The organism is Micromonospora sp. CNZ309 (assembly GCF_002846525.1).
In genome coordinates this window covers 5,399,054-5,510,851 of sequence record NZ_PJNG01000001.1, presented here as the reverse complement: position 1 = coordinate 5,510,851, position 111,798 = coordinate 5,399,054, and the positions used below count along the sequence as shown (strand labels likewise).

Here is a 111,798-nt window from a genome sequence, read left to right as displayed (position 1 = left end):
TCGCCGCCAGGGTCGTGGCGGGTCAGCGGCCGAGGCCGGGGCGCGCGGCCCGCGCCGTGGCGGCGTCCCGCCCGCCGAGGTCGGCGCGACGGCCCGCCTCGACGCCCCGGCCGAAGCCGCCGCCCGCGAGCCGGCGCGGCGCGGCGGTACGCAACTGCGGGTACACCTCGGCGACGCGGTGCCGGACCCGGTCCGACCGGTCGGCCAGGACCAGTGCCACCGAGGGCGCGCCCGCCTCGGCGACGGCCCCGGCCTCCGCCGCCCGGAGCCGCACCCCGACCACGTGGGCGAACCCGGCCAGCCACGAGCGCCGGAAGGCGGCGACATGCGCGCCGGCCGGCGGCTCGGCGCCGGCAAGCCCGTGCGCGGCCTGCACCAGCAGCGACGTGAAGAGCAGCTCGACGCGTTCCAGGTCGCTGGCGAAGCCGAACAGGTGCATGGCGAAGCCGGTGCCCTCCCGGCGGCGGACGCAGCGGCAGCGCAGCGGGTCGGCGACCGCGGCGAGCAGGCCGGCCTTGTCCCGGGCGTACGGGGCGACGACCTCGACCACCCGGTCGCCCACCGGGTCCGAGGCCGGGTCGCGGGCGGCCAGCAGCGCCCGGTCCACGCCGTAGCGGGCGATCAGCTCGGTCGCCTTGGCGGTGAACGCGGCCGACTCGGCGGGGGTGCAGGCCGGGTCCTCGGCCTGGGCCAGCAGCTTGCGCACCTTGCTGAGCATGGCGTCGGACATGCCGCTAATACTGCAACGGCAGTAGGCGAATCGAGTTCGGTTCGCGTTCGTTGGTCTGCCTGTGACGGACGTTGATGTCGATCGTTGGCATGGGGAGTTGGACCGGTTGCATGCCCGTATCGGGCCTCGGTTTCGCCGTTCCGAGCCGCGGCGGCGGGCGCGTCAGTACCTGTGCGGCCTGGTGTCGGGTCTGGGCCGTAAGAACGGCTGGACCCTCGCTGAGCAGGCCGGGGATGTGTCGCCGGACGGGATGCAGCGGCTGCTGCGGTGGGCGGACTGGGACGTCGATGCGGTCCGTGATGATGTGCGGGACTACGTAGTTGAGCACCTCGGCGAGCCGGACGGTGTGCTGATCGTCGACGACACCGGGTTTCTGAAGAAGGGCACGCGTTCGGCCGGGGTGCAACGGCAGTACTCCGGCACCGCCGGTCGGACGGAGAACTGCCAGGTCGGCACGTTCCTGGCCTACCGGTCGGCGAAGGGCCACGCGCTGATCGATCGGCAGCTCTACCTTCCGACGTCATGGACTGAGGACCGGGACCGGTGCCGGGCTGCCGGGATCCCGGACGAGGTGCAGTTCGCCACGAAGGTGCAGATGGCCCGCGAGATGCTGGCCCGCGCTCTGGACGCTGACGTGCCGGTGGGGTGGGTGACGATGGACGAGGCCTACGGGCAGTCGAAGTCGCTGCGGCTGTGGTTGGAACACCGGGATGTGGCTTATGTGGTCGCGACCCGCCGCAACGACGACATGATCACCACCACGATGGGCATCGCCCGTGCTGACAAGCTGATCGCGGCCCTGCCTGCTCGGGCGTGGTGCCGGCTGTCCGCCGGCGCGGGCGCCCACGGCCCCCGCGAGTACTGGTGGGCGCGGGTGCCGGTGCGCATCGGTTGGCAGCCCGGTCGCGGGCACTGGCTGCTGGCCCGGCGCAGCATCGCCACCGGCGAGATCGCCTACTACGTCTGTTACGGGCCCCGCCGCACCCGCCTGGTCGACCTCGCCCGTATCGCCGGTGCCCGGTGGGCGGTCGAGGAGTGCTTCCAGCAGGCCAAGAACGAAGCCGGCCTCGACGAATACCAGGTCCGCGACTGGCGAGCCTGGTACGCCCACATCACCCTGTCCATGGCCGCCCACGCCTGGCTCTCCGTCGCCCGATCCCTGACTACAAAAGGGGATCCAGTCCCGGCGACGGCATGATGATCGGCTACACCGTACCCGAGATCCGAAGACTGCTTACCGCACTCGTAGTGCGATCAACTCACCCACCAGAACGCGTCTGGGCTTGGTCCAACTGGCGCCGACGACGCCAACACCAAGCCCGAACCTGCCACTACCGACGACGCGGCTACCCCTGACCAACTGCCGTTGCAGTACTAAGCCTGTCACGCCGGCCCGCTCAGACGGCCCGGCTACGCAGCGTCGCCACGGTCGAGCCGGCGAGCGTGAGCAGGCACTCCGGCAGCAGCCCGTCGGCCGCCGCCGCCCCGAACAGCGCCTCGCCGGTGTCGTCGTCGGCGTTGGCGTACGCGCTGACGAAGCGCGCCACCCAGCGGGTGTCGTAGCCCGCCTCCTCGATGCCGGGGAAGTCCAGCGCGCACGTGCCCGGCGGCACCGGGTCGCCGACCATGGTGGCGGCGAGACACCAGGCCACCCCGTACGCGCCGGCCAGGCCGGACCGGTCGACGACCGCGTCGAACGCCCCCGCCACCGCGTCGCCGTCCCCGGCCAGCGCCGAGCGGAGCACGGCGGTCGCGTCGTCGAGCGTCTGCTGTGGTGAGTCCGTCACCCACAGCACGGTAGGGGTAGGGGTCAAGCCACCCGGCGACGGTTACTTTCCGTAGTTAGGGCGGGCGACCTGCGGATTGAGCCGCCTCCGTGGTCCCGCGGCACGGCCCAGCACGCTAATGTGCGCAGCGGACCTTCGCCGGAGGAAGGACGACCATGTTCAAGTCACGCGCCTCGCGGGCGGCCACCCTGGCTGCCTGCGCGACGTTCCTGCTCGCCACGAGCGCCTGCGGGACCGAAGAGCCCGAGGAGGCGGCCACCCATCAGGTGCGCCTCTACGGCACCGACGGCAACATGCTGAACTCGTACCCCGCCGAGCTGAAGGATCGCGCCAGCCTGGTCGACGGCATGAAGGGCACGACGCCGCTCACGCCCCTGCCCGAGGACTTCAAGAACCGGCTCCGGTCCCTCGACCCGAAGCTGGGCGACTTCCTCTACTCCGCCGAGGCGTACGACGCGGTGGTGATCAGCGCGATCGCCGCCCAGCTCGCGGGCACGACGGATCCGGCCGCCATCGCGAAGCAGATCGTCGGGGTGACCAACGGCGGGCAGCGCTGCGAACGGGTGGCGGAGTGCCTGACCCTGGCCCGCGCGGGACGCGACGTGGAGTACCGCAGCGTCTCGCTGACCCGGGCCGGCTTCACCGACGCCGGCGAGCCGTCCACCGCGAGCTACGGCACGTTGCACTTCGACGGCCAGCGGCTCAACGACGGCAAGACGGAGTTCGTCGGGGCCGGGGACGATTCGGCGGCGAGCACCAAGGCCCCGCCCAAGCCGAAGAAGCAGCGCGGCGGCCGCACCGACCGCAGCGACGGCTCGCCGCTGATCCTGGGCGGCCTGCTGTCGCAGACCGGTGACCTGGCGCTGGCATACCCGCCGGTGGCCACCGGCGCCAAGCTGGCGCTGCGGGAGATCAACGCGGCGGGCGGGGTGCTCGGCGAGCCGGTGGTCTGGATCGACGGCGACGACGGCACCAACCCGGCGGTCGCCAAGGCCACCGTGGCCAGCCACGTCGCGCGGAACGTCCACGTCATCATCGGCGCCAGCGCCTCCGGCATCTCCCGCGCCGTGCTGCCAGACGTGGTGCGGGCCGGGAAGGTGCTGTTCTCCCCGTCGAACACCGACGCCAGCCTGACCGAGCTGGACGACAACGGCCTCTACTTCCGTACCGCGCCGCCGGACAGCCTCCAGGGTCGGGCGCTGGCCGACGTGATCCTCCGCGACGGCCCGCAGAAGATCGCCATCGTGGCCCGTAAGGACTCCTACGGCGAGGGGCTCCAGAACACCGTCCGGGCCGAGCTGGAGCGGGCCGGCATCGGCGGCGACCGGCTGAAGCTGCTGACCTACGAGCCGCCGGCCGACGCCAAGGCGAACCCGGTGGACTTCGGCGCCGGCGCCAAGGAGATCAAGGACTTCGGCGCGGAGGCCGTGCTGATCATCGGCTTCGCCGAGTCCGCCCAGGTGATCCGGGCCCTCGCCGACGCCGGGGTGCAGATCCGACACTGAGCCACCTCGGGACACGGACGGCCGCACCGGTGACGGTGCGGCCGTCGTCGTCGCGGGCATCAGCGGGGGCGGCGCCGATCGAGGAACTCCGTCATCCGCCGGTGCTTCTCCTCGTCCTCGAAGAGCACCGCCTGGCTGACCAGGTCGAGGTGCGGGTGCGCGGCGGCCGGCGCGTCGACCGCCAGCTTGGTCAGCCGCAGCGCCAGCGCGGAGCCCTTCGCCATCTCGTCGAGCAGCCCGTGCGCGGTGGTCAGCAGCTCGCCGGGCTCGGCCACCACCCGGTTGACCAGCCCGATCCGCAGCGCCTCCTCGGCGTCCACCCGGCGGCCGGTGAACAGCAGCTCCTTGGCCCGGGCCTCCCCGATGAGCGCCGGCAGCCGGTGGGTCGCGCCCGCGCCGGCCAGGATCCCCAACCGGACCTCCGGCTGGCCGAACACCGCCCGCGCCGTGCAGACCCGCAGATCGCAGGCGTACGCCAGCTCGGCACCGCCGCCCAGCGCGGGCCCGTCCACGGCCGCGACGGTCGGCATCGGCAGCGCCCGGATCCGGGCGAAGGCCGCCGAGTTGATCGCCGCGAGGGCGTCCAGCCGGCCCCGCTCGCGCAGCTGCCCGATGTCCGCCCCACCGGCGAAGATCCCCTCGGTGCCGCCGGTGAGCAGCAGCAGGCGGGGTCGCGCCTCCAGCTCCGCGCAGACCTGGTGCAGCTCGGCGATCAGGTCGGCGTCGATGGCGTTACGCTTCTCCGGCCGGTCGAGCGTCACCACCAGCCGGTCCGGGTGCTCCTCGATCCGCAGCCCGCTCATGAGCGGATCCCCCTTCCGTTCGCGACTGCGGGGCTCGCAAGCTCACTCCTCGCGCTCACCGGCGAACCCCGCCTTCCCAGCGGTAGAAGCCCTCGCCGGACTTCTTGCCCAGGCGGCCCGCGGCCACCATCTCCTCCAGCAGCGGCGGCGGGGCGAACCGGTCCCCGTACGCGGCCTGGAGGGTGCGCGCGATGTCCAGCCGCACGTCCAGGCCGACGATGTCCGTCAGCTCCAGCGGGCCGACCGGGTGCCGGTAGCCGAGCACCATCGCCTTGTCGATGTCGGCGGGGCTGGCCACCCCGTCGGCGACCATCCGGATCGCCTCCAGCCCGAGGGTGACCCCGAGCCGGGAGGTGGCGAAGCCGGGCATGTCGCGTACGACGACGGGGTCCTTGCCCAGCCGGCCGGCGAGCGCGACCGCCTCGGCGGTGGTCTCCGCCGCGGTGGCCGGGCCGACCACGACCTCCAGCAGGGCCATCGCCCAGACCGGGTTGAAGAAGTGCAGCCCGAGGAAGCGTTCCGGCCGCGCCAGCCCCTCGGCCAGCGCGGCGATCGGGATGCTTGAGGTGTTGCTGCCCAGCAGCGCCGGGCGCAGCGCCTCGGCCTCGCGCAGCACCGCCCGCTTCAGCTCCGGCCGCTCCGGTACGGCCTCGACCACCACGGCCGGCTCCTCGGCGACCTCGGCCAGTCCCGTGCGCAGCGTCACCCGCTCCCGGTTCGTCGCGGCCCGCTCGGCGTCCAGCTTGCCGCGCGCCACCGCCCGGTCCCACAGCTCGCCGAGCCGTTCGAGGGCCGCCGTGCCCCGCGCCCGGTCCACTTCGACCAGCTCGACGGCGTGCCCGGCCCCGGCCGCCACGTACGCGATGCCGAGCCCCATCGTGCCGGCCCCGACGACGACAAAGCGGTCGCTCATGACGCCTCCCTGTCTCCGGTGGCGGGACGGGGTTGACCCGTGCCCCGCCGCCCGCTCCACTCGCTCATGGGCCGACCCTATGCAGCGGCGATCTCCCCGGCATGCGTGGGGGCGCGGCGGATCGGGTACCACGGCACCCAACCGAGGGAAGGACGGGCCAGATGAGCCAGGCACCGGAGACCGTGCACGCCGCCGACACGGCGGAGACCGTGGAGACCCGCGGGGACGAGCGGGTCGACCTGCTGCGCGCCGACACCAACAACGACGGCCGCACCGACGTCTGGGTGGTCGACACCGACGGGGACGGCAAGCCCGACCTGTTCCAGTTCGACACCGACGGCGACGGCAAGGTGGACATCACGATGGTCGACCTCGACGAGGACGGCACCCCGGACGAGGTGGTCGACGGCGACGGTGGCCTCCCGCCCGAGCAGCTTCCCCCGACCGTCCAGGTCTGACGCCCGCGCCCGGGTTCCCGCTGCGGGTGGGAATCCGGGCGCCCGGCCCTCCGCCGGGGGCGTCAGCCGGCGAGGCGCAGGGTGGCGAGGTAGTACGGCGCGTCCCGGTCGTCCACGTCGGTCAGTCGCCAGCCGCTGCCCCGGACCAGCTCGGCGAGCTCGTCCGGGGAGCAGACCAGGTAGTCGAACCACTCGGTGCCCAGCTCCCGGTAGCGCAGCCGGAGCCGGAGCTGCCCGCCGAGGCGTCCCCGGCGCCGGTTGCGCTCGTGGTAGCCCGTGTGCAACGGGTCCCGGGTGCCGTACGGGTCGGTGCCCTGGGCGATGACCTGTGCTCCCGGCCGGGACAGCGCGGCGAGCGCGGCCAGCAGGGCCGACGCCCGCTCCCGCCCCTCCAGCAGGCCCACGTTGTTTCCGAGCAGCAGGAACGTGTCGTAGCGGCGGTCGTCGGCGACGTGCGCGTCGACCGTGCCGTGCACCAGGTCGCGTACGCCCCGGCGGCGGCAGACGGCCAGCGCCCCGGCCGAGGTGTCCAGCCCGGTGACGGGCACCCCCCGCTCCTGGAGCAGCAGCGCGATCCGGCCCGCCCCGACGCCCACGTCCAGGGTCGCGCCCCGGACCCGGTCCACGGCCCGGTGGTCGTACGGCTGCCAGTCCGCCGGCCCGTCGAGGTAGTGGGCGGCGGGCGCGCCGTTGATGAGCCCGTCGTCGCGCTCGATGATCTCGATGACCGGTCGCGGCAGCCGCCCACCGGCCAGCGGCCGGGGGCCGACCCCGGTGGCCACGGCGTACGCGTCGCGCAGCATCTCTCCGAACACGTCACCGATCCGTGGCTCCGCCGTCACGGGCTTGACGCTATCCGGCCGGTCAGTAGGCGCGGCGGCCGTATCCTGGCGGGATGACCACCCTGGACCGCCTCGGCGCGGAGAAGTACATCCTGCTCACGACCTTCCGCAAGGACGGTCGGGCGGTGCCGACCCCGGTCTGGGCGGTGCGCGACGGCGACGCGCTGGCGGTGTGGTCGGCGGCGGACGCCGGAAAGGTGAAGCGGATCCGGCGCAGCGGCGACGTCACGGTGGCGCCGTGCGACGTGCGGGGCCGGCCGCACGGCGGGGCGGTCGCCGCCCACGCGACCCTGTGCGACGCGGGCGGCACGCGGCGGGTACGTGAGCTGATCAAGCAGAAGTACCGGCTGGTCGGCCGCCTCAGCCTGCTCGGCAGCCGCCTGCGCCGCGGCGAGAGCGGCACGGTCGGCATCCGGGTCGTGCTCACCGACCGGCCGCCGACCGACGCCTGATCCATCCGCCGTACGCGGGCGGGCCGGGACACGACGAAGGGCGGCGGACCATGTCCGCCGCCCTTCGTCCACACCTGTTCACTCCCGGTCGGTCAGTCCCCCTGCCGCTGCTGCGGGATCTGCCCCTGCAACAGTGCCCTGACCTCCGACTCCCGGTACCGACGGTGGCCACCCAGGGTGCGGATGGCGCTGAGCTTGCCCGCCTTGGCCCACCGGGTCACCGTCTTCGGGTCGACACGGAACATCGACGCCACCTCGGCCGGTGTGAGTAGCGGCTCTGGTTCGTGCGTTCGCGATGCCATCGGTCACTCCTCCACATGTATAGACATCGGCCGGGGTCCCGCCGGCCGACGCGTCTCCCATGGTCCGGCTAGTCCCCGATGTCCGACATGGGCCGAACGGCCGAACGTCCCTAGACGGACGGATGAACCATGCCCGATTTATGCGACTTTTACACGGCAGAAAGTACCTTATTCGGACTCATGATCACGGTTCGTGATGAGTCAACTACGAGCTCGCCTCGACTTGGGAGCGCTTCCTGGGCGTTTTCGCCTCAGTTGCACCGTTCCAGCAACTGGACCGCCCGCCAGCGCGCGACCAGCCGGTCGTACGCCGCCGACGCCTCCTCGGCCTCGCCCCGGGACAGCCCGGCCAGGCCGGTCGCCACCAGCTCGGGCGAGTCGTCGGCGGCCAGCGTCTCGTCCGACAGCAGCTCGACCAGGCCCCCGTAGTCCAGCTCCACCATCGAGCGGGGGTGGAACTCCTCCAGCCACCGGGCGGCCTCCTCGACCGCCTCCGTGATCGGGGCGTCGCCGATCGACTTGCGCAGCACGGACAGGGCCCGCGACGACCGACGCCGCGCCTTGGAGATCTCCGTCCGGTAGCGCAGCGCCCGCCGCCCGGGGTGGGTCACGTGGTTCCGCTCCTCCGGGTCGAAGAGCACGAACCAGCGCAGCGGCACGCCCCACGTCGCGGTCTGCTCGTGCACCCGTGGCACGCCGTGCTCCAGCACCCGGGCCCCGCTGCGCCAGTCCTCGACCGCCGCCTTCGCCTGCCCGGCGAGCACCGGCGGGACGAAGGCGTCGGCCAGCACCGGCGGCACGCCGTCGCGGGCGTTCAGCGCCGCCTCGGCCACCCGGATCCGCAGGTTCCACGGGCAGACCAGCAGGGTCTCGTCGGCCTCCAGGACGTACGCCTCGTCCGGCAGGTCGGGCAGCCGGGTCCAGCCGGCGCCGAGCGCCTCCAGCACCGACGTCCGTTGCCGGCCCGGCCCCTCCACCGGTGCCACCGCCCGCCCCTGCTCGACGTAGCGCCGCCAGTACGACTGGCGGTCCCGGTCGAAGGCGGTCAGCGGCTCGTACACGCGCAGGTATGAAGCGAAGAGCGACGGCACGGCGCGATCCTCCCACGAATAGGAACCCGGCCGACGTCGGCGGCCCGATCACGCGCGCCTTGGGCGGCCGGACGGCGTCGGCCGATACTAGGCTCACCGGCACCGGCAGCATCCCGCCGGCGGTCCACAGGTCCGCGTCCCACAAGGACGCACCCCACACCAGGAGCGAGTCATGGGCGTATTCGCCACCACCGAAGACCCGGGGTCCAGCGGTCACGAACAGGTCGTGTTCTGCCAGGACAAGCAGACCGGCCTCAAGGCGATCATCGGCATCTACTCCACCGCCCTCGGCCCCGCGCTCGGCGGGACCCGGTTCTACCCGTACGCCAGCGAGTCCGAGGCCCTGGCCGACGTGCTCGACCTCTCCCGGGGCATGGCCTACAAGAACGCCCTCGCCGGGCTGGACCTGGGCGGCGGCAAGGCCGTCATCTGGGGCGACCCCGAGCGGATCAAGAGCGAGGCGCTGCTGCGCGCGTACGGCCGCTTCGTGGAGTCCCTCGCCGGGCGCTACTACACCGCCTGCGACGTCGGCACCTACGTCGCCGACATGGACGTGATCGCCCGCGAGACCTCGTACGTCACGGGCCGCAGCGTCGAGCACGGCGGCGCGGGCGATTCCTCCATCCTCACCGCGTGGGGCGTCTTCCAGGGCATGCGGGCCGCCGCCGAGCACGTCTGGGGCGCCCCGACCCTCGCCGGGCGGCGCGTCGGCGTCGCCGGCCTGGGCAAGGTCGGCAAGTACCTGGTGGGCCACCTGGTCGACGACGGCGCCGAGGTGGTGGCGACGGACGTGAACCCGAAGGCCCTGGAGTGGGCGCGCGCGACCCACCCGCAGGTCGCGCTGGTCGACGACGCCGCCGCGCTGGTCGCCGCCGACATCGACGTGTACGCCCCCTGCGCGCTGGGCGGCGCGCTCAACGACGACACGGTGCCCGCGCTGCGCGCCAAGGTCGTCGCGGGCGCGGCCAACAACCAGCTCGCCCACTCGGGCATCGAGAAGCTGCTGGCCGACCGCGGCATCCTCTACGCCCCCGACTACGTCGTCAACGCCGGCGGCGTGATCCAGGTGGCGGACGAGATCGAGGGCTTCAACTTCGAGCGGGCCAAGCTGCGCGCGACCCGGATCTACGACACCACCCGGGAGATCCTGCGGCTGGCCGACGCCGAGGGCGTGCCGCCGGCGGTGGCGGCGGACCGGCTCGCGGAGCGGCGGATGGCCGACGTCGGCCGGCTGCGCACGATCCACCTGCGCTGAGCGCCCCGGGGGCGGAGCAATCGTTCCGCCCCCGGCCCCGCAGGACGGCCCGTCCCGTTAGGCTGATTCACGGGGCTTTGTCCGGTGTCACGGGCGCTCCCGGCGCCGCTCCTTACCGGGTACAATCGGTGACGGCCGGATGACCGCGACGCGCGGTGTCGGTCGGCGGTAACCCGAGGTGCCGAACGATGGCATCCCCATGTACCGTAAGAGCCACGAGAGATGCCTGACGTCATCGGGGCCCGCCTTCGGGCTGCCCCGCATTCTGTGCGAGGGGGTCGAGCCATGGGGCGCGGCCGTGCTAAGGCCAAGCAGACGAAGGTGGCCCGGGAGTTGAAGTATCACTCCCCGAACACCGACCTCACCGCCTTGCAGCGCGAACTGGCGGGTGCTGGTAAGTCTGAGCACAACTTCGACGACGACTACAAAGAGTATGTCGACGACGATGATGAGGATCACGCGGACGAAGACCCGGATCCCTGGGTACGTCCGCCCCGCTGACCTCCGGTAACAGCTGAGCACGCGGTGTCGCCCGCGTGCTCACGCATGTGCCCATCGAAGCGGCGCCAAGACCGACGATCAGGGACCTGCCCGTGCCGGAGAACCCTCCGGCCGATCGGCAGGTCCCTGATCACGGTCCGGCTCAGCGGGGACGGTTGTTCCAGTTGTAGAACGTCGGGATGTTCTCGAAGTGGTTCCAGGCACACACGGCGCTCGCGCCGTCGCCGCCGGCCACCTCGGCCCGTAGTCGCCGCGCGGCCTCGGCCTCGTGGAGGAGTGCGGAGAGTCCCGGCGCGGCTTGCCGCACCCGATCGGCGACCTCGTCCGGGGTGTCCGTCCTCCGGTCAGGCTGCCGGTGACTGGTGGTCTCGGGCATGCTCCAACACTCCCTCCAGTAAGTGGATCTTGCTGTTGCGGCAGTGCGCGGTCTGCGTACCGTCGAAGCGCCCCTGTTCGAAGTAGCGGTTGGCCGCGTGGCCCCCGCCGCAGAACCCGAAGTAGGGGCAGGACGAACGGCACGCCTCGACGCCGGCGAGGAACTCGCCGACCCAGGGCGTCCGGTCCGCGTGGGCGAGGATCTCGGCCAGCGGGGTGGTCAGCACGTTGCCGCTGCTGAAATCGCCGTAGCGGACGTCGGTGAAACCGGCCAGCTCCGGGGAGAGCACGATCACCGAGCCGTCGTGGCCGACGGTCGGGATCGGGTCCAACCGCCGGGGGAGCACGTCGTCCGCGCTGCCGTCCAGCACCGCCGCGGCGTACCGCAGCGACCACTCGACCTCGCGCAGGTGGATCCGGGGCTCCCGGCGCCAGGCCGCCACCAGCTCCGCCCAGAAGGCGGTCACCAGCTTCGCGTCGTGGGAGTTGTCGCGGAGGTTGACCCCCTCGGTCTCCTCGATGTTGACCCCGAGCACGTCGCAGTCGAGGTCGAGGAAGTAGTCGTACAACTCGGTGGCCAGGCCCGGCCCGGGGCGGCCCACCACCGCCAGCGCCGAGAACGGCAGGCCGTGCCGGCGCAGGGCCGCCACCCCCCGCAGGATCCGGTCGTACGCGGGGGCGCCGCCCCGGGTGACCCGCTCGCCGTTGCGCTCCCGGGGACCGTCCACGCTCACGCTCACCCGCACCCCGTGCTCGACGAAGAACGCGCACCAGGCGTCGTCGATCAGCGTGGCGTTGGTCTGGACGTGGTGCTCGACCTGCGGCCCGAACGGCGCGATCAGCGCGGCGAGGTGCTCCCGGCCGGCGGCCAGCGGCTCGCCGCCGTGCCACACCACCGAGAAGCGGCCCGCCGCCGCCCAGGGATTGACCGACGCGGCCACCGCCTCGGCCACCGACACCGGCATCCGCCGGTCGACCGCCCGCAGCGGCAGGTAGCAGTAGGCGCAGTCCAGGTTGCACAGGGTGGTGGGCTGCATGACCACGTACGAGGGGACGGCGGCCAGGCCGCGCATCCCGCTGAACGACCGTCCCCGAGCAGCCATTGCCCTCCTCAGCGCCTGAAGGGCTGTCGGGAACCCGGGCGAGTGACCCGACAGCTTGAGGGTGCCCTTCAGGCTAGGCGGCTACGGCCACTCGGGTGAAGCCCTGATCAGGTGCCCGTACGATCACTGCGAGTCGATCAGCCCCGGGTGTGCTGGCCGATCATCTGCACGTTGCCGGAGCCCTCGATGATCTCGCCGGCCTGCCAAGCTTCGACGCCTCGGCCGGTCAGGGTGGCCAGCGCGCGGTCCGCGTCCTCGGCGGAGACGATCGCGAACATGCCGACGCCCATGTTGAAGGTCGCCTCCATGTCCGGGTCGTCGATCCGCCCCTTGGCCTGGATCAGGTCGAAGATCGGCTGCGGCTTCCAGGTGGACCGGTTGACCACCGCGTCGACGTGCTCGGGGAGCACCCGGACCAGGTTGCCGGGGATGCCGCCGCCGGTGACGTGGGCGATGGAGCGCACCTCGGCCTCGGCGATCAGCTTGAGGCAGTCCTGCGCGTAGATCTTCGTCGGGGTCAGCAGCTCCTCGCCGAGGGTGCGCTGCCGGCCGAAGTCGTCGATCACCACGTCGAGCCGCATCCGGCCCGCGCCCAGCAGCACGTGCCGCACGAGCGAGTAGCCGTTGGAGTGCAGGCCGGAGGAACGCATCGCGATGACCACGTCGCCCACCTCGACCCGCTCCGGGCTGAGGATGTCGCTCTCCTCCACGACGCCGACGCCGGTGGCGGAGATGTCGTACTCGTCCGGACGCAGCACGCCCGGGTGCTCGGCCGTCTCGCCGCCCAGCAGGGCGCAGCCGGCGTAGCGGCAGCCGTCGGCGATGCCGGCGCCGATCTCGGCGACCTTGTCCGGCACGACCTCGCCGGTGGCGATGTAGTCGAGCAGGAAGAGCGGCTCGGCGCCGCAGGCCACCAGGTCGTCGACGACCATCGCCACCAGGTCGATGCCGACCGTGTCGTGGATGTCCATCTGCTGGGCGATCACCAGCTTGGTGCCCACGCCGTCCGTGGACGAGGCCAGGATCGGGTTCTTGTACTTCTTCGTGTCCAGGCGGAACAGCCCGGCGAAGCCGCCCAGGTCACCCATCACCTCGGGGCGTCGGGTCTGCTTCACCTTCGACTTCAGCAGCTCGACCGCGCGGTCGCCCGCCTCGATCGAGACGCCGGCGTCCGCGTACGAGACCGAGCGTTTGCGCGCCGGGCGGCCGGTGCCGGCCGTCCAGGGCTGGCGGTCGCCGTTGGCGCCGGTCGGGCTGCTTCCTGCGCCGCTGCGCTCGGACACGTGCGTCACGGTTCTCCCCTTTGGTTCTGGCGCCGCGTCGGCGGTGACCGACCGCGCCGGGTGGTGCTACGGGCGGTGTGTGGTCACGCCGCCCGGAGTGGCGACGAGCGGGGCGGTGTGCTCCGAGGTGTCGGACGCCTGCGCGGCGACCCGCCGGCCCACCCCTTCGAGCACGTGCTTGCCGATCAGGTTGCCGGCGGGGAGCTCGATCGGGTATTCCCCGTCGAAGCACGCACGGCACAGCCGGGTCTTCGGCTGCTCGGTGGCGGCGATCAGGCCCGGGAGCGACACGTAGCCGAGCGTGTCCGCCCCGATGGAGCGCCGGATGCCGTCGTTGTCCAGCCCGTTGGCCAGCAGCTCGGCGCGGGTGGCGAAGTCGATGCCGTAGAAGCACGGCCAGTTGACCGGCGGCGAGGAGATGCGTACGTGCACCTCCAGCGCGCCGGCCTCACGCAGCATCCGCACGATCGCCCGCTGCGTGTTGCCGCGCACGATCGAGTCGTCGACCACGACCAGCCGCTTGCCCCGGACGTTCTCCCGCAGCGGGTTGAGCTTGAGCCGGATGCCGAGCTGGCGCAGCGTCTGCGACGGCTGGATGAAGGTGCGCCCGACGTACGGGTTCTTCATCAGGCCGGCGCCGTAGGTGATGCCCGACTCCTCGGCGTAGCCGATCGCGGCCGGGGTGCCCGACTCCGGCACCGGGATGACCAGATCGGCCTCGACCGGGTGCTCCTTGGCGAGCTGGCGGCCGATCTGCACCCGCGCGGAGTGCACGTTGCGCCCGGCGATGGTGGCGTCGGGGCGCGCGATGTAGACGTACTCGAACAGGCAGCCCTTGGGCTCCGGGGCGGCGAACCGGCTGGAACGCAGCCCGTCCTCGTCGATCGCGATCAGCTCGCCGGGCTCGACCTCGCGGACCACGCTCGCGCCGACGATGTCCAGCGCGGCCGTCTCGCTGGCCACCACCCAGCCGCGTTCCAGCCGGCCGAGCACCAGCGGGCGCACGCCGTGCGGGTCGCGGGCCGCGTAGAGGGTCGACTCGTCCATGAACACGAAGCTGAACGCGCCCCGCAGCCGCGGCAGCACCTCCAGCGCCGCCGCCTCGACCGACAGGTCCGGGCGGCTGGCCAGCAGCATCGTCACCAGGGAGGTGTCGTTGGTCGAGCCGTCGGCGAGCAGGCCCCGCTCGCTGACCTCGCGCTGGAGCTCCGCCGTGTTGACCAGGTTGCCGTTGTGGGCCAGCGCGATCGTGGTGCCGGACGTGGTGGAGCGGATGGTCGGCTGGGCGTTCTCCCAGGTCGAGCCGCCGGTGGTGGAGTAGCGGGCGTGCCCGATCGCCACGTGCCCGCGCAGGCTGGCGAGGGTCGGCTCGTCGAAGACCTGGGCGACGAGGCCGAGGTCCTTGTAGACCACCACGCCCGAACCGTCGCTGACCGCGATGCCCGCGGCCTCCTGGCCACGGTGCTGGAGGGCGTAGAGACCGAAGTACGTCAGGTTGGCGACCTCCTCCCCGGGCGCCCAGACGCCGAAGACGCCGCACGCGTCCTGGGGGCCTGGTCGTTGGGGATCAAGGTCGTGGCTCAGCCGGCCGTCGCCTCGGGGCACCTGCGCTCCCTCATGCTGGTCTGGACCGGCCTTGCGGAATCACGCGGGGGCGGGATCCGCACTCCTCGGCCGGGACCACTGTCGTCGCCTGACAGTGTACGCGAATCCGTGTCGATACAGAAAGTCACGATACGGCTCCGACACGTCACCAGTCGATGGACATAGCCGCAGCTAGAGCGGCAGGTACGCGGAGAGATCGGCCCGGATTCCGCTCACCCGTACGCGACCCTGGGTGATCGCATCGGCCCATTCGAGCCGTCCGGTGGCCACCTCCAGCCAGGTCCCCGGCTCCATCTCGACGACGTTCGCGGGGGTGCCGCGGGTGTGTCGGGGACCGGAAACGCACTGAACTGCGCCGTAAGGTGGGACACGCACCTCCACCGATCGGCCGGGGGCGCGCTCCGCGAGGACGGTCAACAGGGCACGGACCGCCTCCCGGAGGACCGGTCGATCGGGCGTACGCCCCTCGTCGAGCGCCGACAACGCCGCCGCGACCGCGGCGGACTTAATGTGCGGAGAGGACACGACGGGACGATACGGCTTCAGCGCGCCACGCCTGACGCTGGCCCTGGGTCGCGCCGATCCGGTCAGACAAGGCATAGTTGCCGACGGCGTATTCGTACCGTGATGATCCCCGGCCCGGCGACCCGCCGCCGAGGGAAGTCAGTCCGGAAGGCGGTGGACGTGTCAACACACCGACGTGCCTGGAAGCAGCGGGCCGGTGTGGTCGTGGCGCTGGTTGTCGGCGCTCTGCTCGCCGCCCCCGCCACACCAGCCTCCGCAGCGCCGAACATAAACAACGTGTCCGCCTCACCGAGCCGAGTCGAGGCTGGCGGGACCACCACGATTAGCTACTCGATCCGTATCACGGCGGACAAGGCCGCCGACGTGACGGTGAGTTCCAGCAACAGCAAGCTCGTCTGCGTCGACGGTTGCAGCCGTAGCGGTGTCGAGGAGAGCGGCGACTTTCAGGCGACCTTCCGGCTGGCGCGCGACGCGGCCGACGGGCAGGCCACTATCACGGTCAAAGCCCTCGACCCGGACGGCGAGCAGAGCCGGGCCACCAACGTCACACTGGTCGGCGCCCCTGCGCCGCAGCCGACGCAGGCGCAGACCGTGCGGTCGGTCTCAGGCAAGGTGGTCAACCAGTCCGGCGACCCAGTGCCGAACGCCTACGTGGTCCTGAAAGATGCAAAAGGTAACAACTCTGACACCGTCGCCAACGACAGTGGCAATTTCCGCTTCACCGGCACCAGCGACAAGCCAATTGCCCCGGGCCGGCTAAGTATCGGTGCGAGCTTCGACAACGTCTACGCCACCAAGAGCTTCGACGCGTCCGCCGGGCAGAGCGTCACCGGCCAGCGCATCGCCCTGGCGATCAAGGTCGAGACGACCCCGAGCGCCACCCCGTCGGCCAGCGAGGAGCCCCTCCCCTCCGACGAGCCCGTCGAGGAGACGCCCGAGGAGAGCGCCGAGGCGACCCCGGGCGCGGCGGCCAACGCCAGCAACGAGGACTCCGGCGGCATGGGCTCCTGGCTGATCATCCTGCTCGGCGGCCTGCTCGTCGCCGCCGGTGTCGGCACCATTGTGCTGCTCCTGATGCGGCGCAAGGACAACGGCGACGAGGCCGACGACGACGCCCCGGCGGGCGCCGCGGCCGGCGCGGTCCCGGCAGCTCGCGGAGCGTTCCGGGGCGCGGACGACCAGACCCGGGTGGTTAACCGGGTCGGCGCCACGCCGGATCCGACGATGGTGGGCGGCGCCGCGCTCAGCGACGCCCCGACGATGATGCACCGCCCCGTGGTCGACGACGTGCCGCCGGACCCGTACGGCGCCCCCCCGCAGCCCTACGGCGCGGCGGGCAACCAGCAGGGCTGGGGCGGCAGCGGCTACGGCGACGAGCCGGCCGGCGCGGGTGGCTACGGCGGTGCCGGCCACGGCAACGCGCCCGCCTCGGGCAGCGGCTACAGTAGTGGCGGGTCCGGTGCGGGCTACGGCGACGCGCCCGCCTCGGGCGGCGGCTACGGCAGCAACGACTACGGCGCTCCGGCGGGTGTCGCGGGCTACCCGCCTGCGGTCGGCGACCGGGGCTACGACGAGCCGACCGGCCGCTGGGCCGGCGACGCCACGCAGTACCCGGCCCCGGCCGACCCGTACTCCACCGGCGTCTACCGGCCGGAGCAGGGCCAAAGCTACAGCCAGTCCGAGCCCGGGGGGTACGGCCGGGGCGGCGAGTCGACCGGCAGTTACGGCCAAGGCAGCTACGGCCAAGGCGACTACGGCCAAGGCAGCTACGGCCAAGGCAGCTACGGCCAAGGCAGCTACGGCCAGGACCCCTCACAGCAGCGCGGTAGCTACGAGGACCGCACCGGCTACGACGACCAGCGAACCGGTCGCGATCGACCGGACGGCCCACCGCACCAGCCCCGGGGTGGCCGCCGGCTGGACTGGCTGGACGACTGAATCGCTAGTGCTCTGACCATAAACGTTGGCCGGGTTGGTTATGCGGCTCGACTGGCGGGTTGGCCCCAGCGGCGGTGTCGTTCGCTGCGGACGGGGCGCGGTGGCGGCGTTGGGCGGCCAGGACGTCGGGGTGGCGGGCGTTGCGTTGCGGCAACGTAGGTAGGCGTGCAGGCCGCGGGCCAGGATGGTGTGGTTGGGTGGTCCGAGCCGGCGATGACAAAGGTCGCCACCTACCGGCGCACGAACCTGACGACGCGCCAGATCGGCCCGCTCTTTGGGGTGTCGCACTCCGCAGCGCACCGAGGCATCGACACCCTCGCGCCGCTACTGGCCCTGGCGCCAGTGCGTAAGCGGCCGGTCGAGCAGATCGCCATCGTCGACGGGACTCTGGCACCTACCCGCGATCACCGCCTGGCCGCCCGCAGCAAAAAACTACCGATACTCCACGAACCTGCAGGTCGCCATCGACGCCAGCACCCGCCTGGTCATCGCCGTCGGCGACCCGCAGCCCGGCAACCACAACGACACGATCGTCTACCGCACCTCGGGCATCGCCGAGAAGCTGCACGGGCGGTCGGTGATGGCCAGCGGCGGCTACGCGGCAACCCTCAGGTGATCATGCCGTACCGCAAGCCCGCCGACGGCAGCCCGCTGCCGACCTGGTAGGAAGCCCTCAACGTCGAACACCGCACCGTTCGGGCAGGGGTCGAACGCACTGGCCAGGATGTCATCCTCACCGGCTGACCGCCGACCCCGTCCCAGCAACGCCTTCTGACGGTTACGAGACGTTCCTTAGTCGCTGGTGAAGTCGAAAGGACGCTGATACTAACCCTCTTGCCGCAGCCCCAACCTCGGGCCGCCTCTACCCGCTCCAACCATGCATCCGAAGCGGGATAGTTCACATTCACTTCGGGCATTGCGAGGAACGACATCCATGGTTACAGTAATGGCATCACCCGCTCACTGGAGGTTGATGCATGCTCCTCAGATTCGCGCGAAACCTACTCGCCACCTCAGCCATACTTGTGGCTAGTTCCGCAGTGGTCGCTACACCCGCCTCCGCAGGCCTCGAGGAATGCAATATCGACCATATCAGCAGAGTCTGCATGTGGACTGGTAGCAACTACACTGGAATTTTCCGCTCCTCCAAGCCCTCTCCGTACCCGGGCACCCAGTGCACCAGCGACGCCGATCGGTCTTATCGCTCGGCCGAAAATCTATCGACATACATCATTGTGTTCTACAGCGGAAGTAATTGCACCGGATCTTCTACCGGACTAAGTCCAACCCAGGAGAAGAACCTCGGTTTCGCAGCTTGGAGCTGGCGCGCCCACGCTTAGTTCAGACCGCCAGCAAAACGTTTGTTAAAAAGACGTGACTTAAGTTATCTTGCCCAGCCGCGAGGGCGGCTGGGCAAGATAACTTAAGGGCTTCACTCGCTATTGAGGGGTGGCGGGGAGGCGGATTCCCATTGGGGGCTATATAACGCGGCGGAGAAGACGCCCTGCCGCAGCACCGGGACCACGTCCGAGACGCCGACCCGGACGGCGACCTCCACGTCCCCGGCGAAGCCGCCCTCGATGAGTTCGCGGCCGGACACGCTGCCACAGACCGCGGCGGGCACGTCGGGGGTGCTGGCCAGCGCGGCGAGCGCCATCGCCGCCTCCACGGAGAGACCGCCGGGCACACCCGACAGGGCGTCCAGCACGCAGGCCGCCCCCAGCTGGTCCTCCACGCAGGGCCGCAGCGAGCCGTCCGGCCAGCGCTCACCCGAGGCGATCACGCCGATCGGCGCGTCCGTCGCGCCGTACCCCTGCTGGTCCAGCCAACGGCCGACGGCGCGCGCGTTGCGCAGGCAGGCCGCGACCACCGGCAGCCCGGTCGCGCTGGCCGCCGCGCTGATCGCCGAGCCGTTCGGCGACGGCAGCACCAGGTCGGCGACGACCGGCGCGGTGGTCAGCGCCGCCGGGGAGAGCGACCACGGATGCTCCGGGGTCGTCTGCCGGCGGCCCACCGCCGCGACCGCGCCGACCCGCCGGGCATAGTCGGCCGCCTGCTCGCCCCACGGGAACGGGTGCACCCGCATGCCGCGCCCGACCGCGACGTCCACGGCGGTGGTGAACGACAGCACGTCCACCACCACCAGCACCGCGCACACCCGGCCCAGCTCGGCCGCCCCCGTCAACCCCCAGTCGAAGCGGGCGCCGGAACCGGGTTGGACGTGGACGGCCGCAGCCACCGCCTCAGCGCTGACCGGGCTCGGTGTCGCCGGGCCCGGGAGCCGACGCCCCGCCGGCCTCGGCCGGCTGGTCGGCGGCCTCGGCCGCCGGCTGCTCCGGGTTGGGCGCGACGCCCTCCGCCGGGGCCACCGGCTCGACGGCACCGGTCGGCGGGACCGGCCCGAAGGACGCGATCGGCTCGCTCACGACGGCCGACGGGTCCACCGGCTCCATCCCGGCCGATTCGGCGACGGGCAGCGGCACGGCCTCGACGGCACCCGCCACACCGGTGGCCGGCGCGGGCACCTCGACGACCCCGGCGCCCCCGAAGAGGCGCGGCAGCGTCTCGCTGTGCGCCGCCCGCAGCTCGTCCAGGCCGATCCGGAACTGGCCGTGCACCTCGAGCGCCCCGCCGGTCGGGTCGGTGACGCCGATCAGCTCGAACGGCACGCCGCGCTCGGCGCAGAGGGCGGTGAACGCCTTCTCGTGCCCGCGCGGCACCGACACCAGGACCCGGCCGGCGGACTCGCTGAACAGGTAGACGAACGGCATCGAGCCGCCGTCGAACCGCTCCGGCACCGCGATCCGGGCGCCGACGCCGCGCCGCAGGCAGGACTCCACCAGGCTCTGCGCGAGGCCGCCGTCGGAGAGGTCGTGCGCCGAGCTGAGGTGCCCGACCCGCGCGGCCTCCGCCAGCAGTTCGGCAAGGAGCCGCTCGCGGGCCAGGTCGACCTGCGGGGGTACGCCGCCGAGGTGCTCGTGGGTGACCCAGGCCCACTCCGAGCCGGAGAGCTCCACGTGCGTCTCGCCGAGCAGGAAGAGCTGGTCGTGGTCGCCGCCCGGGCGGGCCACGAAGCCCATCGGCACGCGGTTGGCCACGTCGTCGAGCACGCCGAGCACACCGACCACCGGGGTCGGGTGGATCGGCGCCGCGCCCGTCTGGTTGTAGAAGCTGACGTTGCCGCCGGTGACCGGGATGCCCAGCTCGGCGCAGCCGTCCGCCAGGCCACGGACGGCCTCGGCGAACTGCCACATCACGCCCGGGTCCTCCGGCGAGCCGAAGTTGAGGCAGTTGGTGACGGCGATCGGCTTCGCGCCGGTGACGGCCACGTTCCGGTACGCCTCCGCCAGCGCGAGCTTCGTGCCGTGGTAGGGGTCGAGCCGCGCGTAACGGCCGTTGCCGTCCACCGACAGCGCCACGCCGAGGCCGGTCCGCTCGTCGATCCGGATCACGCCGGAGTCCTCCGGCTGGGCGAGCACGGTGTTGCCCAGCACGTAGCGGTCGTACTGCTCGGTGACCCAGGTCTTGTCGGCCAGGTTGGGCGACGCGATCATCCGCAGCACGGTCTCGCGCAGCGCCTCCGGGTCGGCCGGCCGGGGCAACGTCTCGGCGCGGTCGGCCTGGAGCAGGATCAGGTCGGCCGGCTCGCGCATCGGGCGGGCGTAGACCGGGCCGTCGTCGACCAGCGAGCCCGGCGGCACGTCCACCACGAGCTGGTCGCGCCAGGTGATCAGCAGCCGGCCCGGCTGGCCGTCCGGCGCCGGCGGGGTGACCTCGCCGATCGCCGTGGCCCAGACGCCCCACTTCTCGGCGGTCTTGAGCACCGCGTCGAGCTTCTCCGGCTCGACGACCAGCAGCATCCGCTCCTGCGACTCGCTGGCCAGGATCTCGTGCGGCTCCATCGAGGGCTCGCGCAGCGGCACGCGCTCCAGCCACACCCGCATGCCGGTGCCGGCCGCCGCGGCGGTCTCGGTCAGGGCGCAGGTCAGGCCGGCGCCGCCGAGGTCCTGGATGCCGACGACCAGCCGGGCGTCGTAGAGCTCCAGGCAGGCCTCGATGAGGAGCTTCTCCATGAACGGGTCGCCGACCTGCACGGACGGGCGGCGCTGCTCGCTGCCCTCGTCGAAGGTGGCGCTGGCCAGCACCGACACGCCGCCGATGCCGTCCCGGCCCGTCCGCGCGCCCATCAGCACCACGACGTTGCCCGGACCGGCGGCGGCCTTGTTCTGGAGCCGGTCGACCGGCAGCACGCCGAGGCAGAGCGCGTTGACCAGCGGGTTGCCCTGGTAGCAGGGGTCGAAGACGACCTCGCCGCCGATGTTCGGCAGGCCCAGGCAGTTGCCGTAGCCGCCCACGCCGGCGACGACGCCGGGCAGCACCCGGGCGGTGTCGGGGTGGTCGGCGGCGCCGAAGCGCAGCGGGTCCATCACCGCGACCGGCCGGGCGCCCATGGCGAGGATGTCCCGCACGATGCCGCCGACGCCGGTGGCCGCGCCCTGGTAGGGCTCGACGAAGCTCGGGTGGTTGTGCGACTCGACCTTGAAGGTCACCGCCAGTTCGTCGGAGACCTGCACCACGCCGGCGTTCTCGCCGATGCCGGCGAGCAGCCGGTCGCTGGGCGGGGCCTTCTCGCCGAACTGGCGCAGGTGCACCTTGCTCGACTTGTAGGAGCAGTGCTCGCTCCACATGATCGAGTACATCGCCAGCTCGGCCTGGGTGGGCCGCCGGTCGAGGATCTGCCGGATCCGCTCGTACTCGTCGTCGCGGAGCCCCAGCTCGGCGTACGGCTGGAGCTCACCGGGGGTGTCCCCGGCGCGTGGCACGGTGTCCAGGCCGTCGGCCCAGTCGGCGGTCGCCGGCCCGGGACGCCCGGCCGGCGGCACGACGGCGGCCGGACGCGGCTCCACCGGCTGCGCCGGCGCGGCCGGGAAGGCCTCCGGGTTATCCCGTACCTCGTCCGGATGGGTGGTCATGACGTCTCCTCGCTGCGCTCGCGTCCGCCCGACGGGCGGGTGAGCCGACCGATGATGCCGCGCACGGTCACGCCGGCGCCCCCACCAGGTGCTTGAGCACCGACGTGAAGAAGCCGAGACCGTCCAGGGAGGGGCCCGTGAGCGCCTCCACCGCGTGCTCGGGATGCGGCATGATGCCGACCACGTTGCCGGCGGGGTTCGTGATCGCGGCGATGTCGCGCTGCGACCCGTTGGGGTTGCCGCCGACGTAGCGGGCGACGACCCGGCCCTCGGCTTCGAGCTGGTCCAGCGTCGCGGTGTCGGCGACGTAGCAGCCCTCGCCGTTCTTGACCGGGATCAGCACCTCCTGGCCGGGCTGGAACGCGTTGGTCCACGCGGTGCCGGTCGACTCGACGCGCAGGACCTGGTCGCGGTTGCGGAAGTGCAGGTGCTGGTTGCGGGTGAGCGCCCCGGGCAGCAGGTGCGCCTCGCAGAGGATCTGGAAGCCGTTGCAGATGCCGAGCACGGGCAGGCCGCCCCGGGCCGCGTCCACGATCGTCTGCATGACCGGCGCGAACCGGGCGATGGCGCCGCAGCGCAGGTAGTCGCCGTAGGAGAAGCCACCGGGCAGGACGACGGCGTCGACCCCGTGCAGCTGCGGGTCACCGTGCCAGAGGCGGACCGGCTCGGCGCCCGCGATCCGGACGGCCCGGGCGGCGTCCCCATCGTCGAGCGAGCCGGGGAAGGTGACCACACCGACCCGGGCGGTCACGAGCGGGCGTCCACGGTCTCGTCGGCCTCGACCACGCGGACCGTGAAGTCCTCGATGACGGGGTTGGCGAGCAACTTGTCGGCGATCTCCCGGGCGCGGTCCAGGTCCGGTTCACCGGTGAATTCGATCTCGATCCGCCTGCCGATCCGAACCGAGGCGACGTCGCTGACGCCGAGCCGGGGCAGCGCGTTTGCGACGGCCTGGCCCTGGGGATCGAGGATCTCGGGCTTGAGCATGACGTCGACGACGACGCGAGGCACTGGGCACTCCTGACTGTGTACGCAGTTGGGTGCCGACCCACAACGGGCGAGCGCAGCCAGCCTACCTGGCAGATACCGCCCCGGACGCACCGGCCGGACGCGGTTCAGACAGTGATCGACATTCCCGGCGTGGGGCCGGGAGACCGATACGGGTTCGTTGCGATCCCGATGCGTATCCGTTGCCGACCAGCCCGTTTCGCCCCGCTCCGTCGCAACGTCGGGCCGCCACCCGATCGCCCGACCCGCCATATCACCTCATCCATCATTTCCGATGGATATCTTGTGAACGACATCTCAGGGGCCCTACCGTACATCGTCGTACATCGATCGGACGTCGGGCCACCCCCGCCCGCCGGCCGTCAGCTCGACCCGGTGAACCCGGGCCCCGTCCCCGAAGGAGCCCCCATGCGCATCCGATCCATGATCGCGGTGCTGGCCACCGCAGCGGCCGGCCTGCTCGGCGCCAGCTCCGGCGCCCTCGCCGCCCCGGCCGGCCCGCAGCCGATCATCGGCGGTGGCACCGTCTCGTCGGCCCCGTGGGCCGCCGCCGTGTTCAGCAACGGCTCGTTCACCTGCTCCGGCACGATCATCGCGCCGCAGTGGGTGCTCACCGCCCGGCACTGCGTGAGCGGCACGATGTCCGTCCGGGTCGGCAGCGTCTACCGCTCCTCCGGCGGCCAGACCCGCACCGTCAGCGCCAGCTACAGCCGCTACGACCTGGCCCTGCTGCGCCTGTCCAGCTCGGTGAGCACCTCGTACGTCACGCTGGCCACCAGCAACCCGCCGATCAACTCCACCAACTCGATCTACGGCTGGGGCATGACCTGCTACAGCGGCTGCTCGGCCTCCACCCAGCTCAAGACCGCGTCGGTCCGGGTGACCAGCAACAGCGCCACCGACGCGTACGGCGGGCAGGCGATCCGGAGCACCCGGATCAACGGCAACGCGTGGCGGGGCGACTCGGGCGGCCCGCAGTTCTACAACGGCCGGCAGGTCGGCGTCGCCTCCACCGCCGACGGGCAGAGCATCCAGAACTACGGCAGCGTCGCGTACAACCGGGCCTGGATCTCCCAGACGGCCGGTGTCTGACGGTTAGCGCCACGCTAGGCGCGGATGGCCGGCAGCGCGCCGGCCGTCCGCGCCGCGCCGTTTTGCAGCATCCGATCAGGTGAACAAGGCCGACGATCGGGCGCCCGCCGCCCTGACAGCATCGGAAGCGTGCTGGTCGTGACGACGGAGCAACTGCCCGGGTACGAGATCCGCCAGATCCTCGGCGAAGTGGTGTCGTCGATGGCCAGGACGCGGAACCCGTACCGCGAGGGGGTCAAGAACCTGCGCGGTGGCGCGTACGACCCGATGGCCCCGGACAACCTCACCAGGTGGCGTACGGACTCGGTGGCCCGCCTCGGCGAGGAGGCCCGCCGCCTCGGCGCGAACGCCGTGGTGGGGATGCGGTTCGACAGCCGCGACTGCGGCGAGATGTGGATGGAGATCTGCGCGTACGGCACGGCGGTGGTGGTGGCGCCCAAGATGCCCGACGTCATGCCGCCCGACCAGCCGCTGGTCGCCGCGGAGACCGCGCACGACCCGGCCTTCGCCGAGTCCCCGGGCGGCATCGCCGAACCGGCGAGCGCCCCCACCCTCCGCACCGCGGCCGAAACCCCCACCCGCGACTGACCCACCCACCCCACCACCCCACCCACCCCGCCCCACCCCGACCGCGCCCGTCCCGACCTGGTTGATCATGAGGTTGGCGGCGGCCCTTGAGATCGACTTCGCCGTCAACCTCATGATCAACGGGGGTGTTGGGGGTGGGGTCAGAGGATGGGGGGTGGGGTGTAGGTGGCGGCGGCGGGGTGGGCGTCCGTCACGGCGGCGACGCGGCGGGCTACCGCCTCGACCTGGGCCGGGGCGGCGCCGACGAAGGCGGAACGGTCGGCGACCAGCGCGTCGATCTCGGCGCGCGTCAGGCCCAGGCGGCCGTCCGCCGCCAGGCGGTCGAAGAGGTCGTTCTCGGCGGCGCCCTTCTCGCGCATCGCCAGCGCCACCGCGACCGCGTGCTCCTTGATCACCTCGTGGGCGACCTCGCGCCCGACGCCGCGCCGGACCGCCGCCACCAGGATCTTCGTGGTGGCCAGGAACGGCAGGAAGCGCTCCAGCTCGCGGTTGACCACCGCCGGGTACGCGCCGAACTCGTCCAGCACGGTGAGGAAGGTCTGGAACAGCCCGTCGGCGGCGAAGAACGCGTCCGGCAGGGCGACCCGGCGGACCACCGAGCAGGAGACGTCACCCTCGTTCCACTGGTCGCCGGCCAGCTCGCCGACCATCGACAGGTAACCCCGGATGATCACCGCGAAGCCGTTGACGCGCTCGCTGGAGCGGGTGTTCATCTTGTGCGGCATCGCGCTGGAGCCGACCTGGCCCGGCTTGAAGCCCTCGGTGGCCAGCTCCTGGCCGACCATCAGCCGGATCGTGGTCGCCAGCGACGACGGGGCGGCGGCGATCTGGGCCAGCGCGGCGAGCACCGCGAGGTCGATCGAGCGCGGGTAGACCTGCCCGACGCTGTCGAGGACCCGGCTGAATCCCAGGTGCCCGGCCACCCGGCGCTCCAGCTCCGCCACCCGCTCGGCGTCGCCGTCGAAGAGGTCGAGCTGGTCGGCGGCGGTGCCCACCGGGCCCTTGATGCCGCGCAGCGGGTACCAGTTGATCAGGTCGTCCAGCCGCTCGTACGCGATGAGCAGCTCCTCGGCGGCCGACGCGAAGCGCTTGCCCAGCGTGGTGGCCTGCGCCGCGACGTTGTGCGAACGGCCGGTCAGGACGAGGTCGGAGTGCTCGACGGCGAGGCGGGCGAGCCGGGCGAGGGTGGCCACCACACGGTCGCGGATCAGCTCCAGCGAGCGGCGCACCTGGAGCTGCTCGACGTTCTCGGTGAGGTCCCGGGAGGTCATCCCCTTGTGCACGTGCTCGTGCCCGGCGAGCGCGCTGAACTCCTCGATCCGGGCCTTCACGTCGTGCCGGGTGACCCGCTCCCGCTCGGCGATCGAGGCCAGGTCGACCTGGTCGAGCACTCCCTCGTACGCCTCGACGACACCGTCGGGCACGGGGACGCCGAGGTCCCGCTGTGCCCGGAGCACGGCGAGCCAGAGCCGCCGCTCCATCCGGATCTTCTCCTCGGGCGACCAGAGGGCGACCAGCTCGGGCGAGGCGTACCGGTTGGCGAGCACGTTCGGGATCGTCACGTACCTCAGTCTTTCACGTCGTACGGGACGGCCCGACGAGACGTCCGGCAGCTCGGACACCACACCCGACCGGCCGAGGATATACTCGAACGCCGGTACGTATATAGGGGGTGTGCGTGACCAAGATCCTGGTGGACGTCGACGACGAGGCGCTGGCCGACGCGGCTGCGGCCTTCGGCACCAAGACCAAGAAGGACACGGTGAACGTCGCGCTGCGGGAAGGGGCTGCCCGCCTGCGTCGCGCCCGCGCCCTCGCCGAACTCAGCGGACGGGCCCAGGCCGGCGACTTCGACGAACTGCTCGACAAGGACACGTACCGGTCGTGAGACTCGCGGACTACCTGGTGGACACCAGCGCGTTGGTCCGCCTCCTGCGCGACCCCGGCACCCGGGCCCGGTGGGAACAACCGCTCACGGCCGGTCTGCTCGCGGTCTGTCCGCTGATCGAGCTGGAGTTCCTGTACTCGGCCCGCTCATTGGCCGACCGCAGGTGGCTCGGGGAACGGCTTCGGACGGTGTTCAGCTGGGTGGGCATGCCGGACCGGATCTACGAGCGGGCCGCCGAGATCCAGGACCAACTCACCGCCCGGGGCACCCACCGCTCGGCCGGTGCCGTCGACCTGCTGATCGCGGCGACGGCCGAAGACCAGGGACTGTCCCTGCTGCACTACGACCGCGACTTCGACCAGATCTCCGAGGTCACCGGCCAGCCCGTGCGCTGGCTCGCCCCGGCAGGCACGATCAAGTAGGTCCCGGGGCCGACTCATGCCCCGGAACGCAGAAACCGTCGGAAGACGTCGCACGTCCCGCGCGGCCCGGGTCACCAGGCGGGGCGGGCGGCCGGATCGAGGGCGAGCTCCCGGAGCTGCTCCGGGGTGAGCACGAACCGCCCGTCGTCGCTGCGCAGCGAGATCCTGATCCAGGTGCCGTCGGGGTACAGGACGTCGACCCGCCGGAAGTGGGTCACGGCCCCGCCCCCATAGGCTTCCCAGACGCGCGCGGTCTCCCGGACGCGCGCGCCGTCCGGCCCTGTCGACAGACCGCACGAGTCGACGATCTGCTTCCCGCAGTCCATGACGTCGCGGTTCAGGCCCGGCTGCGGCTCGGCCAGGGCCAGGACGGACAAGTCGTTGCCGAACGCGCCGGCGGGGTCGACCGGATAGGCGCGCACCGAGAAACCGAAGTGGCGGAAGTCCTCGGACGCGCCCCCGACCGGCGCGTCGCCGGCCGGACCGGTCGGAACGACGCCACGATCCACTGCGGTCGGTGACATCCAACGGACTCCGGGCGCCCGCGCCACGAGGGCCGCCGCCACCCCGTCCCGGTAACGTCCGGCCGCCTCCGTGGGCAGGTCCTGGTTGCTCTTGCGGTGCGGGGGGCGCGAGGCGGTTGCCGGGGCCGCCGGCTGCATGTCGGGACGGTCGACCACCAGGCCCGCGCCGAGCACCAGCGCGAGCACCCCGCCGGCCGCCGAGGCGTACGCCCCGAGCCGGCGCGTGCGGACGAGCCGGCGCTGCCGCAGGATCACCCGGTCCAGGTCGATCGAGGAAGGCGGCGCGTCGCCGATCGCCGCGTCGAAGATCTCCCGGTACGTCACGCGAACCTCCCCGCCCTCAGGGCCGGCTGGTCCACGGCCAGCAGGCGTAGCGACTCCAACGCTCTGGCGGCCTGGCTCTTCACCGTGCCGGTGGTGATGCCGAGGATCTGCGCGGTCTCCTCCACCGAGAGGTCGCAGTAGAAGCGCAGCACCACCACCGCGCGCCGCCGCTCGGGCAGCTTGCCGAGCAGTTCGAGCAGCAGCTCCCGGTCGGCCAGGTCGGGCTCGGAGTCCGGCGCGGCATCGTCGGGAACCTCGTCGGTGCTGTGTTCGCGTCGCCACGGCCGCCGCCGCTCGTCCAGCCAGACGCGCGTGAGCACCCGCCGCACGTACGCGTCGACGTTCTCCGCCGCGCGGACCCGCGGCCAGGCCCGGTAGAGCTTGCCGAGGGTGATGGAGACCAGGTCGTCGGCGGTGTGCCAGTCCCGGCAGAGCAGGTACGCCGTGCGGCGCAGGTGATCCAGCCGGGCCTCGACGAACTGCCGGTACTCGTCCTCGTCCGCCCGCTTCATCCGTCCCGCCTCCGCCGCCTCATGTCCAAGGGACGGAGCGCGGGGCCGGGCAGGTTGCCCGCGCCGGGGTCAGCGCTCCAGGATCGCGGTCACGCCCTGGCCGCCGGCGGCGCAGATGGAGATCAGGCCACGGCCGCCGCCCTTTTCCGCCAGCAGCTTCGCCAGGGTCGCCACGATCCGCCCGCCGGTGGCCGCGAACGGGTGCCCGGCGGCCAGCGACGAGCCGTTGACGTTCAGCTTCTCCCGGTCGATCGCGCCGAGGGGGGCGTCCAGCCCCAGCCGGTCCTTGCAGAACTCCGGGGACTCCCAGGCGGCCAGGGTGGCCAGCACCTGCGAGGCGAACGCCTCGTGGATCTCGTAGTAGTCGAAGTCCTGGAGCGTCAGCCCGGCCCGCTCCAGCAGCCGGGGCACCGCGTAGGCGGGCGCCATCAGCAGCCCCTCGTCGCCGTGCACGAAGTCGACGGCGGCGGCCTGCGACCAGGAGAAGAACGCCAGCACGGGCAGGTTGTGCGCGCGGGCCCACTCCTCGCTGGCCAGCAGCACCGTCGAGGCGCCGTCGGTCAGCGGCGACGAGTTGCCGGCCGTCATGGTCGCCGCGTCGGCGTCGGGTCCCTTCGCGCCGAAGACCGGCTTCAGCGCGCCGAGCCGCTCCAGGCTGGTGTCGGGACGCAGGTTCGCATCCCTGGTCAGCCCGAGGTAGGGGGTGACCAGGTCGTCGAAGAACCCCCGGTCGTACGCGGCGGCGAGCCGCTGGTGCGAGCGCAGCGCCAGCTCGTCCTGGGCCTGCCGGTCGATCTGCCAGCGCAGCGCCGTGCGGGCGGCGTGCTCCCCCATCGACAGCCCGGTACGCGGCTCCGCGTTGCGCGGGATCTCCGGCTTGAACGGCTGGGTGGGGCGCAGCTTCGCGGCGATCTTCAGCCGCTCGCCGAGGGTGCGGGCGCTGTTGAGCCGGAGCAGCGTGCGGCGCATCTCCTCGTTGACCGCGAGCGGCGCGTCGGAGGTGGTGTCCACGCCACCGGCGATGCCGACCTCGATCTGCCCGAGGGCGATCTTGTTGGCGACCAGGATGGCCGCCTCCAGCCCGGTGCCGCAGGCCTGCTGGATGTCGTACGCGGGGGTGTGCGGGTCGAGCTTCGAGCCGAGCACGACCTCGCGGGTCAGGTTGAAGTCCTTGGCGTGCTTGAGCACCGCGCCGGCCACCACCTCGCCGACCCGCTGGCCGGCCAGGCCGAACCGCGCGACGAGCCCGTCCAGCGCGGCGCCCAGCATGTCGGCGTTCGACGCGCTGGCGTACCGCGAGTTGGACCGCGCGAAGGGGATGCGGTTGCCGCCGATGACCGCGACCCGCCGGATGCTCTGCACGATCCCGCCTCCTCGAAAGACTTGCCCTTACCTTACTCGCCAGTAGGCTACGCCTATGACCGACAGGTACGCGAGCTTCGTCCGATCGGGGGCCGGCCGCACGCTGGTCAAGCGCCTCGGGCTGCCCGACCCGCCGCGACTGCGCCGACACACCCCCGGCGACCCCATCGTGCCCGGCCCCGTCCTGCTGGGCGCCGCGACCGGCGGCCGGCTCGCCGGGCAGGCCGGCAAGCTCCTGACCGCCGCCGGGGTCGAGCTGCGCGATCCGGGCGCCGCGGAGTCCACCGAGCGCTTCGCCGCCCTGGTGTACGACGCCACCGGCGTCACCGACTCCGCCGAGCTGCGCCAGCTGTACGACTTCTTCCACCCGCGCGCCCGCTCGGTGCTGCCCAGCGGCCGGGTCGTCGTGCTCGGCACCCCGCCCGGCGAGTGCGGCTCGCCCCGGGAGGCGACCGCCCAGCGGGCCCTGGAGGGGCTGACCCGCAGCATCGGCAAGGAGTTCGGCCGGGGCGTCACCGCCCAGCTCGTCCACGTGACGAAGGACCCGGACGCCGGCACCTGGACCAGCGTGGAGGCGACCCTGCGGTTCCTGCTCTCCGGCCGGTCCGCGTACGTCTCGGGGCAGGTGGTCCGGGTCGGTGCCGGCACGGCCGTCGCCCCAACCAACTGGGACCGCCCGCTGGACGGGCAGGTCGTGCTGGTCACCGGGGCGGCCCGGGGCATCGGCGCGGCGCTGGCCCGGGTGCTGGCCCGCGACGGGGCCCGGGTGGTGGCGCTGGACATCCCGGCGGCGGGGGACGAGCTGGCGGCGGTCGCCAACGAGATCGGCGGCACGGCCGTCCAGCTGGACCTGACCGCCCCCGACGCTCCGGCGCGGCTCGCCGCGCACCTCGCCGACCGGCACGGCCGGGTCGACGTGGTGGTACACAACGCCGGGATCACCCGCGACAAGACCCTCGGCCGGATGGACGCCGACCGGTGGGACTCGGTCATCGACGTCAACCTCTCCAGCCAGGAACGGATCAACGACGTGCTGCTGGAGCGGGAACTGATCCCGGCGGGCGGCCGGATCGTCTCGGTCTCCTCGATCGCCGGCATCGCCGGCAACCGGGGCCAGACCAACTACGCCACCAGCAAGGCGGGCGTGGTCGGGCTGGTCGAGTCGCTCGCCCCGGCGCTGCGCGGGCGGCAGATCAGCGTCAACGCGGTCGCCCCCGGGTTCATCGAGACGCGGCTGACGGCGCGCATCCCGCTGGTGCTGCGCGAGGCGGGCCGGCGGATGAACAGCATGTCCCAGGGCGGGCTGCCGGTGGACGTCGCCGAGACCATCGGCTGGCTGGCCTGGCCGGCCTCCGGCGCGGTCAGCGGCAACGTCGTCCGGGTCTGCGGCCAGAGTCTGCTGGGGGCGTGATGGCGAGGAGAGGACAGCCGGCGCAGGACCCGGACGACCTGTCGGTGCACGAGCTGATCGACGGCCCGACCGAGATCCTGTCGCAGGACACCCTGGACGCGATCCGCGGGCCGGAAGCGTCCGGCCACGACCTGAGCCTCGAGCAGACGCACGACCTCTCCGCCTCCGCCGCCGAGGCGACGCAGGACCTCTCGGGTCGGGGCCCGGCCGGGACGGTTGCCCGGGAGCGCGTCGAGCTGCCCCGGATGCCGGCGGCCGGGGCGCTCTACCGGCGGGCGCTGCTCGGCGCGCTGCCCGGCTTCGGCGGTGGGCGGCGCTCGGCGGGCGTCCCGGCTGTCGAGCTGGCCGTCGGCGGGATCGCCGTCGACCGGACGCACCTCGCCGACTACGACCGGGTCTGCGGGTTCCGGCTCACCGACCGGCTGCCCGCCACGTTCCCGCACGTCATGGGCTTTCCGCTGGCGCTGCGGCTGATGACCGCGCCCGAGTTCCCCATCCCGCTGACCGGCGTGGTGCACGTCGGCAACCGGATCACCGTGCACCGCCCGGTCACCGCCGACGAGACCCTCGACTTCCGCGCGTACGCCGAGAACCTGCGCCCGCACGACCGGGGGCGGCAGGTCGACGTGGTGCTCGTCGGCTCGGTCGGCGGGGAGGAGGTCTGGCGGGGCGTCTCGACGTACCTCGGCAGGGAGGGCAAGCGGGGCGGCGGTGGACGGCGCGACCAGGCCGGGCGGCCCGCGACGCCGGCCGGTTCGGCCCGCTGGCGGGTCGAACCCCGCGTCGGTACGGACTACGCGCGGGTCTCCGGCGACCACAACCCGATCCACACCTCGCGCCTCGGCGCCCGGCTGTTCGGTTTCCCCCGGCCGATCGCGCACGGGATGTGGAGCAAGGCCCGCTGCCTGGCTGCGCTGGAGAACCGGCTGCCGGACGCCTACACGGTCGAGGTGGCCTTCAAGCTGCCGGTGCCGCTGCCGAGCACGGTGAGCTTCGGGCTGCTGCCGGAGGGCGGGTTCGCCCTGCACGACTCGCGCGGCCGGCCACACCTGGCGGGCATCGTGCGCTGAGCCGCCCCCGGCTGACGCTGAGCCGCCCCCCGCCGAGACCGACGCACCCCTGACGAAGCTGACGCGCCCCTGCCGGATCCGCTCCCGGGCTTGGCAGGGGCGTTTCCGTACGCTAGGTTGTTCTCATATCGAGATGTTCTCAGGATGAGAGAGACATGGTTGACGAGCAGGACTTCCTGGCCGCGTACGACCCCCGGGCCTATCCGTCGGTCGCCGTGACCGTCGACGTGGTGGCGCTGACCATCCGGGACGGCGCGCTGCACCTGCTGCTGATCCGGCGCGGCCAGCCCCCCTTCGAGGGCCACTGGGCGCTGCCCGGCGGATTCGTCCGCCCCGACGAGGACCTCGCGGCCGGCGCCCGGCGGGAGCTGGCCGAGGAGACCGGGCTCGGCGGCGAGGAGCTGCGCCGCGTACACCTGGAGCAGTTGGGCAGCTACGGCACCCCCGACCGCGACCCGCGGATGCGCGTCGTCTCCGTCGCCCACCTCGCGTTCGCCCCCGACCTGCCCGACCCGGCTGCCGGCACCGACGCCGACGAGGCGACCTGGCTGCCGGTGACCGCCCTGACCAGCCGGCAGCTCGCCTTCGACCACGGCCGGATCATCGACGACGCGCTGGAGCGGGCCCGGTCCAAGCTGGAATACACCCCGCTCGCCACGCGCTTCCTCGCCGGCGAGTTCACGATCAGCGAGCTGCGCGCCGTCTACGAGACGGTCTGGGGCCACCCGCTGCACGCCGGCAACTTCCACCGCAAGGTGCTCTCGGTGCCGGGCTTCGTGGAGAGCACCGGCACCAGCACCGAGCGCGGCGGCGCCCGGGGCGGCCCCCGCGCCAAGCTCTACCGGGCCGGCGACGCCCGGCTGCTGCACCCGGCGCTGCTGCGCCCCGCCCGGGAGGAGACGGTCCGATGAGGACCGCCGAAGCCATCCGCCTGGTCGCGGCGGCCCGCACCGACGCCGACCTGTTCGGCACGGACCAGCCGGCCCGGCGCTACCGCGAGCTGGTCGCGGCCCTGCACCCCGACCGCCTGCCCGCCGACCCGGCCGTACGCGCCGAGGCCACCGACGCGTTCATCCGGGTCACCACCCGCTGGAAGGCCCGGCCGGTCACCATCCTCGGCGACTACCGCCTCGGCGCGCCGGCCCACTCGGGCGACCTGGCCGACCTCTACGACGTCGGCGCCGACCGGCTGCTCAAGCTGCCCCGGCGCCCCACCGACAACGACCTGATGGCCCGCGAGGCGCACGCCCTGCGCACCATCGCCGAGCGCGGCGACCCGCGCTACCTGCCGTACGTGCCCCGGCTGGTGGACTCGTTCCGGCACCGCGAGGCCCCCACCGGCGCCGAACGGCGGATCAACGTGCTCGCCACCGCGCCCGGCCTGCACGACCTCGACGAGGTGCGGCGCGCGTACCCGGACGGGGTCGACGCCCGCGACGTGGCCTGGATGTGGCGCCGGCTGCTCGTGGCGCTCGGCCTGGCCCACCGGGCGGGCATCGTGCACGGCGCGGTCCTGCCGCCGCACGTGCTGATCGAGCCGGACGGGCACGGCGTGGTGCTGGTCGACTGGTGCTTCTCCGCGCCCGTCGGCAGCACCGTCCCCGCGCTGGTGCCCGGCTACGACGCGCGGTGGTACCCCGACGAGATCCCCCGAAAGCGACCCTGCGGGCCGGGCACCGACATCGCGATGGCGAGCCTCTGCATGAGCTGGCTGATGGGGCCGCGCGCGCCCCGCGAGCTGGACGCCTTCGCGCGGGGCTGCCGCCAGCGGGCCCTGGACGCCCGGCCCGACGACGCGTGGCGGCTGCTGCGCGAACTGGACGAGGTGCTGGACCGGCTCTACGGGCCACGCACCTTCCGACCCTTCACCCTCAACCCCTAAGGAGCTGTCATGGGCAGTGGAATGTGGTCCACCGACGTGTACGACGCCGCCGACCGCTACCGCCGGAAGACCGGCAGGAGTGCGTTCTCCTACAGCGACAGCGGGGCGCGCAAGGTGCACCCCGCCCTCGACCCGCGCGACGCGACGCGCGAGAGCCGCGACTCCGACGAGCACCCCCGGTCGACGCCCATCGCGGTGCTCTTCGACGTCACCGGCTCGATGCGCAACGTGCCGCGCGTCCTGCAGACCAAGCTGCCGCAGCTGCTCGGGCTGCTGCAACGGCAGGGCTACGCCAGCGACCCGCAGATCATGTTCGGCGCGATCGGCGACGCCACCTGCGACCGGGTGCCGTTGCAGGTCGGCCAGTTCGAGTCGGACAACCGGATGGACGACGACCTGGGCCGGATCGTGCTGGAGGGCGGCGGCGGCGGGCAGATGACCGAGTCGTACGAGCTGGCCATGTACTTCATGGCCCGGCACACCGTGACCGACTCCTGGGAGAAGCGCGGCCGGCGCGGCTACCTGTTCATCATCGGCGACGAGCTGGCGTACCCGCAGGTGAAGTCCCGGGAGGTGGCCCGTGTCATCGGCGGCGACCTGCGCGAGGACGTGCCGCTGCGGCAGATCGTCGACGAGGTGACCCGCCGCTGGGACACCTACTACCTGCTCCCCGCCGGCAGCCACTACTCCGGCAACGCCAAGGTGCTCGACTCGTGGCGGGACCTGCTCGGGCAGAACGCCGTCGTGCTGGACGACCTCGACGCGGTCTGCGAGACGATCGCGCTCACGGTCGGGCTCGGCGAGCAGGCCATCGACCTGGACGAGGGCCTGCGCGACCTCGACCGGGCCGGCTCCGGTGCCACCGGCACCGTCTCGAAGGCGCTGGCCCGCCTGCGCGGCGGACGGCGTGCCGAGGTGTCGACGCTGCCCGCGTTCCGCGACACCGGCGGCGAGGTGACCCGGCTGTGAACCACGTGACGGCGGTCGGCGGCGGCTCCGGCCGCTGCTGCGGCAGCGGGCAGGGCTCCGGCGGCGGCTGCGGGGAGGTCCGGTGAGCAGGCACGTCGCGGTGGTGGACCTCGGCTACGGCGACGCGGGCAAGGGCACGGTCGTGGACTGGCTCTGCGCCACCCGGCCCGTGCACACGGTGATCCGCTTCAACGGGGGCGCGCAGGCGGCGCACAACGTCGTGCTGCGCGACGGGCGGCACCACACGTTCGCGCAGTTCGGGGCCGGCACGTTCCATCCCGGCGTCCGTACGCACCTGTCGCGGCACGTGGTGGTGGACCCGCTGGCGCTGGCCGCCGAGGCCGACCACCTCGCATCGGTCGGGGTGCCCGACGCGCTCGACCGGTTGACCGTCGACGGGGAGGCGCTGCTCGCCACCCCGTACCACCGGGCCGCCAACCGGGCCCGGGAGATCGCCCGGGGAGCCGACCGGCACGGCTCCTGCGGGCTCGGGGTGGGCGAGGCCGTCGCGTACGGTCTCGCCCACCCCGACGAGGCGCCCCGGGTGGCCGACTGCGCCGACCCGGGGCGGCTGCGCCGCCGGCTGACCGCCCTGCGGGACCGGCTGACCGCCGAGCTCGGCCCGCTGGACGCACCACCCGTCGCCGACTGCCTGCCCGCGTTCACCGGCTTCGCCGCGCGGGTCGCGATCGTCGACCGGAGCTGGCTGGCCGGGGCACTGCGCGCCGGCACCTGCGTCTTCGAGGGCGCGCAGGGGGTGCTGCTCGACGAGTGGCACGGCTTCCACCCGTACACGACGTGGAGCACCACCACCTTCGCCAACGTCGACGGCCTGCTCGCCGAGGCGGGCCAGGCCGGTACGGCCACCCGGATCGGGGTGCTGCGCGTGGTCACCACCCGGCACGGCCCCGGCCCGCTGGTGACGGAGGACCCGACCCTGCCGCTGACCGACCCGCACAACCCGACCAACCCGTGGCAGGGGCGGTTCCGGTTCGGCCACTTCGACGCGGTCGCCCACCGGTACGCCCTCGCCGCCGCCGGCGGGGTCGACGGCCTGGCGCTCACCCACGTCGACCTCGCCGGCCCCGGGCTGCGGATCTGCCGCCGCTACGACACCACCGACCGGCTCGCCCCGGGACCGCCCGGCGACCTGGACCGGCAGGCCGCGCTCACCGCCCGCCTGCTGCGCTCCCGCCCCGTGTACGACGACGCCCCGCCGCCCGACTGGACGGCGGCGGTGCGGGAGGAGCTGGGCGCGCCCGTGGTGCTGACCTCGCGGGGCCCGACGGCCGACGACAAGACCCCGCACGGCCCGCTCCTCGCCCCGTCGGGGACCGCCCCTCCCCGCCGCAGGGACGGCGGCGTGACGCCGGAGCCCGCCGGAGCGACGGGCGTGACGCCGAGGCCCGCCGGGGCCCGTTGCGGGTGATCCGGCGACTCGGCCACCGGTCGGGTCGCGCCCGGCCAGCATGGGAGGCATGGAGTCCGCGATCGACCTGCTCCGGCAGCTGATCACCTCACCGTGGGTGTACCTGCTGATCTTCGGGCTCACCGCAGTCGACGCGTTCTTCCCCGCCGTACCCGGCGAGGCAGCCGTGATCACCGCCGCCGTCTTCGCCACCGGCGGCAACCCCGAGCTGGCGGCGGTGATCGTCGCCGCCGCGCTGGGCGCCTGCGCCGGCGACCACCTCTCGTACGCCATCGGGCGCGGCGGCGGCGCGAAGCGGCTCGCCCGCTTCCCGGCGGACAGCCGGCGCCGGGCCAGCTCCGAGTGGGCCCGGCGGGCGCTGTGCCGGCGCGGCGGGCTGATCCTGACCACCGCCCGGTACCTGCCCGGCGGCCGGACGGCGGTCACCCTCACCATGGGCGCGATCCGCTACCCGCTGCGGTCGTTCCTGCTCTTCGACGCGGTCGCGGCGGTGAGTTGGGCGCTCTACAGCGCCCTGCTCGGCTACTTCGGCGGGCTGGCCTTCGAACGCGACCCGGTCAGGGGTGTCCTCGCCGGCGTGGGCCTGTCGCTGGCGGTCACCCTCGCGCTGGAGTCGCTGCGCTGGCTACGCCGCCGCCACCGGTAGACACGTCAGTCCTCCCCAGCAACGACGGCGACTACGGCGACGAGTGGAACGCCATGGGTGTCACCGCGGCCCGCAGACACCCGTGGTGTTCCACTCGTGCGGCTGAAGCTCGTGCGGCTGAAGGGTGGCGGGAAGGCAGGGTGGGGGCGGGTCAGGACGGGGTGGCCCGTGGGTGCCAGGTGGCGCCACGGAGGAGTTGGCCGGCGCCCAGCCAGGCGACGTTCATCATCCGGGTGGCGGTCTTCTCCGGGTCGGCCTCCGGGTGGTCGGCGAGCCAGTCCGCCAGCGACTCGGTCGCCCCCACGAGGGCGTACGCGACGACCTCCAGGTCGGTCTCGCCCACCTCGCGGCCCTCGGCGCGCAGCGCGTGATCGAGCATCCCGGCGACCACATCGACCAGCCGGGCCCGCATGCCGGCCAGTTCGCCGGCGAAGGGCTGCTCGCCCCGGGCCTGCCGGTAGAGCACCGCCCACCCGTCGCGGTGCGCCCCGACGAAGCCGAAGAACGCGCGCAGCCCCCGCCAGAGTCGCTCGTCGGCCGGCAGTTCGGGGGCGGCCGCCCCGGCGATGGCCTGCATCATCCGGGTGCCCTCCCGGTGCAGGCAGGCGACGAAGAGTTCTTCCTTCGTGCCGAGGTACGCGTAGACCATGGGCTTGGAGATGCCGGCGTCCTCGGCGATCTCGTCCATGCTGGCCGCGTGGAAACCCCTGCGTGAGAACACTTTCACGGCCGCGTCGAGCATCTGCTGCTCGCGTACGGCGCGGGGTAGGCGCTTGAAGGTGGGTGGGGTGGACACCTTGCGAGCATACCTACTCGCCCGTAAGGTTACGCACGAGTAGCCAACACCCGGAAGGTGCAGCCCCATGACTGACTTCGACCCGGCCAACTTCGCGAACGTCGGCCCCAAGGAGTTCGCCCAGCTGGTCAAGTCCACCCCGGACGACAAGATCGCCGAGGTGATGTCCGGCGACCTGCGCGGCAAGATCCTCGGTGAGGTCTTCGGCCGGATGCCGCAGCTCTTCCGCGCCGACCGGGCCGGCTCGACCAACGCGGTCATCCACTGGAACATCACCGGCCGACCCGACGGTGGCACCGACACCTACGAGGTGGTCATCGCCGACGGCGCGTGCACCGTCAACGAGACCCCGCAGCACGACCCGAAGCTCAGCCTCACGATGGGCCCGGTCGAGTTCCTGAAGATCGTCTCCGGTGGCGCGAACCCCGTCATGATGTTCATGACCGGCAAGCTCAAGGCCAAGGGTGACCTGGGCCTGGCCGCCAACATCGCCAACCTGTTCGACATCCCCAAGGCCTGACATGGCCGAGTTCTCGCTCGACCTGAACGAGGAACAGCGGGATCTGCGCGACTGGGTGCACGGCTTCGCCGCCGAGGTCGTGCGCCCGGCCGCGGCCGAGTGGGACGCCCGGGAGGAGACCCCGTGGCCGATCATCCAGGAGGCGGCGAAGGTCGGCCTGTACGGCTTCGAGTTCCTCGCCACCTGCTGGGCCGACCCCACCGGCCTCTCCCTCCCGATCGCCAGCGAGGAACTCTTCTGGGGTGACGCCGGCATCGGGCTGGGCATCTTCGGCACCTCCCTCGCGGTGGCCGCCATCTACGGCGCCGGCACGCCCGACCAGATGGTCGAGTGGGTGCCGCAGTGCTTCGGCACCGTCGACGAGCCGGCCGTCGCCGCGTTCTGCACCACCGAGCCCGAGGCCGGCTCCGACGTCGGCGCGATGCGCACCCGGGCGGTCTACGACGAGGCCACCGACGAGTGGGTGCTGCGCGGGCAGAAGGCGTACGCCACCAACGGCGGGATCGCCGGGGTGCACGTGGTCACCGCCTCGGTCGACCCGGCGCTCGGCTCCCGCGGGCAGGCGGCGTTCGTCGTACCGCCGGGCACCGCCGGCCTCACCGCGACCCGCAAGCTGCGCAAGCTGGGCCTGCGCGCGTCGCACACCGCCGACGTCTTCCTCGACGACGTACGCGTACCGGGGCGCTGCCTGCTCGGCGGCCGGGACGCCCTGCTCGAACGCCTCGACCGGGCCCGCTCCGGCAAGCGCGCCTCGGGTCAGGCGGCGATGCGCACCTTCGAGCTGTCCCGGCCCACCGTCGGCGCGCAGGCGCTGGGCGTGGCGCGGGCCGCCTACGAGTACGCCCTGGACTACGCGAAGGAACGGGTGCAGTTCGGCCGCCCGATCATCGAGAACCAGGCGGTCGCGTTCGCGCTGGCCGACATGAAGATGGAGATCGACGCCGCCCGGCTGCTGGTGTGGCGGGCATCCTGGATGGGCCGCAACAACCGGCCCTTCACCGCCGGCGAGGGCTCGATGTCCAAGCTGAAGGCCGGCGAGGTGGCCGTCTCCGTCACCGACAAGGCCGTGCAGTTGCTCGGCGGGGCCGGCTTCCTGCGGGACCACCCGGTCGAGCGCTGGTACCGCGACGCCAAGATCTACACCATCTTCGAGGGCACCTCCGAGATCCAGCGGCTGGTCATCTCCCGGGCCATCTCGGGCGTCCAGATCCGCTGACCGGCCGCCGGCGCGCTGCCGTACCGGACACGTGCCGGTCCGGGCGGCCGCCGCACCCGTACCACCGCGCACCTGATCTCCAGACCGCCCGCGTGGGGCCCCGGCCCGGGGTCCCACGCGCACCGCCTGAGGAGGTTGCGTCATGGACCTGCCGTTCGTCGTCGCCACCCTGACCCGACGCGGGCTGCTCGCCCCCGGCCGGCCGATCCGCGTCGCCGCCCAGCTCCAGGCGCTGCGCAGGTGGGGCTGGAACATCGCCGGCGAACTGCGCCAGGCCGCCGCCCGCGACCCCGACCGCACGGCCCTCGTCGACGAGCAGGGCACCGGCCTGACGTACGCCGAACTGCTCGACCGGTCGGAGCGGCTGGCCCGGGGGATGCGGACAGCGCTCGGGGTGCGGCCCGGCGACCGGGTCGGCGTGCTCTGCCGCAACCATCCCGGCCTGGTCGAGTCGATCGTGGCCGCCACCCTGCTCGGCGCGGACGCGGTGCTGGTCAACACCGGGCTCTCCGCCGGTCAGCTCGCCACCGTCGCGCAGGAGCAGCGGCTGCGGGTGCTGGTGCACGACGCCGAGTTCGACGACCGGGTCGCCAACCTCGCCGCTGAGGTGCTGCGCCTCGACGAGCGCGCCCGGGAGGAACTCGTGGTCGGCTCGCTTTCCGGGGAGCTGCGTCCCCCCGGGCGCGACGGCCGGATCATCGTGCTCACCTCCGGCACCACCGGCGCACCCAAGGGCGCCCGGCGCCCCACCCCGAACGGCTTCGGCCCGCTGGTCTCCATCATCGACCGCATCCCGCTGCACGCCCGGGACACCGTCATGATCGCCGCGCCGCTCTTCCACACCTGGGGATACGCCGCCCTCCAGGTGTGCTTCGCCCTGCGCGCCACGATCGTGCTGCACCGCCGCTTCGACCCGGCCGCCACGCTGGCCGCCCTGGTGGCACAGCGCTGCGACGCCCTCTTCGCCGTACCGGTGATGCTGCAACGGCTGCTGGAGGTGCCGCCGCCGGACCCCCGTCCCCCGCTGAAGGTGGTCGCGGTAAGCGGTTCCGCGCTGCCGGGCGGCCTCGCCCTGCGGTTCATGGACGTCTACGGCGACGTGCTGCACAACCTCTACGGCTCCACCGAGGTCTCCTGGGCCTCCATCGCCGGCCCCGCCGACCTGCGCGCGGCTCCGACCACCGCCGGCCGCCCGCCGCACGGCACCCGGTTGGAGATCCTCGACGCGGCCGGCGAGCCGGTGCCGGCCGGGCAGGTCGGCCGGATCTTCGTCGGCAACGAGATGCTCTTCGAGGGCTACACCTCCGGGGCCGTCCGGGAGCACCGCGGCGGCCTGCTCGACACGGGCGACCTGGGGCGGCTCGACGCCGACGGGCTGCTCTTCGTCGACGGCCGGGCCGACGACATGATCGTCTCGGGCGGGGAGAACGTGTTCCCGTCCGAGGTGGAGGACCTGATCGCCCGGCTGCCGCAGGTACGCGAGGCCGCCGTGATCGGCGTGCCGGACCCCCGGTACGGCCAGCGGCTCGCCGCGTTCCTCGCCCTGCACCCCGGCGAGACGCTCGACCCGGAGGCCGTCCGCGAGTACGTCCGGCACTACCTGGCCCGGTTCTCCGTACCCCGGGACGTGGTCTTCGTGAAGTACCTGCCCCGCAACGCCACCGGCAAGGTGCTGGCCCGCGAGCTGCACCGCTACTACTACAGCTGACCGTTCCCCGGCCGTTACTGCCCGGATGCTCCCCCGCCCCTAGGCTGGCGGCACCATGATCGGTTCCGGACCGCGCCGCCGTGCCCGACACCGCCACCATGCCCGTCACCGTCAGCCACGGCCCCGGATGGCACCGCTGCTGCTGGTCGAGGCGGCGACCCTGCTCTCCAACACCGGCAACGGGGTGGCCAACGTGGCCCTGCCCTGGCTGGTGCTCGAACGCACCGGCAGCCCCACCGCCGCCGGCGTGGTCGCGGCGGCCACCGCCCTGCCGCTGCTGCTGTCCGGCCTCGTCTCCGGCACCGTCGTGGACCTGCTCGGCCGGCGGCGTACGGCGCTGGTCTCCGACACGCTCTCCGCCGTCTCGGTCGCCGCGATCCCGGTGGTCGACGCGCTGCTCGGGCTGAACCTCGGCTGGATCGTGGCGCTGGCCGTGCTCGGGGCGGTGTTCGACCCGGCCGGCCTGACCGCCCGGGAGACCCTGCTGCCGGCCGCCGCACAGGCCGCCGGCTGGCGCATCGAACGCGCCAACGGGGTGCACGAGGCGGTCTGGGGACTCGCCTTCCTCATCGGGCCCGGCGTCGGCGGCGTGCTCATCGCCGCGATCGGCCCCGGCTCGACGCTCTGGGTCACCGCCACCGGATTCGCGCTGGCCGTCGCGATGATCGCCGCCGTCCGGCTGCCGGGGGCCGGCCGCCCCGAACGCCCCCCGTCCGGGCTGTGGCGCGGCACCGTCGAGGGGCTGCGGTTCGTCTGGCGGGACCGGCTGCTGCGGACCATCGCGCTGCTCACGATGGTGCTGGCCGCGCTCTACCTGCCGGTCGAGGGCGTGCTGCTGCCGGCGTGGTTCGTCGGTCGGGGGGAACCGGCCCGGCTCGGCGCGCTGCTCATGGCGATGAGCGCCGGCGGAGTCGTCGGTGCGCTCGCCTCCGGGGTGGCGGGCCGACTGATCCGGCGGCACACCCTGATGGTGATCGCCCTCGTCGTCATCGGGATGGCCCTCGTGGGGCTGGCCACCCTGCCGCCGTTCCCGGCCATGATCGGCTTCGCCGTCGCGATCGGGCTCGCGTACGGGCCGGTCAACCCGCTGTCCAACTACGCCATGCAGACCCGCACGCCCGAACGGTTGCGCGGGCGCGTGGTCGGGGTGATGACCTCCTTCGCGTACGCCGCCGGCCCGGCCGGCTACCTGCTCGCCGGGCCACTGGTGGAGTGGCTCGGCCTGCGTACCGCCTTCCTGGTGCTGGCCGTGGCGCTGCTGGTGGCGACCCTGGGCGCCGCGCCGCTGCCGGCACTGCGGGCGCTGGACGAGCCACCCCGCTACCCGCCCGCCCCGCCCGGCGGCCCGACGAACCGGGTGGAGGAACGCGTCCCGCTCAACGGGCAGTACGCCCCCGCGTCGCACCGGGACGCGCCCCGCGTACAGGGGCGCGTCCGGGTCGAACAGCTGTGGCCGCCCGCCCCGCACCGGGACGCACCCGTTCGGGGCTGACCTCCCGCGTCAGGGATGGAGCGTCAACCCGGGCGTGGTGGCGATGGCCGTCAACTGCGCCACGGTGAGCACCGGCGGCGGACCGAACCGGAACGTCCGTGGCACGCCGTCCTCCCCACCATCGATGTGATAGTTGTCCGTCGTCACCGTCACGGTCGTACCGTCCGCCCGTTGCACCTGCGCCCAGCGCCGCTCAGCGCCCTCCTTACCGGGTCTGGCCGCGCCGAAGGTGAGGGTCCCGCCGTCCGGCAGTTGGCTGCTGCCCGTACAGGAACCAGGGTCGGGAGAGGCGGCACACCCGACGGGCTCATCGGCAGCCGTCGGGATGAGTGACACCGTCAGGTTGTCGACCTGTCCGCTCCCCGTCAGCCGGGCATGGGCGTAGTAGTGCCAGTGGCTCTTCTCGTAGGTGAACTGGACCGGGTCGCAGCCGGGGATCGTGCCGTCAACCGACAGCCCCGCCGGCACGACGGCCGACAGCGCCGGACGCAGCACGAGGGTCAGCCGGGCGACGCCCGCGTCGGGGCGCTCGGTCGGCCGGTCGCGCACCGTGTCGTACGACTGCTGGGGCGCCGGCGGACCACTGGGCTCCGGTTCCACCACCGGACAGAGCGACGCGTCGGCGGACGGCGAGCCGCCACCGACCGGCAGGGTGAGTCCTGCCGGCCCGGCGGCCGGGCCAACGAGCAGCGCCGGTGTCACCGCGACTGCGGCCACCACCGCGACCCCGGTGCCCGCCGCCGCCCAGGTCCGATGACGGCGGCGCCGCCGGTCGTCGGCGATCAGCTGGTCCACGTCGATCCGGGTCGGCGGCGCGGCGGCCACTGCCACCCGGAACTGCTCGGAGAGATCATCCATCGGTGCGTGCCCCCTCGGGTCGGGCCGGCACATCGACGAGGCGGCCCCGCAACGCCTCGATCGCGCGCGCCGACTGGCTCTTGACGGTGCCGGTGGTGCAGCCGAGTTCCCGGGCGGTCTCCTCCACGGACAGGTCGCAGAAGTAGCGCAACACCAGGACCGCGCGGCGGCGCGGCGGCAGCTCGGCCAGCAGGGCGAGGATGGTCAGCCGGTCCGCGGCACCGTCGGTGGCGCAACGGACGGCGCCGTCGGGGACCTCGGCCCAGGCGGCCTCGCGCCGCCACGGTCGGCGCCGCTCGTCCAGCCAGACCCGGAGCAGGGTGCGCCGGACGTACGCGTCGGGGCTGTCCATCCGCGACACGCGCCGCCAGTGCCGCAGCAGCTTGACCAGCGCCGTCGACACCAGGTCGTCGGCCGTGTGCCAGTCGCCGCAGAGCAGGTACGCCGTGCGGCGCAACGGTTCCAGCCGCGCCCCGACGTACTCGCGGTAGCCCTCGATGTCGGCAGGCAATCCCGCCACCTCCTCGCCTCACCGCTCAAACGGAGGCGGGGAGGGTGGAGGTTGCCCGGTCAGCCCGGAATGCTGATCCGCCCCTCGACGGCGGCGGAGGCGATGTCGGTGCGGTGCTGTGCCCCGGCCAACTCCACCCCACCCACCAGCGCGTACGCGGCGTCCCGCGCGGCGGGCAGGTCGGCGCCGGTGGCGGTGGCGCAGAGGACCCGGCCACCGGCGGAGCGCAGCGCCCCGTCGGCGTCTCGGCGGGTGCCGGCGTGGATGATCCCCGGCGCCTCGCCCCCGGTGATCACATCGCCGGTACGCGGGGCGGCCGGGTAGCCCTCGGCGGCGACCACGACCGTGACGGCGGCGCCGTCGCGCCAACGCAGCGGCGGGTGCCCGGCCAGCGTGCCGGTCGCGGCGGCGTGCAGCAGCCCGGCCAGCGGCGTCTCCAGCAGCGCGAGCACCACCTGCGTCTCCGGGTCACCGAAACGGGCGTTGAACTCGATCACCCGGGGGCCGTCGGCGGTGATCGCCAACCCGACGTAGAGCAGGCCCGCGAACGGGGTGCCCCGGCGGGCCATCTCCGCCAGGGTCGGGTGTACGACGTCGCGCATGACCTCGTCGACCAGGCCGGACGGCGCCCAGGGCAGCGGCGCGTACGCCCCCATGCCGCCGGTGTTCGGGCCGGTGTCGCCGTCGCCGATCCGCTTGAAGTCCTGCGCGGGCAGCAGCGGCACCGCCGCCTCGCCGTCGGTGACCACGAAGAGGGAGACCTCCGGGCCGGCCAGGTATTCCTCGACGACGACCCGGCCGCACTCCTCGGCGTGCCGCAGCGCGGCGGCGCGGTCGTCGGTCACCACGACACCCTTGCCGGCGGCGAGCCCGTCGTTCTTCACCACGTACGGCGCGCCGAACTCGTCCAGCGCCCTGCCGGTGCTCGCCGCGTCCGTGCAGGTGTACGCGCGGGCGGTGGGCACGCCGGCGGCGGTCATGACGTCCTTGGCGAACGCCTTCGACCCCTCCAGCCGGGCCGCCTCGCCAGACGGCCCGAAGGCGGCGATCCCCTTGGCGCGTACGGCGTCGGCGACCCCGGCCACCAGCGGCGCCTCCGGCCCGATCACCACCAGGTCGGCCCCGGTCTCCACCGCCAGCGCGGCGACGGCCGCCGGATCGCACGGATCGACGGCCCGCAGCGAGGCGAGCGGAGCGATGCCGGGATTACCGGGCGCCGCGATCAGCTGCTCGACGGCCGGATCCGCAGCCAGCCCGAGCGCGAGCGCATGCTCCCGCCCCCCACCACCAAGAAGAAGTACGCGCACACCCGCATCCTACTGACCCCCTCCCCAGCCCCCGTTGATCATGAGGTTAGCGGCACTGATAGCGATCAACTTCGCCGCAAACCTCATGATCAACGGCGCCGGGCAGCGGCGATGGCCTCGCGGACGGTCCAGGGAATGTAGTCGGGGTGGAGGGTGTCGGACCAGGTGAAGCGGAGCATCGTCCAGCCCGCGTTGACCAGGCGGTTCTGTCTGCGCCGGTCGGCAAAGGCTGCCACGGGGGTGTCGTGGGGTCCTCGGCCGTCGGCCTCGGCGATCACCTTCGGGCCTCGCCAACCGAGGTCACCGATGCCGAGCAGATGGCCATCGTCGTCCCGCACCGCGATCTGAAGGACGTCCGGCGGCACCTTGCCGTCAACGCAGCGAAGCCGCGCGCGGGTCTCCAACGGGGACTGCGCCCGGCCGTCCGCCTCGCCCAGGTGCAGGCGCGCGGCCACGGCGCCCCGCCGGCCTCGGACCAGACGCGGGATGGAGAGCAGGTCAGCGTCGGTGATCAGGCGACGGTTCAGCGCCGAGTCCAGCACCGAGACCGCCGGATACCGGCCGACGCGACGGATCACCTCGGCCACGGTGCAGAGCGGGCTCGTGGCGGGCATACCGCCGACGCGGACGACCGAGGCCGCCGGGTGCTCGATCTGGTGAACCACGAGACCCGGTTCTCGAATCCGCGCCAACCTCGCGGAGGTACCGGGCAGTGCCACGTGGATCTCGTCACTGGGCGGCAGACCGGCGATGCCGTGAAGCTCGGCGGCCGTTCCGAGCACGGCGTGCGCCCGGGGCCCGAGCGACAGCAGGGCCGCGCGGATCAGGTGCCGCCGGGACGCCTCCTCGGTCGCTTTGCTGTCGACGAGATAGACGGCCCGCGCGACGCGGCGCCATCGGCCGAACTTGACCAGGTTGTCGATCTCGTGTCGACCGAGGCCGACACGCATGGCTTGGGCCCGGGTCACCAACCCGTCCTGCCGAGCGGCAATCCGCCGCAACTCCCCCGCGCGATCCATGGCTGACCACCATGGCCCAGTTCACCTGTCCCCGGCTCCCCCTGTGGACAACCACCCCGCCCCTGTGGAAAACCTCGCCCCTGGCCGATCGCCCGACAGGGTTGATCATGAGGTTAGCGGCACTGATAGCGATCGACTTCGCCGCGAACCTCATGATCAACGCGCAGGTTCCCCCAGGGCCAGGGGTTAGGGGAGGAGGGGGTGGCGGAGGACGTTCTCCTCGCGGCCCGGGCCCACGCCCACGACGCTGACGCGGGTGCCGCAGAGTTCCTCGATGCGGGCGATGTAGCGGCGCGCGTTCTCGGGGAGTTCGTCCTCGGTGCGCGCCTTGGTGATGTCCTCCCACCAGCCGTCGAGCTCCTCGTAGATCGGAGTCGCGTGGTGGAAGTCGGTCTGGGTCATCGGCATGTCGTCGAAGCGCTCGCCGTTGATCTCGTAACCGACGCAGATCGGCACCTTCGGGAGGCCGGTGAGCACGTCCAGCTTGGTGACCACCAGGTCCGTGACGCCGTTGAGGCGGCAGGCGTACCGGGCGACGACGGCGTCGAACCAGCCGCAGCGGCGCTCCCGGCCGGTGGTGGTGCCGTACTCGTGGCCGATCTTGCGCAGGTGCTGCCCGTTGTCGTCGAACAGCTCCGTCGGGAACGGCCCGGAGCCGACGCGCGTCGTGTACGCCTTGCTGACCGCGATCACCTTGCTGATCGCCGTCGGCGGGATACCGGCGCCCACGCAGGCCCCGCCGGCCGTCGGGTTCGACGAGGTCACGAAGGGGTACGTGCCGTGGTCCATGTCGAGCATGGTGGCCTGGGCGCCCTCCAGCAGGACCGTCTCGCCGCGGTCCAGCGCGTCCCAGAGCATCACCCGGGTCTCGGCGATGTACGGCTTGAGCCGCTCCGCGTACCGCAGGTATTCCTCGACGGTCTCGTCGACGTCGATCGCCTTGCGGTTGTAGATCTTGAACAGGAGCTGGTTCTTCTCGCGCAGCGCCAGTTCCAGCTTCTTGCGCAGGATGCCCGGGTCGAGCAGGTCCTGGAGCCGGATGCCCATCCGGGCGACCTTGTCCCCGTACGCGGGGCCGATGCCCCGGCCGGTGGTGCCGATCCGGGAGCTGCCGAGATAGCGCTCGACCACCCGGTCGAGGGCGCGGTGGTGGGGCATGATCAGGTGCGCGTCGCCGGAGATCCGCAGCCGGCTGACGTCGACGCCGCGCTCGGCGAGCCCGTCGATCTCTGCCAGCAGCACCTTCGGGTCGACCACGACGCCGTTGCCGATGACGATCATCGCGCTCGGGGAGAGCGCGCCCGACGGCATCAGGTGCAGCGCGTACTTCTGGCCGTCCGGCGTGATCACCGTGTGGCCGGCGTTGTTGCCGCCGGAGTAGCGCACGACGTAGTCGACCCGCTCACCCAGCAGGTCGGTAACCTTGCCCTTGCCCTCGTCGCCCCACTGGGCACCGAGCAGCACGATCGCTGGCATCTTCTCGCCTCCAGAAGGCTCGGGTGCCAGGTGGCGACCGGTCGGCGAGCCCGGGGTGTCAGGCTAACAAGTAGTGGCGGCGCGGCCGGCAGGGGTCGCGTCGGGAGGCAGGAGGCCTTTTCGTGTACGACGTGGTGCTGCTCACCCTCGGCTCGGAGCGCGACGCGCCCGGCGGGGCCTGCGGCAGCGGCGGCTGCTGCGGCGCGGCGCCTCACGAGGGGACAGCGCCTCACGAGGGGACAGCGCCTCACGAGGGGACAGCGCCTCACGAGGGGACAGCGCCTCAGAAGGGGGCCGCCTCGGCCGGCGCCCACGCGACCGCCAGCACCACGGCCGACGCCCACGCCCCCACCGGCGGCACGACCACCGACGCCTGCGTCCCTGGTGCCGACGCCGCGGCCGACGGGCGCTGCGACACCCCACGCGTGCCGGTGCTGGCCTGCGCGGACGCGCTCACCGCCCGGGGCGCCCGCGTCGAGACGGTCACCGCCCGCTCCGACGCCGAGATCGACGAGGTGCTGGCCCGGTTCGACGGCCCGACCCGCCCGGACGGTCTCACCTGGCCCGACCCGGACTCCAAGACCCGGCTCGTGGTCGCCTCGGCCAGCGACGCCCAGTTGCGCGCCGTCGTGCGCCGGCTCGTCCGGCGGTACGCCCCACCGCCGAGCCGCCGCCCCGACGACCTGCCCGGCAACCGGACGGTGCCGGACCTGCCACCGATCGGCGTACTCCCGCTCGATCCGGCGCGGAGCACGACGCACCGTGACCTGGCGGCGCAGCTCGGGCTGCCCCGGGACCCGGCGGCGGTGGCCGCCGCGGTGCTGGACGGCACGCCCCGCCGGCTCGACCTGCTGCGCAACGACGGCGGCTCGGTGACCCTGGACGGCGCGCTCGTCGGCGCCGCCGACGACAACGGCCGGCCGCTGCACTGGCGCGGCCGGGTGGAGGTGGACGACGCCGTGCTCTCCAACGGCGACGACCCGCTGCTGGCCTGCGCGATCGGCAATGCCGGCGGGTACGCCCGACTCGACGACGTGGCCCTGCTCGGCGCCCCGGACCCGACGGACGGCCTGGTCGAGGTGGCGGTGGCCGTGCCCGTGGTGACCCGCTCGGCGTTGGGCAGGAAGCGGGTGCGGCTGGAGGTACGACGCGCCCGGGGGCGGGCCGTGGCCGTGCTGCCCCGCGAGGGGAAGGTCCCGTTCCTCGACGACGGAGCCGAGGGCGAGCTGAGCCGGAAGCGGTCCTGGTGGACCGAACCGGGCGCCTGGGCGGTCTGGGCGAGCTGACCTCGGCGTCCCCGACGCGACCGACGCGACCGGCCCGTGACGGCCGGCCGGGCGCGGCCGCTGGGCCTATCCTCGGCAGGAGGAATGGGGAGGAACCGTGGTGGACGAGAACGTCGACCGGGTCCACGCGCCCGGCCAGCAACCGATGCCGGAGCGGGACATCGAACCACTCTGGCCGCCGGACCAGATCGGCGCCGGCACACCGCCCTGGGCCTCGACCGCCTCACCCCCGTCCCCCGTGCCGCCCCCGGTCCGGCCGGGTCAGCCGCCCTCGCCGGCCGACTATCCGTCCCTGACCGGCGGCGTGCCGATCCCCGGCGCGGCACCCATCCCCGGCGCGGCACCCATCCCCGACGGAGCACCCATTTCCGGCGAGGGGACGACCGCGCCGCAGGGCCCGGGCGCCGGCTGGTCACCACCACCGGTCACGACCTCGGGGACCGCATCGGCCGCTGCCTCGGGGCCTCCGCCGGTCGCGGCCCCATTGCCCCCATCGGTCGACGCCTCGGGAACCGCATCGGTCTCGGGAGTGCCAACGGTCGCGGCACCGGGGGCCTCGGCGGCCGACGCCTCGTGGGGGCCGGGGGCCTCGGCGGCCGACGCCTCGTGGGGGCCGGGCGCCTCGGCCTGGGCGCCGCCGACACCCGCGCAGGGCAGACCGGCCACGCCGGAGACGGCCGGAGACGTGCCCGCTCCCCGGGCCCCGCAGAGCGGGCCCGGCCGGGTCGACCTCGACATGCCCTTCAGCCTCGACCAGCCGGTGGCGCCCGTGCCCGTCACGTCCCCGCGCCCGCTGACCGCCGCCCGGACCTCCCCGGGTGGGGGCGAGCCGACGCAGGGGTTCGCCCGGCGGCGGGAGGATGCCTCGCCGGTCATCGTGGCTGACGCCTCCCCCAGTGGCCGGCCGTCGCCCCACGACGCGTTGCGCGGCCCCGACGTGCCCGCCGAAGCTGACCGCCCCGGTCCGGCCGCCGACGCCGCGAGGCCCGGCCCCGGCGAGCCCGCCGAAGCTGACCGCCTCCGTGCGACCGCCGACGCGACGACGCCCGACGGCCCGTCGGCGGGAGGGCACGAGACCGGCGGCCGGGCGAACGGAATCGCGGCGACGAACGACAGCCCCCCGAACGAAAGTGCCGGCGGCCCGGGGGGCACCGCTGACGGCGGTCCGGCCGACGGAAGCGCCGACGGTGGGGTGACGGGCGGCGGTCCGGCCGACGGAAGTGCCGGCGGCGGGGTGACGGGCGGCGGTCCGGTACCGGGCGGCGGGGCACGGATGCCGGCGGAGTCGCCGTGGGCGCAGCCGCCACAGCGCCCCGCCGCTGCGGCCGCCGCGCCCGGGCCGGGGCCCGGTGCCGCCGGCCCGACCCCCGCGTCCCAGGCTGCCGAACCAGGACAGGTCCCCCAGCAGTACCCGAGCCAGCGCGACCCGGCCGACCATGGCCCGCACCCGTGGGGGCCGAGCGAGCCGGGCGCACCCCGGCAGCAGGACCCGCCCCAGACCGACGCCCTCCACGGCCCGAGCCCACAGGACCAGGCTGGGCAGGACCCGCACGCTGGGCAGGACCCGCCGGTCGGGCCCGCCACGGACCTCGGGGCCGGGCCGGCAGCGCCACAGCAGGCCGCACCGCCCGGGCCCTACCCGCCGCAGCAGGGCAGCCCGTACCCGCCGCAGCAGGCCGGGCCGCCCGGGCCGTACCCGCCGCAGCAGGGCACGTCGCCGCCCGGGCCGTACCCGCCCGGTTGGTATCCGCCGCCCTGGCCGCAGGCCGCCCCGGGCGGCCCGGCTCCGCAGCAGGCGTACCAGCAGGCGGAGGGGGTCACCGCGGTGCCGCCGGCGCAGCCCGACGCCACCTGGCATCCGGCGATCACCGACCCGCCGACCGCCGAGGACTTCGCCCGCCGCCGGCAGGTGCGGCCCGCCGACCCGGTGGCCACGATGGGCGTACGGGCGGTGGTCAACCGGATGGGGCTGCGGCTGCCGCCCGGCCGTCACGAACAGGAGGTACGACGGGACATCGAGACGGTACGCCGCAACTTCGGCGGGCTGCGCCAGGTGACCGTGGTGAACCCGAAGGGCGGCGCCGGCAAGACGGTGGCCATCCTGCTGCTGGCGATGACGTTCGGCCAGAAGCGCGGCGGCTACGTGCTGGCCTGGGACAACAACGAGACCCAGGGCACCCTCGGGATGCGCGCCCAGCAGGACTTCCACTCCCGGACGGTGCGGGACATGCTGCGGGACCTGGGCCAGTTCCAGGGCGCGCACGGGCGGGTCGGCGACCTGTCGCAGTACGTCCGCTCGCAGGGCGAGGGGATGTTCGACGTCCTCGCCTCGGACGAGTCGGCCACCGGCGGCGAGATGCTCACCGCCGCCGCGTTCGCCGAGATCCGCGAGGTGGTCAGCCGGTTCTACAAGCTGATCTTCGTGGACACGGGCAACAACGTCCGGGCCCAGAACTGGCAGGCCGCGATGGACGCCACCGACCAGTTGGTGGTCACCATGTCGGCCCGCAACGACTCGGCGGAGACGGCCGCCCGGATGCTGGACCACCTGGAACAGAGCGGCCGGCAGCGGCTGGTCCGGCAGGCGGTCACCGTGGTGTCGATGCCGCCGTCACGCAAGGAGATCGACCTGCCGGCGATCCAGGAGCACTTCGCGGCGCGCACCCGGGCGGTGCTGCTCGCGCCGTACGAGCGCCTCATCGACACCGGCGAGCCGATCCGGTACGGCGGGCTCTCCGCAGCCAGCCGGGACGCCTGGCTGAAGATCGCCGCCGCCGTCGCGGAGGGGTTGTAGGGCGTCGCCGGGGCCCCGGTCACGCCACCGGGGGACCCGGCGGGCCGACAGGTGGGCGGTCAGGGGACCTGGGCGAGCCGACGGCCGGGGCGGGTTGAGCCGCGCCGGCCGTCGGACCCGCCGTCAGTTGCTGGCCAGCGCGTCCGCGGCGGCGGGGTCGCAGTCGCGGAGGAACTGGGCGCAGCGGGCCGCCTCGTCGGACTCGCCGATCTCGTCGGCCGCCCGCGACAGCACGTAGAGGCAGCGCAGGAAGCCCTGGTTCGGCTCGTGCGACCACGGCACCGGACCGAAGCCCTTCCAGCCGCTGCGACGCAGCTGGTCCAGGCCCCGGTGGTAGCCGGTGCGCGCGTAGGCGTACGCCGGAACGACCTGGCCGGCGGTGAGGGCCCGCGCGGCCAGCGCGCCCCAGCCGGCGCTGTAGGTCGGGAAGCGCGCCGCCACCTCGGCGTGGGCCTCGTCGCTGCCGGCCTTCTCGGCGGCGGCCAGAGCGGCGTCGGCCTCGTCGTGCGCGGGGAGGAGGGTGGCCGGTGGTTCCGGCAACAGGTTCTGCATCGCCCCATTCAACCCGCTTCGCACCGGGGTGCGCGAGGGGGTTGGGCGAGCCGGCTGGCTGAACGGCTGAGGAGTTGGTCACGCCTGCGGCCCATGCCGCCGGCCGATACTTTCGACTACAACTATTGGTCCGGAGCCTCCCCAGGACCGGGTACTGCGGAAGCCCGGCGGCCACGACCGCCGGGCTTCCGTCGGTCCGGCCCAGGTCGGGCGGCGAGCCGGCGCAGGTTTGGCCGGTTGACCCGGCGGGGCAGGATGGCCAGGGTGCCGACCCCACCTCCCGCGGACGTCATCGAGCCGCACACCTGCACCGACGAGATCGAGACCCGTGCCGAGTTCGACCGGCGGCTGACCACCGGCAGCCTGGTCGGGCTGACCGTGCAGGGGCTGCGGCTCGACCTCGATCCCGTCCCCGACCTCACCGCCGTCGAGGTGACCGGCACCCTCTTCGTGGGCTGCCGCTTCGCCTCCCGCGAAGTCGGCGCCGACCTGGTCCGGCGCGGCGCGAACGTCGTACCGCCGTTCTCCGGACTGCCCTACCCGACACAGCCGTCCCACCTCTACACGCCGGAGGACCTGGCCGCCGGCTTCGCCGAGGGCGGCTTCGCCGGGATGTACGACACCCGGGTCTACGAGCACTTCCGCGCGCACGGCGGCGCGCTGCCGGACGTCCGGGAGGCGCTCGGTCAGCGGCTGCACGACCACGGCGTGGACAATGCGCTGGCCGACGCCACCCGCGCCTGGCTGGCCACCCACGGGCCGCAGTCGGTGGTGGGCATCATGGGCGGGCACGCGGTGCCGCGCGGCAGCGCGCCGTACCGGGTGGCGGCGGTGCTGGGCTGGGAGCTGGCCCGGGCCGACCGGCTGGTGGTGACCGGCGGCGGCCCCGGGGTGATGGAGGCCGCCAACCTCGGCGCCCACCTCGCGCTGCGGCCGGTCGAGGACCTGGACGCCGCGATCGACCTGCTCGCCACGGCGCCCGACTTCACCGACCACGACCGCTACACGGCGGTGGCGCTGCGGGTCCGGGAACTCTACGGCCGGCCGGTGGCGCTGCCCGGACTCGGGGCCGCCGACCCCGGCAGCGTCTCCCGCGCCGACTCCGCGGAGCTGGCCGGCGGCGACGTGGACTGGGCCCGCGCGGGCGGGCTGGCCATCCCGACCTGGCTGTACGGGCACGAACCGGCGAACCTCTTCGCCGGCCGGATCGCCAAGTACTTCTCCAACGCCATCCGCGAGGACACCATCCTGCGGCTGGCCCGGGGCGGGATCGTCTTCGCCCCGGGGCGGGCGGGCACGGTGCAGGAGGTGTTCCAGGCGGCCACCAAGACCTACTACGGCACCGACGGGGCCAGCGGCGCGTACGTCTTCCTGGACCGCGCGTACTGGACGCACGAGCTTCCGGTGGAGGCGCTGCTGCGGCCGCTGCTGGGCGCCTCGCCCTTCGGCGACCTGTCGTCCTCCGTGCATCTCACCGACGACGTCCACGAGGCCGTCCGGGTGCTCACCGCGACGCCCTGACGGTCCCCGACACGCCGACGGCCGGCTCCCGGGGCGGGGAGCCGGCCGTCGGTCGTACGCGTCAGCGCGTCACTTCGCCAGCGTGGTGCCCGTCGAGCGCAGGTGCTCGCAGGCCTCCGCGACCCGGGCGGCCATGCCGGCCTCGGCGGCCTTGCCCCAGACCCGCGGGTCGTACATCTTCTTGTTGCCGACCTCGCCGTCCACCTTGAGTACGCCGTCGTAGTTGCGGAACATGTGGTCCGCGACGGGCCGGGTGAAGGTGTACTGGGTGTCGGTGTCGATGTTCATCTTCACCACGCCGTAGTCCAGCGCCTCGCGGATCTCGGAGAGCAGCGAGCCGGAGCCGCCGTGGAAGACCAGGCTGAGCGGCTTCTCCTTGCCGTACTTGGCGCCGACCGCCTCCTGGATCTGGTTGAGGATCTCGGGGCGGAGCTTGACGTTGCCCGGCTTGTAGACGCCGTGCACGTTGCCGAAGGTCAGCGCCGCCATGTAGCGGCCCTTCTCGCCCAGGCCGAGCGCCTCGACCATGGCCAGGCCGTCCTCGACGGTGGTGTAGAGCTTGTCGTTGATGGCGTTCTCGACGCCGTCCTCCTCGCCACCGACCACGCCGACCTCGATCTCGAGGACGATCTTGGCCTCGGCGGCCCGGTCGAGCAGCTCGGCCGCGATCTGGAGGTTCTCCGCCACCGGCACGGCCGAGCCGTCCCACATGTGCGACTGGAACAGCGGCTCCTGGCCGGCGGCCACCCGCTCCTTGGAGATCTGCATGAGCGGCCGGACGAACTTGTCCAGCTTCTCCTGCGGGCAGTGGTCGGTGTGCAGGGCGATGTTGACCGGGTACTTCTTGGCCACCTCGTGCGCGTACGCGGCGAACGCCACCGCGCCGGTGACCATGTCCTTCACGGAGGGGCCGGAGAGGTATTCCGCGCCACCGGTCGAGACCTGGATGATGCCGTCGCTCTCCGCGTCGGCGAAGCCCTTCAGCGCCGCGTTCAGGGTCTGCGAGGACGTCACGTTGATCGCGGGGTACGCGTACCGGCCGGCCTTGGCGCGGTCCAGCATCTCCGCGTAGGTCTCGGGGGAAGCGATGGGCATGTCGAACGCTCCTTACTTACCGCTGTCGGCCGTCACCGGCCGCTGTTGTCCCTGGGTGCGCCGGACCGCGCTGTCCACCGTCGGCAGTATCCCGTAGAAGACGGGGGCCGGCACAACCGACCCGGTACGCGCCCGGTCCCTGGCCGCCTCCTCACCGCCCCTCCCACCTGTCGGGCACGACGACGCTGATCAGCCAGGTCACCACGGCCATCACGATGGCACCCCAGAACGCGGCCCAGAAACCGTCCACCTGGAACGGCAGGTCCAGCGCCCGGGCGATCCAGTCGGTCAGCAGGAACAGCAGGGCGTTGACCACCAGCGCGAACAGGCCGAGGGTGAGCAGGTAGAAGACGCAGCCGACCACCTTGATCAGCGGCTTGAGCACCGCGTTCACCACGCCGAAGATCAGGGCCACGACGACCAGCGTGAGGGCGGAGTTGGTGCCGGACCGGCCGCTCACCTCCACCCCGGGCACGACCAGCGTGGTCACCCACAGCGCGACGGCGGTGATCGCCAACCGGATCAGGAAGCCCACCGTCCCATCCTGGCACCGGGGGCACCGGCCGGTGGGTCGATTCGGTCGACTCGGCTTCCGAGCGGCGGGCGGGTGCAGCCCGTACGGTGTGTGGGGAACTGTCCGCCGAGATCCCGGGAGGGACTGATATGGGTCAGCCCGAAGAGGACTTCGCACCCAGCGACCACCTCAGCCCCGAGGAGCGCGACATGGAGGCCGAGCCGGCCGACGCGGTCGAGCAGGCCGCCGTGGTCGATCCGGGCGACGCCGACACCGAGCCCCACCGTGGCCTGGAGGTCGGCGACTGGGACGCGATGGAGCAGGCGCGGGTGGTCGGTGCCGACGAGGAGGACTACCGCTGAGCCGCACGCGGGCCGGCCGCCACCGGACGATGCCGGTGCCGGCCGGCCCGCGCGTCAGCGGGTCCGGTTGACCCGGTCCGGATGCTGCGCCACCCACTGCGCCAGCCGGTCCTCCCGCAACGCCGCGAGGAACGCGGGCGCCTCCTTCGGGTCCGGTGACAGCCGCCAGCCGAGGTCGTCCGGCGGCCCGACCGGGAGACTGAGCCCGACCGGGTCGACGGACCCCAGATCCGGAAGCACCTTCAGCAGATCCACCAGTGACGTACCGTCGCTGCCCAACACCAGGTCCGCATTGACGGTGCTGACCAGGGCGAAGAGCCTGACCGGGTCGGTCAGCACCCCCTGCTCGCCGAGACGACGGATCAGCCCGGCGGCGAAGAGCTGCGCGTGCCGGTCCCGGTCGAGCCCGCCCTCGGGCAGTCCCCGCCGCTGCCGCAGCAGGTCGACGGAGGCGGCGCCGTCGAGCCGCTGGCAGCCGCTCGGGAAGACCCGCTTCGTGTGAAAGGAGCGCACCTCGCGCGGCAGGCAGACCTCCACGCCGCGGACCTCGTCGGTGAGCCGACGCAGCACCGGGTAGGTGAGCACCGCGCCGGCGTCGACGCGTACGCCGGTCAGGTCGGTGACCACCCGGCGGGTCAGCTCGTAGCCGCCCGTCAGGTCTGGCCGGGGCTCGCCCGCGCCGTGCAGGAAGGCGGCGTTGAGCTTGTCGGTCCCGTGCCCGGGAATCGCCACCGCCAGGTCGCGGGGCAGGGAGATGAGGTACGGCCGGCTGCGGTCGGCCGGGATGTGCACCAGCAGGACGGAGTCCGCCAGCCGGTAGGGACGTTCCGCCGCACCGTCCACGCCGAGCAGCAGGATGTTCAGCGCGCCCGTCGGCGCCGGCCCGGCGGGCTCGGCGAGCAGGGTGGCGTCCCCGGCGACCCGGTCGGGCATGAGGTGGGGTACCCCGATCCCGAGCACGCCGAGCAGTGCCAACGCGGCACCGCCGGCCTGTAGCCGGCGCCGGCGACGGCGGCGGGCTGCCGCGAGCCGGTCGATGGCGGAGCGCAGCGGACCGACGGGCGGGGTCAAGACTTCGTGCCGGGCGAAGGCGGCCCGCAGGTCGTCCTCGATCACGATCGGGCCTCCACGTATTCGGCGCGCAGCGTGGCCAGGGCGCGGGAGATGGACGAGCGGACCGTCCCGACGGCACAGCCGAGGATGTCGGCGATCTCCGCGTCGGGCAGGTCCTCGTAGTAGCGCAGCACCAATGTGGCCCGTTGCCGGCGCGGCAGGCCGGACAGCCAGGACCACACCTGGTCCCGGTCCACGGCGTGCTGGGCGTGGTCGGCCGGCACCGGCACCGCCTCGTCGGGCTCGGCGCGCAGCAGCACACGGCGCATCCAGGAGCCCCGCCGCCAGTCGACGTACTGGTTGGTCAGCATCCGGCGGACGTAACGCTCGGGCGAGTCGGCCCGGGCCACCCGACGCCAGTTGAGCTGGACCCGGACCATGGTGTCCTGCACCAGGTCCTGCGCCTGGTGCGGGTCGCCGGTCAGCATGACCGCGTACCGCAGCAGCGCGGCCAGCCGCGAGTCGGCGAACTCCTCGTACGTCACTGCACCTCCCGGACTCCTGCTCCTGATGACGGATGCGGGCGGCCGGAACGTTGCGGCGATCCTGGTGAGCCGTTCGGTCGATGTTTGCCCACCGGAGGCCGACCGGGCAGCGGCGACTCTTAAGGAGTCCTTAAGATCCGCTGGCCACTCCTGGCATTCCTACGGGAGGAACCCCCCACATGCTCAAGCACTCCACTCGGCGCTGGCTGGCCGGGCTGGGCGTCGCAGGCGCGCTCGTCGCCGCCTCCGCCTCCCCCGCCGCCGCCGCCGCGCCGGACGGCATCAAGCTCTACTTTCCGGACACCACCGTCGCGCTCGACACGCCGGGGAAGGTCCGGACGCTTCAGCTCTACACCGAAGTGCCGACCATGCTCCACAACGTCAGCGTCCGGTACGACTACCGGTCCCTTGCCGGCAAGGTCACGGTGGACCCGACGTTCGACGCGGGCGACTGCGAGACCCCCGAGGCCGGCGTGCTCGTCTGCCGCGAGCACCTTCCAGTCCAGGTGGACGAGTACTACGGCGCCTGGCTGAACGACCTGGACATCGTCGCCACCGACAAGGCAAAGCTCGACGACGCTGGTGACCTGAAGATCAGCTTCCGGGTCGGCGACAAGGAGCGGGCGACCTACACGGCGAAGATCCGCGTCGGCGAGGGCGTCGATCTGGCAGGCGGCCCCGAGCAGCAGTTCAAGGCTGCGGTCGGCGGCTCGGTCAAGGCGGACCTGACCGTCGCCAACATCGGCCAGACGACCGCCAGGGGCGTGGTCGCGCTGTTCGACAACGACTACCCGATCCGCGCGAAGGACAAGTTCAGCAACTGCCTCTACGCCGAGGACTTCGTCATCGCCTGCCAGTTCGATGAGGAAATTCCGGCCGGCGAGGGGCGCACCACCACGCTGAACTACCGGATCGCCGAGGACGCCTACGCGCCGTCGAACGCGTACGGCAACACCCGGTTCATGACCCCCAGCGACTTCGAGGAACTCTTCGCGGTCCGCGAAGCCTCTGGGGCTAAGGCCGCCCGACGTGGCGCCGGTGCGAAGCTGACCCTGGCCAAGGCCGCCGCCAAGACGGCCCGGGCCGCCCAGACGGACACCGATCCGGACAACGACTTCTCCCCGCTGCTGATCGAGATCACCGGGAAGAACGGCGCCGACCTGGAGGCGATCGGCGACAAGCTGGACGGCGCAGCCGGCAAGGTGGTGACGGCCACCGTCGGTTTCCGGAACAACGGTCCGGCGACGCTGGAGAACTTCCGCACGGACTCAGACGTCACCTACGTGAACGTCACCGTGCCCGAGGGCACCACCGCCGTCGAGGTGCCCGGCGACTGTGCGCCACGCGAGGGCGACCGGACGAACTACTCCGAGGCCGGCACGCCGGGCGCCCGCGAGTACCGCTGCTACCCGGGCCCGTTCGCACCCGCCGGGGAGGCGCTGACCGTGGAGTTCCGCCTGCGCATCGACAAGGTGATCGACAACGCGACCGGCGCGGTCAAGGTCAACGCCCCGTGCGAGTGCGAGGGCGGCTTCTACGACGACCTCAAGCCCGCCAATGACGCCGCCAAGATCCTGGTGAACGCGTCCGGTGGCGAGGGCGGCGGCAACGGTGACGGTGACGGCGGCACCCTGCCGATCACCGGTGAGTCCACCGGCCTGATCGCCGGTATCGGCGGGCTGCTGCTCGTCGCGGGCGTGGGCGGCTACGTGATCGCCAAGCGCCGCAGGACCCGCTTCGTCGCCTGATCCATCCGCACCACCGGTGCCCCGTCGACCCAGGCCGGCGGGGCACCGCCACATCCGGGCGCCCAGAGCCACCGGACGAACCGCAACCACGACGGGTTTCCGGGGGAGCCCCGCCCGCGCAGGGATCAAGCCTGACCGCCCGGAGCGGGCGGGGCTCCCCCGGAAACCCCACCAGCGGACAAGCGAAAACGGGACGACGCAAGATCGAAGCGGCTGACACCATGGGCGCGTGCTGCTCACCCTGACCACCACGCACCGCCCGGCGACCGACCTCGGACACCTGCTGGTCAAGCACCCCGACCGCGCGCACTCCTTCGACGTGCCGGTCGGCACCGCGCACGTGTTCTATCCGGAGGCCGGCGAGCAGCGCTGCACCGCCGCCCTGCTGCTCGACGTCGACCCGCTGCGGCTGGCCGGCGCGCGGGGCCGCGGCCGGCAGCAGGCCCCGACCCCCGACAGCTTCACCCTCGGGCGGTACGTCAACGACCGGCCGTACGCGGCGTCCAGCCTGCTCTCCTCCGCGCTGTCCAAGGTGTACCGCTCGGCTCTGCGCGGTGAGTCCCGCGAGCGCCCCGAGCTGGCCCGTACGCCGATCCCGCTTCAGGTGCGGGTGCCGGTGCTGCGGTGCCGGGGCGGCGCGGACGTGGCCGTCCGGATGTTCGGCCCGCTCGGCTGGGCGGTGACCGCCACCCCGATCCCGCTCGACGAGCGGCACCCGGAGTGGGGCGACAGCCGGTACGTCGACCTGACGCTGACCGGCACGGTGCGCGTCGCCGACGCGCTCAACCACCTCTACGTGCTGATGCCGGTGCTGGACGACGCCAAGCACTACTGGGTCGCTCCGGACGAGGTCGACAAGCTGCTCCGGGCCGGCGAGGGCTGGCTGGCCGCGCACCCGGAGCGTGACGTGATCACCCGCCGCTACCTGGCGCACCGGCGGGCGCTCGCCGGCCTGGCCCTGGCCCGGCTCGCCGAACGACGGCCGACCGACGAGCCGGCCGCCGAACCGACGGTGGACGAGGCGACCGGGAACGACGCGACGAACGGGGGCGAGGCGAGCGGCGGGGACACCGGGGGCGGCCAGGTCGCCGCCCGGCGGGCGTCGCTGGCCGCGCGACGGCGGGAGGCGGTGCTCGGCGCGCTGACCGAGGTCGGTGCGAGCCGGGTACTGGATCTCGGCTGCGGCGGCGGTGCCCTGCTCGCCGCGCTGGTCGGCGACCGCCGGTTCACCGAGATCGTCGGCACCGACGTGTCCGCGCACGCGCTGACTTTGGCCGCCCGGCGGCTGCGGCTGGACCGGCTGCCCGAGCGGCAGCGGGACCGGATCAAGCTGTTGCAGTCGGCGCTGACCTACCGGGACGACCGGCTGCGCGGGTACGACGCGGCGGTGCTGATGGAGGTGATCGAGCACGTCGACCCGCCCCGGCTGCCGGCGTTGGAGGATGCCGTACTCGGTCACGCCCGGCCGGCGACCGTCGTGGTGACCACGCCGAACGTCGAGTACAACGTCCGCTACGAGGGCCTGCCCGCCGGGCGGTTCCGGCACGCCGACCACCGCTTCGAGTGGACCCGAGCGGAGTTCGCCGCCTGGGTCGACCGGGTGTGCGCCACGTACGGCTACACCCCCGCGATCGGCGGGGTCGGCGACGACGATCCCGAGGTCGGCGCCCCCACCCAGCTCGTCGTGCTGACCCGGAAGGAGATCCCGTGACCACCCTCGACATCCCCGAGCTGGCCCTGGTCGCACTGGTCGGCGTCTCCGGCTCCGGCAAGTCCACCTTCGCGCGCCGGCACTTCGCGCCCAGCCAGGTGCTCTCCTCGGACACGTTCCGGGCGATGGTGGCCGACGACGAGAACGACCAGTCCGCCTCCGCCGACGCCTTCGACGCGCTGCACCACGTCGCCGCCACGCGGCTGCGCCGGGGCCGGCTCACCGTGGTCGACGCGACCAACCTCCAGCCGCACGCCCGGGCCGCCCTGGTGCGGGTGGCCCGCGAGCACGACGTGCTGCCGGTCGCCGTCGTGCTGGACGTGCCGGAGGCGCTGGCCTGGGAACGCACCGAGGGCCGCGCCGACCGCACCTTCGGCCGGCAGGTGCTCGCCCGGATGCAGCGCGACCTGCGCCGCTCGTACGGGCAGCTGGCCCGGGAGGGCTTCCGGAAGGTGCACGTGCTGCGCGGCGTCGAGGAGATCGACGCCGCCGAGATCCGCTACGAGAAGCTGTTCAACGACCGGCGCGAGCTGACCGGGCCGTTCGACATCGTCGGCGACGTGCACGGCTGCCGCGCCGAGCTGGAGGCGCTGCTCGTCCGGCTCGGCTGGGAACTGCGCCGCGACGAGCGGGGCCGGCCGGTGGACGCGACGCACCCGTCGGGGCGTACCGCCGTCTTCGTCGGTGACCTGGTGGACCGCGGCCCGGACTCGCCCGGGGTGCTCCGCCTGGTGATGGGCATGGTCGCCGCCGGGCACGCGATCTGCGTGCCCGGCAACCACGAGCAGAAGCTGCTGCGCCGGCTGCGCGGCCGCGAGGTGCGGCTCACCCACGGACTGGCCGAGACGATGGAGCAGCTGGCGGCGGAACCGGACGCCTTCGTGGCCGAGGTGGCGAGCTTCATCGACGGCCTGGTCAGTCACTTCGTGCTCGACGGCGGCCGGCTGGTGGTCGCGCACGCCGGGCTGAAGGAGGCCTACCAGGGCCGTGCCTCGGGCCGGGTACGCTCGTTCGCGCTCTACGGCGAGACCACCGGCGAGACCGACGAGTACGGGCTGCCGGTGCGCTACCCGTGGGCGCGGGAATACCGGGGCTCGGCGATGGTGGTCTACGGGCACACGCCGGCCGCCGTGCCGGAGTGGGTGAACAACACGATCTGCGTCGACACCGGCTGCGTCTTCGGCGGGCGGCTCACGGCACTGCGCTACCCGGAGAAGGAGCTGGTCTCTGTGCCGGCGGAGCGGGAGTGGTACGCCCCCGTCCGCCCGCTGTCCGCCGCTCCGGCCCGGCCGGATGAGGTGCTGGAGCTGACCGACGTGACCGGCCGGCGGCACATCGAGCACGCGTACGGGTCGCTGACGGTGCCGGCGGAGAACGCCGCCGCCGCGCTGGAGGTGATGAGCCGCTTCGCGGTCGACCCGCGCTGGCTGGCCTGGCTTCCGCCGACGATGGCGCCCTGCTCGACGGCCACGGCGGGCGGCTTCCTGGAGCACCCGGCGCAGGCGTTCGCCGACTACCGCGCGGCGGGCGTGGACCGGGTGGTCTGCGAGGAGAAGCACATGGGCTCGCGGGCGGTGGTGCTCGTCTGCCGGGAGCCCGACGGCGGGCCCTTCGGGCCGGGCGGCGGGGTGGTGCACACCCGCACCGGCCGCCCGTTCTTCGGGGCGCCGCTCGACGCGGAACTGCTCGACCGCGTACGCACGGCGGTCGGCGGGGCGGGGCTCTGGGACGAGCTGGGCACCGACTGGCTGCTGCTCGACTGCGAGCTGCTGCCCTGGTCGGCGAAGGCGGGCGGCCTGATCCGCGAGCAGTACGCCGGGGTCGGCGCCGCCGGCCGGGCCGCGCTCCCGGCAGCGCTCGCGGCGCTGGATGCCGCGGCCGGTCGGGGCCTGCCCGTGGCCGGGCTGCGCGACGCGACGGCCCGCCGCCGCGACGAGATCCTGGCCTACTCGGACGCCTACCGGGCGTACGTGGGGCCGACCGACGGGCTGCGCGGGGTGACCCTGGCCCCGTTCGCGGTGCTGGCCGGCGCGAAGGCCAGCTACGCCGACCGGGACCACGGCTGGCACCTGGGGCTGGCCGACCGGCTCTGCGCCACCGACCCGGAGTTCTTCACACCGACGCGCCGCCAGGTCGTCGACCTGGCCGATCCGGCCGGCGAGGCGGCGGCCACCGAGTGGTGGCTGGCGCTGACGGCGGCCGGCGGCGAGGGCATGGTGGTGAAGCCGTACGCCGGGCCGGCGGCCCGCACCGAGCGGGGTTCGCTGCTCCAGCCGGGTATCAAGTGCCGGGGCCGGGAGTATCTGCGGATCATCTACGGTCCGGGGTACGACGAGCCGGAGCAGCTCGCCGCGCTGCGCCGCCGGTCGCTGGGCCGCAAGCGGGGGATGGCGCTGCGCGAGCACGGGCTGGGGCTCGCGGCGCTGGACGCGCTGGTGGCCGGTGCTCCGCTGTGGCGCCGCCACGAGTTGGTCTTCGCGATCCTGGCCTGCGAGTCCGAGCCGGTCGACCCCCGGCTGTGACGGTCCGCCGGCACCGCCGACCGTTCGCGCGACGTGGTGCGCGCTACGTCCAGGCTCGGCACCGGTAGCCTGTGTGGCCGTGGCGAGCGCCACAAAGGCAGCGGTTCGAGTGATGACGGACGGATTCTCGCAATGGCATGGGGCGAACGCATTGGCCACGTCTTCCGTGGGGCGGCCATCGGGGTGGCCGAGGCCGTTCCGGGGGTCAGCGGTGGCACGATCGCGCTGGTCACCGGGGTGTACGAGCGGGTCATCGCGTCCGCTGGCCACCTGGTGAACGCGGTCCGCTTCGCGGCCTCGGACGTCCCTCGCGGGAGGGGGTGGACGCGGGCCTCGCAGCAGTTCCGGCAGGTGCACTGGGAGGTGGTGATCCCGCTCCTGCTGGGCATGGTGCCCGGTCTGCTGATCGCGGCAAAGCTGCTGGAACCGCTGCTGCACGATCACCCGGAGCAGACCCGTGGGCTGTTTCTCGGTCTCGTGCTCGCCTCGGTGCTGGTGCCGATCTCGATGGTGGGCAAGCCGTGGCGGGGCAAGGAGGTCGCGGCCCTGGTGGTCAGCGCCGTGGCCGCCTTCGTGCTGACCGGTCTCCCGCAGGCGACGGTCACTCCGAATCCCCTGATCGTGCTGGTGGCGGCGGCGGTCGCGGTCTGCGCGTTGGTGCTGCCCGGCGTCTCCGGATCGTTCCTGCTACTGACCGTCGGCCTCTACGAGCCGACGATCAATGCGGTCAACGACCGTGACTTCGGCTACCTGGCCGTCTTCGCAGCCGGGATGGTCATCGGCCTGGCGCTGTTCGTGAAGCTGCTTCAGTGGCTACTGGAGAAGCACCGGCGCATGACGTTGGCGGTGATGGCCGGGATCATCGTCGGCAGCCTCCGCGCCCTGTGGCCGTGGCAGTCGGAGGACCGGTCCATGCACGCCCCGGGCGACAACCTCGTGTCGATTCTCGCGCTCTTCCTGCTCGGCGTCGCGCTGGTCAGCGCAATGATCATCGCCGAGCGTCGTCGACTGCGGCGCGCGGCGAGGGATCTCACCGAGGAGACGTACGAGAGCCCGCACGTCCGCTGAGCCGGTACCGGCTCGGCACGGCCCATCCGCTCGGTGGCCGCTTTGAGGGCGGCCACCGAGCGGACCGGATCGGAAGCGTCAGCGCGCCTTCTTGGTGGCGCGCTTGCGCGGCGGCGTCAGCAGATCGGCGATCGTGGCGATCGCCGTCGGCACCAGCCGGTAGTAGGCCCAGACACCACGCTTCTCCCGCTCCAGCAAGCCGGCCTCGGTGAGGATTCGCAGGTGGTGACTGACCGTCGGCTGCGAGAGGCCGAGGGGTGCGGTCAGGTCGCACACGCACGCCTCGCCCTCGGGCGCCGACTGGATCAGGCTGAGCAGCCGCAGTCGAGCGGGGTCGGCGAGGGCCTTGAGGACCCCCGCGAGACGCTCGGCATCGGCACGTTCGATCGGCTCGCCGGCAAGCGGCGAGATCTGAGGCATAGTCATTTCAGCCAACGCAGTTCCCACGAATTCCATCCTTCCACCAGCAGCATCGATCCGCCTGCATATCGGCGGATCCGAATCGGCAGACTTTTACGCCACAAGGCCGAGGTCAGCCAACGTAAAGGCCGCCCGATACGGCAATCCGGCGGCTCGCACCGCGTCGCCGGCGCCTCGATCAACAATAACCGCCACACCCACGATCTCGGCCCCGACCTCGCGAAGGGCCTCGACCGCCGTCAACACGCTTCCCCCGGTGGTGGACGTGTCCTCCACCGCCAACACCCGCCGGCCGGCCACGTCCGGCCCTTCGATCCGACGCTGGAGCCCGTGCGTCTTTCCCGCCTTGCGAACCACGAACGCGTCCACCGGGCGATCGGTGCCGGACGCGGCGTGCACCATCGACAGTGCCACCGGGTCGGCGCCGAGGGTCAACCCGCCCACCGCTTCATATGCCCAGTCGGCCGTCAGGTCACGCATCACGCGCCCCACCAACGGAGCCGCCTGGTGATGGAGCGTGACGCGACGTAGATCGACGTACCAGTCGGCCTCGCGGCCAGAGGAGAGCACCACCCGGCCGTGGACCACAGCCAGGTCAGTGATGAATTTACGCAGGTCGTCGTGGTCCCCCATGCCGATAGAGGGTACTGCTCAAGTCTGTACGTCGTGTGTGGGGTCCACCCGGATCAACCCTGGGAACGACCTCGGGTGGCGAGGACCGGCTACGCTGAGCGACCGTTCAGCCGGACATAACGGGCAATCGACGGGGGCCGACGCGACGTGCCGTCGTCGAGCCGCCACTCAGCCGACGTCGCGGCCGATCCGCCCCCGGGTGTCGCGGGACACCGCCTCCAGCAGTCGCCTGGGCGCGTGCCGCAGCCCCGCCACGGCGAGCTTGTACTTCCACGCCGGAACGCTGACCAGCTTGCCTTTCCGCAGGTCACGCAGGGCTTCGTCGACCACGTCGTCGGCCCGCAGCCACATCCACTCCGGCGTCTTCGACATGTTGATGCCGGCGCGCTCGTGGAACTCCGTACGCGTGTAGCCGGGGCAGAGCGCCATCACGCGTACGCCGTAGGGACGGGCGGACTGGCCGACGGACTCGCTGAAGTTGGTGACCCACGCCTTGCTGGCGGAGTATGTCGAGCCCGGCATGACCGCGCCGAACCCCGCCACCGAAGAGACATTAATCACTGCCCCGGACCGTCGCTCGGTCATCGGACGCAGGGCCGCGAGGGTCAGCCGCATCACGGCGTGCACGTTGAGCCGCAGCAGCCGCGCCTCGTCCTCGGCGGACGACCGCAGGAACGGGGTGTTCAGGCTGATCCCTGCGTTGTTCACCAGCAGCCCGATCGGCGTGCCCTCGGCCAGCCGCCGCTCCACCGTCGCGCAACCGTCGTCCGTGGACAGGTCGGCGGGGATCGTCTCGACCTTCCGGCCGTGGCGCCCGGTCAACTCGTCGGCCGTCGCGGTCAGCCGGGTCGCGTCGCGGGCCACCAGCACCAGGTGCCAGCCGTCGGCGGCCAACCGGCGGGCGAAGGCGGCACCGATGCCGGCGGTCGCGCCGGTGATCAGGGCCCGCCGCTCGCTGGTCGGCTCGTCGAGCGTCACGGGCGGTCCTCACCTCGGCGGGTACGGGGGCGCGGGCGGCGCCCCGGGCGGCTGCTGCGGGTGTGGCGACGCGGGCGACGCCGGGTGGTGCTGCGGGGCGGTCGGCGCGGGCCGCCGGCGGAACCAGGCACCCGCCGCCGGCAGTGCCAGCAGCACGGCTACCACAAGGTAACCGAGCACCTGGCCGACGGAAAGCCCCGCCCCCAACGGGATCCACCAGGACGGGTAGGCGTCGGCGAGGAGGCCGAAGAGTTCCGCTGTCGCCCGGTCGTCCTCACCCGACCCCAGCGGGGTGGCGCGCTGGCCGATCAGCAGCGCCAGACCGCAGCATCCGGAGACCAGCCCCAGCCCCGCCACCACCCAGGTCGCGGTGCGGGCGCCGTCGCGGCCGGCCCGCAGGCCGACGGCGAGACCGGCGAGGAGCAGCCCCGCGAGCAGGCTCACCACCGCCGTCAGCACGGTGGACACGCCGAGCAGGCCGACCACCCGGTCGATCTGGTCCGGGCCCGCCGAGGTCTCCGCGGCGTCGGCGCGGAACCGGTCGACGGTGCCGCCGCGCGTCGCCACGCCGGCGACGGCGTACGCGAGGGCGGCGACCGCCATCAGCGCCAGCACCGCCACAGCCGCCGTGACCACGGCCGGGCGACGGGCCGGTGCCTGATCGGGGTACGACACGACGAGTCCCTCCGGTAGGCGTTCGGGTTGCAACCTACTCGGAGGGACCGTCGGCGTCGCTGTTATCGACCGGTCAACTCACCGGCGGCGGGGTCGGGCCGGGACGGTCCGACCCCGGCTGCTCGCCACCCGGGTTCGACCCCGGCTGGTCCCCGCCGGACGGCGTGGACGGCGGCGGGTAGCCCGGCTGGTCGGAGCCCTGCGGCTGCCCCGGGGCCGGCGGGTAGCCCGGCTGGTCGGAGTGCCCCGGCGTCGGCGGGTAGCCCGGCGTGGCCGGGTAACCCGGCTGACCGGTCTGCGGGTAACCGGGCTGGCCGGACTGCGGGTAGGCCGCGCCCGGAACCGGCGGCTCCCAGCCCTGCTTCGGCTTGCGGAAGAACTCGTTGGCCTTCGGCAGGGCCAGCAGGATCAGCGCGGCGAGCAGCGCGAGCAGCCCGAGCACGCCGAGGAGGGTGGTGACCGGGTTGACCCAGCCGGGCAGCGCCTCGTCGAGACGACGCTGGATCTCCTCCGGGCTCGGCCCGTCGCCGGTCGTCTGACCGGTGCCGAGGCCGCCGCCCAAGCCGCTGACCAGGCCACCGCCCGTGCAGCAGACCATGATGCCGCCGAGCACCCAGGTGGTGATCCGCGATCCGTTGCTGCCCTTGTTGTTGAACACCCCGAGCACGGCCAGCACGACCGCGAGCAGGAGCACGAAGACGGCACCACCGATGGCGAACATCGTGGTGATGTCCGCCAGGTTCTGCGTGCCGTTGGCGTCGGTGCCCCGGTACGCCTCGTCCAGCGTCTCCGAGATGGTGCCGATGGTGGACAGCGTGATGATGAGGCCGATCAGCTGGGTGAGCGCGAACAGCCACAGCAGATACGTCGAAATGGTCACCACACCCGGCCGGGTGCGGGCCGGCGTGTTGTGGGAATCGACCATGATTCTCCTTCCCTAGATCGCGGTCACACCGTATCCAGGTCGGGCCACTCCGGCACGTCAGACGGACATCGACCCGCCGTACGACGGGTGGCCGGAGGGCCGGAGAGCGACGCCTCAGTAGCCGCGCCACTCCGCGCGGGCGTACTCCAGCACCCGGGGCTGGAGCAGGGTGGAGGCCGGCACGTCCACCCGACGGCGGTCGGCCGGGAAGTTGCCGGCGGCGGTCAGGGTCGCCGCGTCGAGGAAGCGCAGCCCGGGGGCGCCCGGCGGCAGGGCCAGGGCGGGCGCGGTCGGCCCGGGGGCCGCCAGCAGGAAGCCCCAGTCGCCGAAGGACGGCACGTCCACGTGGTACGGCGTGGTCGCGAAGCCCGCCTCGCGCAGCGACGCCTCGATCGACCAGTACGACCGGGGCGCGAAGTACGGCGAGCCGGACTGCACCACCAGCCGGCCGCCCTCGGCGAGCACCGTACGCACCAGCGCGTAGAACTCGACCGTGTAGAGCTTGGCGGTGGCCGTCTCGTCGGGGTCGGGCAGGTCGGCCACCACCGCGTCGAACCGGTCGGCGGCGGTACGCAGCCAGGCGAACGCGTCGGCGTGCACCACCCGCACCCGGGGGTCGTCGAGCGCCCCGGCGTTGAGCCGGCGCAGTTGCGGCTCGCTGCGGGCCAGCGCCACCACCGCCGGGTCCAGGTCCACCACGGTGATCCGCCGGACGTCGGGATAGCGCAGCAGCTCGCGTACGGCGAGGCCGTCCCCGGCGCCCAGCACCAGCACCTCGCCGCGCGGGCCGTTCAGCACCGGGTGTACCAGCGCCTCGTGGTAGCGGTACTCGTCGACCGAGCTGAACTGGAGGTCGCCGTTGAGGAAGAGCCGCAGGTCGGTGCCGGTGTGCCCGGTCTCGGCGACCGAGCGGGTGAGCACGATCTCCTGGTACCGGCTGCGCTCCGCGTGCACCACCGGGTCCCGGTAGAGCTGCTGGCGGGCGGTCAGCTCGAAGTCGTGCGCGGTCACCCACGCGTACCCCAGGCTGAGGAAGACCACGACGCTGCCGGCGCCGAGCGCGACGCGCGCCCGGCGGCCCAGCTCCCGCCGGAAGACCGTGCAGACCAGCGCGAGCCCGGCGACGGCGTTCACCGCGCCGACCACCAGCGCCCCCTTGAGCAGGCCGAAGACCGGCAGCAGCAGGAACGGGAAGGCCAGCCCGCCGAGCAGCGCGCCGACGTAGTCGGCCGCGAACAGGTCGGCCACCGCGCTGCCGGCGGCCTGCTCCCGGATGCGTTGCAGCAGCACCATCAGCAGCGGGATCTCCGCGCCGATCAGCAGGCCGAGCACGAAGGCGGTGGCGACCAGCGCCGGGCCGTAGAGGTCCAGCCACGCGAACGCCGCGTAGAGGCCGAGCACGGAGAGGCCGCCGAGCAGGGCCAGGGCCAGCTCGATCGCGGCGAACGCGACGGCCGACCGGGGCTGCAACGGCTTCGCGGCGAGCGCGCCGACGCCCATCGCGAAGACCATCACGCCGAGCACGATCGACGTCTGCCCGACCGTGTCCCCGATCAGGTAGCTGCCCAGGGCGACCAGGGCCAGCTCGTAGACCAGGCCGCAGGCGGCGCAGACGAAGACCGCCACGAGCACCGCCGCGCGGGACAGCCGCCACCGCGCGGGCGGTGCCGGCGCCTCGACGGTCACCGGCCCGCCGGCGTACGCCCGCGAGCCGGGGCGCCCGTCGCCCGCGCGGTCCCCTCGGCGCTCTTGCGGCGCTGGCGGCTGCGCTGCCAGAAGCCGGCGGCGAACAGCAGCGCGGTGAACAGCAGCAGGCCGACCGCGGCGAGCAGGTAGCCCCAGCGGTCGCGCCAGAGGTCGCTACCCGCGTCGGGCAGCGGCGCCGGCTCGCCGGTCGCCGCCGCCGGGGTCGGCGCCGGCTCCACCACCCCCGCCTCGGCGGCGAGCAACGGCAGCGAGACGGCCGCCCGGGTGACGGCCCAGCCGGGCTCGTCGACGAAGGCGTCCTCGGTCAGCCCGAGCCGTTCCAACCCGTTCTGCATCCGCAGCCGGGCGGTCGCGGAGACGTCGTCGGACGTCTCCACCGTGACGCGGGCGAAGTCGTTGCTCTCGCTGCTCTCCGAGGTGTACGCGACCCGCGCGACCACCTGCACCCAGCGCGGGCAGGCCGCGTTCTCCTCGACCGCCACCCCGTCGCCGAGGTTCGACCCGACGCTGAGGTCGGTGTAGCCGTAGTAGTCCTGGAGCACCCAGCCGTAGCAGACGCCCTGGCTGGCGCTGGAGCGTTGCAGGATCGGCACGGTGTCGCCGCGTTCCTGGGAGGTCGGCGGCGGCACGTCGTCCCCGCCGTCGCGGCCGTTGACCACGCCGATGCCCACGCAGCAGAGGACGACCACCCCGATGACCACCCAGACGATCCAGGTGCCCTTGGTAGCGTTCGCGCCCGCCGCCTTCTGCCCGCCGGTGGTCTTCGCCCCGGCCATCAGCTGATCGCGGCGGCGATGATCGCGCCGGTGGCGAGGTGCACGACGGCGGAGACCCAGACCGCCGGGTGCGGCTGCTGGTCGACCAGGATCTCGCCGAGCTTGCCCGGCGTGGCCACGTCGAGCAGCACGAACGCCGCCGCCATGATGACCAGGCCCAGGATCCCGTACGCGGACGCGCCGACGATGCCGAGCGCGAAGTCGTCGTCGCTTGCGGCGATCGCGGCGACCACGATGATGCCGACGCCGGCCAGGTTCGAGGCGAGCAGCAGCGCGGCGTTGCGGTTGCGCTCGGTCCAGATCAGCTGGTTCAGCTTGCCGGGGGTGGCGAGGTCCACCAGGACGTAGCCGATACCCATCAGCAGGACACCGACCGCCCCGTAGGCGAGGGTGACCAGCAGATCGGTGACGAGGGTCTGCACAGGAGGCTCCAGGGTGAGGGGGGTCGGTGCGTCACTTGCCGCTGCCGGGGCCGCCGCCCCGGACGGTGCTGCCACGGCCCCAGCCCCAGTGGGAGCCGACCGTGGAGTGGTAGCGGGGATAGGCGGTGCTCATGCGCTCCAGCAGGATCACCGAGCCGGCGGCGATCGGCAGGATCACCACCGAGTCGTCGTCGTAGCGCAGGTACACGCCGCTGCCGTCGACGTACTGGTCGGCCGGCTGCCACGCGTCGGTGACCTCCTTCGCCACCTGACTCGGCGAGCGGGGCGAGGTGTAGGCGACGGCGTTGCGGCCGATGTCGTGGCTCGCCGCCCGCCTGTACTTGTCCTCCACGTAGCCGCGCGGGGAGAAGCTGCCGTAGAAGATGGCGAAGGCGGCGACCAGGGCGCCGATGACGGCGAACGCCACCCCCACCACGAACCAGCGTCGGTACGTCATCGCAGTGCCACCACCGTCTCGGTCAGGACCAGCTCGTTGGTCTGGGGATACGCGTGCCAGGTGCGCCAGGCGAGGGTGCCGGCCGGCGGGTCGCGGCGGACCGCCAGCGCGGTCACCGCGTCGGCGTCGCCGGGAAACACGCCCACCAGGGCGTACGGGTCGTCGGCCAGGTCGGCGCGGAGGGCGGCCACCTGCTCGCTCAACCCCGCGCCGGCGGGCCGCAGCACGGTCGCCGTGAAGTGGTAGCCGCTCGCCTCGTCCCGCACCGCGCCGGGCAGCTCGGGCGGGCGGCCGGGCAGGCAGGCGACCGTCTCGGTCAGCGTGGCGCCGGGCGCGTGCAGGACCACCTGGTGCGAGGCGCCGAGCAGCCGCAGCCGCAGCCGGACGCCGTCGGGCAGGTCGAGGTCGAGCACGTGCAGCGCGGGCCGCTCGACGTCGTCGAGCGCGAGGCTGAGGTCGGCGGCGCTGGTGTCGACGTACGGGGCGTCGAGGGTGACGAGCATCAGCCCACCTCGGACTGCGGATAGATCATCACGTCGCCGCGGTGCAGCAGCTCACCGAGCGCCACCTCCCAGCCCGCCTCGCCGTACGCCTCGAAGGAGAGCCGGGCCCCGCCGGGCGCCTGGTAGTCGTGGTACCGCATGGTGCCGGTCGGGTCGAGGCCGGTGTTGCCGACGGCGGTGAAGCGCGCCTGGCCGGACTCGTTCCAGTTGTAGCGGCGGCCGGCGAAGTCGATCGTCGGGGCGCCCGGGGTGACGGTGGCGCCCTGCTCGGCCCCCCAGAGCACCAGCTCCAGCTCCGGGTCCTCCTCCACGGAGAGCCAGCGGCGCACGCCGGCGGCGTCGTCGAGCAGGTGCTCCGCCCAGCTCCAGCCGCCCTCGACGAGGCGGATCGAGCCGCGCACCGCGTACGAGGTGCCCCGGATCTCGACGATGTCGCCGGGCTTCAGGCGGCGTGGGTCGCCGCGCAGCGCGTCGGCGTCGCGGTCCCGCAGCGGGTCGCCCGGCCCCTTGGCCCGTTGTTGCGGGCGGGACCGCGTCCGGTTCCAGACCACCACGGCCACCACCAGACCCGCGACCCCGACCAGACAGCCCACCGCCGCCAGCACGTATGCGATCGTCCCGCTCATCCCGACCACCTCCCCAGGTACGTCGGCGGAGACGGTAACAACCCCGCGCACCTGGGGAAACATGTTGTCGGCTGAGTGAAAGACCAGTCACACGGCGTACCCGGCCGCGCAGGGGCGTCAGGGGCGGCCCGGGGCTGCCGAGGGGCCCTGCGCGGAGGTGCCCCGGGCTCCCGAAGGGCCGCGTGGCCCAGGGCTGCCGGGGCCCGAGCCGGCGGGGTGGGCGGCCGAGGGCCCGAGCCGGCGGGGCGGGGTGCCGGGGGCCCGTGCCGGCGGGGTGGCGCAGGTAGAGCGCCAGGGTCCGAACCGTGGCGGGTCAGCCTCGGCCGAGGTGCCCGGCGGCGTACTCGCGCAGGGTGGTGCGGCCCATGACGCAGCCCGTGAAGGTGCCGAACTCGGCCGGATCGTCGCCCAGCGCCGTCCAGGCGGCCCGCCCGGCAGAGGGGTCGACGTGCTCCAGCAGCGTGGCGGCGTAGACGCGGCCGGCCGGGGTCGCCTCGGCGAGCAGCCGGTCGAGTTGGTCGCGTACGCCCGCTGGGTCCTCGGCCAGCGCGGCCTCGACCCGCCGGTACGCCTCGGTGACCGGCAGCGTCGTCCCGGCGATGCCCACCCCACCGAAGGCCACCGTGTCCGCCTGCCGCAGCTCGTCCAGCGCCGCCGCCACTTCCCGGTCGCGTCTCTTCCCGATCCCGAACATGCCCTGTCTCCTTCCCTCGCCGCGCGCCGCCCACCCTGTCGATCAAGAGGTTTACGCCCTCAACGGTGCGCTGCGGAGACGCAAACCTCTTGATCGACGGGGATCCGTTCCGGCTGGCGGCGTGGCCGGGGCGGGCTGGGGTGGGTGGGTGGGTGGGTGGGGGTCAGGCGGGGGTCACGGTCAGGGCGTCCTTGGTGTCCGCCAGGTCGACCCTGACCGTGTCGCCGTCGCGGATCTGGCCCGACAGGAGCGCCTTGGCGAGCTGGTCGCCGATCGCCGTCTGGACCAGGCGACGCAACGGGCGGGCGCCGTAGATCGGGTCGTAGCCGTGCTCGGCGAGCCACACGCGGGCCGGTTCGGTGATCTCCAGGCCGAGGCGGCGGTCGGCGAGCCGCCTGCGCATCCGGTCGAGCTGGATGTCGACGATGGCCCGCAGGTCGTCCCCGCGCAGCGCGGCGAAGACCACGATGTCGTCGAGGCGGTTGAGGAACTCCGGCTTGAAGTGCGAGCGGACCACCGCGAGGACGCCCTCCCGCCGCTGCTCCTCGGCCAGCGTCAGGTCGCCGATCACCGACGAGCCCAGGTTGGAGGTGAGGATCAGGATCGCGTTGCGGAAGTCCACCGTGCGGCCCTGCCCGTCGGTGAGCCGGCCGTCGTCGAGCACCTGGAGCAGGATGTCGAAGACGTCCGGGTGGGCCTTCTCGACCTCGTCCAGCAGGATCACCGAGTACGGCCGGCGGCGCACCGCCTCGGTGAGCTGGCCGCCCTCCTCGTAGCCGACGTAGCCGGGCGGGGCACCGACGAGCCGGGCGACGGAGTGCTTCTCGCCGTACTCGCTCATGTCGATGCGGACCATGGCCCGCTCGTCGTCGAAGAGGAACTCGGCGAGCGCCTTGGCCAGCTCGGTCTTGCCGACGCCGGTCGGGCCGAGGAAGAGGAAGCTGCCGGTCGGGCGGTCGGGGTCGGCGACGCCGGCCCGGGCGCGACGTACCGCGTCGGAGACGGAGCCGACCGCCTCGGCCTGACCGACCACCCGGGCGCCGAGCGACTCCTCCATCCGCAGCAGCTTGGCGGTCTCGCCCTCCAGCAGCCGCCCGGCGGGGATGCCGGTCCAGGAGGCGACCACGGCGGCGATGTCGTCGGCGCCGACCTCCTCCTTGAGCATCGCGCCCTCGGCCTGGAGGCGGGCCAGCTCCTCCTCGGCCTGCTTCAGCTCGGCCTTGAGGGCCGGGATGCGGCCGTAGCGCAGCTCGGCGGCGCGCTCCAGCTCGCCGTCGCGCTCGGCCCGCTCGGCCTCGCCGCCCAGCCGCTCCAGCTCCTCCTTCGCCGTGGAGAGCTTGGTGATGTGGCTCTTCTCCAGCTGCCAGCGCTCCGACAGGGCGGTGAGCTGCTCGCGCTTGTCGGCCAGCTCCTTGCGCAGCCGCTCCAGCCGCTCGGCGGAGGCGGCGTCCGGTTCCTTGGCCAGCGCCATCTCCTCGATCTCGAGCCGGCGCACCGCCCGCTCGATCTCGTCCACCTCGACCGGCCGGGAGTCGATCTCCATCCGGAGCCGGGACGCCGACTCGTCGACCAGGTCGATCGCCTTGTCCGGCAGGAACCGGTCGGTGATGTAGCGGTCCGACAGGGAGGCGGCAGCGACCAGCGCGGCGTCGGTGATGCGTACGCCGTGGTGCACCTCGTAGCGCTCCTTCAGGCCGCGCAGGATGCCGATGGTGTCTTCGATGGTCGGCTCGCCGACCAGCACCGGCTGGAAGCGGCGCTCCAGGGCCGGGTCCTTCTCGATGTGCTCGCGGTACTCGTCCAGCGTGGTCGCGCCGACCATCCGCAGCTCGCCGCGGGCCAGCATCGGCTTGAGCATGTTGCCGGCGTCCATCGAGCCCTCGCCCTTGCCGGCGCCGACGACGGTGTGCAGCTCGTCGAGGAAGGTGATGACCTGCCCGTCGGAGTTCTTGATCTCCTCCAGGACGGACTTCAGCCGCTCCTCGAACTGGCCCCGGTACGACGCCCCGGCGACCATCGCGCCCAGGTCGAGCGAGACGAGCTTCTTGTCCCGCAGCGACTCGGGCACGTCGCCCGCGACGATCCGCTGGGCCAGGCCCTCCACGATGGCGGTCTTGCCGACGCCCGGCTCGCCGATGAGCACCGGGTTGTTCTTGGTGCGGCGGGAGAGCACCTGGATCACCCGGCGGATCTCCGAGTCCCGGCCGATGACCGGGTCGATCTTGCCGTCGCGGGCGCTCGCGGTCAGGTCCACGCCGTACTTGGCCAGGGCCTGGTAGGTCTGCTCGGGATCGGCGCTGGTGACCCGCCGGTCCCCGCCGCGTACCGACGGGAACGCGGCGACCAGCGTCTCCTCGGTGACGCCGGCGGACTTGAGCGCGTTCGACACCGCACCGCCCACGCGGGCCAGGCCGGCGAGCAGATGCTCGGTGGAGGTGTACTCGTCGCCGAGCGGCCGGGCGATCTGCTCGGCGGCCCCGATGGCGTTGACGAACTCCCGGGCCAGGGTCGGCTCGGCGATGCTGGAGCCCCGGGCGGCGGGCAGGTTGTCGACCGAGCGCTGGGCGACCCGGCGCAGCTCGGCGGGGTCGGCCCCGACGGCGCGCAGCAGGCCGGCGGCGGTCGAGCCCTCGGTGTCCAGCAGTGACAGCAGCAGGTGCCAGGGCTCCACGGTGGCGTGCCCGCGCTGGTTCGCCAGCGCGACGGCACCGGTGATGGCTTCGCGGCTCTTGGTGGTGAGACGTTCCGTGTTCATGGGCTCCCCCGGATCGGCGTGTCCACTGAGAAGGACACAACCAGAGTTGAGCCTATTCCGCTCAACCCTGGGGACGTGAGCCGGATCACACCGGCGCCGCCCGGCGCCCGCGCCGGTGCGGCAGACCCCGATGTCGTACGCCATCCGCGTGGCCGGGTCCGCGCGTCCGTCGGTGGCGGACGGACACCGGCGAATCACTGAGCGGTACGCGGCCTCCTGACGATATTCGCAGGTGACAGCGGGGAGTAGCCTGACCGCCGTGCGCGTACGTGTCGAACAGACCGCCCTGCCCGGCATCGGGGTCCGTCACGATCTGCTGACGGAATCCGGCCGCCGCCTCGGCGTCGTCTCCCACCGCAATGGCCGCCGTGACCTCGTCCTGTACGACCCGGACGATCCCGACTCATGTCAGCACGACATACCGCTGACCGACGACGAGGCGGAGGCGCTCGCCGACATCCTCGGCGCGTCCCTGATGCTCGGCCAGCTCTCCGGGCTGCGCGACCAGGCCGCCGGGCTGCTAACCGAGCAGATCGCCATTCCGGCCGGGTCGAAGTACGTCAACCGCAAGCTCGGCGACACGCAGGCACGCTCCCGCACGAGCGCCTCGATCGTCGCGGTGCTGCGCCACGGCGAGGTGATCGCCTCGCCGGACCCGTCCTTCCGCTTCGCCGCCGGTGACGTGGTGGTCGTCGTCGGGACCCGCCGGGGTCTCGACGGAGTGACAGCCATCCTCGCCGACAGTGACCCGGACGGCTGAGGCGCGGATGCACCACACCACAACCCTGCTCGTCGAAGTCGGCGCGCTGCTGTTCCTGCTCGGCCTCCTCGGCCGGCTGAGCCGCCGCATCGGCCTCTCGCCGATTCCCCTCTACCTGCTCGCCGGGCTCGCGTTCGGGCACGGCGGGTTGCTCCCGCTCAACGCCAGCGAGGAGTTCTTCGCCGTCGGCGCCGAGATCGGCGTGATCCTGCTGCTGGTGATGCTCGGCCTGGAATACTCGGCCAACGAGCTCGTCGGCAACCTTCGCGCCGCGGCCCCCGCCGGGCTCATCGACGGGCTGCTCAACGCGCTGCCGGGCGCGGCGTTCGCGCTGCTGCTCGGTTGGGACTGGGTGGCCGCCCTGGTGCTGGCCGGCATCACCTGGATCTCCTCCTCCGGGGTGATCGCCAAGGTGCTCGGCGACCTGGGCCGCCTCGGTAACCGGGAGACCCCCGTGATCCTCTCGGTCCTGGTGATCGAGGACCTGGCCATGGCGTTCTACCTGCCCCTGCTGACGGCCGTGCTCGCCGGTAGCAGCCTGCTCGGGGGTGGCCTCACGCTCGTCGTCGCGGTCGGCACAGTGATGCTCGTGCTGGTGGTCGCCATCCGGTACGGCAACCTGATCTCCACGGCGATGTCGGCGAAGGACCCGGAGGCGCTGCTGCTCGGCGTACTCGGGATGACCCTGCTGGTGGCCGGCATCGCGGCGAAGCTCCAGGTGTCGGCGGCGGTCGGGGCGTTCCTGGTCGGCATCGCGCTCTCCGGGCCGGTGGCGCACCACGCCACGGAGCTGCTCACACCGCTGCGGGACCTCTTCGCCGCGGTCTTCTTCGTCTTCTTCGGCCTGGTCACCGACCCCCGGGACATCCCGCCGGTGCTGCTGCCCGCGCTCGCGCTGGCCATCGTCACCATGGGGACGAAGACGCTCACCGGCTACCTGGCCGCCCGCCGGGTCGGCATCGGCGAGCCCGGTCGATGGCGCGCCGGCCTGGCCCTCGTGCCACGGGGTGAGTTCTCCATCGTCATCGCGGGCCTCGCGGTGGCCGCCGGCAGCGTCGAGCCGAAACTGGCGGCGCTCGCGACGGCGTACGTGCTGATCACCGTGGTGACCGGGCCGATGCTGGCACGCCTGCCCGACTTCGCGTGGTTCAAGCGCTGGCTGCGGCAGCGCGGCGCCGCCCAGCAGGCCAGGCCGGCAGCGTTACCGGACTGACCGACGTCGGCCGGGGGCCGAGCCCGTTGCCGAGTGCCCGATGTCGCCGAGGCCGAGGAGTTCTTCGGCTCCGGCGACGCCCGCATCCCCGCCGGCCGTGGGCCGAGTGCCCGGGCCGGGGGCCGGACCGGATCGACCGTACGGTCGGCCCGGCCCTCGGCCGACGGATGTCGAATTGCTCCCCGCGGGGTCTACCGCCGGACAGCGCTCCGGGTTACCGTTTCGCCCCAGCAGCCAGAGCTCGCGGGTGGCCGACGCCCCCTGCGGACGAGAGCGGAAGGTTGGCCGTGAGCGTGCAGGAGTCGACGTTCCACGGCTTTGCCAACCCCGTCGACCCGAGCCCCACCGAGCTGCGCGCCTGGGCCTACCAGCCCGACTCCGTACCGCTCACGTCGATGCCGCCCGACTGGGACCTGCTGGTCTCCGGCGACCGGCTGGTGGCGGTGCTCTTCGACCTGGCGATGGACCCGTCCTGCCCGGCGCGCCGTTTCGCGCTGCACTGCCTCTACATCTACGCCGCCGACGGCATCCGGACGAACTTCCGCGCCCACCCGAAGCGGCGCTTCCGCAAGCTGGTGGAGCAGGCCGAACGCAACGGCGACGACCTGATGCGCACCTGGGCGTACAACAGCCGGGCGCTGCTCGCCCGCCCGGAACTCTTCGTCTACCGGGACTGGTGCGAGGGCGGCCTGGTCCGGGAGAACCGCCGCATCGCCTGAACCCCGGCGGGCCGGGCGTCCCGGCCCGCGCCCCTTCGCGGCGCACGAGCCAGACCCCGCACGGAACCCAGGACGTCTCCACCCGGAACGGCGAACAAGCCGGGACTCGCACGGAACCCCACGGCATCCCGGCCCGAAAGGCGAACGGGCCGGGACCCGCACGGAACCCCACGACGTCCCGGCCCCGGAACGGCGAACGGGCCGGGACCCCCCGTGGGTCCCGGCCCGCACGTCGGCGGATCGTCAGTGTTCCGATCCGCCCTGCTCGCGGCGTCCCGCCCGGTCACGCTCCTGGTCGGTGCCATGGTCGGCCCGGTCGGCGAACGCGCCCTTCTTGACCTTGTCGGTGAAGCGGCCCTCGGTGACCCGGTCGAACCTCTCCCGGGCGTTCTTCGCCACCTCCTGGAGCCGTTCCTCCGCCTGCTCGGCAACCTTCCGCGCGGCTTCCGTCATGGCTCCCCCTGCCATCGAAGTCCGGATTAAGCGGGTTGGACCTGATTCGCAGGTTAGCCGATCTGGCACCTTCCGCGCGGGCGAACCCGCAACCGTGCGCGAGTGGAACACCATGGGTGTCATCCGAGGGCGGTGACACCCGTGGTGTTCCACTCGACGACGCCCGGCCGGCGCAGAAGGCCGGCGTAAGGCGCGCGGGCCCCTCAGGGACGGCGCAAGCCGTGCAGAACCGCCCGGCCGGCACAAGCGCGCGCAGAACCCATCAGGGCTGTGCAACCCCGCGGGGCCGCCGGGTCGGCCCGCAGGCCGCGCGGGATCGCACGGGGCCGACCGGGGCCGCGCGGGGCCGACCGGGTCGCGCCCGGCGGACCGGGAAGACGGTCGCGCCCGGCCGCGAAAGGGCGGCCGGGCGCGATGTGGTGCGGTGTCGTCAGCGCTCGGGGCGGCGGGGACGCCAGACCACCAGCGCCGTGGAGGTGCGGTTGGTCGGCACCAGGTCGCTGCCCGGGAAGCGCGCCAGGGCCTCCAGCTCGGCGATCCGGCGGTACGCGGCGTCCAGTTCCGCCTCCAGCCGGGCCACCCGCTGCTGCGCCTCCTCCAGCAGCCGCTCCAGCCCGATGATCCGCTTCACCCCGGCGAGGTTGATGCCGTCGTCCTGGCTGAGCCGCTGTACCTCGCGCAGCAGCACCACGTCGCGGACGCTGTAGCGCCGCCCGCCACCGGCTGCCCGTCCCGGCTGGACGAGGCCCAACCGGTCGTACTGGCGCAGCGTCTGCGGGTGCATCCCCGCCATCCGCGCCGCCACCGAGATCATCAGCACCTTGGCCTCGTAGGCAGGGTCACCCGAGCCGACGAACTCGTCCGACATCCCGCTCACCTCCGCGTGCGCTCCACCGAGCCGACTGAACACCGGGTCAACTGAATCGACGTACCCGCGCCTCGAGATGTTCCCGGGCGGCCGGCGGGGTCTGCGCGGCGAAGCTCTCCAACGCCGCACGCGCCTCGTCGGACACCTTCGCGGGCACGACCACGTCGAGCGTCACCAGCAGGTCGCCCGCCTGGCCGTCCCGGCGGACCACCCCCTTGCCCCGCGCCCGCAGGATCCGGCCGCTCGGCGTGCCCGGTGGCACCCGCAGGGTCACCGTGCCGTCGAGGGTGGGCACCCGCAGGTCCGTGCCGAGCACGGCCTCCGCGAACGTGACGGGCACCGTCAGCGTGAGGTCGTCGCCGGTACGCCCGAACAGCTCGTCCGGCCGCACCTTGACGTGTACGAAGAGGTCGCCCGCCGGGCCACCCCGTGCACCGGGCTCGCCCCGCCCGGCCAGCCGGATCTTCTGGCCGTCCGCCACGCCGGCCGGGAAGCGGACGTTCAACGTGCGGGTCTTGGTGACCCCGCCGGTGCCCTGGCACTCGGGGCACTTCTCCTCCACGACCGTGCCCACGCCCTGGCAGTTGCGGCACGGCTCGGAGAAGCTGAACGACCCCTGGTTGCGGTTGGTCACCCCGGCCCCGTGGCACACCTGGCAGGTGCGCGGCGAGGTGCCGGGCTTCGCCCCGTTGCCGTGGCAGGTGTCGCAGACCCCGGGCGCGCGCAGCGTCAGCGGGAGCGTCACCCCGCGTACGGCGTCGCCGAAGTCGAGGGCCACCTCGGCCTCGACGTCGCGCCCCCGGGCCGGGCCACGTGCCGGCGACGGGCCGCCGGGACCACCCGCCCCGCCCGAGAAGATCGAACTGAACAGGTCCTGGAAGCCGGCCCCGCCGAAACGGCGGTCACCGCCTCCGCCGGCGGCGCCCCCGAAGAGGTCGGAGACGTCGAACGGCACGCCGCCGGGCTGGCCGGCGCCACGGGCGCCACGGCGGAAGGCGCCCGAGCCGAACAGCGACCGCAGCTCGTCGTACTCCCGCCGCTTGGCGTCGTCGCCGAGCACGGCGTACGCCTCGGAGGCGGCCTTGAAACGCTCCTCGGCCTTCGGGTCGCCGGGGTTGTGGTCCGGGTGCGAATCCCGGGCCACCTTCCGGTACGCCTTCTTGACGTCGTCGGCGGAGGCGGCCTTGTCCACGCCCAGCACGGCGTAGAAGTCCTTCTCGATCCAGTCCTTGGAACTCACCGGTCCACCCCCTTCCCTAGCTGGGGACCGACCGTCCCGCCCGCCCTCGACGGGCGGGCGGGACGGTCCGGTCGTCGTACGGCACTACTCCGGGTCGGCGACCGCGACCATCGCGGGCCGCAACAGCCGCTCACCGACCTGGTAGCCCCGACGCATCACCTGTACGCAGGTGGGCTCGGTGACGTCGGCCGAGGTCTGGTGGGCGACCGCCTCGTGCCGGGTCGGGTCGAACGGGTCGCCCTGCTCGCCGAACGGGGTCAGCCCGAACTTGCCGAGCGCCGCGACGAGCTGGTCGGCCACGCTGCCGAACGGCCCGACCAGGTCGCCGTGCTCGCGGGCCCGGTCCAGGTCGTCGAGGATCGGCAGCAGCGCGGCGAGCACCGCGCCGGTCGCCTGCTCGGTGACCAGGCCCTTGTCCCGGTCCACCCGCTTGCGGTAGTTGGCGTACTCCGCCGTCACCCGCTGGAGGTCCCGGGTCCGCTCGTCGAGATCCTTGCGCAGCGCCTCGAGTTCGGCGCCGAACGCGGTCGGACCACCGTCGACCGGCTGCGCCGGGGCGTCCACCACGGGCGGGCCGATCACCTCGGCCGCCTCGACCTCGATCTCGTCGACGACGACCTCGGACTCCTCGACCAGGCCCTCGGCGGGGGCGTCCGAGCCGGCGTCGGCCGCGGCCGGCTCGGACGTCTCGCTGATCTTGCGGTTGTTACGGATGACGACCCGCGGCCCGTCGCCGGCCTGCTCGGCGGGCGCGGAGCCACCCGGCGCCGACCCGGTCGCACCCGGGTCGGCAGCTCGTGGCTTCTCCGTCATGGGGCTACCTCATCCCTCTGCCGTGGTTCCGTGTCCGGGGACGACCGTCACTTCTTGTCCTTGTCCTCGTCCACGATCTCCGCGTCGACCACGTCGTCCGCGCCACCGGCGGGACCGCCGGCCTGCGGGCCACCGGTCGCCCCGGCGCCAGCGGCACCCGCGGCACCCGGGCCGGGCTCGCCCGCCTGCTCGCCCTGCTGGTTGTAGAGCAGCGAGCCGGCCTGCTGGGAGACCTGCGCCAGCTTCTCGTGCGCCGACTTGATCTTCTCGATGTCCTGGCCGCCGAGCGCGCCGCGCAGCTCGCCGAGCGCCTCGTTGATCTGGTCACGGGACTCCGACGGCAGCTTGTCACCGCTCTCGGCCAGGAACTTCTCGGTCTGCCACTGGAGCGCCTCGGCCAGGTTGCGGGTCTCGGCCTCCTCGCGGCGACGCTTGTCGTCCTCGGCGTGCTCCTCGGCGTCGCGGCGCATCCGCTCGATGTCGTCCTTCGGCAGCGAGGAGCCGCCGGTGATCGTCATCTTCTGTTCCTTGCCGGTGCCGAGGTCCTTGGCGTGGACGTTGACGATGCCGTTGGCGTCGATGTCGAAGGTGACCTCGATCTGCGGCACGCCGCGCGGCGCCGGCGGGAGGCCGGTCAGCTCGAAGGTGCCGAGCTTCTTGTTGTAGGCCGCGATCTCCCGCTCGCCCTGGAAGACCTGGATCAGCACCGACGGCTGGTTGTCGTCCGCCGTGGTGAAGACCTCGGAGCGCTTGGTCGGGATGGTGGTGTTGCGCTCGATCAGCTTGGTGAAGATGCCGCCCTTGGTCTCGATGCCCAGGCTCAGCGGGGTCACGTCGAGCAGCAGGACGTCCTTGACCTCGCCCTTGAGCACACCGGCCTGGAGGGCGGCGCCGACGGCGACGACCTCGTCCGGGTTGACGCCCTTGTTGGGCTCCTTGCCGGTGAGCTGCTTGACCAGGTCGGTCACGGCCGGCATCCGGGTCGAGCCGCCGACCATGATGACGTGCTCGACGTCGGAGACCTTGATGCCGGCGTCCTTGACGGCCTGCTCGAACGGGCCCTTGCAGCGGTCCAGCAGGTCCTGCGTCATCCGCTGGAACTCGGCCCGGCTGAGCGTCACGTCGAGGTGCAGCGGGCCCGCCGCGCCGGCGGTGATGTACGGCAGGTTGATGTTGGTGGTGGTGGCGGCGGACAGCTCGATCTTGGCCTTCTCGGCCGCCTCGCGGAGCCGTTGGAGGGCCATCTTGTCCTGGCCCAGGTCGATGCCGTGCTCGCCGCGGAAGGTCTTCACCAGGTGGTCGATGATCCGCTGGTCCCAGTCGTCGCCACCGAGGTTGTTGTCACCGCTGGTCGACTTGACCTCGACGACGCCCTCGGCCAGCTCCAGCAGCGACACGTCGAAGGTGCCGCCGCCGAGGTCGAAGACCAGGACGGTCTGCTCCTTGGAGCCCTTGTCCAGCCCGTACGCCAGGGCCGCCGCGGTCGGCTCGTTCACGATCCGCAGCACGTTGAAGCCGGCGATCTCGCCGGCCTCCTTGGTGGCCTGGCGCTGGCCGTCGTTGAAGTAGGCCGGGACGGTGATCACCGCGTCGGTGATCTGCTCGCCCAGGTACGCCTCGGCGTCCCGCTTGAGCTTCATCAGCGTGCGGGCCGAGATCTCCTGCGGGGTGTACTTCTTGCCGTCGATGTCGACGGACCAGTTGGTGCCGATCTCCCGCTTGACCGAGCGGATCGTCCGGTCCGGGTTGGTCACCGCCTGGCGCTTGGCGACCTCTCCGACGAGCACCTCGCCGTTGCGGGCGAACGCGACGATCGACGGGGTCGTCCGCGAGCCTTCAGCGTTGGCGATGACGGTGGGCTCACCGCCCTCCAGGACGCTGACGCAGGAGTTCGTCGTGCCCAGGTCGATACCGACCGCACGTGCCATCTTCGCTTCCTCGCTTCATCACGTTGTGGGCAGGTGACGGGCGACGCCCGTCGAGCTGCCCGGCGGGCGTCGCCCGCAGCGACCCCACCACAAGTTGAGTGAACTTGACTCAATAGTGCCACGCCCCGCGAAATCGTCAAGTCGAGGTTGAGCCGACCCGACGCAACCCCAGGTTCTTACCGATCGGTTGTCTTCCCTTGCGTCGGTCGGGCACGCTTTAGCGGTGACGACGCACGGCGATCCCGCCACCCCGGCCGGCACGCCCACCGTCGCAGCCCGCACCGGCCCCACGGACGCCGGGGAGGACCGGCCCGCCACCACCGGGGACGACAGCCTGCCCGCCGCGCTGGCCGGCCTGCGCGCCGCGATCGGGGCGGCCCGGTTCCCCCTCGCGCTGCCCTCCGCCGAGCCCGCCCGGCGCGCCGGCGGGAGCCTCACCGACCAGCTCGACGACTACCTGCTGCCCCGGCTGCGCCGGCTCGACGCGCCGCTGCTCGTGGTGGTCGGCGGGTCCACCGGCGCCGGCAAGTCCACGCTTGTCAACAGCCTGGTGCAGGCGCGGGTGAGCGCCGCCGGGGTGCTCCGCCCGACCACCCGTTCCCCGGTGCTGGTCTGCAACCCCGCCGACTCGGGCTGGTTCCGCAAGGGGGAGCTGCTGCCGGGCCTGGCCCGCACCACCGAGCCCAGCGAGGACCCGCGCACCCTGCAACTGGTCACCGCCCCGGCCCTGCCCGCCGGGCTGGCCTTCCTCGACGCCCCCGACATCGACTCGGTGGTCGACGCCAACCGGGCCCTGGCCGGTCAACTCCTGGCCGCCGCCGACCTCTGGCTCTTCGTCACCACCGCCGCCCGCTACGCCGACGCCGTTCCCTGGGAGCTGCTGCGCAGCGCGCGCGCCCGGGGCGCGGTCATCGCCATGGTGCTGGACCGGGTGCCCCCGGAGGCGGCCGACGAGATCGCCGCCCACCTGTCGGAGATGCTCGCCGCGCAGGAGCTGGGGGCGGCCCCGCTCTTCGTGCTGCCGGAGACCTGGGTCGACGGGCAGGGCCTGCTGCCCGACCGGGTCACCGCGCCGCTCGCCGCCTGGTTCGCCCGGCTGGCCGCCGACGCCGACGCGCGCGCCGCCGTGGTCCGGCAGACCCTGGACGGCGCGCTCGGCGCGCTGCACCCCGCGGTCGAAGGGCTCGCCGACGCCGCCGAGGAGCAGGTCACCGCCGCTGACGCGCTCGACGAGCGGGTGCTGGCCGCGTACCGGGGGGCGTACCGGACCGTCGAGCAGGGGCTGAAGGACGGTCGGCTGCTCCGCGGCGAGGTGCTCGCCCGCTGGCAGGAGTTCGTCGGCACCGGCGAGTTCTTCCGCACCATCGAGGCCCGCATCGGACGGCTGCGCGACCGGGTGGTGGCGGCGGTCACCGGCCGGCCCGCGCCCGCGTCCGAGCTGCGCGACGCGATCGAGTCGCAGCTGGTGACCCTGCTGCGGGGCGTCGCCGCCGAGGCGGCCGAGAACGCGTACACCGGGTGGAAGGCGCATCCCGCCGGGGCGGCGCTGCTCGAACCGGAGCTGGCCCGCCCCTCCGCCGACCTGCCGGAGCGGGCCGAGCGGCTGGTCCGGGAGTGGCAGCGGGGCGTGCTGGAGCTGGTGCGTGCCGAGGGCGGCGACCGGCGCTTCGTGGCCCGCACGGCCGCGTACGCGGTCAACGCCACCGGGCTCGCCGTGATGATCGCGGTGTTCGCCTCGACGGCGTTCATCCCCACCGGCCTGGAGGTGGCCACCGGGGCCGGCACGACCGTCGCCGCGCAGACCGTGCTCCAGGCGATCTTCGGCGACCAGGCCGTGCGTACGCTGGCCGCCAAGGCCCGGGCCGACCTGCTGGACCGGGTGCGGGCCCTGCTCGACGACGAGGCCGCCCGCTACCTGGACCGCACGGCGCAGGCCCGGCCCGCCGCGGACACCGCGGAGGCCCTGCGTGGCGCCGCCAACCGGGTGGAGATCGCGCGCCACCGCAGCGGCCTCGCCGGCGCGGCCGTCGCGGGCCTGCCCGGCACCGAGGGTGGAGGGTCATGACCAACATCGTCGGGCGGATGCGCGAGGCGTTCCGCGGAGACCAGCGGGTGGACGCCGACGCGCTCGTCGCCCGCCTCGACGCCGTACGCCGGTTCCTCACGGTCGTCGACGGGCACCTGCCGGACGCGCAGCTCGTGCCGGCGCACACCCTCGTCGAGCGGGCCGGCACCCGGCTGGCGCTCTCCCGCGACCACACCGTGGTGGCGCTGGCCGGCGCGACCGGCAGCGGCAAGTCCAGCCTGTTCAACGCGCTCGCCCGGATGGAACTCTCGACGGTCGGGGTGCGCCGCCCCACCACCGGCGTCGCGCACGCCTGCGTCTGGGGGCCGCTCGACGGCGGCAACCGCCTGCTCGACTGGGTGGGCGTGCTGCCCCGGCACCGTTTCGTCCGGGAGAGCGTGCTCGACGGCGACGACGAGTCCGCCCTGCACGGGCTGATCCTGCTCGACCTGCCCGACTTCGACTCGGTGCAGCGGTCCCACCGGTTGGAGGTGGACCGGCTGCTCGGCCTGGTCGACCTCGTGGTCTGGGTGGTCGACCCGCAGAAGTACGCCGACCGGGTCATCCACACCAGCTACCTGCGCGAGTTCCACCGGCACCGCGACGTCACCCTGGTCGTGCTCAACCAGGCCGACCGGCTGCCCCCGGCCGAGCTGCCCCGGGTGCTGGCCGACCTGCGCCGGCTGCTCGACTCCGACGGTCTGGACGGCGTACCGCTGCTGGCGACGACCGCCGTCGACCCGGCGGGCATGGCCGGGCTGCGGGAGGCGCTGGAACGCACGGTGGCCGAGCGGCAGGCCGCGCTGCGGCGGCTCCAGGGCGACGTGGACGCGGTGGTGGCCGGGCTCGACGAGTTGGTAGGGGACGCCTCGCCGGCCGGCGGGCCGGACGACGCCGCCGTCACCGCGTTGCACCGGGCGCTGGCCGGCGCGGCCGGGGTGCCGGCGGTCGCCGAGGCGGTCGAGCGGGCGTACCGGCACCGGGGCGCCGCCACCACCGGCTGGCCCCTGGTCCGGGGCTGGCGGCGGCTGCGGCCCGACCCGCTGCGCCGGCTGCACCTGCCGGGCCCCGCCGCCGACCGCGACGCACCGGCGGAGAGCCTCGTCGCCGCGACCTCGGTGCCCGACCCGACCGCCGCCCAGCGCTCGGCGCTCGGGCTGGCGATCCGGTCGGTGGCCGACCGGGCCGGGGCCGACCTGCCCGCCGCCTGGCCGACGGCGGTCACCGCCGCCGCCCGGTCCCGCCTCGGCGACCTGCCGGACGCGCTGGACCGCGCGGTGGCCGGCACGGACCTCGGCATGGACCGGCGACCGCTCTGGTGGCGGTTCGTCGGCGGCCTCCAGTGGCTGGTGACCCTGGCCGCGCTCGCCGGGCTGGGCTGGCTGGCGCTCGGCTACGCGCTGCGCGCGCTGGGCCTGCCGGCGCTGGAACACCCGATGGTCGGCGAGGTGCCGCTGCCCACCCTGCTGCTCCTGGGCGGCCTGCTCGCCGGGCTGCTGGTGGCCGCCCTGACCAGGCCGATCGTCCGCTGGGCGGCCCGCCGGGCCCGGCGCCGGGCCGAGCGGCGGCTCACGGCCGCGGTGGCGACGGTCGGCGAGGAACACGTGCTGACCCCGGTGCGGGGAGTGCTCGCCTCCTACGCCGAGGCCCGTACGGCGCTGGAGGAGGCCGCCGGGCGCTGAGCCGGAAATCCGGTTCCGTCGGCAACCGCAGGTCGGCGGCGTGCCGCCGCGACGCGGGCCGGACGCTCGGGTCGCTCGTACCCTCCCGGGGCGGGCGGCGGCGTAGGGTCGGTGGATGGGAACGCCTCAGACCCCGTACGACGCGGTGCTGCACGCCGCCCGCGACGTGGCCAAGCTGGACAACGCCCTCGACGCGGAGATGCTCGGCGCAGCCCTGCTCGGCAGCGTCTACTCGGTCGCCGAGACCGAGCGTGACGCCGCCGTCCGGGACTTCGTGGCCGGCTTCCTGGCCGCCACCTCCCGCCGCCGGTCGGCCGCGGCGACCACCATCCGCTCCGTCTTCGCCGCGCTGGTGCCCGACGCCGAGGGCGCCGGCCGGGTCCGGCCGGGCGCCGCCACCCCCGCCTGGGTCGCCCAGCTCGGCCGCGTGCACCTGACCGGCTGCTGGTCCTACGGCGACGTGTACGGCGACCAGAGCTCCTACCTGGCGACCTTCGCCTACGACGACCCGGCCGGCGGCTCGGCGCACGCCGTGGTGACGCTGCTCGACCACAACATCGGCATCACCAAGGACGTCTTCGTCGGCGGGCCGCCCGACCGGATCCTCGACCAGGTCCGGCAGATGTGCTCGGGGGACGAGCTGACCTGGTTCCGCGACGAGGAGCCGGCCAGGATGCGCGCCGAGGTGACCCGCCACCTGGCGATCACCGACGGACTGACCGAGCTGCCCGGGGAGGGCTCGCTCGCCACCGACCGCGCCCTGCTCGGCGCCCGGCTGGCACTGCTGCCCCGGGCGGCCGGGGCGGCCCCCGCGCCCGCCGAGCCGCTCTCCGCCGCCGAGCGTACGGACCTGGTCCGTCGCTTCCTCGCCTCGCCCGAGGCGGCCCGCTTCGGCCTGGACGCCATCGACGGGGCGGAGCTGGCCTCGCTGCACTTCTGCCTCAGCCTGCTGCTGGACCACGCGGCCAGCTTCCCGGACGCCGACCCGATGCGGTGGAGCCCCACCGTGGCCGGGCTCTTCCTGCTCGACTGGGTGCACCGGCGGGCCGTGCTGGACATGGACGACGCCGCGCTGCTGCCCCGGGTGCTACGCGCCTGGGCCGGGTACGCGGCCCGTAAGCGCGGGCTGCCCGAGCAGGCGGCGACCCAGACCGACACGGCCATCGAGGAGATGGTGCCGGAGTTCGCGCGCCTCTACAGCACGGGCGAACGCCGCAGCCCCGCCACGGCCGCCGTGGCGCAGCTCATGGCCGACGGCGTCGACCCGGACGACCCGGCGGCCCTGAACGCCTGGATCGAGGCCAACCGCCACCGCCTCACGGACGACCCGGCCTGACCCGCGCCCGCACCTGTACGCGGTTCCGTCAGCGGAGGGGGGCGAAGGTCAGGGCGGCCACCAGGGCGCCCAGGGCAAGGCCCGCGAGCACCTGGGGCACCGTGTGGTCGCGCAGGCGGACCCGGGACCAGCCGACCAGCACGAGCAGCGGTGCCGCCGCCAGCGACCCGGCACCGAACGTGACCACCAGTACGACCAGGGCGCCGGCGGCCACCGCCGAGTGGATCGACATCTTCCACCAGTGGCTGACCGTCACGGCGACCACCAGCCCGACGAGCCCGGCGGCGGCCAGGGCCAGCACCGGGCGCGGCGCGCCGAGCACCGCGAGCAGGGCCAGCCCGGCGGCGACCGAGCAGAGCCCGAACAGCAGCGGGACTCGGCGCTGCTCCCGTACGCCCACGTGGTGGTCGGTCAGCCGGCCCCGACGCACCCCGCCGAGGATGTACGCGAACGGGATGCCACTGACGAAGAGCGTGGCCAGCAGCCCCCAGGCCAGGCCGTGCGCGCCACCCCGGGTGCTGTGCCAGCCGACCGCCAGCGTCAGCGCCGAGACCAGCACGGCGGGCGCGGTCAACTCGGTGACGAACCGGGCGAGCCGGAGGGTCCGGCCGGGCCGGGGCACGGCGGGCTGCCGGGTCTGAGGCCCCGCGTCCGAACCGCCCGATCCGCTCAGCGTCCCGCCTCTGCTCCGCCCCGGGCCGCCGCCCGGGACCGTCCCCGTCCGCATCCGGCGCGCCGGCGGGACCGGGCCCCGTCGTGGATCACGTGCCGTCGACGTCACCGTACCCGCGAAGAACCGTCCCGGTGCCCGGTCCCGGCGGTGGAGCCGGGGTCGACGGTGGAGCCGGGGTCGACGGTGGAGCCGGGGTCGACGGTGGAGCCGGGGTCGACGGTCGGGCCGGGGTCGACGGTCGCGCTGGCGGTCGGGGCGTCCGGTGACGGGGGCGCGGGCGTCGCCGTCGGCCCGGGCGGCGGTAGCGAGAGGCTGCTCGTCGGCTCCACCGAGGTCGGCTCGGCGGTCGGCGTGGGCGCCGGACTCGGACTCGGCGACGGGCTCGGTGACGGGGAGGGCGACGGGGAGGGCTTCGGGGACGGGGTCGCCGGGGGCGGCGGGACCGGCCGGCCGCCGGGCCGGGGCGGCGGCGGGGGCTTCGGGCGCGCCGCCGGGGGCGGGGCCGGCGCGGCGACGATCGGCGTACGCGGGAAGGGCACGACGGTCCGCCAGTCGCCCGGGGCGGGCACGGCGGGGGACGGGGTCGACGGGGCGACCGGCGGCTGACCCGTCGCCGGAACCGGGATGACCACCGGGCCGATCGAGGGGGTCGGCAGGAACGGGGTGCTGGTGTCCGGCAGGGCGGTGCTGCCGACGGTGGCGGAGCCGGTGCTGATCGCCGCGAGGATCGGCATCGACGCCGTGCCGGCGAGCAGGGCCACCGTGAACAGGTAGCCCCGGGACGGCCCGCCCTGACCGGGCGCCCGGTGCGCGCCGACCAGGCGGCGGTAGCCGCCGGCGGCACGGTGCCGGCCGAGGAAGGGAGTGGCGGGATCTCGACCTGGCTCGGACACCACGCACTCCTCCTCGTCGCTCCGGCGGCGGACGGGTCGTACGGGACCGTCCGGCGCGCCGCCCCGACGCGCGGGAGCGGCAAACCGCCCGATGCGGGCGATCCCGTGCCAAACAGCCTGGACCAGTGACGCTGTGTCAGCCAACCCCGCACAGCGTGTCGACACGCGTATATGGCCGAACGGTGACGAACCACCGCCGGATCGGCCGGGCGTCGATGCAACGGACACCGGGCCCTTCGTGCGACGAAGCGGGCCGCCGCCCCTGCTGGGGGAAGGCGCACTGTGGGCACGCTCACGTGTGATGCGAATATGGACCACGACGGCAACGCAGCCACGACCTCCGCGCACCCTCGCGGCAGGCGCGGCTGGGCGCCGGCGCTCCCGATCCGGGTTCGGCCAGAATCCGGCTCACGCCGCGCGGCAACCCCCACCGGGGCTAGGCGCGGCCGCCAGGAACCCGTCCGGCACCAGCCGGGCAGGCGCACGAGTTGCGCGGCCGGGTGACCCCCCGGTGCCGACGCAGACAGACAGGGAGAGACGGATGGCAAAGGGCGACCCCGGGGTCTCCAGTCGCGGCCGACGGGCCGCACCCCGGTCCAGGAAGGGTGCGACCGGCGACCCGCAGCTGGTGCAGCTGCTCACCCCCGAGGGTGAGCGGATCGAGAGCGCGACCGGCCCGGACGGGACCGAGTACCGCGTCGACTTCACCGACGAGGAGTACCGCGGGCTCTACCGCGACCTCGTGCTGGTCCGCAAGCTCGACGCCGAGGCCACCGCGTTGCAGCGCCAGGGCGAGCTGGGCCTGTGGGCCAGCCTGCTGGGCCAGGAGGCCGCGCAGGTGGGCTCGGGACGCGCGCTGCGTACGCAGGACATGGCCTTCCCGACCTACCGGGAGCACGGCGTCCTCTACTGCCGGGGCATCGACCCGATCATGCCGCTCGGCCTGTTCCGGGGCGTCGACCAGGGCGGCTGGGACCCGAACGAGTTCAAGTTCAACATGTACACGATCGTGATCGGGGCGCAGACCCTGCACGCGACCGGATACGCCATGGGCGTCCACATGGACGGCAAGACCGGCACCGAGGACGGCGAGGCGGTGATCGCCTACTTCGGCGACGGCGCCACCAGCCAGGGCGACGTCAACGAGGCGTTCGTCTGGGCCAGCGTCTTCAACGCACCGCTGGTGTTCTTCTGCCAGAACAACCAGTACGCCATCTCCGAGCCGCTGGAGCGGCAGACCCGCGTGCCGCTCTACCAGCGGGCGGGCGGCTTCGGTTTCCCCGGTGTGCGGGTGGACGGCAACGACGTCCTCGCGTCGTACGCGGTGACCCGGCACGCGCTGGACAACGCCCGGCTCGGCCAGGGCCCCAGCCTGATCGAGGCCTACACCTACCGGATGGGCGCGCACACCACCTCCGACGACCCGACCCGCTACCGGATCGCCAGCGAGGTCGAGGCCTGGCAGGCGAAGGACCCGATCGCCCGGATGAAGGCGTTCCTGGAGAAGCAGCAGATCGCCGACGCGGACTTCTTCGCCGCCGTCGACGAGCAGGCCCGCACCGAGTCGGTGCACCTGCGCGAGCGGGTGCTCGCCATGCCCAACCCCGAGCCGGTGACGATGTTCGACCACGTCTACCCCAACGGGTCCCCCGAGCTCGACGAGCAGCGGGCGCAGTTCACGAAGTACATGGAGTCGTTCGAGGGGAGCGCCCACTGATGGCCACGGAGACGCTCACCCTCGGCAAGGCCCTCAACACCGGTCTGCGCAGGGCCCTGGAGAACGACCCGAAGGTCGTCATCATGGGCGAGGACGTCGGCAAGCTCGGCGGCGTCTTCCGGATCACCGACGGCCTCCAGAAGGACTTCGGCGACCAGCGGGTGATCGACACTCCGCTCGCCGAGTCCGGCATCATCGGCACCGCGGTCGGCCTGGCCATCCGCGGCTTCCGGCCGGTCTGCGAGATCCAGTTCGACGGCTTCGTCTACCCCGCGTACGACCAGATCGTGTCGCAGGTGGCGAAGATGCACTACCGCTCTCAGGGCAAGGTGCGGATCCCGATGGTCATCCGGATCCCGTTCGGCGGTGGCATCGGCGCGGTCGAGCACCACTCCGAGTCGCCGGAGGCGTACTTCGCCCACACCGCCGGCCTGAAGGTGGTGTCCTGCGCCAACCCGCAGGACGCGTACACGATGATCCAGCAGGCCATCGCGTCGGACGACCCGATCGTCTTCCTGGAGCCGAAGCGGCGCTACTGGGAGAAGGGCCCGGTCGAGCTGGACGCCCCGCTGGACTCGGCGTACCCGCTGCACTCGTCCCGGGTCGTGCGGACCGGCACGGACGCCACGGTGCTGGCGTACGGGCCGATGGTGCGGACCTGCCTGGACGCGGCGACCGCCGCCGCCGAGGACGGCCGGGAGCTGGAGGTCATCGACCTGCGCTCGATCTCCCCGCTGGACCTGGCCGCCGCGTACGAGTCGGTGAAGCGCACCGGCCGCTGCGTGGTCGTGCACGAGGCCCCGGGCAACCTGGGCCTGGGCTCGGAGATCGCCGCCCGGATCACCGAGGAGTGCTTCTACTCCCTGGAGTCCCCGGTGCTGCGGGTGACCGGCTTCGACACCCCCTACCCGGCCTCCCGGGTGGAGGAGGAGTACCTGCCCGACCTCGACCGGGTGCTCGACGCCGTCGACCGCACCTTCGGCTGGTGAGCGGCATGTCACGGATCAAGGAGTTCAACCTGCCCGACCTGGGCGAGGGCCTGACCGAGGGCGAGATCCTCGCGTGGCTCGTCAAGGTGGGCGACGTCATCGAGCTGAACCAGCCGATCGTCGAGGTGGAGACGGCCAAGGCGGCCGTCGAGATCCCGGCGAAGTGGGCCGGCCAGGTGCAGGCGATCTTCCACCCGGAGGGGAGCACGGTCGAGGTCGGTACGCCGATCATCGCGATCGACACCGACCCGGGCGCCGGGCCGATCGAGGAGTCGACGACCGGTGCGCTGGCCTCCGCCCTGCCCACCCCGTCGGCGGCGTCGCTGGCCGCGGTCGAGGTGGCGCCGGCCGAGGGTGCGGTCGAGCCGGGCCTGATCGGCGGTCCCGCCCCGGGCGGCCGTACCGCCGTGCTGGTGGGCTACGGCCCGCGTACCGCGGCGGCCAAGCGCCGCCCCCGCAGGGGCGACACACCGGTGCCGGCCCAGGCTGCGACGCCGGTCGCACCGACGCAGCCGGCCCCGGTGGTCACCGCGCCGTCGAACGGTCACGGACCGGCCGGTGGGCCCGTGCTGGCCAAGCCGCCGGTACGCAAGCTCGCCAAGGATCTCGGCGTCGACCTGTCCACGCTGACCGGGTCGGGGCCGCTGGGCTCGATCACCCGGGAGGACGTACAGCGGGCGGCGAGCGGGGCCACGGCGGTGGCCGAGCCGCTCGCGGTGTCGGCACCCGCCACGGCGGCCGCGAGCTTCGGCGCGGACCGCGAGCAGCGCATCCCCGTCAAGGGGGTACGCAAGCTCACCGCCGAGAACATGTCCCGCTCGGCGTTCACCGCGCCGCACGTCACGGAGTTCCTCACCGTCGACGTGACCCGGGCGATGAAGGCCCTGGACCGGCTCCGCGGCCGGCGGGAGTGGCGCGACGTACGGGTCTCGCCGCTGCTGCTGGTGGCCAAGGCGGTGCTGCTGGCGGTCAAGCGTCACCCGATGGTCAACTCGACCTGGGCCGGCGACGAGATCGTCGTCAAGGACTACGTCAACCTGGGCATCGCGGCGGCCACCGAGCGCGGGCTGATCGTGCCGAACATCAAGGACGCCGGCCGGCTCTCGCTGCGTGAGCTGGCGGACGCGATGACCGACCTGGTGCAGACGGCCAAGACCGGGAAAACCTCGCCGGCCGACATGTCCGGCGGCACGCTGACGATCACCAACGTCGGCGTCTTCGGGGTGGACACCGGTACGCCGATCCTGCCCCCGGGCGAATCGGCGATCCTGGCCTTCGGCGCGGTCCGCGAGATGCCCTGGGTGCACAAGGGCAAGGTGAAGCCGCGTCAGGTCACCACGCTGGGCCTGTCGTTCGACCACCGCATCATCGACGGTGAGCTGGGCTCGAAGTTCCTGCGCGACATCGGGGAGTTCCTGGCCGATCCGGAGGCGGCGCTGCTCGCCTGGACCTGACGGTCCTGACGCCAGCCGAACGGCCGGTGTGCAACGGGTTGACGCCCGGCACACCGGCCGTGTCCGTTTGGGGGCGTGCTCACGCCCGGCAGCGGACCGGCTCCAGAGACAGAGGATTGCGTGGGTCACAGGCCGCCCTCACCTTCGATTGTTCGGCTGGTGTCCCAGCTCACCTAATAATCGATGGAAGTTGGCGCCATCTTGGGGTTCAATGGAGACATCAAGGGGCTGACAACCGAATAGCCAGGAGGAGAGACCCGTGAGCATGATCGAGCGAATCCGTAACCGCCGCGACGCCAACCGCCGCGCCCGTGCCATCGAGCACGCGCTGCGCTCCGCGAACTCGCCCGCGGTCCGCGAAGAGATCCTCGCCATCGCCCAGCGTCACATGAGCTGACGCCCGGAACCTTCCTCACCTCCTCCAGATCGATGACCCGCCCGGTCCCCCCGGGCGGGTCATCGGCGTTTCGCAGCGGTTGGCACCGGGATTCCACCTCGCCCCAGCGCCCGGTACGGTGGGCTTCGGTCGTCGCCCGCCGACCCGGAACAGTCGAGTCGATAGAAGCCGCTCGACACCGTCCGGCCACGGGGAGTGACGGCCGTGCTCCCCGGACGCCCTCGGGTGGTCACCCGATACGGTGCGGGGAGCCGGCACGGCCGGTACACCGGCGACGCCGGCCACCCTGCCGAGAAGACCGATCGGCAGCGGCGGCCGACAGGTGATGGAGGAGGCGCACGCATGACGTCCGAGGGCACGCACCACCCCGGCCAGCAGCCGGACGAGGTGTCGCCGGGCGCCGGCGGACCGGCGCCGTACGGCGACCGCCCGGCACAGCAGGACAACGGCTACGGCGCCGGCGCCCCCGACCTGGGCTGGGCGCCCCCGCCCCCGTCGGGCCGACCGAACCCGCCGGCCTGGGGCCCGCAGGGTGAGCAGCAGCAGGCCCCCGCGTGGGCCGCCCAGGCACCGCAGCAGACCGACCCGGCCCAGCCCGGCCAGTGGGGGCCGCCCAGCGGATCGCCGCAGCCGGCGTGGCCCGGCGCGCAGGAGCAGTCCGGCCCGGCGTGGGCCGCCGCCGCTCCGCCTCCGCAGCAGCCGCCGCACGCCGGCCCGGAGCAGCCCGCCTGGGCGCCGGCCGAGCAGGCGTCCCCCGCCTGGGCCCAGCCCGAGCCCGCCGCCCGTGGCGCCGCCCGGGTTCCCCAGGCCGCACCCGCCCCCCAGCCCTGGCCCGCCCAGGACGACCCCGCCCGCTCCGGCGGCTGGAACGCAGCCGAGCAGCAGCAGGGCGAGCAGGCGCGTCCCGGCGCCCGGGCCGACGGTGCCACGCCGGACGACCGGCCCCCGCAGGCCGACTGGGCCGCGCAGCAGGACGACCCGAACCGCTCCGGCGGCTGGAACGCAGCCGGCCAGCAGCACGACGACCCCAACCGCTCCGGCGGCTGGAACGGCGGCGGCCAGCAGCAGGACGAGCAGGCGTCGCCCGCCTGGGCCCAGCCCGAGCCCGCCGCCCGTGGCGCCGCCCGGGTTCCCCAGGCCGCACCCGCCCCCCAGCCCTGGCCCGCCCAGGACGATCCCGCCCGCTCCGGCGGCTGGAATGCCGGGTCCCCTCAGGACCCGGCCGGCAGTTGGCCCCCCGCAGCGCAGCAGGACGACCCCAACCGCTCCGGCGGCTGGGACGGCGCCGAGCAGCAGCAGGGCGGGCAGCCCGGCTGGGACGCCGGTGCGGAGCAGCGTCCGGACGGAAACTGGACCGCGCCCCGCGACGACCAGCCCCAGGGCGACGAGTGGTCGGCCCGGGACGAGCGCTCCGCACGGGGTGCCGCCTCCGCCCCCCCGCCGCAGCCCGACGACCGGGACGCCAACGGCTGGGGCGCCGCACAGCCCGCCTCCACCCCGCCCGGCCGCGCATCCGTCCCGATGCCCGGCGACGGTGGGCAGCAGCCGTGGGGTTCCGCCCCGGAGAGCCTGCCGCAGCGGGGTGCCAGCGGCGAGCGCCCGGCCGTACCGGACGTCGAGCCCTGGTCTGCCGACGAGGCGTGGGGTCGCGCGGAGACGGGCGAGCCCGCACCGGCCCAGGCCGGCAACGGCTGGGAGCCGGAGCGGGCCGAGGAGCCGCCGATCTACCAGCCCGCACCGGGGCCCGGCATCTCGCCGGCCAACGCCGTGCCACTGCCGCCGCAGGAGCAGCGGGTGCCCGGCGCGAGCCTGGCCGCCACGCCGCCCGCCGACTACGCCCCGCCGGCCCAGTTCGCCCCCGAGCAGCCGGGCCGCGACGGCACCCCGCAGGCGTACGAGCAGGAGCAGCCGGGCTGGGCCCAGGCCGGCTCCCGGCACGACGAGCCGCAGTCGCCCGCCGGGCCGGTGGTCCCCGCACCCCGTACCTCACCGGAGGCGGGCGGGCGGGCTTCCGTGCCGTCGCCGGAGGCTGCCGACCCGGCGGCCGGCAGCGTGTCGGCGAGCGCCTCGGTGCCGCTGGCCAGTCGGGTCATGCCGCCCACCGACCAGGCCCTGCGGCCGGTCGGCACGCCGGCGCCGCAACCCCGGGTGTACGGCAGGCCGGCCCGCCCCGAGCCGGCGGACGAGCCGGAGCAGGACGCCCCGGGCGGGCACCGGCCCGACCACCCGCCGGCGCCCAGCTTCAACCAGGGACCGGAGCCGCGCTTCGGGCAGGGGCCCGACCCCCAGTTCGAGCAGGAGCCGCGCTTCGGCCAGGGGCCGGATCCCCGCTTCGACGAGCCGCGCTTCGGCCAGGGCCAGGACAACCGGTTCGGCCAGGGACCGGACGAGCAGTTCGACCGGAGCCCCGACAGCCGGTTCGACCAGGGTCCGGAGGCTCGCTTCGACGACCGCGACCGGGCGCCGAGCGGAACCGCCGTCTTCGGCGCGGTCGCACCGATGGCGCCCGCCTCGCCGGCCGCGCCCTCGGCCTTCCCGCCGGGCGTGCCGTCCTTCGTCGACCCGCCGGCCAGTGACCGGCCGGTGAACGGGGTCCGGCCGCACGACAGCGCGGACCGGCCCGCCGACCCGTTCGGTACGCCGTCCGCCGCCGGCGCGGCACCCGGCTACGGGCCCGCCCCGACCGCCGCGCCCACGTCGGGCGGCGCGTTCCCGGCGGCGTTCCCGCCGCCCCCGCAGCAGCCCGGCCCATGGGACCAGGGCGGCCCGGAGCAGGAGCAGAACCGCTTCGACTCGTTCAAGCCGATCGCGGAGCCGAAGGCCGAGCCGGCCCCCACGCCCAAGGTCCGCAACGGCCGGGTGCTCGCGGCGGTGCTCGTCGCGGCGGTGCTCATCCTGGCGGTACCCCTGGGCCTGCTCATGCTGCTCGGCAAGGTCGGCGGCGACGACCCGGCCCCGGCGTTCGACCCGACGGTCGGCAGCTGCGTGAAGAAGTCGGGCGAGAGCGCGGCGGCGGCGCAGTGCGGCGAGGCGGGCGCCTTCACCGTGGTCTCCAAGGTGGACGCCAAGGACAAGTGCGCCGACCCGACCCAGCCGTACGTGGAGCTCCAGGGCGGCGGGACCAACCGGGTGCTCTGCCTCAAGCCGGCAGGCCAGTAGCAGACGAAATACGACGGTGGGGCCACGGTTTCCCGTGGCCCCACCGTCGTGTTCAGCGGCCGGCAGCGCCGTGGAGCGGATGCCGACAACGGCACTGCCGGTCGTACGGAAACGAAAGGCGCCCGCCCCGAGGGTCCGGGGACGGGCGCCTACGGAAGCCTGATGGTCAGGGCCGTTCGGCGACCTGGGCGACGAAGGCACGCCAGGCGGCCGGGGCGAAGACAAGGGCCGGACCGGTCGGGTCCTTCGAGTCGCGGACCCCTACTGCACCGGGAAGATTGCCGGCGACCTCGACGCAGTCGCCGCCGTTGCCGCCGCTCTTCGTGCTCTTGCGCCACCGCGCGCCGGTCATGTCCATGATCTCGCCGCTTCTTGTGTCCAACCCTATCCGTCTGTATGTCGCGGCCCCGGCCCTCTCTGCCGCCGCGTTGACTGCCGCGACCGCCTCCCTGCTCGCCGCCGGCTTCCTGGTTACCTCGGCAACCATCGCCGACACGGTCGACCCTAACGACCTCCTCACCGTCGTGGCCGACGACCTGGCCGCCGCCCAAGTCGCACTCGACCGATCGCCGTGCAGATGACGCGAAGACCGACAGCGCTGGCGCTGTGGCGGCGCGTCACTCAACGCGAGAGCGCCCGCCCCCCACTTGGGGACGGGCGCTCTCGCGCGCCGGGGCAGTCGGCAGCGCCCCGACCTGCGATGCCTACACCGCAGGGCGAAAATCTCCGTCACTGCGTTGACTCACTCCTGCGGGCAGGACCTACACTCGGGGTGTAGCGCGTTGCAGCGCCTTAGCGCTACAACGCGCTACACCGGAATAAAGGTCAGTCGCCTAGGGCCTCGACAACTCATGGCGACGGCTTGCGGTTGCTGGTGGTGGGCTCGTTGACCCCTGGGTCAGACGGGTCCACCCCGCGCGAACTCCCTGATAATGCTGGCGACTTTCAGCGCCCAGTACGTTACTTGCAGCAAGATTGCGGTGCCCAGGCCTCTGCTCTGCCACTTGCTCGGCACAACATGCGGGATCAGGGCCATCCTTCTGCTCTGATGCTTCCTCCTTCGGCTCGACTTGATCACCTCCCTTCGGCCCCTCATGCGCCGTGGGGCGCTGACGACCACGGTGGGTCAGGCGATGACCTCCTTTGCATGAGCAGCGCGCGCCGCCCTCGATGCGGGGTTGGGTAGTCGAACCCAACCTGTAGGCGACTTACGCTGTTTCCACTGGTGCATCCATTGCAGACGGTCGCGGGTCGGAGGTCAAGTTTGCCGGCGGTTTTGACGCGTCACCCGACTCCGTCGGCGCAAGCTCCGGACTGCATAGGGATGCATAGGGCCGCGTGGAGCGCGTCGGCCGGCATCAGCCTGTGCTAGACGTCACAGTGCGCCTGGGACGCAGGAGCGCCTGCGGGCCACCCCTCTCTCGGCGATAGACCCGTCAGCTTCCTGACTTCAGCCGGGCTCTTCGTCCGCGAGTCTCTGTCCACGCCGCTGCGCGTAGGCCCGAACCTCGGCGGCATCCCAGATGCGTCCGACGGTCAGCGTGTCGATGGGCGCGGGGAAGTCCGGCCGGTCGACCAGGATCGCGGCGCGCTGGCGCGAGACGCCCAAGTGGTGGGCAACCTCTGAAAGCGCCATAACTCGCACAGGCGGACCTTCCGGCGACAGGAGTAGGCAACTTGTCACCGAGGGGGTTGACTACCTGTCAACAGTCAGTCAACGTAACGGTATGCCCACGCGCCGTACACACAAACCCATGTCGCTCGCCCCACGCCGTCGCCGAACCTGGCGATCGCTATGGCGCCGTTGCTCGTGTGGCCTGTCGGCTCCCTGCCCAGGCCGAGCCGCACCTGCCCCTGCCCGCGCGACCGCCCGCGCCCCGCGCTGGAACGCCCCGACCCGCGAGGTCGACACCATCGGCCGCGCCGGGCGCCTGACCCGCGCCGGGGTCTACCGCGCGAACGGGAGCCGGTGGTGAAGCTGAAGGCCGGCGACGTCGTCCGCCTGACCCCCGCCGCCTCGCCACAGTTCGTGAACCCGATCTTCGTCCGCGTGATCCGCGAGATTCCCGAGCGCTACACGTATGACGGGTGGTTGTGGTTCGAGGGCTATCAGCTCGACGCGAAGGGCGCCGCCGTGGCGAAGCGGGAACTGTTCGTTCTGTGCGAGGGGGTGCGGTGGCAGCGACCGGCGCCCGCGCGCCCTGCCGCGTCCCGCCGGCCGATCCGCCGGATGCCCGTGAGGGTCGGCTGATGGACCGCCCCCGCCGCATCCTGCCGCACCTGCCGTCCCGGCCTACCTGGCGCTGCCAGTCGTGCGGGATCGCGTGGCCGTGCTCCTCGGCGAAGCTGCGTCTCCTCGGCGAGTACCGCGAGAACCGGACGGCCCTGATGGTCCACTTGGCGACGCTGAAGGCCGAGGCCGCCGAACAGCTCGCCGAGCTGGACAGCAGCACGCCGCCGGCTGACCTCGACCGGCGCTTCCTGCACTGGGCGACGCCCGTTCTTTAACCCCTTGGCCGCCCCGGGGCCGGCCCGTGAGGCACCGGGCCTCTTTCCATTCCCCGCGTCGGCCGCCCAGGGGCGGTGTCGGCCGACGCGGTCAGCCGCCCCGGAGCCACACGGGCGCGGCTCCCCGTGGCCGGGGCCCGCGTGTGTCTCTTCCGCGTAGGCCCCGGCCCCGGGTCGCCCCACCGCCCCGCCACGCCCCGTCGAGAGGTCCGCCATGCCCGCCCCAATCCCCGAGAGCTGGACGACGGGCGCTCGCGAGACCTTCGAGGCCGTGACCGACGAATGCCCCGACCTGACCGCCGCTGAGGTTGCCGAGCTGTTCCACGCCTGTGCGTTGGGGAGCGCCGCCGAGCGGCTGGACGCCGTTGCTCTGGCCGCCGCCATGGTCGCCCGAGGATCGACCGGGCAGCTGACCGTCCACCCCGCCGCGATCGAGGCACGCCTAGCCCGGATGGCCGCCGCGCAGATTCTCGGCCGGCTGCACAAGCCCGCCCACGGGTCGCCATCCGAGCGGGCCCGTCGCGCCGCGCGGGCCCGGTGGAGCGGTGACCGATGACCAACCCGAAGATGCGCCGCCGCAAAGCGCTGCGAGCCGACATCGAGGCGGTCCCGGTTGTCCGCCACGGCGACGCCCTGGCCGCCGACTTCCGACCCGCCGACTACGTCACCCCGCCGGCCGCCGGCTGGACGGCCGCGACGTTGTGGGCCGCCGCGTGGGCATACGCCGTAATCCATGGCGACGATGCTCGGGGTAACGCCCGCGTCGCCTTCCGCGCCTTCGCCCGCGCCTACGACCGGGCCCGGCATCTTGAGCCCAGCTCGACCCACGCGGTCGTCCGCCAGGGCGTCGAGGCCCGGCTTCGCGGCGTCGACTACGCCGAAAGCCGGCCCGAGGCAGTCTCTTTGTAGAACGTGGTCTTCGGGAGGTGCCGGTGGGTGACCATCACGTCGGCGAACTTCTTGTGCAGGTTCATGACCCGGTTCGAGATGAACCCCTTGCACGACCCGCACCCCTCGCCGACGAGCGATCGGCAGGTCACCGACGCCGGGCACGTTGAAGCCCCCGGCCGCCGGGGTGATCCGGTCAGCCGGGGGCTTCCGCCTCGCTACCGCCTCCGCTTCCCACCCATGAGCAGGTAGAGCGCGGTGATGACGGCTCCCCCAACGAGGATGGCGGTCCCGACGGACGGGTGCATCAGCGCCAGGTAGGTGGCACCGCCGCCCGCCAAGAGCACGACTAATCCCCGGGTGGACAGGTCCTCCGGTCCAGAGGAGTTATCACGATCCGTACTCTTGCGGCGCGACACGTTGTAATTACTGGGGGACCTCTTACGTCGATTATTGGGCCGACGTACAGTGCTCATAGCGAGTCACCTGCTTCTTCTTGGCGGAGGAACTGGGAGATTTCGTGACACAGCACCCGTTGGCGCGGGTGTTACCTACGACGGCACCCGTTGGCGCGGGTGCCGTCGTCGTTTACCGGTAGGTTCGGTCGCCCTCGGCGTCGGTCGACCACGGCACATCGTCGGGGGCCTCGAAGTGTGTCCACGCGATGAGCTTGACCTTGGGCTGCACCATCTCCGGCATGCCCTTGACTGTAGTGGCCCGGCAGTCGCGGGGAAAAGTTGGGCTCGCGGGCCGGCGAGGCTTACTAACTGCGGGCACTCTCCACTGTCGAACCATGCTCGGCGGCAGGTGTCCAACATCTCCGCAGCCTGACGACAATCAATATCTATGTATGCGAAGGACCCTTTATCCCTAGGGCGGTTCGGGGTAAGGGGCCCTTCTGCGTTCACGCGCCTGTGAAGCCTCCTCGGCCACAATCTCGGCGAGCCGCTGAGCTTCGGGGTCGGCGAACTCGCCCATCGTGAAGCGGACGTCTGCCGGCGTCGTCCGTTGCCGAGGCTCGCGGCGGACGAAGACCCGGACGCCGGCCGCCTCATGCCGCTAAGCAAGCGCGACGAGGATCCCCCGGCGCGGCCGAGGATCCTTGTCGTCCGGGTCACGGCGCCCGGCTCGGCCCAGCGCGACGTGGCAGGCTGACAGCCATGGGAACGACACCGCGCGTACGTGCCCCCGAGCTGCGGGGCCGGAAGTGGCTGAACACCGGCGGGCGAGAGCTGAAGCTGTCCGATCTGCGCGGCAAGATCGTGATCGCCGATTTCTGGACCTTCTGCTGTATCAACTGCCTGCACGTGCTCGACGAGCTGCGCCCGCTGGAGGAGAAGTACCGCGACGTCCTCGTGGTGATCGGCGTGCACTCGCCGAAGTTCGAGCACGAGAAGGACCCGGACGCGCTGGCCGCCGCCGTGGAGCGGTACGGCGTGCACCACCCCGTGCTCGACGACCCCGAGCTGGAGATGTGGCAGCAGTACGCGGCCCGCGCCTGGCCCACCCTGTCGGTGATCGACCCCGAGGGCTACGTGGTGGCGACCATGGCCGGCGAGGGTCACGCCGAAGGGCTCGCCCGCCTCGTCGACGACCTGATCGCCACCCACGAGGCGAAGGGCACGCTGCACCGGGGCGACGGCCCGTACGTCCCGCCGGCCGAGCCGGAGACCACGCTGCGCTTCCCGGGCAAGGCGGTGCTGCTGGAGAGCGGCAACCTGCTGGTGTCCGACTCCGCCCGGCACTCGCTGGCGGAGCTGGCGCCCGACGGCGAGACGCTGGTCCGCCGCATCGGGGCGGGCACCCGGGGCCGGGCCGACGGTCCCGCCGGGGCCGCCACCTTCTCCGAGCCGCAGGGGCTGTGCCTGCTGCCGGCGCACACCGCCGAGGTGGCCGGCTACGACCTCGTGGTCGCCGACACCGTCAACCATCTGCTGCGCGGCGTACGGCTGGCGGACGGCGAGGTGGTGACCGTCGCCGGCACCGGCCGGCAGTGGCGTTCCACGGTCGACGACCACTCGCACGACGCGCTCTCGGTCGACCTCTCCTCCCCCTGGGACCTGGCCTGGTACGACGACAAGGTCGTCGTGGCGATGGCCGGCATCCACCAGCTCTGGTGGTTCGACCCGGTGAAGCGCACCGCCGGCATGTACGCGGGCACCACCGTCGAGGCCCTGCGCGACGGTCCCCTGGCGGAGGCGTGGATGGCGCAGCCGTCCGGCCTCTCCGTCTCCGCCGACGGCACCCGGCTCTGGGTGGCCGACAGCGAGACCAGCGCGATCCGGTACGTCGAGAACGACGTCATGGGCACCGCCGTCGGGCAGGGCCTCTTCGACTTCGGGCACGTCGACGGGCCGGCGTCGGAGGCGCTGCTCCAGCATCCGCTGGGGGTGTGCGCGCTGCCGGACGGCTCGGTGCTGATCGCCGACACGTACAACGGGGCGGTCCGCCGCTTCGACCCGGAGAGCGACCGGGTCTCGACGGTCGCCGACGGGCTCGCCGAGCCGAGCGACCTGGTGCTCACCCCGTCCGGCGAGGTGCTGGTGGTGGAGTCCGCCGCGCACCGGCTGACCCGGCTGGCACCGGGCGCGCTCTCGGCGGCCGGCGCCAGCACCGTCGACGGCCCCCGGCACCGCACCGAACGCAAGCCCACCGACGTGGCGGCCGGCGAGGTGACCCTGGACGTGATCTTCACTCCCGCGCCGGGGCAGAAGCTCGACGAGACGTACGGCCCGTCGACGCGGCTGTTGGTGTCGGCGTCGCCGCCGGAGCTGCTGGTGGAGGGCGCGGGCACCGGCACCGAACTGTCCCGCCGGCTGGTGGTGAACGGTGACGTGGCCGAGGGCGTGCTCCAGGTGACCGCCCAGGCGGCGACCTGCGACGCGGACGTCGAGCACGCGGCCTGCCACCTGACCCGGCAGGACTGGGGCGTGCCGGTCCGGGTCGTCGAGGGTGCCGCCGCGCGGCTCCCGCTGGTGCTCCGCGGCCTGGACGACGCCTGACGCCCGGTGACGGCCCGACGCCGGGCGGGTCCCGTCCTTCGCGGGACGGGGCCCCGCTCAGGCGAACGGAGTGAGCGTCACCCCCGCGTCGATCAGGGCGGCGCGCACCAGTTCGGCGCAGCGCACCGCGCCGGGCGTGTCGCCGTGCAGGCAGATCGACTCGACCGGGCACGGGACGACGCTGCCGTCGACCGCGACCACGGTCCGCTCGACGGCCATCCGTACGGCCCGGCCGGCCACCTCCTCCGGGTCGGTCACCAGCGCCCCGGGTGCGGTGCGCGGCACCAGCGAGCCGTTGGGCAGGTAGCCCCGGTCGGCGAAGCCCTCGGCGACCACCCGCAGCCCGGCGCCGGCGGCGAGCTGGGCGAGGACCGAGCCGGGCGGGCAGAGCAGCGGAAGCTGGTCGTCGTAGTCGCCGACCGCCGCGACCAGCGCCGCCGCCTGGGCCTCGTCGCAGGCGGCGGCGTGGTAGAGCGCCCCGTGCGGCTTCAGGTAGCGGACCCGGGTGCGGAACAGCCGGCAGAACGCGTCGAGGGCCCCGAGCTGGTAGGTGACCTCGTCGCGCAGCTCCGCGAAGGCGTACGCGATGTGCCGCCGGCCGAAGCCGGCGAGGTCCCGGTAGCCGACCTGGGCGCCGACGGCCACCCCGCGCGCGGCGGCGCCCTCACAGACCCGGCGCATGGTGGACGCGTCGCCGGCGTGGAAGCCGCAGGCCACGTTGGCGGAGGTGATCAGGTCCAGCAGCGCGGCGTCGTCGCCGAGTTGCCAGATGCCGAATCCCTCGCCGAGGTCAGCGTTGAGGTCCATGGAACCTGACCGTAGTCCCTGGCCGGGCCTGTGCGAGCGGGGTCACGTCGTCCACCACCCCGACGACGGGGTACCCGCCGGTGGTCGGATGGTCGGCCAGGAAGATCAGCGGTTGGCCGTCCGCCGGCACCTGCACCGCCCCGAGCGCGATGCCCTCGCTGGGCAGTTCCCCGGCCACCGCGCGGGGTAGCGCCGCGCCGGTGAGTCGCGCGCCGACCCGGTTGCTGACCGGGCTCACCGTGTACGCGCTGCCGAACAGCAGCTCCAGCGCGGTGGTGGTGAACCAGTCGTCGCGTGGGCCGAGGCGCAGGGCCAGCCGCAGCTCGGTCGGGACGGGCTCGGCGACGGTGACGTCCACGCCGGCGGGCGGTCCGGTCGGCGTACCGAGGGGCAGCCGGTCGCCGTCGCGCAGCGGGGGCGGGCCGAGCCCGGAGAGGGTGTCGGTGGCGCGGCTGCCGAGCACCGGCTCGACGGCGATGCCGCCGCCGACGGCCAGCCAGTTGCGTAGGCCCTCGCGGGGCGGGCCGATCCGCAGCACGGCACCCGCCGGCACCGCCAGCGGCCGGCCCACGTCGCCGGGGCGGTCGTCGATCCGTACGGCGGCGTCGGCACCGGTCACGGCGACCGCCGTCGCGCGGAGGAACCGCAGGTCGCAGCCGGTCATCGTGATCTCCAGGCCGGCGGCGGACTCCGGGTTGCCGACGAGCCGGTTGGCCAGCCGCAGCGCGGCCGGGTCGAGCGCGCCCGACCGGGGGACGCCCAGGTGCGCCCAGCCGGCCCGGCCCAGGTCCTGCACGGTGGTCAGCGCCCCGGCACGCAGCACCTCGACGGCGCGCGTCACGCGGCCACCAGGCGTACCCGGGTGCCCGGGGTGAGCCGGGCCGGCGGATCGGCGTGCACGTCGAAGAGTTCCATTCCGGTGCGCCCGACCAGCAGCCAGCCGCCGGGCGAGGCCGTCGGATAGATCCCGGCGTACGGGCCGGCCAGGGCTACCGCGCCGGCCGGCACCCGGGAGCGCGGGGTGGGCAGTCGGGGCACCGCCAGTTCGGCGGGCAGCCCCGTGAGGTAGGCGAACCCGGGGGCGAAGCCGCAGAAGGCCACCCGGAACGGGGTACGCCGCAGCCGGTCCACCACCGCCGGCACGTCCACGCCCCAGTGCTCGGCGACGAGCGGCAGGTCTTCCCCGTCGTACGTCACCGGGACCTCGACCGGCCCGTCGCCGGCTGCGGCGGTCGTCGGGCCGGGTGTCCCGGGCGGGCCCGGGCGGGGCTGCCAGGCGGCGATCCGCGCGGCCGTCCCGGCCGGATCGGGTACGCCGTCGAGCAGGACGGTGCTGGCCGCCGGCACGATCTCGACGGCGCTCAGCTCGCCGCGTTCGCGCCGCCGCCACAGCTCGGCCCGCCACGCCTCCACCTGGTCGGCGCCGGCACAGTCGATCAGCAGGGCGTGCGCCCCGACGGGTCGGATCCGCATCCCGCCATACTCCCCGACGGACGCGGGGCGCCAGGGTCGGTCGACCGCCGTCCCACGTGACCGAACGCTCTACTTGAAAGTAACCTACGGTGCCGTAACCTAGTTGCGTGACCACCTCCGCACCGCTTCGACTGAAGCCGGTCGACATCGGTAAACCCCGGATGCGCGGCTGGCTGCACACGTACGCCTTCTTCGTCGCCCTCCTCTGCGGCATCGTGCTCAGTGCGGTCGCCGCCACCCGGCCCGGCTGGGCCCCGCTGGTCAGCTGCCTCATCTACAGCGTGACGGTGTGCGGGCTCTTCGGCACGAGCGCGCTCTACCACCGGCGGGTGTGGACCGAGCGCGGCTACCAGATCATGCGCCGGATGGACCATTCGATGATCTTCGTGTTCATCGCCGGCACCTACACACCCTTCTGCGTCCTGCTGCTGAAACCCCGGCCGGCCACGATCATGCTGGCGCTGGTGTGGGGCGGCGCGCTCGCCGGCGTGGCGCTCAAGCTGGTCTGGCCGCACGCCCCGCGCTGGGTCTCCGCCCCGCTCTACCTTGCGCTCGGCTGGGTCTCGGTCGCGATGCTGCCCGACATCCTGCAAGAGGGTGGCGTCACGGCCCTGGTGCTGCTCAGCGTGGGCGGCGCCATCTACAGCGTGGGCGCGGTCTTCTACGCGCTCCGTCGCCCCAACCCGTGGCCCACCGTCTTCGGCCACCACGAGTTCTTCCACGCCTGCACGCTCCTGGCGGCGCTCTGCCACCACATCGCCATCTACTTCGCCCTCTTCGCCTGACGACACGCACCGGGGGCCCCGCCCTGCGGCGGAGCCCCCGGAGGAAGATGTCGCGGATCTCAGACGGTGCGGCGCGGTCGACGCACCTCGCGGTACTCCTCCACCACGCGGTCGTCCTGCACCGGCACGACCTGCTCGGCGACGACCCGCTCACCGCGCGCCGGGGCGACCACCGCCCGACGGCGCGAGTTCCAGAAGTGGAGGGTGAGCAGCAGGCCGGCCACACCGGCGAGCATCAGCACCCAGCCGACCACGGCCAGGTTGAGCCAGCCGAGATCCGCCTCCACGGCGAACGCGAAGATCGCCCCCAACGCGATCAGGAAGATACTGCCACCAAAGCCCATCTCGTCGCCTCCTCGGCTGTCCCCTGGCGTTTCCTTCCGCCGCGGCCATCGATGAGGTTGCGGCATCCATCGACTTACCCAGGCGCTCTGATCGCCAATCGGGCAAGCTGAGGGCATGACGGACGCTTCCGCCCAGGGGCGCACGCTGGTGCTGCTCCGGCATGCCAAGGCCGAGCCACCCGGGGAGGGGCCGGACGAGCGGCGCCCCCTGGCCGCGCGGGGGCAGGCCGACGCGGCCGCCGCCGGCGTGTGGCTGGCCAAGCACGACCTGCTTCCGGACGTGGTCGTCTGCTCGACCGCCCGGCGCACCCGGGAGACCTGGCACGGCGTGGCGATGGGAATGACCGGATCTCCGCCGGAGGGCGGTTCGGCCGGCCCCGCCCCTGTCGTGCGCTACGAGGCCGACGCGTACGAGGCGCACCCGGAGGACCTGCTCACGCTGCTCCGGGCCATGGACCCGACCGCCCGCACGGTGCTGCTGATCGCACACAACCCGGGCATCTCGCTGCTCTCGGTACTGCTCGACCCCGAGCGGGCGGACCAGGACGGCATGCGCACCAGCGACGTGGTGGTGCACCGGCCCGATGTCGACTGGCCGGAACTCGCCCCGAACCGGGCGCCGATCACCGACCGGCACACCGCACGCGGCTGAGCCACCCGTCGACACGTGACGGGTGGCTCAACTTGCCGCTCGCGGGCCCGGCTGGCGCGCGGACCGGCCGGCTCGCAGGCCCGGCCGGCTCGCAGGCCCGGCCGGCTCGCAGGCCCGGCCGGCTCGCAGGCCCGGCCGGCTCGCAGGCCCGGCCGGCTCGCGGGCCGTGGACGGTGGGTCAGGACGGCGGTGCCGTCGGCGGCGGCGGGTCGGGCGGCGGTGGCATCATCGCGGTCGGATGCGAGAGCCGGTTCTCCTCGACGATGAGGGTCCGCGCCCGCTTGCGGCGGTCCTGCCAGAACCAGAGCGTGGTGAGCAGGACGCCCAGCCCGGCCAGGATGAACACCCAGCCGACCGCGCGCAGGTCGACCCACCAGACGTTGGCTCTGATGGCGAAGGTCAGGATCGCGCCGATGGCGATCAGGAAGATTCCGCTACCAATGCCCATGTGCGCTGCACTCCCCCGTGCGGTGGCTCTGGGCGTTCTCTGACGTGGCCTCGCGACGGTTACCCGCCACACCGCCCGGCTACCCGGATGAGGTCTGCGAATAGCACCCGCCGAAGCCCGCCCGCTGCGGTACCGGCAGCCGCCGTCCTCGCCTCGGCCACCCGCCATCGCCTCCACCACGCAGGGTGACCACACTCGGAGGAGCCGGCACAACTACCGGCAGTCACACACTCCTGATGCGCCGAATCGGACTATCGGCTTCAATGGCGCATTAGTGGCCGACCGCAGCCCGATCGGCGCCCCACCACCCCCAACCTCACGGCCGCTTTGCTCTGCAGCCACGGACGCACCAGTAACTCCCGGTGCCCGGTGCGTCCGTGGCTGCAGAGCAAAGCGTGGGAAGGGGTGAGGTCCAGGGGGTCGCTTGACGTGACGTTCCGTGAGCGATCTGCCGCTTGCACCGATGAGTTGGTGGGGGTCCACGTCCGGCACCGCCTCGGCATGCCGGCTGAGCTGCGTCCGGTTCAGGGACGGACGACGACGGCCGGTGGGCTGTCACCCACCGGCCGTCGTGCCGATCATCGTCGAGTCACCGCCGGGTCGCCCCGGCTGGCTCCGTCGCCGCGCCGAGGCGCGCTACGGCGTACCTCAGAAGGCCTCCTCCGGGAGGTCCATGATGTCCAGGTCGGTGCCCTCGACGATCCGCCGGTCGGCACCGATGCGGGGCAGCACCTCGCGGGCGAAGAACCGGGCGGCGGCCACCTTGCCGGTGTAGAACGCCTTGTCGGCGGCCGAAACCTCGCCGGCCAGCGCCTTCAGGGCCACGTCGGCCTGCTTCTGGAGCAGCCAGCCGACGACCAGGTCGCCGACCGCCAGCAGGAAGCGGCGGCTGCTCAGGCCGACCTTGTAGAGCGCCCGGGTGTCGCCGCCCTGCGCCTCGCCCAGCCAGCCGGTCATCACGCCGAGCATGTTCTGGATCTCGGCGAGCGCCTTGCCCAGCGCCTGCCGCTCCTCCTTGAGTTGGCCGTTGCCGGCCTCGGTGGCGATGAACTCCTGGATCTCACCGGCGACCGCCATCAGGGCCTTGCCGTTGTCCCGGACGATCTTCCGGAAGATGAGGTCGAGGCTCTGGATCGCCGTGGTGCCCTCGTAGAGGGTGTCGATCTTGGCGTCCCGGACGTACTGCTCCAGGGGGTAGTCCTGGAGGAAGCCGGAACCGCCGAAGGTCTGCAACGACTCGTGGCCGAGCAGCTCGTACGCGCGCTCCGAACCGACGCCCTTGACCAGCGGGAGGAGCAGGTCGTTGACCCGCTTGGCGAGCTTGGTCGCCTTCTCGTCGCCCGCCGCCTCGGCGATGGCGACCTTGTCCTGCCAGGTGGCGGTGTAGCAGACCAGGGCGCGCAGGCCCTCGGCGTACGACTTCTGCAGCATCAGCGAACGGCGCACGTCCGGGTGGTGGGTGATCGTGACGCGCGGCGCGGTCTTGTCCGCCATCTGGGTCAGGTCGGCGCCCTGCACCCGGCTCTTGGCGTACTCGAGGGCGTTCAGGTAGCCGGTCGAGAGGGTGGCGATGGCCTTGGTGCCGACCATCATCCGGGCGCTCTCGATGATCATGAACATCTGCCGGATGCCCTCGTGCTTCTCGCCCAGCAGCCAGCCCTTGGCCGGTACGCCGTGCTCGCCGAAGGTCAGCTCGCAGGTGTTGGAGACCTTCAGGCC

Annotated in this window: 109 protein-coding genes and 3 pseudogenes (1 of these 112 running past the window's edge); 51 read left to right on the top strand and 61 right to left on the bottom strand. The window is 73.3% G+C overall.

The window, feature by feature from the left end:
* Window positions 1–22: 22 nt before the first annotated feature.
* Window positions 23–730: a DUF2786 domain-containing protein gene (locus tag CLT72_RS23450; RefSeq protein WP_101413617.1), complete on the bottom strand. Its 708-nt coding sequence runs from the start codon at window positions 728–730 to the stop codon at window positions 23–25.
* Window positions 731–791: 61 nt separating this feature from the next.
* Between CLT72_RS23450 and CLT72_RS23445 the strand changes: the two genes are divergently transcribed.
* Window positions 792–1,928, top strand: a complete 1,137-nt coding sequence (locus CLT72_RS23445; protein ID WP_101411378.1) for an IS701 family transposase — start codon at window positions 792–794, stop codon at window positions 1,926–1,928.
* Window positions 1,929–2,127: 199 nt separating this feature from the next.
* On the opposite strand, the gene CLT72_RS23440 is transcribed toward CLT72_RS23445, so the two are convergent.
* Entirely contained in the window at window positions 2,128–2,517 is a 390-nt protein-coding gene (locus CLT72_RS23440; protein ID WP_089003771.1) for a hypothetical protein, read from the bottom strand.
* A gap of 155 nt (window positions 2,518–2,672) precedes the next feature.
* On the opposite strand from CLT72_RS23440, the gene CLT72_RS23435 reads away from it, so the two are divergent.
* Window positions 2,673–4,022 carry an ABC transporter substrate-binding protein gene (locus CLT72_RS23435; protein ID WP_101413616.1) on the top strand — a complete coding sequence of 450 codons (1,350 nt, stop codon included), beginning with the start codon at window positions 2,673–2,675 and terminating at the stop codon, window positions 4,020–4,022.
* Window positions 4,023–4,081: 59 nt separating this feature from the next.
* Here CLT72_RS23435 and CLT72_RS23430 read toward each other — a convergent pair whose 3' ends face one another.
* Both CLT72_RS23430 and CLT72_RS23425 read right to left on the bottom strand, forming a co-directional pair.
* Complete coding sequence (locus tag CLT72_RS23430; protein WP_101413615.1) at window positions 4,082–4,825, bottom strand: enoyl-CoA hydratase/isomerase family protein; 744 nt, start codon at window positions 4,823–4,825, stop codon at window positions 4,082–4,084.
* 55 nt (window positions 4,826–4,880) lie between these two features.
* Window positions 4,881–5,738 (bottom strand): 3-hydroxyacyl-CoA dehydrogenase family protein, encoded by an 858-nt coding sequence (locus tag CLT72_RS23425; protein WP_101413614.1) that lies wholly within the window; start codon window positions 5,736–5,738, stop codon window positions 4,881–4,883.
* 161 nt (window positions 5,739–5,899) lie between these two features.
* On the opposite strand from CLT72_RS23425, the gene CLT72_RS23420 reads away from it, so the two are divergent.
* Window positions 5,900–6,196 (top strand): hypothetical protein, encoded by a 297-nt coding sequence (locus CLT72_RS23420; RefSeq protein ID WP_089002613.1) that lies wholly within the window; start codon window positions 5,900–5,902, stop codon window positions 6,194–6,196.
* A 62-nt stretch (window positions 6,197–6,258) separates the two neighbouring features.
* Here the strand turns inward: CLT72_RS23420 and CLT72_RS23415 are convergent, their stop codons facing one another.
* The gene (locus CLT72_RS23415; protein WP_101413613.1) at window positions 6,259–7,038 is read right to left on the bottom strand and encodes a class I SAM-dependent methyltransferase; all 780 of its coding nucleotides are present in this window, start codon (window positions 7,036–7,038) and stop codon (window positions 6,259–6,261) included.
* A gap of 53 nt (window positions 7,039–7,091) precedes the next feature.
* Between CLT72_RS23415 and CLT72_RS23410 the strand changes: the two genes are divergently transcribed.
* On the top strand, window positions 7,092–7,490 hold the full coding sequence (locus CLT72_RS23410) for a PPOX class F420-dependent oxidoreductase (RefSeq protein WP_101413612.1): 399 nt from the start codon (window positions 7,092–7,094) through the stop codon (window positions 7,488–7,490).
* Between the two features lie 92 nt (window positions 7,491–7,582).
* Here CLT72_RS23410 and CLT72_RS23405 read toward each other — a convergent pair whose 3' ends face one another.
* Both CLT72_RS23405 and CLT72_RS23400 read right to left on the bottom strand, forming a co-directional pair.
* Window positions 7,583–7,792 carry a BldC family transcriptional regulator gene (locus tag CLT72_RS23405; RefSeq protein WP_007073996.1) on the bottom strand — a complete coding sequence of 70 codons (210 nt, stop codon included), beginning with the start codon at window positions 7,790–7,792 and terminating at the stop codon, window positions 7,583–7,585.
* A gap of 251 nt (window positions 7,793–8,043) precedes the next feature.
* Entirely contained in the window at window positions 8,044–8,883 is an 840-nt protein-coding gene (locus tag CLT72_RS23400; RefSeq protein WP_101413611.1) for a DUF8083 family protein, read from the bottom strand.
* Window positions 8,884–9,055: 172 nt separating this feature from the next.
* Between CLT72_RS23400 and CLT72_RS23395 the strand changes: the two genes are divergently transcribed.
* Together CLT72_RS23395 and CLT72_RS23390 are read left to right on the top strand one after the other, a co-directional pair.
* Window positions 9,056–10,138, top strand: a complete 1,083-nt coding sequence (locus tag CLT72_RS23395) for a Glu/Leu/Phe/Val family dehydrogenase (RefSeq protein ID WP_101413610.1) — start codon at window positions 9,056–9,058, stop codon at window positions 10,136–10,138.
* 285 nt (window positions 10,139–10,423) lie between these two features.
* Window positions 10,424–10,639 (top strand): DUF3073 domain-containing protein, encoded by a 216-nt coding sequence (locus CLT72_RS23390; RefSeq protein WP_089002617.1) that lies wholly within the window; start codon window positions 10,424–10,426, stop codon window positions 10,637–10,639.
* Window positions 10,640–10,781: 142 nt separating this feature from the next.
* On the opposite strand, the gene amcA is transcribed toward CLT72_RS23390, so the two are convergent.
* From amcA to CLT72_RS23365, 5 genes are all read right to left on the bottom strand, one after another.
* Complete coding sequence (gene amcA, locus CLT72_RS23385; protein WP_089002618.1) at window positions 10,782–11,015, bottom strand: multiple cyclophane-containing RiPP AmcA; 234 nt, start codon at window positions 11,013–11,015, stop codon at window positions 10,782–10,784.
* A complete protein-coding gene (amcB, locus tag CLT72_RS23380; protein ID WP_284040413.1) occupies window positions 10,984–12,087 on the bottom strand; it encodes a cyclophane-forming radical SAM peptide maturase AmcB in 1,104 nt (367 codons plus the stop codon). Before amcB ends, amcA begins: the two co-directional genes overlap by 32 nt.
* A 167-nt stretch (window positions 12,088–12,254) precedes the next feature.
* Window positions 12,255–13,409 (bottom strand): phosphoribosylformylglycinamidine cyclo-ligase, encoded by a 1,155-nt coding sequence (purM, locus tag CLT72_RS23375; protein WP_101413608.1) that lies wholly within the window; start codon window positions 13,407–13,409, stop codon window positions 12,255–12,257.
* A gap of 57 nt (window positions 13,410–13,466) precedes the next feature.
* Complete coding sequence (purF, locus tag CLT72_RS23370; RefSeq protein WP_089002621.1) at window positions 13,467–15,005, bottom strand: amidophosphoribosyltransferase; 1,539 nt, start codon at window positions 15,003–15,005, stop codon at window positions 13,467–13,469.
* 171 nt (window positions 15,006–15,176) lie between these two features.
* Window positions 15,177–15,530 carry a sterol carrier family protein gene (locus CLT72_RS23365; protein ID WP_101413607.1) on the bottom strand — a complete coding sequence of 118 codons (354 nt, stop codon included), beginning with the start codon at window positions 15,528–15,530 and terminating at the stop codon, window positions 15,177–15,179.
* A gap of 115 nt (window positions 15,531–15,645) precedes the next feature.
* Here CLT72_RS23365 and CLT72_RS23360 point away from each other — a divergent pair.
* The 3 genes and pseudogenes from CLT72_RS23360 to CLT72_RS23345 all read left to right on the top strand — a co-directional run.
* A pseudogene (locus tag CLT72_RS23360) lies at window positions 15,646–17,468 on the top strand (carboxypeptidase-like regulatory domain-containing protein); the annotation flags it as partial.
* Between the two features lie 222 nt (window positions 17,469–17,690).
* Window positions 17,691–18,131, top strand: a pseudogene (locus tag CLT72_RS23350) (transposase family protein); the annotation flags it as partial.
* A gap of 314 nt (window positions 18,132–18,445) precedes the next feature.
* On the top strand, window positions 18,446–18,808 hold the full coding sequence (locus tag CLT72_RS23345) for a peptidase inhibitor family I36 protein (protein WP_101413605.1): 363 nt from the start codon (window positions 18,446–18,448) through the stop codon (window positions 18,806–18,808).
* 92 nt (window positions 18,809–18,900) lie between these two features.
* On the opposite strand, the gene CLT72_RS23340 is transcribed toward CLT72_RS23345, so the two are convergent.
* The 4 genes from CLT72_RS23340 to purS form a co-directional block, all read right to left on the bottom strand.
* Window positions 18,901–19,707 carry a 2-phosphosulfolactate phosphatase gene (locus CLT72_RS23340; RefSeq protein ID WP_101413604.1) on the bottom strand — a complete coding sequence of 269 codons (807 nt, stop codon included), beginning with the start codon at window positions 19,705–19,707 and terminating at the stop codon, window positions 18,901–18,903.
* A gap of 4 nt (window positions 19,708–19,711) precedes the next feature.
* A complete protein-coding gene (gene purL / locus CLT72_RS23335) occupies window positions 19,712–22,441 on the bottom strand; it encodes a phosphoribosylformylglycinamidine synthase subunit PurL (protein ID WP_101413603.1) in 2,730 nt (909 codons plus the stop codon).
* Window positions 22,442–22,508: 67 nt separating this feature from the next.
* On the bottom strand, window positions 22,509–23,192 hold the full coding sequence (gene purQ / locus CLT72_RS23330) for a phosphoribosylformylglycinamidine synthase subunit PurQ (RefSeq protein ID WP_101413602.1): 684 nt from the start codon (window positions 23,190–23,192) through the stop codon (window positions 22,509–22,511).
* Window positions 23,189–23,452, bottom strand: coding sequence for a phosphoribosylformylglycinamidine synthase subunit PurS (gene purS, locus CLT72_RS23325; protein ID WP_089002625.1), 264 nt, complete (start codon window positions 23,450–23,452; stop codon window positions 23,189–23,191). The genes purQ and purS overlap by 4 nt, the downstream gene beginning before the upstream one ends.
* Before the next feature lie 405 nt (window positions 23,453–23,857).
* Between purS and CLT72_RS23320 the strand changes: the two genes are divergently transcribed.
* Entirely contained in the window at window positions 23,858–24,541 is a 684-nt protein-coding gene (locus CLT72_RS23320; protein WP_101413601.1) for a S1 family peptidase, read from the top strand.
* Window positions 24,542–24,565: 24 nt separating this feature from the next.
* Complete coding sequence (locus CLT72_RS23315; RefSeq protein ID WP_101413600.1) at window positions 24,566–25,129, top strand: YbjQ family protein; 564 nt, start codon at window positions 24,566–24,568, stop codon at window positions 25,127–25,129.
* A 140-nt stretch (window positions 25,130–25,269) separates the two neighbouring features.
* On the opposite strand, the gene purB is transcribed toward CLT72_RS23315, so the two are convergent.
* Complete coding sequence (purB, locus tag CLT72_RS23310; RefSeq protein WP_101413599.1) at window positions 25,270–26,691, bottom strand: adenylosuccinate lyase; 1,422 nt, start codon at window positions 26,689–26,691, stop codon at window positions 25,270–25,272.
* Window positions 26,692–26,807: 116 nt separating this feature from the next.
* On the opposite strand from purB, the gene CLT72_RS23305 reads away from it, so the two are divergent.
* Window positions 26,808–27,017 carry a type II toxin-antitoxin system VapB family antitoxin gene (locus CLT72_RS23305; protein ID WP_101415339.1) on the top strand — a complete coding sequence of 70 codons (210 nt, stop codon included), beginning with the start codon at window positions 26,808–26,810 and terminating at the stop codon, window positions 27,015–27,017.
* Complete coding sequence (locus CLT72_RS23300; protein ID WP_101413598.1) at window positions 27,014–27,439, top strand: PIN domain nuclease; 426 nt, start codon at window positions 27,014–27,016, stop codon at window positions 27,437–27,439. Before CLT72_RS23305 ends, CLT72_RS23300 begins: the two co-directional genes overlap by 4 nt.
* A 71-nt stretch (window positions 27,440–27,510) precedes the next feature.
* Here the strand turns inward: CLT72_RS23300 and CLT72_RS23295 are convergent, their stop codons facing one another.
* The 3 genes from CLT72_RS23295 to CLT72_RS23285 all read right to left on the bottom strand — a co-directional run bounded on the left by CLT72_RS23295 (window position 27,511) and on the right by CLT72_RS23285 (window position 30,161).
* Window positions 27,511–28,287 (bottom strand): hypothetical protein, encoded by a 777-nt coding sequence (locus tag CLT72_RS23295; RefSeq protein WP_101413597.1) that lies wholly within the window; start codon window positions 28,285–28,287, stop codon window positions 27,511–27,513.
* Complete coding sequence (locus CLT72_RS23290) at window positions 28,284–28,799, bottom strand: SigE family RNA polymerase sigma factor (RefSeq protein WP_101413596.1); 516 nt, start codon at window positions 28,797–28,799, stop codon at window positions 28,284–28,286. Before CLT72_RS23290 ends, CLT72_RS23295 begins: the two co-directional genes overlap by 4 nt.
* A 69-nt stretch (window positions 28,800–28,868) precedes the next feature.
* Window positions 28,869–30,161 (bottom strand): acetyl-CoA C-acetyltransferase, encoded by a 1,293-nt coding sequence (locus CLT72_RS23285; RefSeq protein WP_101413595.1) that lies wholly within the window; start codon window positions 30,159–30,161, stop codon window positions 28,869–28,871.
* 55 nt (window positions 30,162–30,216) lie between these two features.
* Here CLT72_RS23285 and CLT72_RS23280 point away from each other — a divergent pair, with 55 nt between their 5' ends.
* From CLT72_RS23280 to CLT72_RS23250, 7 genes are all read left to right on the top strand, one after another.
* Complete coding sequence (locus CLT72_RS23280) at window positions 30,217–31,572, top strand: 3-oxoacyl-ACP reductase (protein WP_101413594.1); 1,356 nt, start codon at window positions 30,217–30,219, stop codon at window positions 31,570–31,572.
* A gap of 245 nt (window positions 31,573–31,817) precedes the next feature.
* Window positions 31,818–32,642, top strand: a complete 825-nt coding sequence (locus CLT72_RS23275; RefSeq protein ID WP_396801586.1) for a MaoC/PaaZ C-terminal domain-containing protein — start codon at window positions 31,818–31,820, stop codon at window positions 32,640–32,642.
* Window positions 32,643–32,797: 155 nt separating this feature from the next.
* Complete coding sequence (locus tag CLT72_RS23270) at window positions 32,798–33,553, top strand: NUDIX hydrolase (protein WP_101413593.1); 756 nt, start codon at window positions 32,798–32,800, stop codon at window positions 33,551–33,553.
* On the top strand, window positions 33,550–34,524 hold the full coding sequence (locus CLT72_RS23265) for a protein kinase family protein (protein WP_101413592.1): 975 nt from the start codon (window positions 33,550–33,552) through the stop codon (window positions 34,522–34,524). The genes CLT72_RS23270 and CLT72_RS23265 overlap by 4 nt, the downstream gene beginning before the upstream one ends.
* Before the next feature lie 9 nt (window positions 34,525–34,533).
* The gene (locus CLT72_RS23260) at window positions 34,534–35,493 is read left to right on the top strand and encodes a hypothetical protein (RefSeq protein ID WP_101413591.1); all 960 of its coding nucleotides are present in this window, start codon (window positions 34,534–34,536) and stop codon (window positions 35,491–35,493) included.
* An 82-nt stretch (window positions 35,494–35,575) separates the two neighbouring features.
* Entirely contained in the window at window positions 35,576–36,922 is a 1,347-nt protein-coding gene (locus CLT72_RS23255; RefSeq protein WP_486484313.1) for a P-loop NTPase family protein, read from the top strand.
* Between the two features lie 49 nt (window positions 36,923–36,971).
* Window positions 36,972–37,568 (top strand): DedA family protein, encoded by a 597-nt coding sequence (locus CLT72_RS23250; protein WP_101413590.1) that lies wholly within the window; start codon window positions 36,972–36,974, stop codon window positions 37,566–37,568.
* Window positions 37,569–37,719: 151 nt separating this feature from the next.
* Here the strand turns inward: CLT72_RS23250 and CLT72_RS23245 are convergent, their stop codons facing one another.
* The gene (locus tag CLT72_RS23245; RefSeq protein ID WP_101413589.1) at window positions 37,720–38,364 is read right to left on the bottom strand and encodes a TetR/AcrR family transcriptional regulator; all 645 of its coding nucleotides are present in this window, start codon (window positions 38,362–38,364) and stop codon (window positions 37,720–37,722) included.
* Window positions 38,365–38,431: 67 nt separating this feature from the next.
* Here CLT72_RS23245 and CLT72_RS23240 point away from each other — a divergent pair, with 67 nt between their 5' ends.
* From CLT72_RS23240 to CLT72_RS23225, 4 genes are all read left to right on the top strand, one after another.
* Window positions 38,432–38,884, top strand: coding sequence for an SCP2 sterol-binding domain-containing protein (locus CLT72_RS23240; protein WP_089002639.1), 453 nt, complete (start codon window positions 38,432–38,434; stop codon window positions 38,882–38,884).
* A 1-nt stretch (window position 38,885) separates the two neighbouring features.
* Window positions 38,886–40,100, top strand: a complete 1,215-nt coding sequence (locus CLT72_RS23235; RefSeq protein WP_089002640.1) for an acyl-CoA dehydrogenase family protein — start codon at window positions 38,886–38,888, stop codon at window positions 40,098–40,100.
* A 142-nt stretch (window positions 40,101–40,242) separates the two neighbouring features.
* Entirely contained in the window at window positions 40,243–41,808 is a 1,566-nt protein-coding gene (locus CLT72_RS23230; RefSeq protein WP_101413588.1) for an AMP-binding protein, read from the top strand.
* 127 nt (window positions 41,809–41,935) lie between these two features.
* Entirely contained in the window at window positions 41,936–43,300 is a 1,365-nt protein-coding gene (locus CLT72_RS23225; RefSeq protein ID WP_250102325.1) for an MFS transporter, read from the top strand.
* A 9-nt stretch (window positions 43,301–43,309) separates the two neighbouring features.
* On the opposite strand, the gene CLT72_RS23220 is transcribed toward CLT72_RS23225, so the two are convergent.
* From CLT72_RS23220 to CLT72_RS23200, 5 genes are all read right to left on the bottom strand, one after another.
* Complete coding sequence (locus CLT72_RS23220) at window positions 43,310–44,158, bottom strand: hypothetical protein (protein WP_144082315.1); 849 nt, start codon at window positions 44,156–44,158, stop codon at window positions 43,310–43,312.
* The gene (locus CLT72_RS23215) at window positions 44,151–44,669 is read right to left on the bottom strand and encodes a SigE family RNA polymerase sigma factor (RefSeq protein WP_101413585.1); all 519 of its coding nucleotides are present in this window, start codon (window positions 44,667–44,669) and stop codon (window positions 44,151–44,153) included. The genes CLT72_RS23220 and CLT72_RS23215 overlap by 8 nt, the downstream gene beginning before the upstream one ends.
* A 59-nt stretch (window positions 44,670–44,728) precedes the next feature.
* A complete protein-coding gene (gene purD, locus CLT72_RS23210) occupies window positions 44,729–45,976 on the bottom strand; it encodes a phosphoribosylamine--glycine ligase (protein ID WP_101413584.1) in 1,248 nt (415 codons plus the stop codon).
* A gap of 89 nt (window positions 45,977–46,065) precedes the next feature.
* Entirely contained in the window at window positions 46,066–46,995 is a 930-nt protein-coding gene (locus CLT72_RS23205) for a type IV toxin-antitoxin system AbiEi family antitoxin domain-containing protein (RefSeq protein WP_101413583.1), read from the bottom strand.
* 186 nt (window positions 46,996–47,181) lie between these two features.
* Complete coding sequence (locus CLT72_RS23200; RefSeq protein ID WP_101413582.1) at window positions 47,182–48,471, bottom strand: adenylosuccinate synthase; 1,290 nt, start codon at window positions 48,469–48,471, stop codon at window positions 47,182–47,184.
* Window positions 48,472–48,593: 122 nt separating this feature from the next.
* Between CLT72_RS23200 and CLT72_RS23195 the strand changes: the two genes are divergently transcribed.
* Both CLT72_RS23195 and CLT72_RS23190 read left to right on the top strand, forming a co-directional pair.
* Window positions 48,594–49,757 carry a diacylglycerol kinase catalytic domain-containing protein gene (locus tag CLT72_RS23195; protein ID WP_101413581.1) on the top strand — a complete coding sequence of 388 codons (1,164 nt, stop codon included), beginning with the start codon at window positions 48,594–48,596 and terminating at the stop codon, window positions 49,755–49,757.
* Between the two features lie 1,273 nt (window positions 49,758–51,030).
* The gene (locus CLT72_RS23190; RefSeq protein ID WP_250102328.1) at window positions 51,031–52,551 is read left to right on the top strand and encodes a MinD/ParA family ATP-binding protein; all 1,521 of its coding nucleotides are present in this window, start codon (window positions 51,031–51,033) and stop codon (window positions 52,549–52,551) included.
* Between the two features lie 123 nt (window positions 52,552–52,674).
* On the opposite strand, the gene CLT72_RS23185 is transcribed toward CLT72_RS23190, so the two are convergent.
* A complete protein-coding gene (locus tag CLT72_RS23185) occupies window positions 52,675–53,103 on the bottom strand; it encodes a DUF3151 domain-containing protein (protein WP_101413580.1) in 429 nt (142 codons plus the stop codon).
* 264 nt (window positions 53,104–53,367) lie between these two features.
* Between CLT72_RS23185 and CLT72_RS23180 the strand changes: the two genes are divergently transcribed.
* On the top strand, window positions 53,368–54,624 hold the full coding sequence (locus tag CLT72_RS23180) for an LOG family protein (protein WP_374208883.1): 1,257 nt from the start codon (window positions 53,368–53,370) through the stop codon (window positions 54,622–54,624).
* A gap of 69 nt (window positions 54,625–54,693) precedes the next feature.
* Here CLT72_RS23180 and fbaA read toward each other — a convergent pair whose 3' ends face one another.
* Complete coding sequence (gene fbaA, locus CLT72_RS23175; protein WP_089002651.1) at window positions 54,694–55,719, bottom strand: class II fructose-bisphosphate aldolase; 1,026 nt, start codon at window positions 55,717–55,719, stop codon at window positions 54,694–54,696.
* A 151-nt stretch (window positions 55,720–55,870) separates the two neighbouring features.
* Window positions 55,871–56,254: a phage holin family protein gene (locus tag CLT72_RS23170; protein ID WP_101413578.1), complete on the bottom strand. Its 384-nt coding sequence runs from the start codon at window positions 56,252–56,254 to the stop codon at window positions 55,871–55,873.
* Between the two features lie 128 nt (window positions 56,255–56,382).
* On the opposite strand from CLT72_RS23170, the gene CLT72_RS23165 reads away from it, so the two are divergent.
* A complete protein-coding gene (locus tag CLT72_RS23165; protein WP_101413577.1) occupies window positions 56,383–56,595 on the top strand; it encodes a hypothetical protein in 213 nt (70 codons plus the stop codon).
* A gap of 54 nt (window positions 56,596–56,649) precedes the next feature.
* On the opposite strand, the gene CLT72_RS23160 is transcribed toward CLT72_RS23165, so the two are convergent.
* Window positions 56,650–57,711 (bottom strand): LCP family glycopolymer transferase, encoded by a 1,062-nt coding sequence (locus CLT72_RS23160; protein WP_101413576.1) that lies wholly within the window; start codon window positions 57,709–57,711, stop codon window positions 56,650–56,652.
* Entirely contained in the window at window positions 57,708–58,193 is a 486-nt protein-coding gene (locus CLT72_RS23155) for a SigE family RNA polymerase sigma factor (protein ID WP_101413575.1), read from the bottom strand. Before CLT72_RS23155 ends, CLT72_RS23160 begins: the two co-directional genes overlap by 4 nt.
* 179 nt (window positions 58,194–58,372) lie before the next feature.
* On the opposite strand from CLT72_RS23155, the gene CLT72_RS23150 reads away from it, so the two are divergent.
* From CLT72_RS23150 to CLT72_RS23135, 4 genes are all read left to right on the top strand, one after another.
* A complete protein-coding gene (locus tag CLT72_RS23150) occupies window positions 58,373–59,941 on the top strand; it encodes an LPXTG cell wall anchor domain-containing protein (RefSeq protein WP_101413574.1) in 1,569 nt (522 codons plus the stop codon).
* A gap of 229 nt (window positions 59,942–60,170) precedes the next feature.
* Window positions 60,171–61,652 (top strand): 3' terminal RNA ribose 2'-O-methyltransferase Hen1, encoded by a 1,482-nt coding sequence (locus tag CLT72_RS23145; protein ID WP_101413573.1) that lies wholly within the window; start codon window positions 60,171–60,173, stop codon window positions 61,650–61,652.
* Window positions 61,649–64,174, top strand: a complete 2,526-nt coding sequence (locus tag CLT72_RS23140; RefSeq protein WP_101413572.1) for a polynucleotide kinase-phosphatase — start codon at window positions 61,649–61,651, stop codon at window positions 64,172–64,174. The genes CLT72_RS23145 and CLT72_RS23140 overlap by 4 nt, the downstream gene beginning before the upstream one ends.
* Before the next feature lie 132 nt (window positions 64,175–64,306).
* On the top strand, window positions 64,307–65,242 hold the full coding sequence (locus CLT72_RS23135) for a DUF368 domain-containing protein (RefSeq protein WP_101413571.1): 936 nt from the start codon (window positions 64,307–64,309) through the stop codon (window positions 65,240–65,242).
* A 78-nt stretch (window positions 65,243–65,320) separates the two neighbouring features.
* Here CLT72_RS23135 and CLT72_RS23130 read toward each other — a convergent pair whose 3' ends face one another.
* The 13 genes from CLT72_RS23130 to clpB all read right to left on the bottom strand — a co-directional run bounded on the left by CLT72_RS23130 (window position 65,321) and on the right by clpB (window position 76,813).
* Window positions 65,321–65,698: an ArsR/SmtB family transcription factor gene (locus tag CLT72_RS23130; protein ID WP_089002658.1), complete on the bottom strand. Its 378-nt coding sequence runs from the start codon at window positions 65,696–65,698 to the stop codon at window positions 65,321–65,323.
* Between the two features lie 57 nt (window positions 65,699–65,755).
* Window positions 65,756–66,295, bottom strand: coding sequence for an orotate phosphoribosyltransferase (locus tag CLT72_RS23125; protein ID WP_101413570.1), 540 nt, complete (start codon window positions 66,293–66,295; stop codon window positions 65,756–65,758).
* A gap of 168 nt (window positions 66,296–66,463) precedes the next feature.
* Complete coding sequence (locus CLT72_RS23120; protein ID WP_101413569.1) at window positions 66,464–67,273, bottom strand: SDR family NAD(P)-dependent oxidoreductase; 810 nt, start codon at window positions 67,271–67,273, stop codon at window positions 66,464–66,466.
* Between the two features lie 9 nt (window positions 67,274–67,282).
* A complete protein-coding gene (locus CLT72_RS23115) occupies window positions 67,283–67,948 on the bottom strand; it encodes a hypothetical protein (RefSeq protein WP_101413568.1) in 666 nt (221 codons plus the stop codon).
* Between the two features lie 73 nt (window positions 67,949–68,021).
* On the bottom strand, window positions 68,022–68,873 hold the full coding sequence (locus tag CLT72_RS23110) for a hypothetical protein (protein WP_101413567.1): 852 nt from the start codon (window positions 68,871–68,873) through the stop codon (window positions 68,022–68,024).
* A gap of 114 nt (window positions 68,874–68,987) precedes the next feature.
* A complete protein-coding gene (locus tag CLT72_RS23105; protein WP_101413566.1) occupies window positions 68,988–70,559 on the bottom strand; it encodes a polyamine aminopropyltransferase in 1,572 nt (523 codons plus the stop codon).
* Window positions 70,556–71,356 (bottom strand): hypothetical protein, encoded by an 801-nt coding sequence (locus tag CLT72_RS23100; RefSeq protein WP_101413565.1) that lies wholly within the window; start codon window positions 71,354–71,356, stop codon window positions 70,556–70,558. The genes CLT72_RS23105 and CLT72_RS23100 overlap by 4 nt, the downstream gene beginning before the upstream one ends.
* Complete coding sequence (locus tag CLT72_RS23095) at window positions 71,356–71,778, bottom strand: DUF350 domain-containing protein (protein WP_101413564.1); 423 nt, start codon at window positions 71,776–71,778, stop codon at window positions 71,356–71,358. Before CLT72_RS23095 ends, CLT72_RS23100 begins: the two co-directional genes overlap by 1 nt.
* 31 nt (window positions 71,779–71,809) lie before the next feature.
* Window positions 71,810–72,235: a DUF4247 domain-containing protein gene (locus tag CLT72_RS23090; protein ID WP_101413563.1), complete on the bottom strand. Its 426-nt coding sequence runs from the start codon at window positions 72,233–72,235 to the stop codon at window positions 71,810–71,812.
* Window positions 72,232–72,738: a DUF2617 family protein gene (locus CLT72_RS23085; RefSeq protein WP_101413562.1), complete on the bottom strand. Its 507-nt coding sequence runs from the start codon at window positions 72,736–72,738 to the stop codon at window positions 72,232–72,234. Before CLT72_RS23085 ends, CLT72_RS23090 begins: the two co-directional genes overlap by 4 nt.
* Window positions 72,738–73,364 (bottom strand): DUF4178 domain-containing protein, encoded by a 627-nt coding sequence (locus tag CLT72_RS23080; RefSeq protein ID WP_101413561.1) that lies wholly within the window; start codon window positions 73,362–73,364, stop codon window positions 72,738–72,740. The genes CLT72_RS23085 and CLT72_RS23080 overlap by 1 nt, the downstream gene beginning before the upstream one ends.
* A gap of 313 nt (window positions 73,365–73,677) precedes the next feature.
* Window positions 73,678–74,058, bottom strand: coding sequence for a hypothetical protein (locus CLT72_RS23075; protein WP_101413560.1), 381 nt, complete (start codon window positions 74,056–74,058; stop codon window positions 73,678–73,680).
* 163 nt (window positions 74,059–74,221) lie between these two features.
* Window positions 74,222–76,813 (bottom strand): ATP-dependent chaperone ClpB, encoded by a 2,592-nt coding sequence (gene clpB / locus CLT72_RS23070; protein ID WP_101413559.1) that lies wholly within the window; start codon window positions 76,811–76,813, stop codon window positions 74,222–74,224.
* A 259-nt stretch (window positions 76,814–77,072) separates the two neighbouring features.
* Between clpB and CLT72_RS23065 the strand changes: the two genes are divergently transcribed.
* The 3 genes from CLT72_RS23065 (at window position 77,073) to CLT72_RS23055 (ending at window position 79,505) form a co-directional block, all read left to right on the top strand.
* Entirely contained in the window at window positions 77,073–77,573 is a 501-nt protein-coding gene (locus tag CLT72_RS23065; protein ID WP_101413558.1) for a cation:proton antiporter regulatory subunit, read from the top strand.
* Between the two features lie 7 nt (window positions 77,574–77,580).
* Window positions 77,581–78,786 (top strand): cation:proton antiporter, encoded by a 1,206-nt coding sequence (locus tag CLT72_RS23060; RefSeq protein WP_101415337.1) that lies wholly within the window; start codon window positions 77,581–77,583, stop codon window positions 78,784–78,786.
* 287 nt (window positions 78,787–79,073) lie between these two features.
* Window positions 79,074–79,505 (top strand): hypothetical protein, encoded by a 432-nt coding sequence (locus tag CLT72_RS23055; protein ID WP_089002671.1) that lies wholly within the window; start codon window positions 79,074–79,076, stop codon window positions 79,503–79,505.
* A gap of 243 nt (window positions 79,506–79,748) precedes the next feature.
* Here CLT72_RS23055 and CLT72_RS23050 read toward each other — a convergent pair whose 3' ends face one another.
* The 5 genes from CLT72_RS23050 to dnaK all read right to left on the bottom strand — a co-directional run bounded on the left by CLT72_RS23050 (window position 79,749) and on the right by dnaK (window position 84,807).
* Window positions 79,749–79,958, bottom strand: a complete 210-nt coding sequence (locus CLT72_RS23050; RefSeq protein WP_101413557.1) for a hypothetical protein — start codon at window positions 79,956–79,958, stop codon at window positions 79,749–79,751.
* Window positions 79,959–80,388: 430 nt separating this feature from the next.
* Entirely contained in the window at window positions 80,389–80,826 is a 438-nt protein-coding gene (locus CLT72_RS23045) for a heat shock protein transcriptional repressor HspR (protein WP_101413556.1), read from the bottom strand.
* Between the two features lie 46 nt (window positions 80,827–80,872).
* On the bottom strand, window positions 80,873–82,066 hold the full coding sequence (gene dnaJ, locus CLT72_RS23040; protein ID WP_101413555.1) for a molecular chaperone DnaJ: 1,194 nt from the start codon (window positions 82,064–82,066) through the stop codon (window positions 80,873–80,875).
* 84 nt (window positions 82,067–82,150) lie between these two features.
* Entirely contained in the window at window positions 82,151–82,879 is a 729-nt protein-coding gene (gene grpE, locus CLT72_RS23035) for a nucleotide exchange factor GrpE (protein ID WP_101413554.1), read from the bottom strand.
* A gap of 47 nt (window positions 82,880–82,926) precedes the next feature.
* Entirely contained in the window at window positions 82,927–84,807 is a 1,881-nt protein-coding gene (gene dnaK, locus CLT72_RS23030) for a molecular chaperone DnaK (RefSeq protein ID WP_101413553.1), read from the bottom strand.
* Between the two features lie 223 nt (window positions 84,808–85,030).
* Here dnaK and CLT72_RS23025 point away from each other — a divergent pair, with 223 nt between their 5' ends.
* The 3 genes from CLT72_RS23025 to CLT72_RS23015 all read left to right on the top strand — a co-directional run bounded on the left by CLT72_RS23025 (window position 85,031) and on the right by CLT72_RS23015 (window position 89,890).
* On the top strand, window positions 85,031–86,872 hold the full coding sequence (locus CLT72_RS23025; protein WP_101413552.1) for a GTPase domain-containing protein: 1,842 nt from the start codon (window positions 85,031–85,033) through the stop codon (window positions 86,870–86,872).
* Window positions 86,869–88,554 (top strand): GTPase, encoded by a 1,686-nt coding sequence (locus CLT72_RS23020; protein WP_101413551.1) that lies wholly within the window; start codon window positions 86,869–86,871, stop codon window positions 88,552–88,554. The genes CLT72_RS23025 and CLT72_RS23020 overlap by 4 nt, the downstream gene beginning before the upstream one ends.
* Window positions 88,555–88,669: 115 nt before the next feature.
* Window positions 88,670–89,890 (top strand): hypothetical protein, encoded by a 1,221-nt coding sequence (locus CLT72_RS23015; RefSeq protein ID WP_101413550.1) that lies wholly within the window; start codon window positions 88,670–88,672, stop codon window positions 89,888–89,890.
* Window positions 89,891–89,918: 28 nt separating this feature from the next.
* Here CLT72_RS23015 and CLT72_RS23010 read toward each other — a convergent pair whose 3' ends face one another.
* Window positions 89,919–90,512, bottom strand: coding sequence for a phosphatase PAP2 family protein (locus tag CLT72_RS23010; protein WP_101413549.1), 594 nt, complete (start codon window positions 90,510–90,512; stop codon window positions 89,919–89,921).
* A 155-nt stretch (window positions 90,513–90,667) separates the two neighbouring features.
* Window positions 90,668–91,456, bottom strand: coding sequence for a hypothetical protein (locus CLT72_RS33010; protein ID WP_486484312.1), 789 nt, complete (start codon window positions 91,454–91,456; stop codon window positions 90,668–90,670).
* Between the two features lie 541 nt (window positions 91,457–91,997).
* Here CLT72_RS33010 and pdhA point away from each other — a divergent pair.
* The 5 genes from pdhA (at window position 91,998) to CLT72_RS22980 (ending at window position 99,172) form a co-directional block, all read left to right on the top strand.
* The gene (gene pdhA / locus CLT72_RS22995; RefSeq protein WP_101413546.1) at window positions 91,998–93,173 is read left to right on the top strand and encodes a pyruvate dehydrogenase (acetyl-transferring) E1 component subunit alpha; all 1,176 of its coding nucleotides are present in this window, start codon (window positions 91,998–92,000) and stop codon (window positions 93,171–93,173) included.
* Window positions 93,173–94,162: an alpha-ketoacid dehydrogenase subunit beta gene (locus CLT72_RS22990; protein ID WP_101413545.1), complete on the top strand. Its 990-nt coding sequence runs from the start codon at window positions 93,173–93,175 to the stop codon at window positions 94,160–94,162. The genes pdhA and CLT72_RS22990 overlap by 1 nt, the downstream gene beginning before the upstream one ends.
* A 5-nt stretch (window positions 94,163–94,167) precedes the next feature.
* Window positions 94,168–95,616: a dihydrolipoamide acetyltransferase family protein gene (locus tag CLT72_RS22985; RefSeq protein WP_101415336.1), complete on the top strand. Its 1,449-nt coding sequence runs from the start codon at window positions 94,168–94,170 to the stop codon at window positions 95,614–95,616.
* A 259-nt stretch (window positions 95,617–95,875) separates the two neighbouring features.
* Window positions 95,876–96,013 carry a hypothetical protein gene (locus tag CLT72_RS32390; protein WP_165947779.1) on the top strand — a complete coding sequence of 46 codons (138 nt, stop codon included), beginning with the start codon at window positions 95,876–95,878 and terminating at the stop codon, window positions 96,011–96,013.
* Between the two features lie 342 nt (window positions 96,014–96,355).
* Window positions 96,356–99,172 (top strand): LppU/SCO3897 family protein, encoded by a 2,817-nt coding sequence (locus CLT72_RS22980; RefSeq protein ID WP_101413544.1) that lies wholly within the window; start codon window positions 96,356–96,358, stop codon window positions 99,170–99,172.
* Window positions 99,173–99,338: 166 nt separating this feature from the next.
* Here the strand turns inward: CLT72_RS22980 and CLT72_RS22975 are convergent, their stop codons facing one another.
* Window positions 99,339–99,530 (bottom strand): DUF397 domain-containing protein, encoded by a 192-nt coding sequence (locus tag CLT72_RS22975; protein ID WP_101413543.1) that lies wholly within the window; start codon window positions 99,528–99,530, stop codon window positions 99,339–99,341.
* Here CLT72_RS22975 and CLT72_RS22970 point away from each other — a divergent pair.
* Window positions 99,523–99,753 carry a hypothetical protein gene (locus CLT72_RS22970; RefSeq protein WP_144082313.1) on the top strand — a complete coding sequence of 77 codons (231 nt, stop codon included), beginning with the start codon at window positions 99,523–99,525 and terminating at the stop codon, window positions 99,751–99,753. The two genes, CLT72_RS22975 and CLT72_RS22970, sit on opposite strands and share 8 nt — an antisense overlap.
* Before the next feature lie 869 nt (window positions 99,754–100,622).
* Here CLT72_RS22970 and CLT72_RS22965 read toward each other — a convergent pair.
* Entirely contained in the window at window positions 100,623–100,781 is a 159-nt protein-coding gene (locus CLT72_RS22965) for a hypothetical protein (protein WP_486484311.1), read from the bottom strand.
* Between the two features lie 363 nt (window positions 100,782–101,144).
* On the opposite strand from CLT72_RS22965, the gene CLT72_RS22960 reads away from it, so the two are divergent.
* From CLT72_RS22960 to CLT72_RS22945, 4 genes are all read left to right on the top strand, one after another.
* Window positions 101,145–101,423, top strand: coding sequence for a hypothetical protein (locus CLT72_RS22960; RefSeq protein ID WP_101415335.1), 279 nt, complete (start codon window positions 101,145–101,147; stop codon window positions 101,421–101,423).
* A complete protein-coding gene (locus tag CLT72_RS22955; RefSeq protein WP_101413540.1) occupies window positions 101,423–101,680 on the top strand; it encodes a flavin reductase in 258 nt (85 codons plus the stop codon). The genes CLT72_RS22960 and CLT72_RS22955 overlap by 1 nt, the downstream gene beginning before the upstream one ends.
* Before the next feature lie 214 nt (window positions 101,681–101,894).
* The gene (locus CLT72_RS22950) at window positions 101,895–102,236 is read left to right on the top strand and encodes a hypothetical protein (protein ID WP_101413539.1); all 342 of its coding nucleotides are present in this window, start codon (window positions 101,895–101,897) and stop codon (window positions 102,234–102,236) included.
* Window positions 102,233–102,589 (top strand): hypothetical protein, encoded by a 357-nt coding sequence (locus CLT72_RS22945; protein WP_101413538.1) that lies wholly within the window; start codon window positions 102,233–102,235, stop codon window positions 102,587–102,589. The genes CLT72_RS22950 and CLT72_RS22945 overlap by 4 nt, the downstream gene beginning before the upstream one ends.
* Window positions 102,590–102,786: 197 nt before the next feature.
* Here CLT72_RS22945 and CLT72_RS33005 read toward each other — a convergent pair whose 3' ends face one another.
* Entirely contained in the window at window positions 102,787–102,915 is a 129-nt protein-coding gene (locus CLT72_RS33005; RefSeq protein ID WP_486484310.1) for a hypothetical protein, read from the bottom strand.
* A 259-nt stretch (window positions 102,916–103,174) separates the two neighbouring features.
* A pseudogene (gene thyX / locus CLT72_RS22935) lies at window positions 103,175–103,258 on the bottom strand (FAD-dependent thymidylate synthase); the annotation flags it as partial.
* 470 nt (window positions 103,259–103,728) lie between these two features.
* Between thyX and CLT72_RS22930 the strand changes: the two are divergent.
* Window positions 103,729–105,570 (top strand): NHL domain-containing thioredoxin family protein, encoded by a 1,842-nt coding sequence (locus tag CLT72_RS22930; RefSeq protein ID WP_101413536.1) that lies wholly within the window; start codon window positions 103,729–103,731, stop codon window positions 105,568–105,570.
* 57 nt (window positions 105,571–105,627) lie between these two features.
* Here CLT72_RS22930 and CLT72_RS22925 read toward each other — a convergent pair whose 3' ends face one another.
* The 3 genes from CLT72_RS22925 to CLT72_RS22915 are packed head-to-tail and all read right to left on the bottom strand — an operon-like array spanning window position 105,628 to window position 107,850.
* A complete protein-coding gene (locus CLT72_RS22925) occupies window positions 105,628–106,377 on the bottom strand; it encodes a 5-oxoprolinase subunit PxpA (protein WP_101413535.1) in 750 nt (249 codons plus the stop codon).
* A complete protein-coding gene (locus CLT72_RS22920; protein WP_486484388.1) occupies window positions 106,361–107,317 on the bottom strand; it encodes a 5-oxoprolinase subunit C family protein in 957 nt (318 codons plus the stop codon). The genes CLT72_RS22925 and CLT72_RS22920 overlap by 17 nt, the downstream gene beginning before the upstream one ends.
* A complete protein-coding gene (locus CLT72_RS22915; protein WP_101413533.1) occupies window positions 107,215–107,850 on the bottom strand; it encodes a 5-oxoprolinase subunit B family protein in 636 nt (211 codons plus the stop codon). The genes CLT72_RS22920 and CLT72_RS22915 overlap by 103 nt, the downstream gene beginning before the upstream one ends.
* 107 nt (window positions 107,851–107,957) lie before the next feature.
* On the opposite strand from CLT72_RS22915, the gene trhA reads away from it, so the two are divergent.
* Entirely contained in the window at window positions 107,958–108,635 is a 678-nt protein-coding gene (gene trhA, locus CLT72_RS22910; RefSeq protein WP_101413532.1) for a PAQR family membrane homeostasis protein TrhA, read from the top strand.
* A 59-nt stretch (window positions 108,636–108,694) separates the two neighbouring features.
* Here trhA and CLT72_RS22905 read toward each other — a convergent pair whose 3' ends face one another.
* Entirely contained in the window at window positions 108,695–108,979 is a 285-nt protein-coding gene (locus tag CLT72_RS22905; RefSeq protein ID WP_101413531.1) for a DUF6458 family protein, read from the bottom strand.
* A gap of 115 nt (window positions 108,980–109,094) precedes the next feature.
* On the opposite strand from CLT72_RS22905, the gene CLT72_RS22900 reads away from it, so the two are divergent.
* Entirely contained in the window at window positions 109,095–109,631 is a 537-nt protein-coding gene (locus CLT72_RS22900) for a SixA phosphatase family protein (RefSeq protein ID WP_101413530.1), read from the top strand.
* 178 nt (window positions 109,632–109,809) lie between these two features.
* Here CLT72_RS22900 and CLT72_RS22895 read toward each other — a convergent pair whose 3' ends face one another.
* Window positions 109,810–110,079, bottom strand: a complete 270-nt coding sequence (locus tag CLT72_RS22895; protein WP_013730795.1) for a DUF6458 family protein — start codon at window positions 110,077–110,079, stop codon at window positions 109,810–109,812.
* 648 nt (window positions 110,080–110,727) lie between these two features.
* On the bottom strand, window positions 110,728–111,798 hold the 3' portion of the coding sequence (locus tag CLT72_RS22890; RefSeq protein WP_101413529.1) for an acyl-CoA dehydrogenase. 786 nt of this gene lie beyond the right edge of the window; the window shows 1,071 of its 1,857 coding nt (coding positions 787–1,857); the start codon falls outside the window, past its right edge — the gene reads right to left on this strand; it ends in the stop codon at window positions 110,728–110,730.

Coding starts and splice junctions, on each gene's coding strand:
- CLT72_RS22955 (WP_101413540.1), top strand. CDS start 101,423: ATGGACCGCCCCCGCCGCATCCTGCCGCACCTGCCGTCCCGGCCTACC.
- CLT72_RS23050 (WP_101413557.1), bottom strand. CDS start 79,958: ATGACGGAAGCCGCGCGGAAGGTTGCCGAGCAGGCGGAGGAACGGCTC.
- CLT72_RS23420 (WP_089002613.1), top strand. CDS start 5,900: ATGAGCCAGGCACCGGAGACCGTGCACGCCGCCGACACGGCGGAGACC.
- CLT72_RS23200 (WP_101413582.1), bottom strand. CDS start 48,471: ATGCCAGCGATCGTGCTGCTCGGTGCCCAGTGGGGCGACGAGGGCAAG.
- CLT72_RS23450 (WP_101413617.1), bottom strand. CDS start 730: ATGTCCGACGCCATGCTCAGCAAGGTGCGCAAGCTGCTGGCCCAGGCC.
- clpB (WP_101413559.1), bottom strand. CDS start 76,813: ATGAACACGGAACGTCTCACCACCAAGAGCCGCGAAGCCATCACCGGT.
- CLT72_RS22930 (WP_101413536.1), top strand. CDS start 103,729: ATGGGAACGACACCGCGCGTACGTGCCCCCGAGCTGCGGGGCCGGAAG.
- CLT72_RS22950 (WP_101413539.1), top strand. CDS start 101,895: ATGCCCGCCCCAATCCCCGAGAGCTGGACGACGGGCGCTCGCGAGACC.
- CLT72_RS22975 (WP_101413543.1), bottom strand. CDS start 99,530: ATGGACATGACCGGCGCGCGGTGGCGCAAGAGCACGAAGAGCGGCGGC.
- CLT72_RS23080 (WP_101413561.1), bottom strand. CDS start 73,364: ATGAGCGGGACGATCGCATACGTGCTGGCGGCGGTGGGCTGTCTGGTC.
- CLT72_RS23130 (WP_089002658.1), bottom strand. CDS start 65,698: ATGGAATTCGTGGGAACTGCGTTGGCTGAAATGACTATGCCTCAGATC.
- CLT72_RS23190 (WP_250102328.1), top strand. CDS start 51,031: ATGCCGGCGGAGTCGCCGTGGGCGCAGCCGCCACAGCGCCCCGCCGCT.
- CLT72_RS23125 (WP_101413570.1), bottom strand. CDS start 66,295: ATGGGGGACCACGACGACCTGCGTAAATTCATCACTGACCTGGCTGTG.
- CLT72_RS22970 (WP_144082313.1), top strand. CDS start 99,523: ATGTCCATGATCTCGCCGCTTCTTGTGTCCAACCCTATCCGTCTGTAT.
- fbaA (WP_089002651.1), bottom strand. CDS start 55,719: ATGCCCATCGCTTCCCCCGAGACCTACGCGGAGATGCTGGACCGCGCC.
- CLT72_RS23020 (WP_101413551.1), top strand. CDS start 86,869: ATGACCAACATCGTCGGGCGGATGCGCGAGGCGTTCCGCGGAGACCAG.
- CLT72_RS22905 (WP_101413531.1), bottom strand. CDS start 108,979: ATGGGCTTTGGTGGCAGTATCTTCCTGATCGCGTTGGGGGCGATCTTC.
- CLT72_RS23205 (WP_101413583.1), bottom strand. CDS start 46,995: ATGGATCGCGCGGGGGAGTTGCGGCGGATTGCCGCTCGGCAGGACGGG.
- CLT72_RS23135 (WP_101413571.1), top strand. CDS start 64,307: ATGGCATGGGGCGAACGCATTGGCCACGTCTTCCGTGGGGCGGCCATC.
- CLT72_RS22985 (WP_101415336.1), top strand. CDS start 94,168: ATGTCACGGATCAAGGAGTTCAACCTGCCCGACCTGGGCGAGGGCCTG.
- pdhA (WP_101413546.1), top strand. CDS start 91,998: ATGGCAAAGGGCGACCCCGGGGTCTCCAGTCGCGGCCGACGGGCCGCA.
- CLT72_RS23075 (WP_101413560.1), bottom strand. CDS start 74,058: ATGTTCGGGATCGGGAAGAGACGCGACCGGGAAGTGGCGGCGGCGCTG.
- CLT72_RS23165 (WP_101413577.1), top strand. CDS start 56,383: ATGGGTCAGCCCGAAGAGGACTTCGCACCCAGCGACCACCTCAGCCCC.
- CLT72_RS22980 (WP_101413544.1), top strand. CDS start 96,356: ATGACGTCCGAGGGCACGCACCACCCCGGCCAGCAGCCGGACGAGGTG.
- amcB (WP_284040413.1), bottom strand. CDS start 12,087: ATGCGCGGCCTGGCCGCCGTCCCCTCGTACGTGGTCATGCAGCCCACC.
- CLT72_RS23320 (WP_101413601.1), top strand. CDS start 23,858: ATGCGCATCCGATCCATGATCGCGGTGCTGGCCACCGCAGCGGCCGGC.
- CLT72_RS23045 (WP_101413556.1), bottom strand. CDS start 80,826: ATGTCGGACGAGTTCGTCGGCTCGGGTGACCCTGCCTACGAGGCCAAG.
- CLT72_RS23425 (WP_101413614.1), bottom strand. CDS start 5,738: ATGAGCGACCGCTTTGTCGTCGTCGGGGCCGGCACGATGGGGCTCGGC.
- CLT72_RS23280 (WP_101413594.1), top strand. CDS start 30,217: ATGACCGACAGGTACGCGAGCTTCGTCCGATCGGGGGCCGGCCGCACG.
- CLT72_RS22895 (WP_013730795.1), bottom strand. CDS start 110,079: ATGGGCATTGGTAGCGGAATCTTCCTGATCGCCATCGGCGCGATCCTG.
- dnaK (WP_101413553.1), bottom strand. CDS start 84,807: ATGGCACGTGCGGTCGGTATCGACCTGGGCACGACGAACTCCTGCGTC.
- CLT72_RS23410 (WP_101413612.1), top strand. CDS start 7,092: ATGACCACCCTGGACCGCCTCGGCGCGGAGAAGTACATCCTGCTCACG.
- CLT72_RS23435 (WP_101413616.1), top strand. CDS start 2,673: ATGTTCAAGTCACGCGCCTCGCGGGCGGCCACCCTGGCTGCCTGCGCG.
- CLT72_RS23260 (WP_101413591.1), top strand. CDS start 34,534: ATGGGCAGTGGAATGTGGTCCACCGACGTGTACGACGCCGCCGACCGC.
- CLT72_RS23290 (WP_101413596.1), bottom strand. CDS start 28,799: ATGAAGCGGGCGGACGAGGACGAGTACCGGCAGTTCGTCGAGGCCCGG.
- CLT72_RS23390 (WP_089002617.1), top strand. CDS start 10,424: ATGGGGCGCGGCCGTGCTAAGGCCAAGCAGACGAAGGTGGCCCGGGAG.
- CLT72_RS23315 (WP_101413600.1), top strand. CDS start 24,566: ATGGCCGGCAGCGCGCCGGCCGTCCGCGCCGCGCCGTTTTGCAGCATC.
- CLT72_RS23110 (WP_101413567.1), bottom strand. CDS start 68,873: ATGGTCGATTCCCACAACACGCCGGCCCGCACCCGGCCGGGTGTGGTG.
- CLT72_RS23220 (WP_144082315.1), bottom strand. CDS start 44,158: ATGGATGATCTCTCCGAGCAGTTCCGGGTGGCAGTGGCCGCCGCGCCG.
- CLT72_RS23405 (WP_007073996.1), bottom strand. CDS start 7,792: ATGGCATCGCGAACGCACGAACCAGAGCCGCTACTCACACCGGCCGAG.
- amcA (WP_089002618.1), bottom strand. CDS start 11,015: ATGCCCGAGACCACCAGTCACCGGCAGCCTGACCGGAGGACGGACACC.
- CLT72_RS23270 (WP_101413593.1), top strand. CDS start 32,798: ATGGTTGACGAGCAGGACTTCCTGGCCGCGTACGACCCCCGGGCCTAT.
- CLT72_RS22945 (WP_101413538.1), top strand. CDS start 102,233: ATGACCAACCCGAAGATGCGCCGCCGCAAAGCGCTGCGAGCCGACATC.
- CLT72_RS23265 (WP_101413592.1), top strand. CDS start 33,550: ATGAGGACCGCCGAAGCCATCCGCCTGGTCGCGGCGGCCCGCACCGAC.
- CLT72_RS23100 (WP_101413565.1), bottom strand. CDS start 71,356: ATGGCCGGGGCGAAGACCACCGGCGGGCAGAAGGCGGCGGGCGCGAAC.
- CLT72_RS23090 (WP_101413563.1), bottom strand. CDS start 72,235: ATGACGTACCGACGCTGGTTCGTGGTGGGGGTGGCGTTCGCCGTCATC.
- CLT72_RS23430 (WP_101413615.1), bottom strand. CDS start 4,825: ATGAGCGGGCTGCGGATCGAGGAGCACCCGGACCGGCTGGTGGTGACG.
- CLT72_RS23235 (WP_089002640.1), top strand. CDS start 38,886: ATGGCCGAGTTCTCGCTCGACCTGAACGAGGAACAGCGGGATCTGCGC.
- CLT72_RS22990 (WP_101413545.1), top strand. CDS start 93,173: ATGGCCACGGAGACGCTCACCCTCGGCAAGGCCCTCAACACCGGTCTG.
- CLT72_RS23345 (WP_101413605.1), top strand. CDS start 18,446: ATGCTCCTCAGATTCGCGCGAAACCTACTCGCCACCTCAGCCATACTT.
- CLT72_RS23085 (WP_101413562.1), bottom strand. CDS start 72,738: ATGCTCGTCACCCTCGACGCCCCGTACGTCGACACCAGCGCCGCCGAC.
- CLT72_RS22925 (WP_101413535.1), bottom strand. CDS start 106,377: ATGGACCTCAACGCTGACCTCGGCGAGGGATTCGGCATCTGGCAACTC.
- CLT72_RS22915 (WP_101413533.1), bottom strand. CDS start 107,850: ATGCGGATCCGACCCGTCGGGGCGCACGCCCTGCTGATCGACTGTGCC.
- CLT72_RS23150 (WP_101413574.1), top strand. CDS start 58,373: ATGCTCAAGCACTCCACTCGGCGCTGGCTGGCCGGGCTGGGCGTCGCA.
- grpE (WP_101413554.1), bottom strand. CDS start 82,879: ATGACGGAGAAGCCACGAGCTGCCGACCCGGGTGCGACCGGGTCGGCG.
- CLT72_RS23275 (WP_396801586.1), top strand. CDS start 31,818: ATGCCGGCGGCCGGGGCGCTCTACCGGCGGGCGCTGCTCGGCGCGCTG.
- CLT72_RS23240 (WP_089002639.1), top strand. CDS start 38,432: ATGACTGACTTCGACCCGGCCAACTTCGCGAACGTCGGCCCCAAGGAG.
- CLT72_RS22900 (WP_101413530.1), top strand. CDS start 109,095: ATGACGGACGCTTCCGCCCAGGGGCGCACGCTGGTGCTGCTCCGGCAT.
- CLT72_RS23250 (WP_101413590.1), top strand. CDS start 36,972: ATGGAGTCCGCGATCGACCTGCTCCGGCAGCTGATCACCTCACCGTGG.
- CLT72_RS23185 (WP_101413580.1), bottom strand. CDS start 53,103: ATGCAGAACCTGTTGCCGGAACCACCGGCCACCCTCCTCCCCGCGCAC.
- CLT72_RS23230 (WP_101413588.1), top strand. CDS start 40,243: ATGGACCTGCCGTTCGTCGTCGCCACCCTGACCCGACGCGGGCTGCTC.
- CLT72_RS23060 (WP_101415337.1), top strand. CDS start 77,581: ATGCACCACACCACAACCCTGCTCGTCGAAGTCGGCGCGCTGCTGTTC.
- purL (WP_101413603.1), bottom strand. CDS start 22,441: ATGACCACCCATCCGGACGAGGTACGGGATAACCCGGAGGCCTTCCCG.
- CLT72_RS23225 (WP_250102325.1), top strand. CDS start 41,936: ATGGCACCGCTGCTGCTGGTCGAGGCGGCGACCCTGCTCTCCAACACC.
- CLT72_RS23395 (WP_101413610.1), top strand. CDS start 9,056: ATGGGCGTATTCGCCACCACCGAAGACCCGGGGTCCAGCGGTCACGAA.
- CLT72_RS23015 (WP_101413550.1), top strand. CDS start 88,670: ATGGGAACGCCTCAGACCCCGTACGACGCGGTGCTGCACGCCGCCCGC.